At 36.0% G+C, this 115,343-nt stretch carries 91 protein-coding genes, 4 tRNA genes and 2 pseudogenes (1 of these 97 running past the window's edge); 49 read left to right on the top strand and 48 right to left on the bottom strand.

Annotated features, from left to right (window positions below; genetic code table 11):
* The 8 genes from metK to BUC21_RS06055 all read right to left on the bottom strand — a co-directional run.
* A protein-coding gene (gene metK, locus BUC21_RS06090) for a methionine adenosyltransferase (protein ID WP_073400259.1) crosses the window boundary here: on the bottom strand, positions 1–1,061 show its 5' portion. Its footprint begins 235 nt before the window's first position; the window shows 1,061 of its 1,296 coding nt (coding positions 1–1,061); its start codon is at positions 1,059–1,061; its stop codon lies off the left edge, out of view.
* Between the two features lie 233 nt (positions 1,062–1,294).
* On the bottom strand, positions 1,295–1,762 hold the full coding sequence (gene folK, locus BUC21_RS06085; RefSeq protein ID WP_073400256.1) for a 2-amino-4-hydroxy-6-hydroxymethyldihydropteridine diphosphokinase: 468 nt from the start codon (positions 1,760–1,762) through the stop codon (positions 1,295–1,297).
* A gap of 13 nt (positions 1,763–1,775) precedes the next feature.
* Positions 1,776–2,831 carry a tRNA preQ1(34) S-adenosylmethionine ribosyltransferase-isomerase QueA gene (queA, locus tag BUC21_RS06080; protein WP_073400254.1) on the bottom strand — a complete coding sequence of 352 codons (1,056 nt, stop codon included), beginning with the start codon at positions 2,829–2,831 and terminating at the stop codon, positions 1,776–1,778.
* A 21-nt stretch (positions 2,832–2,852) separates the two neighbouring features.
* Positions 2,853–3,548, bottom strand: coding sequence for a tRNA pseudouridine(55) synthase TruB (gene truB / locus BUC21_RS06075; RefSeq protein ID WP_073400252.1), 696 nt, complete (start codon positions 3,546–3,548; stop codon positions 2,853–2,855).
* Positions 3,548–4,441 (bottom strand): undecaprenyl-diphosphate phosphatase, encoded by an 894-nt coding sequence (locus BUC21_RS06070; protein WP_073400250.1) that lies wholly within the window; start codon positions 4,439–4,441, stop codon positions 3,548–3,550. The genes truB and BUC21_RS06070 overlap by 1 nt, the downstream gene beginning before the upstream one ends.
* 2 nt (positions 4,442–4,443) lie before the next feature.
* On the bottom strand, positions 4,444–4,674 hold the full coding sequence (locus BUC21_RS06065; RefSeq protein ID WP_073400248.1) for a DUF3098 domain-containing protein: 231 nt from the start codon (positions 4,672–4,674) through the stop codon (positions 4,444–4,446).
* 27 nt (positions 4,675–4,701) lie between these two features.
* Positions 4,702–5,583: a cell division protein FtsX gene (locus tag BUC21_RS06060; RefSeq protein WP_073400527.1), complete on the bottom strand. Its 882-nt coding sequence runs from the start codon at positions 5,581–5,583 to the stop codon at positions 4,702–4,704.
* Positions 5,573–6,481 carry a class I SAM-dependent methyltransferase gene (locus tag BUC21_RS06055; RefSeq protein ID WP_073400525.1) on the bottom strand — a complete coding sequence of 303 codons (909 nt, stop codon included), beginning with the start codon at positions 6,479–6,481 and terminating at the stop codon, positions 5,573–5,575. Before BUC21_RS06055 ends, BUC21_RS06060 begins: the two co-directional genes overlap by 11 nt.
* Positions 6,482–6,776: 295 nt before the next feature.
* Here BUC21_RS06055 and BUC21_RS06050 point away from each other — a divergent pair, with 295 nt between their 5' ends.
* The 3 genes from BUC21_RS06050 to BUC21_RS06040 all read left to right on the top strand — a co-directional run bounded on the left by BUC21_RS06050 (position 6,777) and on the right by BUC21_RS06040 (position 11,909).
* Positions 6,777–8,927, top strand: a complete 2,151-nt coding sequence (locus BUC21_RS06050; RefSeq protein WP_083547625.1) for a TIM-barrel domain-containing protein — start codon at positions 6,777–6,779, stop codon at positions 8,925–8,927.
* A gap of 17 nt (positions 8,928–8,944) precedes the next feature.
* A complete protein-coding gene (locus BUC21_RS06045; RefSeq protein WP_073400244.1) occupies positions 8,945–11,077 on the top strand; it encodes a glycoside hydrolase family 97 protein in 2,133 nt (710 codons plus the stop codon).
* 430 nt (positions 11,078–11,507) lie between these two features.
* A complete protein-coding gene (locus BUC21_RS06040; protein WP_083547618.1) occupies positions 11,508–11,909 on the top strand; it encodes a YbbC/YhhH family protein in 402 nt (133 codons plus the stop codon).
* A 37-nt stretch (positions 11,910–11,946) separates the two neighbouring features.
* Here BUC21_RS06040 and BUC21_RS06035 read toward each other — a convergent pair whose 3' ends face one another.
* Positions 11,947–12,597, bottom strand: coding sequence for an HAD family hydrolase (locus BUC21_RS06035; protein ID WP_073400243.1), 651 nt, complete (start codon positions 12,595–12,597; stop codon positions 11,947–11,949).
* A gap of 512 nt (positions 12,598–13,109) precedes the next feature.
* Between BUC21_RS06035 and BUC21_RS06030 the strand changes: the two genes are divergently transcribed.
* Together BUC21_RS06030 and pelA are read left to right on the top strand one after the other, a co-directional pair.
* A tRNA-Ile gene (locus tag BUC21_RS06030) sits at positions 13,110–13,183 on the top strand.
* Between the two features lie 259 nt (positions 13,184–13,442).
* Positions 13,443–14,636: a pectate lyase gene (gene pelA / locus BUC21_RS06025; RefSeq protein WP_073400241.1), complete on the top strand. Its 1,194-nt coding sequence runs from the start codon at positions 13,443–13,445 to the stop codon at positions 14,634–14,636.
* Positions 14,637–14,785: 149 nt separating this feature from the next.
* On the opposite strand, the gene BUC21_RS06020 is transcribed toward pelA, so the two are convergent.
* Positions 14,786–15,418, bottom strand: coding sequence for an NAD(P)H-dependent oxidoreductase (locus BUC21_RS06020; RefSeq protein ID WP_073400239.1), 633 nt, complete (start codon positions 15,416–15,418; stop codon positions 14,786–14,788).
* Between the two features lie 377 nt (positions 15,419–15,795).
* On the opposite strand from BUC21_RS06020, the gene BUC21_RS06015 reads away from it, so the two are divergent.
* From BUC21_RS06015 to BUC21_RS05965, 10 genes and pseudogenes are all read left to right on the top strand, one after another.
* Positions 15,796–16,977 carry a THUMP-like domain-containing protein gene (locus tag BUC21_RS06015; protein ID WP_073400237.1) on the top strand — a complete coding sequence of 394 codons (1,182 nt, stop codon included), beginning with the start codon at positions 15,796–15,798 and terminating at the stop codon, positions 16,975–16,977.
* 115 nt (positions 16,978–17,092) lie between these two features.
* Positions 17,093–18,232, top strand: a complete 1,140-nt coding sequence (locus BUC21_RS06010; protein ID WP_073400235.1) for an N-acetyltransferase — start codon at positions 17,093–17,095, stop codon at positions 18,230–18,232.
* Between the two features lie 27 nt (positions 18,233–18,259).
* Positions 18,260–20,122 carry a DNA topoisomerase IV subunit B gene (locus tag BUC21_RS06005; RefSeq protein WP_073400232.1) on the top strand — a complete coding sequence of 621 codons (1,863 nt, stop codon included), beginning with the start codon at positions 18,260–18,262 and terminating at the stop codon, positions 20,120–20,122.
* 4 nt (positions 20,123–20,126) lie between these two features.
* A complete protein-coding gene (gene coaD, locus BUC21_RS06000) occupies positions 20,127–20,579 on the top strand; it encodes a pantetheine-phosphate adenylyltransferase (protein ID WP_073400230.1) in 453 nt (150 codons plus the stop codon).
* A gap of 17 nt (positions 20,580–20,596) precedes the next feature.
* On the top strand, positions 20,597–22,180 hold the full coding sequence (locus BUC21_RS05995; protein WP_073400228.1) for a S41 family peptidase: 1,584 nt from the start codon (positions 20,597–20,599) through the stop codon (positions 22,178–22,180).
* A 1-nt stretch (position 22,181) separates the two neighbouring features.
* Positions 22,182–22,953: pseudogene (locus BUC21_RS16720) on the top strand (P-type ATPase); the annotation flags it as partial.
* Positions 22,954–23,045: 92 nt separating this feature from the next.
* Positions 23,046–25,082, top strand: coding sequence for a calcium-translocating P-type ATPase, PMCA-type (locus BUC21_RS16600; protein ID WP_317043345.1), 2,037 nt, complete (start codon positions 23,046–23,048; stop codon positions 25,080–25,082).
* Between the two features lie 2 nt (positions 25,083–25,084).
* Positions 25,085–25,699 carry an HAD family hydrolase gene (locus BUC21_RS05975; protein ID WP_073400226.1) on the top strand — a complete coding sequence of 205 codons (615 nt, stop codon included), beginning with the start codon at positions 25,085–25,087 and terminating at the stop codon, positions 25,697–25,699.
* A 7-nt stretch (positions 25,700–25,706) separates the two neighbouring features.
* Positions 25,707–26,645 (top strand): riboflavin biosynthesis protein RibF, encoded by a 939-nt coding sequence (gene ribF / locus BUC21_RS05970; protein ID WP_073400224.1) that lies wholly within the window; start codon positions 25,707–25,709, stop codon positions 26,643–26,645.
* A gap of 241 nt (positions 26,646–26,886) precedes the next feature.
* Positions 26,887–27,306, top strand: coding sequence for a hypothetical protein (locus BUC21_RS05965; protein WP_073400222.1), 420 nt, complete (start codon positions 26,887–26,889; stop codon positions 27,304–27,306).
* Here BUC21_RS05965 and BUC21_RS05960 read toward each other — a convergent pair.
* From BUC21_RS05960 to BUC21_RS05950, 3 genes are all read right to left on the bottom strand, one after another.
* Positions 27,303–27,728 carry a SufE family protein gene (locus BUC21_RS05960; protein WP_073400220.1) on the bottom strand — a complete coding sequence of 142 codons (426 nt, stop codon included), beginning with the start codon at positions 27,726–27,728 and terminating at the stop codon, positions 27,303–27,305. The genes BUC21_RS05965 and BUC21_RS05960 overlap by 4 nt on opposite strands.
* 21 nt (positions 27,729–27,749) lie before the next feature.
* The gene (locus tag BUC21_RS05955) at positions 27,750–28,748 is read right to left on the bottom strand and encodes a M20 family metallopeptidase (RefSeq protein WP_073400218.1); all 999 of its coding nucleotides are present in this window, start codon (positions 28,746–28,748) and stop codon (positions 27,750–27,752) included.
* Positions 28,749–28,853: 105 nt separating this feature from the next.
* Positions 28,854–29,762 (bottom strand): S66 peptidase family protein, encoded by a 909-nt coding sequence (locus BUC21_RS05950; protein WP_073400216.1) that lies wholly within the window; start codon positions 29,760–29,762, stop codon positions 28,854–28,856.
* A gap of 353 nt (positions 29,763–30,115) precedes the next feature.
* Between BUC21_RS05950 and BUC21_RS05945 the strand changes: the two genes are divergently transcribed.
* The 3 genes from BUC21_RS05945 to BUC21_RS05935 all read left to right on the top strand — a co-directional run bounded on the left by BUC21_RS05945 (position 30,116) and on the right by BUC21_RS05935 (position 33,009).
* Positions 30,116–31,030 (top strand): phosphate acyltransferase, encoded by a 915-nt coding sequence (locus tag BUC21_RS05945; protein WP_073400214.1) that lies wholly within the window; start codon positions 30,116–30,118, stop codon positions 31,028–31,030.
* Between the two features lie 3 nt (positions 31,031–31,033).
* The gene (buk, locus tag BUC21_RS05940) at positions 31,034–32,095 is read left to right on the top strand and encodes a butyrate kinase (protein WP_073400212.1); all 1,062 of its coding nucleotides are present in this window, start codon (positions 31,034–31,036) and stop codon (positions 32,093–32,095) included.
* A gap of 62 nt (positions 32,096–32,157) precedes the next feature.
* Positions 32,158–33,009: a DUF3667 domain-containing protein gene (locus tag BUC21_RS05935; RefSeq protein ID WP_073400210.1), complete on the top strand. Its 852-nt coding sequence runs from the start codon at positions 32,158–32,160 to the stop codon at positions 33,007–33,009.
* 35 nt (positions 33,010–33,044) lie between these two features.
* Here BUC21_RS05935 and BUC21_RS05930 read toward each other — a convergent pair whose 3' ends face one another.
* From BUC21_RS05930 to BUC21_RS05915, 4 genes are all read right to left on the bottom strand, one after another.
* Positions 33,045–33,356, bottom strand: coding sequence for a DUF4491 family protein (locus BUC21_RS05930; protein WP_073400520.1), 312 nt, complete (start codon positions 33,354–33,356; stop codon positions 33,045–33,047).
* Entirely contained in the window at positions 33,352–33,831 is a 480-nt protein-coding gene (locus tag BUC21_RS05925) for an Lrp/AsnC family transcriptional regulator (RefSeq protein WP_073400208.1), read from the bottom strand. Before BUC21_RS05925 ends, BUC21_RS05930 begins: the two co-directional genes overlap by 5 nt.
* A 186-nt stretch (positions 33,832–34,017) precedes the next feature.
* Positions 34,018–34,884, bottom strand: a complete 867-nt coding sequence (locus BUC21_RS05920; protein ID WP_073400206.1) for a BamJ family beta-barrel-assembly machinery protein — start codon at positions 34,882–34,884, stop codon at positions 34,018–34,020.
* Between the two features lie 19 nt (positions 34,885–34,903).
* Complete coding sequence (locus BUC21_RS05915) at positions 34,904–35,488, bottom strand: BamJ family beta-barrel-assembly machinery protein (RefSeq protein ID WP_073400204.1); 585 nt, start codon at positions 35,486–35,488, stop codon at positions 34,904–34,906.
* Between the two features lie 163 nt (positions 35,489–35,651).
* Between BUC21_RS05915 and BUC21_RS05910 the strand changes: the two genes are divergently transcribed.
* The 7 genes from BUC21_RS05910 to BUC21_RS05880 all read left to right on the top strand — a co-directional run bounded on the left by BUC21_RS05910 (position 35,652) and on the right by BUC21_RS05880 (position 43,259).
* Positions 35,652–36,365 carry an SIR2 family NAD-dependent protein deacylase gene (locus BUC21_RS05910; RefSeq protein ID WP_073400202.1) on the top strand — a complete coding sequence of 238 codons (714 nt, stop codon included), beginning with the start codon at positions 35,652–35,654 and terminating at the stop codon, positions 36,363–36,365.
* Between the two features lie 153 nt (positions 36,366–36,518).
* On the top strand, positions 36,519–38,192 hold the full coding sequence (locus BUC21_RS05905; protein ID WP_073400518.1) for a nucleoside kinase: 1,674 nt from the start codon (positions 36,519–36,521) through the stop codon (positions 38,190–38,192).
* A 109-nt stretch (positions 38,193–38,301) separates the two neighbouring features.
* Positions 38,302–39,765, top strand: coding sequence for an RNA polymerase factor sigma-54 (rpoN, locus tag BUC21_RS05900; protein WP_073400200.1), 1,464 nt, complete (start codon positions 38,302–38,304; stop codon positions 39,763–39,765).
* A gap of 20 nt (positions 39,766–39,785) precedes the next feature.
* Complete coding sequence (locus BUC21_RS05895) at positions 39,786–40,406, top strand: hypothetical protein (RefSeq protein ID WP_073400198.1); 621 nt, start codon at positions 39,786–39,788, stop codon at positions 40,404–40,406.
* A 26-nt stretch (positions 40,407–40,432) separates the two neighbouring features.
* Entirely contained in the window at positions 40,433–40,813 is a 381-nt protein-coding gene (gcvH, locus tag BUC21_RS05890) for a glycine cleavage system protein GcvH (protein WP_073400196.1), read from the top strand.
* An 8-nt stretch (positions 40,814–40,821) separates the two neighbouring features.
* Positions 40,822–41,328, top strand: coding sequence for a 5-(carboxyamino)imidazole ribonucleotide mutase (purE, locus tag BUC21_RS05885; RefSeq protein WP_073400194.1), 507 nt, complete (start codon positions 40,822–40,824; stop codon positions 41,326–41,328).
* 86 nt (positions 41,329–41,414) lie between these two features.
* Positions 41,415–43,259 (top strand): 4-hydroxy-3-methylbut-2-en-1-yl diphosphate synthase, encoded by a 1,845-nt coding sequence (locus tag BUC21_RS05880; RefSeq protein ID WP_073400192.1) that lies wholly within the window; start codon positions 41,415–41,417, stop codon positions 43,257–43,259.
* Between the two features lie 155 nt (positions 43,260–43,414).
* Here BUC21_RS05880 and BUC21_RS05875 read toward each other — a convergent pair whose 3' ends face one another.
* The 7 genes from BUC21_RS05875 to BUC21_RS05845 form a co-directional block, all read right to left on the bottom strand.
* Entirely contained in the window at positions 43,415–43,903 is a 489-nt protein-coding gene (locus BUC21_RS05875) for a hypothetical protein (RefSeq protein ID WP_139261294.1), read from the bottom strand.
* Positions 43,904–44,070: 167 nt separating this feature from the next.
* Positions 44,071–44,460 carry a DUF2750 domain-containing protein gene (locus BUC21_RS05870; protein ID WP_073400188.1) on the bottom strand — a complete coding sequence of 130 codons (390 nt, stop codon included), beginning with the start codon at positions 44,458–44,460 and terminating at the stop codon, positions 44,071–44,073.
* A gap of 609 nt (positions 44,461–45,069) precedes the next feature.
* Positions 45,070–45,675 carry a hypothetical protein gene (locus BUC21_RS05865; RefSeq protein WP_073400186.1) on the bottom strand — a complete coding sequence of 202 codons (606 nt, stop codon included), beginning with the start codon at positions 45,673–45,675 and terminating at the stop codon, positions 45,070–45,072.
* A 189-nt stretch (positions 45,676–45,864) separates the two neighbouring features.
* Positions 45,865–46,446: a hypothetical protein gene (locus tag BUC21_RS05860; protein WP_139261293.1), complete on the bottom strand. Its 582-nt coding sequence runs from the start codon at positions 46,444–46,446 to the stop codon at positions 45,865–45,867.
* 200 nt (positions 46,447–46,646) lie between these two features.
* Positions 46,647–47,186, bottom strand: coding sequence for a hypothetical protein (locus tag BUC21_RS05855; RefSeq protein WP_139261291.1), 540 nt, complete (start codon positions 47,184–47,186; stop codon positions 46,647–46,649).
* Between the two features lie 85 nt (positions 47,187–47,271).
* Positions 47,272–47,808 (bottom strand): SEL1-like repeat protein, encoded by a 537-nt coding sequence (locus BUC21_RS05850; protein WP_073400180.1) that lies wholly within the window; start codon positions 47,806–47,808, stop codon positions 47,272–47,274.
* A 470-nt stretch (positions 47,809–48,278) separates the two neighbouring features.
* Positions 48,279–48,692 (bottom strand): hypothetical protein, encoded by a 414-nt coding sequence (locus BUC21_RS05845; protein WP_073400178.1) that lies wholly within the window; start codon positions 48,690–48,692, stop codon positions 48,279–48,281.
* Between the two features lie 297 nt (positions 48,693–48,989).
* Here BUC21_RS05845 and BUC21_RS16435 point away from each other — a divergent pair, with 297 nt between their 5' ends.
* Complete coding sequence (locus BUC21_RS16435; RefSeq protein WP_175550486.1) at positions 48,990–49,142, top strand: hypothetical protein; 153 nt, start codon at positions 48,990–48,992, stop codon at positions 49,140–49,142.
* Here BUC21_RS16435 and BUC21_RS05840 read toward each other — a convergent pair.
* The gene (locus BUC21_RS05840; RefSeq protein ID WP_073400176.1) at positions 49,139–49,594 is read right to left on the bottom strand and encodes a hypothetical protein; all 456 of its coding nucleotides are present in this window, start codon (positions 49,592–49,594) and stop codon (positions 49,139–49,141) included. The two genes, BUC21_RS16435 and BUC21_RS05840, sit on opposite strands and share 4 nt — an antisense overlap.
* Before the next feature lie 496 nt (positions 49,595–50,090).
* Here BUC21_RS05840 and BUC21_RS16760 point away from each other — a divergent pair.
* A pseudogene (locus BUC21_RS16760) lies at positions 50,091–50,192 on the top strand (helix-turn-helix domain-containing protein); the annotation flags it as partial.
* Positions 50,193–50,470: 278 nt separating this feature from the next.
* Here BUC21_RS16760 and BUC21_RS05830 read toward each other — a convergent pair.
* From BUC21_RS05830 to BUC21_RS05805, 6 genes are all read right to left on the bottom strand, one after another.
* A complete protein-coding gene (locus BUC21_RS05830) occupies positions 50,471–50,758 on the bottom strand; it encodes a hypothetical protein (protein WP_073400174.1) in 288 nt (95 codons plus the stop codon).
* Positions 50,759–50,760: 2 nt separating this feature from the next.
* Positions 50,761–50,979 (bottom strand): TreTu family toxin, encoded by a 219-nt coding sequence (locus BUC21_RS16795; RefSeq protein WP_449374831.1) that lies wholly within the window; start codon positions 50,977–50,979, stop codon positions 50,761–50,763.
* Positions 50,980–51,110: 131 nt separating this feature from the next.
* Positions 51,111–51,263 carry a hypothetical protein gene (locus BUC21_RS16430; RefSeq protein WP_175550485.1) on the bottom strand — a complete coding sequence of 51 codons (153 nt, stop codon included), beginning with the start codon at positions 51,261–51,263 and terminating at the stop codon, positions 51,111–51,113.
* A 210-nt stretch (positions 51,264–51,473) separates the two neighbouring features.
* Entirely contained in the window at positions 51,474–56,189 is a 4,716-nt protein-coding gene (locus tag BUC21_RS16515; protein WP_083547615.1) for a DUF6443 domain-containing protein, read from the bottom strand.
* A 49-nt stretch (positions 56,190–56,238) separates the two neighbouring features.
* Positions 56,239–59,295 (bottom strand): hypothetical protein, encoded by a 3,057-nt coding sequence (locus BUC21_RS05810; protein ID WP_139261289.1) that lies wholly within the window; start codon positions 59,293–59,295, stop codon positions 56,239–56,241.
* Positions 59,296–59,382: 87 nt separating this feature from the next.
* The gene (locus BUC21_RS05805; RefSeq protein ID WP_073400162.1) at positions 59,383–60,552 is read right to left on the bottom strand and encodes a T9SS type A sorting domain-containing protein; all 1,170 of its coding nucleotides are present in this window, start codon (positions 60,550–60,552) and stop codon (positions 59,383–59,385) included.
* Between the two features lie 408 nt (positions 60,553–60,960).
* Here BUC21_RS05805 and BUC21_RS05800 point away from each other — a divergent pair, with 408 nt between their 5' ends.
* Positions 60,961–61,365, top strand: a complete 405-nt coding sequence (locus tag BUC21_RS05800) for a hypothetical protein (protein ID WP_073400160.1) — start codon at positions 60,961–60,963, stop codon at positions 61,363–61,365.
* 263 nt (positions 61,366–61,628) lie between these two features.
* Here the strand turns inward: BUC21_RS05800 and BUC21_RS05795 are convergent, their stop codons facing one another.
* A complete protein-coding gene (locus tag BUC21_RS05795; RefSeq protein WP_073400158.1) occupies positions 61,629–63,326 on the bottom strand; it encodes a S41 family peptidase in 1,698 nt (565 codons plus the stop codon).
* A 43-nt stretch (positions 63,327–63,369) separates the two neighbouring features.
* The gene (locus BUC21_RS05790) at positions 63,370–64,356 is read right to left on the bottom strand and encodes an adenosine kinase (protein WP_073400156.1); all 987 of its coding nucleotides are present in this window, start codon (positions 64,354–64,356) and stop codon (positions 63,370–63,372) included.
* Positions 64,357–64,436: 80 nt separating this feature from the next.
* On the opposite strand from BUC21_RS05790, the gene BUC21_RS05785 reads away from it, so the two are divergent.
* The 4 genes from BUC21_RS05785 (at position 64,437) to amrB (ending at position 66,775) form a co-directional block, all read left to right on the top strand.
* A tRNA-Asn gene (locus BUC21_RS05785) sits at positions 64,437–64,513 on the top strand.
* Between the two features lie 22 nt (positions 64,514–64,535).
* A tRNA-Asn gene (locus tag BUC21_RS05780) sits at positions 64,536–64,609 on the top strand.
* A gap of 57 nt (positions 64,610–64,666) precedes the next feature.
* Positions 64,667–65,197 (top strand): NUDIX domain-containing protein, encoded by a 531-nt coding sequence (locus BUC21_RS05775; RefSeq protein ID WP_073400154.1) that lies wholly within the window; start codon positions 64,667–64,669, stop codon positions 65,195–65,197.
* A gap of 123 nt (positions 65,198–65,320) precedes the next feature.
* Positions 65,321–66,775 (top strand): AmmeMemoRadiSam system protein B, encoded by a 1,455-nt coding sequence (gene amrB, locus BUC21_RS05770; protein WP_073400152.1) that lies wholly within the window; start codon positions 65,321–65,323, stop codon positions 66,773–66,775.
* Between the two features lie 131 nt (positions 66,776–66,906).
* Here amrB and amrS read toward each other — a convergent pair whose 3' ends face one another.
* A complete protein-coding gene (amrS, locus tag BUC21_RS05765) occupies positions 66,907–67,941 on the bottom strand; it encodes an AmmeMemoRadiSam system radical SAM enzyme (protein ID WP_073400150.1) in 1,035 nt (344 codons plus the stop codon).
* 259 nt (positions 67,942–68,200) lie between these two features.
* Here amrS and BUC21_RS05760 point away from each other — a divergent pair, with 259 nt between their 5' ends.
* The 3 genes from BUC21_RS05760 (at position 68,201) to topA (ending at position 75,452) form a co-directional block, all read left to right on the top strand.
* The gene (locus BUC21_RS05760) at positions 68,201–71,209 is read left to right on the top strand and encodes a tetratricopeptide repeat protein (protein WP_073400516.1); all 3,009 of its coding nucleotides are present in this window, start codon (positions 68,201–68,203) and stop codon (positions 71,207–71,209) included.
* 9 nt (positions 71,210–71,218) lie between these two features.
* Positions 71,219–72,931 carry a TonB-dependent receptor gene (locus BUC21_RS05755; RefSeq protein ID WP_073400148.1) on the top strand — a complete coding sequence of 571 codons (1,713 nt, stop codon included), beginning with the start codon at positions 71,219–71,221 and terminating at the stop codon, positions 72,929–72,931.
* 178 nt (positions 72,932–73,109) lie between these two features.
* The gene (gene topA / locus BUC21_RS05750; protein ID WP_073400146.1) at positions 73,110–75,452 is read left to right on the top strand and encodes a type I DNA topoisomerase; all 2,343 of its coding nucleotides are present in this window, start codon (positions 73,110–73,112) and stop codon (positions 75,450–75,452) included.
* Positions 75,453–75,772: 320 nt separating this feature from the next.
* Here the strand turns inward: topA and argS are convergent, their stop codons facing one another.
* Positions 75,773–77,566 carry an arginine--tRNA ligase gene (gene argS, locus BUC21_RS05745; RefSeq protein WP_073400144.1) on the bottom strand — a complete coding sequence of 598 codons (1,794 nt, stop codon included), beginning with the start codon at positions 77,564–77,566 and terminating at the stop codon, positions 75,773–75,775.
* A gap of 119 nt (positions 77,567–77,685) precedes the next feature.
* The gene (locus BUC21_RS05740) at positions 77,686–77,976 is read right to left on the bottom strand and encodes an HU family DNA-binding protein (protein WP_262483231.1); all 291 of its coding nucleotides are present in this window, start codon (positions 77,974–77,976) and stop codon (positions 77,686–77,688) included.
* A gap of 204 nt (positions 77,977–78,180) precedes the next feature.
* On the opposite strand from BUC21_RS05740, the gene BUC21_RS05735 reads away from it, so the two are divergent.
* The 5 genes from BUC21_RS05735 (at position 78,181) to secDF (ending at position 86,188) form a co-directional block, all read left to right on the top strand.
* The gene (locus BUC21_RS05735) at positions 78,181–78,852 is read left to right on the top strand and encodes a rhomboid family intramembrane serine protease (protein WP_073400140.1); all 672 of its coding nucleotides are present in this window, start codon (positions 78,181–78,183) and stop codon (positions 78,850–78,852) included.
* Positions 78,833–79,738 carry a rhomboid family intramembrane serine protease gene (locus BUC21_RS05730; protein WP_073400138.1) on the top strand — a complete coding sequence of 302 codons (906 nt, stop codon included), beginning with the start codon at positions 78,833–78,835 and terminating at the stop codon, positions 79,736–79,738. The genes BUC21_RS05735 and BUC21_RS05730 overlap by 20 nt, the downstream gene beginning before the upstream one ends.
* A 2-nt stretch (positions 79,739–79,740) precedes the next feature.
* Positions 79,741–80,844: an endonuclease/exonuclease/phosphatase family protein gene (locus BUC21_RS05725; RefSeq protein WP_073400136.1), complete on the top strand. Its 1,104-nt coding sequence runs from the start codon at positions 79,741–79,743 to the stop codon at positions 80,842–80,844.
* A gap of 34 nt (positions 80,845–80,878) precedes the next feature.
* Complete coding sequence (locus BUC21_RS05720) at positions 80,879–82,972, top strand: M3 family metallopeptidase (protein WP_073400134.1); 2,094 nt, start codon at positions 80,879–80,881, stop codon at positions 82,970–82,972.
* A 189-nt stretch (positions 82,973–83,161) separates the two neighbouring features.
* Positions 83,162–86,188 (top strand): protein translocase subunit SecDF, encoded by a 3,027-nt coding sequence (secDF, locus tag BUC21_RS05715; protein WP_073400132.1) that lies wholly within the window; start codon positions 83,162–83,164, stop codon positions 86,186–86,188.
* 554 nt (positions 86,189–86,742) lie between these two features.
* Here the strand turns inward: secDF and BUC21_RS05710 are convergent.
* From BUC21_RS05710 to BUC21_RS05685, 6 genes are all read right to left on the bottom strand, one after another.
* Positions 86,743–88,068 carry a sodium:proton antiporter gene (locus BUC21_RS05710; RefSeq protein ID WP_073400130.1) on the bottom strand — a complete coding sequence of 442 codons (1,326 nt, stop codon included), beginning with the start codon at positions 88,066–88,068 and terminating at the stop codon, positions 86,743–86,745.
* Between the two features lie 355 nt (positions 88,069–88,423).
* The gene (locus tag BUC21_RS05705) at positions 88,424–89,944 is read right to left on the bottom strand and encodes a 4Fe-4S binding protein (protein WP_073400128.1); all 1,521 of its coding nucleotides are present in this window, start codon (positions 89,942–89,944) and stop codon (positions 88,424–88,426) included.
* 2 nt (positions 89,945–89,946) lie between these two features.
* Positions 89,947–90,885, bottom strand: a complete 939-nt coding sequence (locus BUC21_RS05700; RefSeq protein WP_073400126.1) for a DUF362 domain-containing protein — start codon at positions 90,883–90,885, stop codon at positions 89,947–89,949.
* Positions 90,886–90,894: 9 nt separating this feature from the next.
* Positions 90,895–91,293, bottom strand: a complete 399-nt coding sequence (locus BUC21_RS05695) for a phosphoribosyltransferase (protein ID WP_073400124.1) — start codon at positions 91,291–91,293, stop codon at positions 90,895–90,897.
* Positions 91,283–91,801 (bottom strand): ECF transporter S component, encoded by a 519-nt coding sequence (locus BUC21_RS05690; protein WP_073400122.1) that lies wholly within the window; start codon positions 91,799–91,801, stop codon positions 91,283–91,285. Before BUC21_RS05690 ends, BUC21_RS05695 begins: the two co-directional genes overlap by 11 nt.
* A 403-nt stretch (positions 91,802–92,204) precedes the next feature.
* Positions 92,205–92,276, bottom strand: a tRNA-Arg gene (locus BUC21_RS05685).
* Between the two features lie 141 nt (positions 92,277–92,417).
* Between BUC21_RS05685 and BUC21_RS05680 the strand changes: the two genes are divergently transcribed.
* The 3 genes from BUC21_RS05680 to BUC21_RS05670 all read left to right on the top strand — a co-directional run bounded on the left by BUC21_RS05680 (position 92,418) and on the right by BUC21_RS05670 (position 97,961).
* Positions 92,418–94,880, top strand: coding sequence for a TonB-dependent receptor (locus BUC21_RS05680; protein ID WP_073400120.1), 2,463 nt, complete (start codon positions 92,418–92,420; stop codon positions 94,878–94,880).
* A gap of 212 nt (positions 94,881–95,092) precedes the next feature.
* Positions 95,093–96,946, top strand: coding sequence for a 2-oxoacid:acceptor oxidoreductase subunit alpha (locus BUC21_RS05675; protein ID WP_073400118.1), 1,854 nt, complete (start codon positions 95,093–95,095; stop codon positions 96,944–96,946).
* 1 nt (position 96,947) lies between these two features.
* Positions 96,948–97,961 (top strand): 2-oxoacid:ferredoxin oxidoreductase subunit beta, encoded by a 1,014-nt coding sequence (locus BUC21_RS05670; protein ID WP_073400116.1) that lies wholly within the window; start codon positions 96,948–96,950, stop codon positions 97,959–97,961.
* 150 nt (positions 97,962–98,111) lie between these two features.
* Here BUC21_RS05670 and upp read toward each other — a convergent pair whose 3' ends face one another.
* Both upp and BUC21_RS05660 read right to left on the bottom strand, forming a co-directional pair.
* Complete coding sequence (gene upp, locus BUC21_RS05665) at positions 98,112–98,765, bottom strand: uracil phosphoribosyltransferase (protein WP_073400114.1); 654 nt, start codon at positions 98,763–98,765, stop codon at positions 98,112–98,114.
* Between the two features lie 22 nt (positions 98,766–98,787).
* On the bottom strand, positions 98,788–100,089 hold the full coding sequence (locus BUC21_RS05660; protein ID WP_073400112.1) for a polysaccharide deacetylase family protein: 1,302 nt from the start codon (positions 100,087–100,089) through the stop codon (positions 98,788–98,790).
* 240 nt (positions 100,090–100,329) lie between these two features.
* Between BUC21_RS05660 and pckA the strand changes: the two genes are divergently transcribed.
* Positions 100,330–101,937: a phosphoenolpyruvate carboxykinase (ATP) gene (gene pckA / locus BUC21_RS05655; RefSeq protein ID WP_073400110.1), complete on the top strand. Its 1,608-nt coding sequence runs from the start codon at positions 100,330–100,332 to the stop codon at positions 101,935–101,937.
* Positions 101,938–102,114: 177 nt separating this feature from the next.
* On the opposite strand, the gene BUC21_RS05650 is transcribed toward pckA, so the two are convergent.
* Both BUC21_RS05650 and typA read right to left on the bottom strand, forming a co-directional pair.
* Positions 102,115–103,185, bottom strand: coding sequence for an acyltransferase family protein (locus BUC21_RS05650; protein WP_073400108.1), 1,071 nt, complete (start codon positions 103,183–103,185; stop codon positions 102,115–102,117).
* A 75-nt stretch (positions 103,186–103,260) separates the two neighbouring features.
* Positions 103,261–105,060, bottom strand: a complete 1,800-nt coding sequence (gene typA / locus BUC21_RS05645) for a translational GTPase TypA (RefSeq protein ID WP_073400106.1) — start codon at positions 105,058–105,060, stop codon at positions 103,261–103,263.
* Between the two features lie 269 nt (positions 105,061–105,329).
* On the opposite strand from typA, the gene rpsO reads away from it, so the two are divergent.
* From rpsO to BUC21_RS05620, 5 genes are all read left to right on the top strand, one after another.
* Positions 105,330–105,599: a 30S ribosomal protein S15 gene (gene rpsO / locus BUC21_RS05640; protein WP_073400104.1), complete on the top strand. Its 270-nt coding sequence runs from the start codon at positions 105,330–105,332 to the stop codon at positions 105,597–105,599.
* Positions 105,600–105,842: 243 nt separating this feature from the next.
* Entirely contained in the window at positions 105,843–106,418 is a 576-nt protein-coding gene (locus BUC21_RS05635) for a helix-turn-helix domain-containing protein (protein ID WP_073400102.1), read from the top strand.
* A 16-nt stretch (positions 106,419–106,434) separates the two neighbouring features.
* Positions 106,435–108,084, top strand: a complete 1,650-nt coding sequence (locus BUC21_RS05630) for an AMP-binding protein (protein ID WP_073400099.1) — start codon at positions 106,435–106,437, stop codon at positions 108,082–108,084.
* A 217-nt stretch (positions 108,085–108,301) separates the two neighbouring features.
* On the top strand, positions 108,302–109,720 hold the full coding sequence (gene ahcY, locus BUC21_RS05625; protein ID WP_073400097.1) for an adenosylhomocysteinase: 1,419 nt from the start codon (positions 108,302–108,304) through the stop codon (positions 109,718–109,720).
* A 48-nt stretch (positions 109,721–109,768) separates the two neighbouring features.
* The gene (locus BUC21_RS05620) at positions 109,769–112,252 is read left to right on the top strand and encodes a YfhO family protein (RefSeq protein WP_073400515.1); all 2,484 of its coding nucleotides are present in this window, start codon (positions 109,769–109,771) and stop codon (positions 112,250–112,252) included.
* 100 nt (positions 112,253–112,352) lie between these two features.
* Here the strand turns inward: BUC21_RS05620 and BUC21_RS05615 are convergent, their stop codons facing one another.
* Both BUC21_RS05615 and BUC21_RS05610 read right to left on the bottom strand, forming a co-directional pair.
* Positions 112,353–113,687 carry an ATP-binding protein gene (locus BUC21_RS05615; RefSeq protein WP_073400095.1) on the bottom strand — a complete coding sequence of 445 codons (1,335 nt, stop codon included), beginning with the start codon at positions 113,685–113,687 and terminating at the stop codon, positions 112,353–112,355.
* Between the two features lie 372 nt (positions 113,688–114,059).
* On the bottom strand, positions 114,060–114,908 hold the full coding sequence (locus tag BUC21_RS05610) for an SGNH/GDSL hydrolase family protein (protein ID WP_083547613.1): 849 nt from the start codon (positions 114,906–114,908) through the stop codon (positions 114,060–114,062).
* Positions 114,909–115,343 lie beyond the last annotated feature (435 nt).

Raw genomic sequence — 115,343 nt, 5'->3', positions numbered from 1 at the left:
TTTGCAATCTCCCCGTCAGTAATGTTCACATTGCTGCGGTTATAAGTGTCAACATAAATATTGATAGGACGTGCCACACCAATAGCATAAGATATCTGAACGAGGATCTCATCGGCTACACCTGCAGCAACAAGGTTCTTTGCAATGTAACGTGCTGCATAAGCTGCACTACGGTCTACCTTGCTAGGGTCTTTTCCTGAGAAAGCACCACCACCATGAGCACCTTTACCACCGTAAGTATCAACAATAATCTTACGTCCGGTTAATCCTGTATCTCCGTGAGGTCCCCCAATAACGAACTTTCCTGTTGGATTAACGTGGTAAGTAATAGCACCGTTGAACAAGTCCAATACCTTTTTGTTATGAATAGAAGCAAAAACTCTAGGCATCAACACCTTTAATACGTCTTCGCGGATAACAGAAAGCATCTCTTCGTCGGCTTTCAACTGCGCTTCAGGAGAGTCGTTTTCAGGTTTAACGAAATCATCGTGCTGAGTAGATACAACAATAGTATCAATACGCACAGGTTTTCCGTTATCATCATATTCTATTGTAACCTGGCTTTTTGCATCTGGACGGAGGTAAGTCATTTGCTTGCCTTCTTTTCTGATTTTAGCCAGAATATATAGTATTTTATGCGCAAGATCAAGAGATAAAGGCATGTAGTTTTCTGTTTCGTTGGTTGCATAACCAAACATCATTCCCTGGTCGCCAGCACCCTGTTCCATTGGGTCTGAACGTTCCACTCCACGATTGATATCAGGAGATTGTTCGTGAATAGCAGAAAATACGCCGCATGAGTTTCCTTCGAACATATACTCGCCTTTGGTATAACCAATTTTATTGATTACGTTACGAGCAACTTCTTGCAGATCAACATAAGCTTCAGATTTCACTTCACCCGCAAGTACTACTTGTCCTGTAGTAACGAGAGTTTCGCAAGCTACTTTAGAACTAGGATCGTAAGCCAACAGTTCGTCAAGTACAGCATCCGATATTTGATCGGCTACTTTGTCGGGGTGTCCTTCAGACACCGATTCGGATGTGAATAAATATCCCATGGATAAATAAAGTTTTAGATTGACGGATTTTTAATTCGTCTGTTTATACTAAATAAATATTCTGAAAAGGGATTGATTCGGAAGGAAGAAACGCGATAAATAAGCTATTATTTAGCATTTTTTACTGTGGTTGCAAGCTGCCCAAATCTTTCCACATTTAATTCTGGTACAAATGTATAGCTAATTTCCTGAGTTTTGTTCTTTTAGCTGTATAAATTTTAAGACTTTAACACTCATAAAGACAATTCATCATAGAAAGATTGAACCGTTTTCCCTGTACCGGGAATCACAAGTTCCGGAGCAATTTCCCAAAGAGGCTTCATTACAAAGAGCCTTTCGGTCATAAGTGGATGAGGAATGGTTAAGCTTTCAGTACTCAGAATGAGGTCATCATATAGAAGAATATCAATGTCGATAACTCTGTCACTATAGGTTCCGTTAACCGATTTTTTATTTCTGCCAATCTCTTTTTCAATCTCCTGAGTCTCTTCCATTAGTTGAAGGGGAGAAATAGAAGTTTCTGCACAAACAACTGCGTTGAGAAAAGAATTTGTAGATTCAAATCCCCACGGTTCGGAAGCATAAAAAGCGGATTGGGAAGTAATTCTCCCAATCCGCTCTCTTATTTTATCAATAGCAAGACACAGGTTTTTCTCTTTATCGCCCAGATTTGTACCTAAACCGAAATAAACCAATGCCATTGTTTTTATTCTATTAGTCAATAATCAACATTGCATCTCCATAAGTACCGAAGCGGTATCCTTCTTTCAATGCAACCTGATAAGCATCCATAACAAGATCATATCCACCAAATGCTGCAACAATCATCAATAATGTAGATAGAGGCATGTGGAAATTAGAGATCATTGAATTGGCTACTGTGAACTCATAAGGAGGGAAAATAAATTTATTAGTCCATCCTTCGAAAGTCTTAAGGTGTCCGTCTGTACTTACTGTACTTTCAATAGCTCTCATAACTGTAGTTCCAACAGCACAGATGTTTCTGTTAGCATCTTTTGCCTTGTTTACAATATTAACAGCTTTTTCAGAAACAAACATTTGCTCTGAATCCATCTTGTGCTTAGTAAGATCTTCTACATCAATATCGCGGAAGTTACCAAGGCCTGCATGCATGGTGATAAATGCAAAGTCGATTCCTTTAATCTCCATACGTTTCATCAACTCACGGCTGAAGTGCAAACTTGCGGTAGGTGCAGTTACAGCTCCTTCGTTTTTTGCAAAGATAGACTGGAATCTTTCTTCGTCGTCTGCCTCTACGGGGCGATTGATAATAGTATGAGGAAGTGGAGTCTCGCCAAGAGCATAAAGTGCTTTCTTGAATTCTTCATGAGGTCCGTCATAAAGGAAGCGAAGCGTACGTCCGCGCGAAGTAGTGTTGTCAATTACTTCAGCAACCATTGAATCGTCTTCACCGAAATATAGTTTGTTACCAATTCTGATTTTACGAGCAGGATCTACCAATACATCCCACAAACGAAGTTCTTCGTTTAACTCACGTAATAAGAAAACCTCAATGCGTGCTCCTGTTTTTTCCTTGTTTCCATAAAGACGGGCAGGGAACACTTTAGTATCATTGAATATAAAAACATCTTTATCATCAAAATAATCTAAGATGTCCTTAAACACTCTATGCTCTATTTCACCAGTCTTCTTATGAAGAACCATCAAACGGGATTCATCCCTGTACCTAGTAGGGTGCAAAGCAATTTTATCCTCTGGAAGCTTAAATTTAAATTGTGATAGTTTCATATTTTCTTTCTTTACGTTAGTTTACTTCTCTATTTCTTGTTTATCCAACCATTCCACGAAATCTTCAATTTCCATGCAATGTTCTAATTTTACATCTCCCACACGGGTGCGGATTAGTCCGGTGAGATGGGCACCGCTATTCAATGCTTCTCCGATATCTCTGGCTAAAGCACGGATATAAGTACCTTTGCTGCACACTACCCGAATCTTTATTTCGGGTAAATTACACTCTAGTAATTCAATTTCATCAATAACTAAAGTCTTAGGCTTCAGTTCTACCTCTTTTCCTGCTCTTGCCAGTTCGTAAGCTCTTTCGCCATCGATCTTGCAAGCAGAAAAGGCAGGCGGTATCTGTTCAATACTTCCTATAAATTTTTTCAGAGCTTCTTCTACCACTTCACGGGTAATATGTTCCGTAGGGTAAGTAGCGTCAATCTCTTTTTCCAGATCAAAAGAAGGAGTCGTTGCTCCCAATTTTATCGTGGCAATATATTCTTTAGTCTGATACTGAAATTCTTCAATTCGCTTGGTTGCTTTACCAATGCATATAATCATTACACCTGTAGCTAGCGGATCAAGAGTTCCGGCATGGCCTACTTTTAGCTTTTTTACTCTAAGTTTTCTCAGCAACGGATATTTCACCTTTGCTACGAGATTAAAAGAAGTCCACGTTAGTGGCTTGTTGAAGTATAATACTTCTCCTTCAATAAAGTTCATTAAACGACTTCTAAGTTATGTCCTAAATACATCATCACTAAAATGATTCCTCCCACGATAATACGATAATAGCCAAAAGCTTTAAACCCGTATTTGGTCACAAAGCTGATAAAAAACTTAATAGCAAGCAATGCTACAATAAATGCCACTATATTTCCTATAACCAATGCTCCTATGTTTTGAGTCAGAATATCAATTCCGTTTGGTTCAAGAAGAAGCTTCAACAGTTTATAGGCTGTAGCAGCAAACATGGTAGGAACAGCAAGGAAAAAAGAAAACTCGGCAGCTGTTTTGCGAGACATCTTTTGTGCCATACCTCCTACAATCGTAGCCATTGAACGAGATACGCCCGGTATCATGGCTATACATTGAAAAAGACCAATATTAAAAGCTTTTTTCTCTGTCATGCCTTTGCTTTCATCTACTTTTTTAAAGATATTATCAACGAAAAGCATGAATATTCCTCCTATAACCAACATTACTGCAACGACAGTTACACTTTCCAGCATTTCGTCAATTTTATCACTGAATGCAAACCCGAAAAAAGCTGCCGGAATAAATGCAACTAAGAGTTTCCAATAGAAATCAAACTTATAGATGAATCTTTTGACATAAACAACAACTTTTCCAGAAAAAGGTTTGTCAGCCGCTGCTTGTTGATCAAAGATTTTACATTTATTCAGTTTAAAGAAACGTTTCCAGTATAGAACAACAACCGATAAAATTGCTCCAAACTGGATTATTACAGTAAATGCTTTTACAAACTCAGTACTCTGAACGCCCAACATGCTTTGAGCAATAATCATATGTCCGGTAGAAGATACCGGAAGAAATTCTGTTAGACCTTCAACAATAGCAATTATGATGGTTTGTAAATATGATAAATCTCCCATTCTTATTCTTCAGATTTTGGTTTACGAACTACTCCATAGATCATAAATATAAATCCTAAGAAGCAAATTACCGGAGCTAGTTTAATTCTACGTGCACTGAAAATATCTGGTTGGAAAGTTGTTTCTGTTGTAGAAGGACCAGCCATTAATATAAATCCCAGAATAACAACGATCATTCCTATTGCCAATAAGATAAAATTTGTCTTACCAAAGGCTAATTTCTTTTTATCCATATTCTTTGTTTATTATGTTTCTTGTTGTTAGATATAGTAAAGAGTACTTGCTTTCATTCTCAGATATCTGTTAATAGAAAGATAAGCACATAAGAATGTTATTATAATACCGAAAAGGAATACCGATGCAGAAACAATAAGCATTACCTCGGGAGTAACAATAGAGATTAGTTCAGGCTCATAGTTTACTAACATGTTAGCCCCTCCCAATAATATTGCATCTGCTGCAAATGCAGAGATTACCCCAATCCATATATTACGTATAAGGAACGGTTTTCGAATAAATCCCCAACTAGCACCAACAAGTTTCATGGTGTGAATCAGGAATCTCTTTGAATATATTGTCAACCGTATTGTATTGTTGATCAGTGCAAAAGATATAAACGTGAGCAATCCGGCAAGGCAAAGTAACACAATACTGATGTTGCGGATATTATTGTTCACAGAATCAATCAAGTCTTTCTGATATAGAATCTCCTGAATATTGGTATTCTTTTTAATCTTTCTTTCAATCTTGGCAATACTGTCGGAGTTTGCATAAGCAGAGTTCAGCTTCACTTCAATTGAAGCGGTAAATGGGTTATATCCTAAAAAGTCTTCAGGGTCGGTTCCCATAGCTATGCTTTGCTCGCGGAGCGCCTGTTGTTTTGATATGTAGCTGGATTGCTTTACGAAAGGTTCTTTATTTAGTTCCTTCTGCATGGTAAGAATCTCCGATTCGGGCATATCATCACTGATAAGAATCGAGAAGTTTATATTCTCGCGTACATATACAGACAGGTTGTTTGCCGAGAGCACAAAAAACACAACTAATCCCAGCAAAAGCAAAACCAGCATAGTGCTGATACTTGAAGTTACACTTTGAATATCGAAGTATGGAACAGTATTTGTTTTATGTTTATTTCTCATAACCTTTTTTTCTGAATACATAAATAATAGAGCTGCTCTTTTCCTTATTACTTAAAGAACTGAACCATGCAAGCGTACCAGCAAACATTCCTTTTACAAGACTTGATTTGCTCTCTTTATATTTCTCACTCAATATAGACACATAAAATGCATCAAATGGCATTGGTAAATGATTTACTAATGTAAAGTTGTGCTTCTCTCCAAACTTCTTTATTGAGTCTGGTGTAAAATGCCATAAATGGCGAGGAACATCATAAGCTGCCCAAAACTCTTTATATTTTTGCGCATCGTAGGAAGAGCAATTAGGTACTGCTACAACCAGGCATCCGTCATCTTTCAATAATTCATGGAGTCTTTCCCATGTTTCATTCAAGTGTTCCAGATGTTCCATCACATGCCATAGGGTGATAACGTCGAATGAACCTGAAGAGAAATCATTCAGTCCGGAATCATCTTTAATGTCGAGGTTGAAATTCTTTTTTGCAAAAGAACGTGCCTGTGCGCTTTTCTCAATAGCTTCTACCTGCCAGCCTTTTTGCTGCATGGTATGAGAGAAGTATCCGGTTCCGGTTCCAATATCCAGAATCTTTCCCGAAGTTTTTCCAGTAATATTATTGATTAGTTGGGCCTTTTTCTGAAGCATGCGTGAACGCACCAAATGATAAAGCTCGTTCATCATCCCTTTTTTAGTATCGCTGTGGGAAATGTAATCCGGTGTTTCGTAGTATTTACCAATTTCTTTCTCCACAGGAAATCCTTGTGTAAACTGGAAACCACAATTCTCACACTGAAGTAGGTCGAATTGCTCTCCGGAAGCATAAAAATCAGTACATGTCATCTTCTTAACAAGGTGTGTTCCACCGCAAAGAGGACAAGTGTTTATTGTGAGTTTGTTCATTTGTTTATTACCATCTTGAGTAGCCAAAATTTCGTATGGCCACACTTCACCCTAATTTGGTGCAAATAAACAAATAAAAAGTGGAGTATAAGCTATTCTTTAAGGATTTTTAATTAACATAATATCTCATTGTTATCTAACTGGAATTGCCTGTTTTTGAAAACGTTTGCACTTAAGGCGAATTCTGTTTTTTACTTTAACTCAGTGTAGTCTGAATATAATTTACTTGCTTTGTGCTTAATAAAAAGTTAATCGATTAATGCTATTGATAAAGCATTCTTATTTTCAGATAATCATGATGAAGAAATTCTTTCTATTTTGTTTGTTTACATTAGGTATAGTTAATGCTTCAGGGCAACCTGATAAACTTGTTGGGAAAAATATTTCGGTATTTTATCCTAGAAATTATAATGCGGCTGCTCATTCACCTTCGTTTGCCTTAATTAAGGAGCCTGTAGCAATTGGTGATATTCCGAAGAACTGGAGCCTTAAACCAACTTTCTATTCTAAGAACGGGAAATCTTATGCAACATTGCCTATCGCTAAAGGAACCAGTCTATATGGCACAGGAGAAAATACAGGTCCGTTACTGAGAAATGGCAAAAGTGTTACTTTATGGAATACGGATAATTATGAATTTCGTAAAGACGAAGGCAAACGACTTTATCAGTCTCATCCGTGGGTGCTGGGTGTAAATAGCGATGGAACTGCATTCGGAATTATTGCAGACAATACCTGGAAGCAGCAGATAGAGTTGACTGACAGCATCCGCTTTATCTCCGAAGGACCGGCTTTCAGAATTATTATCATTAAAAGAGAATCGCCTCAGGAAGTTGTTAAATCATTAGCCGGTTTGGTTGGCAAAATGGCTTTACCTCCACTGTGGTCACTTGGCTATCAGCAGTGTCGTTTCTCTTATGTACCCGATACTCGTATTAAAAGTGTGGCCGATACATTCCGGATTAAAAAGCTTCCTTGCGATGTTATCTGGATGGATATTGATTATATGGATAATTTCAAGGTTTTCACTTTCGACAAAAAGAAAATTCCTAATCCTAAAGAAGTAAACGATTATTTGCATAGCAAGAATTTTAAATCCATTTGGATGATTGATCCGGGAATAAAGGCCGAGAAGGGATATTCTGTTTACGAATCAGGAAGCGAGGGTAATCACTGGGTTTTGAATAAAGAAGGAAAAGAGTTTAATGGCAATGTGTGGCCCGGTAAATGTGCTTTCCCCGATTTTACACGACCAGAGACCAGAGCCTGGTGGGGCGATCTTTATAAAAACTTTATGGCTACAGGTATTGATGGTGTTTGGAATGACATGAATGAGCCTTCAGTTTTTGATGGTCCTGATGGAACAATGCCTGAAGATAATTATCATAGAGGCGGAGGTGATTTGGTTGCCGGTTCTCATCTTCGTTATCATAATGTATATGGTACACTGATGATTAAAGCATCAAGAGAAGGTATTATGAAAGTTAATCCCGATAAGCGACCATTTATATTATCACGTTCGGGCTTTTTAGGTAGTCATCGTTATGGCGCGACCTGGACTGGCGATAATTCTTCGACTGAGGAATATATGAAACTATCTGTTCCGATGTCTCTTAATCTGGGCTTATCTGGACAGCCGTTCAGCGGACCGGATATGGGAGGCTTTACCAAGAATGCTACTCCCCAACTTTTTGGACAATGGATTGCAACTGACGCATTTTTCCCCTTTATGAGAGGCCATGCAAGCAATGATGCCAACAATAAAGAGCCATGGGCTTTTGGACAGGAGATAGAAAATGTATCTCGTACGGCATTAAACAGAAGATATCGTTTATTGCCTTATCTCTATACTTTGTTTTACGAATCGTCTAAAGCGGGTGTGCCGGTTATGCAACCTGTCTTTTTTGCCGATGTAAAGGATACAACGCTAAGAAAAGAAGATCAGGCATTTTTGGTGGGAAGTGATTTGCTGATTGTTCCGAAATGGGCTGTTAAACCCTCTTTGCCAAAAGGAATATGGAGAACTGTTTCCATTGCCGGAGAAAATAGTAAAACGGATAAGTATCAGGCAGACGTTAAGGTTAGAGGAGGAGCCATTATTCCTATGAGTAAGATTATCCAGAATACAAATGAATATACTCTTGATTCATTAACGTTGGTGGTTTCATTAGATAAGCAAGGCCTGGCAAAAGGTCGACTTTATGAAGATGCCGGAGAAGGGTATCAATATGAAAAGGGAGAATATTTGCTTTCTTATTTCACCGCTAAGCAAAAAGGCTCTTTGGTAAATCTTATTATAAAACGTGAATCAGGAAACTGGGAATTGAAATCCCGTAAATATAAAGTTTTAGTTAGAACAGATAAAGGAACTTTTGCTTCGCCGTGGACAAATAGTACAAATGTTACTGTATCTTTATCTGGTAAGAAAATTGAAAGTGAAAATTAATAAAAACTATAAATATCATGAGAAAAGTATTCTTATTTCTGTTTTTAACCTGTCTGGCTGTGGTTTCTAAAGCAGAATCTATTAAGTCGCCAGATGGCAATCTGGAACTTAATTTTGAAGTTAAAGGAGGAATTCCTGTTTATCAGCTAACCTATAAAAACAAACCAGTAGTTAAGGAAAGTAAGCTGGGACTCGATTTAAAAGAAGGCGAAGACCTGCTGGATGGTTTTACTAAAACAAAGATTGAAACAAGCTCTTTTGATGAAAACTGGAATCCGGTTTGGGGAGAGGTGAAGACTATTCGTAATCATTATAATGAACTTGCTGCTACATTAACTCAACAAGCTGTCGATCGTTATATTATTATTCGTTTCCGTTTGTACAACGACGGACTAGGCTTCCGCTATGAGTTTCCACAACAAAAGAATTTCAACTATTTTGTTATTAAGGAAGAGAAAACACAGTTTGCAATGGCGGGCGATCACAAAGCATTCTGGCTTCCGGGAGATTATGATACTCAGGAATACAGCACTGTAACTTCCGATCTTTCTGAGATTCGCGGAAAGATGAAAGTGGCTATTACTCCAAACTCCTCACAAACTCCGTTCTCACCAACAGGAGTTCAGACTCCATTGATGATGAAGAGTAAAGACGGACTTTATATCAACATTCACGAAGCTGCATTGGTAGATTACTCTTGCATGCACCTTAATCTGGATGATAAAACCATGACTTTCGAATCTTGGCTTACTCCCGATGCAATTGGAGATAAAGGATATTTGCAAACTCCTTGTCAATCTCCCTGGCGTACTGTTATTGTTAGCGATGATGCGCGAGATATTCTGGCTTCAAAAACAATTTTAAACCTTAATGATCCTTGTAAATATACAGATACTTCATGGATTAAGCCGGTAAAGTACGTTGGTGTGTGGTGGGAAATGATTACTGGAAAAAGTACTTGGTCGTACACTGACCTTCCTGCTGTGAAACTTGGTGTAACTGACTACTCAAAGACCGTTCCTAACGGCAAACATGCAGCTAATACTGCACACGTGAAAGAGTATATTGATTTTGCTGCAAAACATGGCTTTGATGCTGTGTTGGTAGAGGGATGGAACGAAGGTTGGGAAGACTGGTTTGGCAAGACCAAAGATTATGTATTCGACTTTGTTACTCCTTATCCCGATTTTGATGTAAAAGAACTCCATCGTTATGCTGCCAGTAAAGGTGTAAAAATGATGATGCATCACGAAACATCTGCTTCTGTCCGTAACTACGAACGTCACATGGATAAAGCTTATCAGTTTATGGTTGACAATGGTTATAATGCAGTGAAGAGTGGTTATGTAGGAAATATAATTCCTCGTGGCGAATACCATTATGGTCAATGGATGGTAAACCACTATCTGTATGCTGTAACTAAGGCTGCAGAATACAAAATTATGGTAAATGCCCACGAAGCAGTTCGCCCTACCGGACTTTGCCGCACTTATCCTAACCTGATTGGTAACGAATCTGCTCGCGGAACAGAATACGAAGCATTTGGTGGAAGCAATCCCGATCATACTACAATTCTTCCGTTTACCCGTTTGATGGGTGGCCCGATGGATTATACTCCAGGAATATTAGATACAAGAATCAGTTTCCTTCCGGGAGAACACTCTTTTGTTCGCAGCACACTTGTTCGTCAGATGGCATTATATGTAACCATGTATAGTCCGCTACAAATGGCTGCCGACCTTCCCGAAAGCTATAATAAATATATGGATGCATTCCAGTTTATTAAAGATGTAGCTGTTGACTGGGATGACAGCAAGTATCTGGAAGCAGAACCGGGCGATTATATTACTGTAGCTCGTAAAGCAAAAGGTACGAACAACTGGTTTGTAGGGAATACAAGTGATGAGAATGGACATGTCTCTAACCTGTCATTTAGTTTCCTTGATCCGGGTAAGAAGTATATCGCAACGATATATTGTGATGCTGCAAATGCACATTATGAAAAGAATCCTTCAGCATATACCATAAAAAAAGTGGTAGTGACTAGCAAATCTAAAACAACATTGAAGGCTGCTCCTGGTGGAGGTTTTGCAATAAGCATTATTGAAGCTAAAGATGCAAAAGAGCTGAAAGGACTGAAAAAGTTATAATGTAACGCTGTAAAAAGTGTTTCAGATAAGCGCGGGCAACTATACCATATTTCTGCATATTTACGGGATGGTATAAAGTTGCCCGCGCCTTATTTTCAGTGGCTTATCTTAAAAAATAAAATAGTAGGACGGAAAATAACCTATTATCTTTCTTCTTTTAAGAGTCTTTTAGAGTTAAAATGTGTTTTATTGTTGATTTTCAGCTGATTAATTTTGTTAAAACCATGCCCACAAGTATTTATTCTATCAAAACAAGGCTTTATATCTTTGGCTAAAAACATTTGTTAACAACTATTCCTTATTCCCTCTGTAAATTGTCCGCCAATAAAATAAATTCATTCACCAATAAATAAAATCCATTGGTGAATAGTTATTGAACCATTGAGTAATAGTTTTATTCGTATATTTGTCAAATTTAGAATAGAACATTATGAAATACTTATATGCCGTTTTGTTTATCTCATCAACATTAATTTCTTGTAAGAAGAGCTGCAAAGAAGTTCCTCAAAAAGAGAATAATATATCAATTGCAAAAGATTGGGTAAAAGTTGATTCTGCCTATGCTGAATTTCGATCAAGAAATCTTGAACCAGGTAAAGGTGTAACAAGAGATCTGGTTCCCAATGAAGAAACTGCAATTAAAATAGCTGAGGTAATATTATTCTCTATTTATGGCCAGAGTATATATACTGACCGGCCATACTCAATAGAACTAAGAAACGGTGTATGGATTATTGAGGGCACGCTTCCTAAAGGTTGCCAAGGAGGAGTTCCTTATATTGAGATTCAGAAAAAGGATGGAAAGATATTAAAGGTTATGCATGGTAAGTAACTTCTAAAAGTTACTACATGCATAAATCAATATCCTTTTATAGTAATAGCGACTTTAGCCCTTTTACATCTTCAACAATAAAATCGGCACCGGCATGTTCAAGCTCGGTTCTGCTTCCATATCCATAAAGAACACCTATGGAAGAAATTCCATTATTCTTTGCGCCCTCAATATCGTGTTTGCGATCGCCAATCATTATTACGCGAGATAAATCAGTAATCTTATTCGTGCTAAGCACATATTTAATCACATCAGTTTTTGTAGAGCGACTTCCGTTCAATGTACTTCCGCCAATGAAGGTGAAATAATGAGTTAGTTTGAAGTGGTCGAGAATCCTTTTTGCAAAAGGTTCAGGTTTTGAAGTGGCAAGCATCAATATTCTTCCCTGATCTACTTGCGACTGAAGAAAATCCTTTATCCCTTCGTATTCATTATTCTCAAAAATGCCTTTGGTGGCAAAATATTCACGGTATTTTCCTAAAGCAACTTGCGCCTGTTCGTCTGTAAGGTGATAGAATTCTTTGAATGAATCTATGAGAGGAGGACCAATAAACGGGCAAAGATCTTCAAGGTTGTGTACTTTAATTCCAAAGAAAGCTAATGCATGTTGTACGGAACGTGTAATGCCAATCATAGGATCGGTTAGTGTTCCGTCTAAATCAAGAAGTATGTACCGGATATTTTTCATGATGCAAATAGAAAATATATTATTTGCAGGGCAAATGTACGCATTTTCTTTGCTTGTTCTTGCATTTGTCCAATTTTAAATGTTTGTTTTTGTACTAAAAACAGGTTCATTTACTTGTAAATCAGTTTAGTAATACAATGGCAATTTGTCCAATGCTTGTCCGGCAAAATCTGATTTATAATGCTTTACTTTGCAACAGGATAATAAATAGCATAATTAAAACATGTATTCAATAATAGACTTTCGCTTAACTATTCTATCTGTTTCTTTAAAATCTCTAATGGCATTCCTTGGAAATGAATTTAGTCGTTTTCATTCAATTTCTTTAATGGAATGCCACTAGATCTGGTGTCGGGTTAAGAATTTTTGTCTTAACCCGACTGCCAGATACAGCTTGTTTTTCTTCTCTCTTTAGCGGTTATGATGTTTTTTTCTCTCTTTTTAATCAAAAACTCTTGCATATTTCACTAAAACATTATACTTTTGTACCCGCAACCAATAAATGGAAGCACGGGCTTTTAGCTCAGTTGGTTAGAGCAACAGACTCATAATCTGGAGGTCCTTGGTTCAAGCCCAAGATGGCCCACCTCTTAGAATCAAGCCGTTACAAATAATTTGTAACGGCTTTTTTATGCCTTTAAACACAATTTGTATATGCCTTGAGTGGCAAAATGAATATTGATAATAATGAATGGATAAAGAGAATCTGTTTTTTAAACTCAATTCCTTCAAATAATTTGCATATATCACAAAATTTAGAGAACATTGCATCTGTTTACGCACACGATAATTATATAGGCAATACTTTGCATTCCATATAACCATTGAAATACTAAATAAAAAACATGTTGTACGTTCGAATTTTACCTAAAAAAGTATTTGCCATAATTGGCATGATGCTTTTAGCTGCTAACCTGTATGCTCAGGGAAAAGAGCAGAAAAAGGAGTATTCTCCCATTAGTTTAAAGCCATTTTCGGACAGTTCACGACATTGGTATGGAATTCATGATGATCATAATATTATTAATCCGAAGTTTAACCAGCCAAAATACAAAGAATCTGAAATCACAAAAATTGCAGATAACATTTTGCTTTATCAGAGGAATAACGGTGGATGGCCCAAGAACTATGATGTACAGGCAATACTTACTCCACAACAAACTGATAGTCTGATAAAGACAAAGGATATGGTTCATACTACCTTTGATAATTCTACAACATATACTCATGTTGATTATCTGGCTCAGGTTTATACGCTTACGCATATTCAGAAATATAGAACAGCTTGTGAGAAAGGGATTAAATTCATTCTTTCTGCTCAATATCCGAATGGTGGATGGCCGCAATACTATCCTTTGGAAAAAGGATATAGTCGACATATTACTTTTAATGACGGTGCATACATCGGAGTGATGGAAGTCTTAAAAAAGATAGTAACCAATGATATCAATTACTCATTTTTAAATAAAAGCCTGAGAGAGAAAGTTGTTTTGGCTTATAATAAAGGAATTGACTGTATTCTGAAATCGCAGATTGTTGACAAAGATCGACTTACTGCATGGTGCCAGCAGCATGATGAGGTATCTCTGAAGCCTGCCTGGGCCAGAGCATTTGAACCGCCTTGTATTTGTAATGGCGAGAGTGTAGGGATTGTATTGTTCTTGATGGGAATAGATCATCCCAACCAGAAAATAATCACTTCTGTGCAAGCTGCTGTGAAATGGTTTCAGGATTCTAAAATTCTAAATACCCGGGTAGAAACCGTACAAGTAGCACCCGAAAAATCTATCTATAAAACAATTACTACCGACAAAGTTGTTGTTATCGATTCCCTTGCTTCTCCTATATGGACACGTTATTATGAATTGGAAACAGAACGTCCTATGTTCAGCGACAGAAACAGTAAGATTCTTTATTCGTTATCGGAAGTCAGTCGTGAAAGAAGAAGCGGATATGGATGGTATACCTATGCCCCGCAGGATGTACTTAATAAATATCCGAAGTGGGAGAAAAAGTGGTTGTCTGGTGAAAATAAATAGTATCAGATTTTTAATACGCAAAACATCCGAAGTTCAGTACAAGCATATATCTGCTAGTTTGAACTGAACTTTGAATGTTTTGCGTATCTGATTGCTTATTTGAATAGAATCTAAATTTATTCAGAAGAAAAATATCTGAATGTTCTCTTTTAATAATTGATGATAAAGTTATCCTTCGGATTTCTTACTTTCTTCATGTTTACCAACCAATCGTTCTCCTCATCACGATAACCGATAGGCAATAATAAAACACTTTTCAATCCTTTTGATTGAAGCCCAAGTAATTCATCCAGCTCTTCACTAATAAAGCCTTCCATTGGCGTGCTATCTACTTTCAATTCTGCGGCCTGAGCTATGGCTAGCCCTAAGCCAATATAAGCCTGTCTTGCTGTGTGAATAAAATTTTCTTCAGCTGTTTGTGTTAAATAAAGAGCTCTCAGCTTATCTGTATATGACTTAAAACGTCCTCTTGGCAAGCCTCTTTCGTCTGTTGTGTAATTGTATATTTTATCTATCCGTTCTTCTGTGTAGCGATCCCATGCTGCAAATACTAACAAATGAGAGCAATCGGCCACAATTTGCTGTTCCATTGCAATTGGCACTATCTTATTTTTTAGTTCCTGATCAGTAATCACAATTACTCTGAATTGCTGCATCCCTGATGATGTTGGTGCCAACCTTGCTGCTTCTATAATTTTATCTACATCTTCCTGAGCTACTTTTTTAGTAGGGTCGTATTTTTTAGTGGCATAACGCCATTTCAAATCTTCTAATAATGCCATATCTTTAATTTTATATATTTAGATGAATTAATTCCTTTTATGTTTTTACCAAATTATAGATTTATTATGTGATTATACGATATCTATAATGAGTTTTAATATTGCAAATGTAGCTGCAAATTAAATAGTGCACAATATAATAGTAATATATTTATGCTAAAATATTATTTTTTAATTATTAAAAATATTAGTTCAGAAGACTAAACCTTTTTAAATTCTAAAAAACTTATGAGAACTGTTGTTAATAGAAAAGTGCTTTTTTCTTTTTATATTTGTTCCCTATAAACATAAAAAGAGGAAATCATACGCCCAAAATTGCCCTGCTTTTTATTTATTTAAGTCGGAGCTTGCACTTCACATATTATTAAAATTTATAGATGAAATATACAAAAGCAACAATTGAATTTATCAAGGAGCATTTTTTTGATGATCCTTCCAAGCTAGCTCTTCAGGCAAAGAAATACCCAGAGGTGGACATGCCTGTTGCTGTTACTCAGATTGTTGGTCGGAAAATAGCAATGGAGAAAGTCCCTTCCTGGGGTAATACTGATGGCATACTTTATCCAAAGCATCTTTCAATGGAGCAATGCTCGTCGGAGGTTACGGCTCGTTATAAATCATCTCTAGTAAAAGGAAATACTTTAATAGATATCACTGGAGGGCTTGGCATTGATTGTGCTTTTCTTTCTGCAAATTTTCAAAAGGCAATTTATGTAGAACGCCAGGAGGAATTATGCGAAATTGCATCCTCTAACTTTCCTTTATTAGGTTTATCTCATATTGATGTAGTAAATGGTGACGGAGTAGAATACCTTTCCCGAACAGAAAAAGTTGACTGGATTTTTATTGATCCAGCAAGAAGAAATGAGCATGGAGGAAAAGTGGTTGCAATAGCCGATTGTGAACCAAATGTTGCTGAAATCTCAGATTTACTGCTAAGTAAGGCTGAGAATGTTATGATTAAGTTATCTCCAATGCTTGATCTTTCTCTGGCTTTGCATCATTTGTCTTTTGTAAAGGAAGTCCATGTTGTGTCAGTGGCCAATGAATGTAAGGAGTTACTTGTTATTCTTGCAAACGATGCAGCGAACTCAAAAGTCAGTATTCATTGTGTGAATCTGCTCAAGAGCGGAGAAGCTCAGATTTTTTCTTTCGATAAGGAGGAGGAAATGCAAGGGTGCGTATATACCTCAAAAGTGGGTCGTTATCTTTATGAACCTAATGCTTCCATACTTAAGGGTGGTGCTTATAAATGTATCTCAAACAGATATAATCTGAAGAAGTTACATCAGAATAGTCATTTATATACTTCGGATGAATTGGTTATTGATTTCCCTGGGCGTAAATTTGAATGTGATGCTGTTTTTAGTCTCAATAAAAAAGAACTGAAAATGAATTTGGGAGAGATAAAGCAGGCAAATATCACTATTCGGAATTTTCCTTCTTCTGTTTCAGAACTTCGTAAAAGGTTAAAACTGTTGGATGGTGGTGATACCTATCTGTTTGCAACCACTTTGGTTGATGAACAGAAAGTGCTTGTAAAATGTCATAAGTGCTAGCGCTTTAAAATCGTTTTACAGTATAAAATGGTGCCATTAAATTACATTAATGTAGTGGTTTTAATGTTTTTTATTGAAAAAGAGTATCTTTGCATCCCTAACATTTATACAACCTATGGCTATAATTATAAAACAAGTATCTACTAAAAAAGAGCTTAAAAAGTTTATTCAATTCAACAAAGAGTTATATAAAGGCAATGCCTATTCTGTTCCCGATCTATATGATGATATGCTTAATACATTCAATAAGCATAAAAATCCGGCATTTGAATTTTGTGACGCAGAGTATTTTTTGGCATACAAAGATGATAAACTGGTAGGAAGAGTTGCTGCCATAATTAATCACAAGGCAAACAAAACCTGGAACAAAAAGGATGTACGCTTTGGCTGGATAGATTTTATTGATGATCCCGAAGTTTCAGAAGCTTTGCTTAAAGCTGTAGAAAAGTATGGTAAAGAGCATGGAATGGAAAACATTCTGGGCCCATTAGGATTTACTGACTTTGATGCCGAAGGAATGCTGATTGAAGGTTTTGACCAGTTGAGCACCATGGCCACAATTTATAATTATCCTTATTACCCTGAACACATGCAAAAACTCGGCTACGAGAAAGATGCAGACTGGGTAGAGTTTCAGATTTATATTCCAGAGTCTGGCGTTCCAGAAAAGCACCAACGTATTTCTGATATTATACAAAAGAAATATAATCTTAGAGTTCTGAAATATACTTCCAGAAAGAAACTAGCAAAAGATTACGGACAGGAAATTTTCGATTTAATGAATGAAGCCTATAGTCCGCTATACGGATATTCGGCTCTTTCTCAGAAGCAGATTGAACATTATGTCAAGATGTATCTTCCGGTAGTCGACTTAAAAATGGTTCCTCTTATTGTTGACCAGGAAGACAAACTAGTAGCAGTTGGTATAACAATGCCATCCTTGTCTGTTGCGTTACAAAAAGCTCACGGAAGATTGCTACCTTTTGGTTGGTACCATTTACTTAAAGCTTTATTTTTTGGAAAAAGAAAAGTGATTGATCTTCTTTTGATTGCTGTTAAACCAGAGTATCAGAACAAAGGTGTAAATGCATTATTATTTTCTGATTTAATTCCAGTTTACCAAAAAGAAGGTTGTATATTTGCGGAAAGCAATCCCGAATTAGAGATGAATGGCAAAGTTCAGGCTCAGTGGGAATACTTTAAAACAATTCAACATAAACGTCGTCGTGCATTTATAAAGAAAATAGATTTATAGTATATAAGTTTTGGCAAATTTATAATTATGGAAGAAAATATTGAAGAAAAGATCCTGGTTACAGAATATACCGAGGAAAATATTAGGACCCTAGATTGGAAAGAACATATTCGCCGTCGCCCTGGTATGTATATCGGAAAATTAGGTGATGGTTCTCATTCAGATGATGGTATCTATGTACTTCTGAAAGAGGCGTTGGATAATTCTATCGATGAGTACATGATGGGTTATGGCAAGACTATTGAAGTTACGGTTGTAGATGGAAAAGTTACAGTCCGTGACCATGGTCGTGGTATTCCGTTAGGAAAAGTGATAGATGTTTCTTCAAAAATGAATACAGGTGGTAAATACGACTCTAAAGCCTTCAAGAAATCTGTCGGTTTGAATGGAGTTGGTATTAAGGCCGTAAATGCACTATCTTCTTTCTTCCGTATTTCCAGTTTCAGAGAAGGCGAGGAAAAAACCGCTGAATTTGAAAGGGGTAATATTATTAATGATTATCCAATTTCAGAAACAGAGCATGATAATGGTACATTAACTGAATTTATCCCTGATGATACAATATTCAAAGATTATCATTATCTGAATGAACATATCGAGCCCTTATTGAAGAATTATGTATTCCTCAATACTGGTTTGAGTATTATCTTTAATGGAAAGAAATTCCATTCCAAAAATGGATTGGTCGATCTGTTAAATGAAAACATGACTACTGACCCGCTTTATCCAATTATTCACCTATCCGGAGATGATATTGAGATGGTTCTTACCCATAGCGATCAGTATGGCGAAGAATACTATTCGTTTGTTAATGGACAACATACAACTCAAGGTGGTACCCATTTGGCTGCTTTCCGTGAGGCTGTAGCAAGAACAATTAAAGAATATTATTCTAAGAACTTTGATTATGCTGATATTCGATCCGGTATGGTGGGAGCTATCAGTATTAAAGTGGAGGAACCGGTGTTTGAATCTCAGACAAAAACAAAGCTTGGTTCTAAGGATGTTGGCCCTGATGGCCCTTCTGTTGGTAAGTTTATTGGTGACTTTGTAAAACGTGAACTTGATAACTTTTTGCATATCAACCATGAGACTTCTGAGATTCTGCTTCAAAAAATACAAGATTCAGAGAAAGAACGTAAGGCAATTGCCGGTGTAACCAAACTAGCTCGAGAACGTGCTAAGAAAGCGAACCTGCACAACCGCAAACTGCGCGATTGTCGTGTTCACTTAAACGATTTGAAAGGTAAGGATCAGGAAGAATCAAGCCTTTTCATTACCGAGGGTGATTCTGCTAGTGGATCTATTACGAAAAGCCGTGATGTAAATACTCAGGCTGTATTTAGTTTACGTGGTAAGCCATTGAATTCTTTTGGATTAACCAAAAAGGTGGTTTATGAGAATGAAGAGTTCAATCTGCTACAGGCTGCATTAAATATTGAAGACGGTATTGAAGGATTGCGCTATAATAAAGTAATTGTTGCAACAGATGCCGATGTGGATGGTATGCACATTCGTCTGTTATTGATTACTTTCTTCCTGCAGTTTTTCCCTGATCTGATAAAGAAGGGGCATGTGTATATTCTGCAAACGCCTCTTTTCCGTGTACGAAATAAAAAAGAAACTATTTATTGTTATTCGGAAGAAGAACGTATTAGTGCTATTAATAAACTTTCTCCTAATCCCGAAATAACCCGATTCAAAGGGTTAGGTGAAATTTCTCCTGATGAGTTCAGACATTTCATTGGTAAAGATATTCGTTTAGAACAAGTTACTCTCCGAAGAAACGATTTGGTGAAAGGACTTTTAGAGTTCTATATGGGCAAAAATACCATGGAGCGCCAGAATTTTATTATTGACAACCTGGTTATTGAAGAAGATGTAGCTTAAAATTATGAAACGAGCCATATTTCCGGGAACATTCGACCCTTTTACAGTTGGTCATTTTTCAGTAGTAAAGCGTGCCTTGACCTTTATGGATGAAATAGTAATAGGTATTGGTATTAATGAAAACAAGAAAACTTATTTCCCGATAGAAAAACGTGTAGAGATGATTAGTAATCTCTATAAAGATGAACCGCGAATAAAGGTAGTGCCTTATAACTCTCTTACTATTGATTTTGCAAATTCTGTCGATGCAAAATTTATAGTTCGTGGAATTCGTACGGTGAAGGATTTTGAATATGAAGAGACCATTGCTGATATCAACAGACAATTGGCCGGAATTGAGACTATTTTACTCTTTACAGAACCGGAACTGACTTGCGTGAGCTCCACTATTGTTAGAGAGCTTTTGCATTATAATAAAGATATCAGCTGCTTTATTCCCAAAGGGTTGGAGATCTGATATAAAACAGTTTTTGAATGAAAAAAGTAATTATTTCCTTGATATGTTTGTTCGCGGTTAGTGCACAAGCTCAGAATTATGGAACCGTGGCTTCCCGCAAACTGCATATGGCGGAGTTTGCAATTAATAATCTTTATGTTGATAAAGTTAATGAAGATAAGCTGGTAGAAGATGCTATTGTTAAAATGCTTTCAACGCTGGATCCTCATTCAACGTATGCTAATCCTGAGGAGGTTAAAAAACTAAATGAACCCTTGCAAGGCAATTTCGAAGGTATCGGTGTACAATTTAATATGGCCGAAGATACTCTCTTGGTTATTCAACCTGTATCAGGAGGACCTTCTGAGAAGATTGGTATTTTAGCCGGTGACCGAATTATTGCTGTTAATGATACAGCTATTGCCGGTGTGAAAATGAGTACCGACGAAGTGATGCGTCGTCTGAAAGGTCCGAAAGGTTCACTGGTTAATTTAACTGTACTGAGAAGAGGCGTAAATGAACCACTTAAGTTTAAAGTGAAACGTGACCGTATTCCTCTTTATAGCTTGGATGCATCTTATATGATACAGGACAAAATAGGTTATATTCGTATCAATCGTTTTGCTTCTACAACAGCTGAGGAATTTGCTAAAGCTCTCAAGGAATTGAAATCGAAAGGCATGAAGGACTTAATTCTTGATTTGCAGGATAATGGCGGTGGTTATTTGAATGCTGCTATCGATTTGGCTAATGAGTTTCTGGAAGAGAAAGAATTAATTGTTTATACAGAGGGACAAAAAACACCACGTAGTGATTTTTTTGCCAAAGGAACTGGAAGTTTTCAAAAAGGCCGCTTAGTAGTATTGGTTAATGAATTTTCTGCATCTGCAAGTGAAATTTTGTCTGGTGCAATTCAGGACTGGGATAGAGGACTAATTGTTGGACGCCGCTCGTTTGGTAAGGGTCTGGTGCAACGTCCTATTGATTTGCCTGATGGTTCAATGATACGTTTAACGGTTGCCCGTTATTATACTCCTGCCGGAAGATGTATTCAAAAGCCTTATGAAAGTATTGAAAAGTACAATATGGATTTAATTAACCGGTACAATAAAGGTGAAATGATGAATTCAGATAGCATTCACTTCCCTGATTCTTTGAAATGTAAAACAAAGAAATTTGAAAGAATTGTTTATGGTGGAGGTGGAATTATGCCCGACTATTTTGTTCCTGTTGATACAACTCTTTATACAGACTATCATCGTAATCTTGTTGCAAAAGGGGTTGTCTTGAAAATGACGCTGAAATATATTGAAAATCATCGTAAAGAATTACTTGGCAAATATAAATCGTTCGCTGATTTCAATAATAATTTTGAGATAAGCAGTTCTATGATGGACAACTTGATAGCTATGGGAACAGAAGCCAAAGTGGAACTGAATAAAGAACAACTTAAGGTTTCCGAATCGTTGATAAAAGCTCAGTTAAAGGCTCTTATTGCTCGCGATCTTTGGGATATGAACGAATATTATCACGTAATGAACTCTACGAACGAGAGTGTAAAAAAGGCTGTTGAAATATTACAGACAGGTGATTATGAAAAGAAATTAACTAGATTAAATTAATATGGCTGCATCGAAGAATGATTATTATCACATTGGGTTAAATGACCAGCAGGTTATTGAAAGTCGTGAAAAAAATGGTGTTAACTTATTAACTCCTCCTAAGCGACCTTCTCTCTGGAAACTTTATATTGAAAAGTTCGAAGATCCTATTGTTCGTGTACTGCTCGTTGCTGCAGTGTTTTCATTGCTGATTTCAATTATAGAAAGCGAATATGCAGAAACAATAGGTATATTCTTTGCTATTTTTCTGGCAACCGGCATCGGCTTTTATTTTGAGTATGATGCAGGAAAGAAGTTTGACTTGCTGAATGCGGTCAACGAAGAAACTGCGGTTAAAGTTCTTCGTAACGGCAAAGTATTTGAAATTCCTCGTAAAGACGTAGTAACTGGTGATATAATCATGCTTGAAACCGGTGAAGAGATTCCTGCTGATGGTGAATTGATTGAAGCTATATCTATGCAGGTTAATGAATCTAACCTTACTGGTGAGCCTATTGTTGAGAAAACAACTGATGAATCTCGCTTTGATGAAGAAGCAACCTATGCTTCCAATATGGTAATGCGTGGTACAACTGTTGTTGACGGTCATGGAATAATGAAAGTTCTTCGTGTAGGTGATGCCACTGAGATTGGTAAAGTTGCCAAACAATCTACCGAAAAGAGTGAGGAGCCTACTCCGTTAAATATTCAATTGTCTAAGCTTGCACAATTTATTGGAACAATTGGTTTCTCTGTAGCGCTTGCTACTTTCCTTGTTTTCTTTATCAAAGATGCTTTGTTCATTAGCTCTGTAGAGTATCAGGGTACTTTACATGATAACCTTATCGGACCAAAGATCATTTCTATTGCTGCAATTGTAGGATTGATGATTGCTGCAATTAAAATGTGGATGCCTCATAAGTTCTCTTATTCAATAAATAAGAAACCGTCATGGTTCTGGTCGCTCACGGGTATTGTGTCTGCTGTATTAATTGCAGTTATTGCTTTTATGGCTTATGGTCTGAATTCAACAGAAACAGATAACTGGCAAGCTTATATAGCGCTTTTCCAAATTGTGCTTAAATACTTCATGATGGCTGTTACCTTAATCGTAGTAGCTGTTCCGGAAGGTTTGCCAATGAGTGTTTCACTTAGTCTGGCATTAAATATGCGCCGCATGCTTTCTACCAATAACCTTGTTCGTAAAATGCATGCTTGCGAAACAATGGGAGCTGTAACTGTTATTTGTACAGATAAAACAGGAACTCTTACTCAGAACTTGATGCAGGTGCACGAAACCAAATTCTATGGTTTGAAAGAAAGCGGGAAATTGGCAGATGATGAAATTAGTAATCTGATTAAGGAAGGTATTAGTGCAAACTCTACGGCATTTCTTGAAAATGGAGAAGCTGGTTCTAAACCAAAAGGTGTTGGTAACCCAACTGAGGTAGCGTTATTGTTATGGCTGAATTCACAAGATGTGAACTATCTTGAGTTAAGAGAAGATGCAAAGGTATATGATCAGTTAACTTTCTCAACCGAAAGAAAGTTCATGGCTACTTTAGTGCAATCTTCACTTCTTGATAAGAAAATATTATTTGTGAAAGGTGCCCCTGAAATTGTATTAGGAAAATGTAAGCAAGTTATTTTAGGAGATAAAACCGTTAGTGCTTCAGAATATCGTCCAACAGTGGAAGCTCAATTGCTGGCATATCAAAATATGGCAATGCGTACTTTAGGCTTTGCCTATAAGATTGTTGATGCCGATTCTTCTAATGACTGTGTTGACCTGGCAGCTGGTAACGATCTAAACTTCCTTGGTGTAGTTGCAATATCCGATCCTATTCGTTTGGATGTTCCTGCAGCTGTGGAAAAATGTAAGTCGGCAGGAATTGATGTGAAGATTGTGACTGGTGATACTCCGGGAACTGCTAAAGAGATTGCTCGTCAGATTGGTTTGTGGACAGAAGCCGACACTGATTGGAATCATATTACAGGTGCTGGTTTTGCTGAACTAAGTGATGAAGAATTATTGGATCGTGTACTCGACTTGAAGATAATGTCTCGTGCCCGTCCTACAGATAAGCAACGCCTGGTACAGCTATTACAGCAAAAAGGTGCAGTTGTTGCGGTTACCGGTGATGGTACAAACGATGCTCCAGCCTTGAACCATGCTCAAGTGGGACTTTCTATGGGAACAGGAACTTCGGTTGCTAAAGAAGCTAGTGATATTACATTGCTTGATGATTCATTTAACAGTATAAGTACAGCAGTAATGTGGGGACGTTCACTGTATAAGAATATACAGCGATTCATTGTATTCCAGCTGACAATCAACTTTATAGCCTTGCTTATTGTATTGCTTGGTGCATTTGTTGGTACAGAGTTACCTTTGACGGTTACTCAGATGCTTTGGGTTAATCTTATAATGGATACCTTTGCGGCATTGGCTTTGGCTTCAATTCCGCCTAGCATTGATGTAATGAAAGAAAAACCACGAAAGAGCTCCGATTTTATAATCACTAAGAAGATGCGTTATAACATTATAGGCCTTGGAACAACTTTGTTAGTTCTTTTGCTGGGAATGATTGTATATAATACTGGTGATGACGGAGTAATGACTGTGGAGAACCTGACAATCTTCTTCACAACATTTGTAATGCTTCAATTCTGGAATCTGTTTAATGCAAGAGTCTTTGGAACGAATGATAGCTCATTTAAAGGTCTTTCAAAATCATACGGAACAATACTTGTATTATTGATTATTCTTATCGGACAGATTCTGATTGTTCAATTAGGTGGAGACGTTTTCCGTACAGAACCTCTTGATCTGCAAACATGGATTAAAATAATTGGTTTAACATCCATTGTTTTGTGGGCTGGCGAACTGTTCCGCTTTGTAAGACGTTTGAATAACAAGTAACAATGAATGATAATATAAAGAATCTGATTATAGACTTTGGTGGGGTATTGGTTGATTTAGATCGTTCACGATGCATAAATTCATTTAAAAAGATTGGTGCAGACTGTATCGAGGAAATGTTGAACCCTTATTATCAGCTTGGACTTCTTAAAGATCTTGAGAATGGTGATATAACAACAGATATATTTCATGAAGAGTTGAGAAAAGCTGCCGGTAAAGATATTACCGACAGCCAGATTGACGATGCCTGGAATAGTTTTCTGGTTAGCGTTCCTTCTTATAAGCTGGATTTGTTGCTAAGTCTTCGTGAACGTTACTCTGTTTACTTGTTGAGCAATACCAATCAGATTCATTGGGAAATGTCTTGTGAACGTTTCTTCTCCTATAAAAACCTCACAGCAGAAGATTTTTTCGAGAAGATATTCCTCTCATATCAGTTACATCAGTTAAAACCTTCCAAAGAAATATTTCAGACGGTTTTGCTTGAGACTGGTATAAGGGCGGAAGAAACATTTTTTATAGACGACTCTGCAGTTAATTGTAAGACGGCAGAATTGCTTGGTATTCATACATATACTCCCAAAGATCAGGAAGATTGGGGGCATATCTTTAAATAATCAGAATATGAAGATCATTTGCGATCCAAAAGATTATGCAATTGAACCATGTGTTGCAACGATAGGATTCTTTGATGGGGTACATAAAGGACATTGCTATCTCATAGAACAGGTAAAAGCCGTTGCTGCAAGTAAGGGACTTCGTACAGCGATAATAACCTTTCCTGTGCATCCTCGTAAAGTGATTGATGCAAACTATCAGTTAGACTTACTTTCTACATTTAAAGAAAAAGTAGAGCTGTTAAGTAATGCGGGAGTCGACTATTGTTTCCTTTTAGAGTTTACTCCTGAGATTTCGGCTTTAACAGCCCGCGACTTTATGGCCGATATTTTGAAAAATCAATTTAAAGTTGAATCACTGATAATTGGTTATGATCATCGTTTTGGTCATAATCGTAGTGAGGGCTTTAATGAATATTGCCAGTATGGTAAAGAGATTGGCATGGATGTGTTGCATGCGAAAGGACTTTCCATAGAGAATAAGAAAATAGGATCTTCTGTAATACGTGCCGCTCTCATATCCGGGAATCTAGATCAAGCCAACTTTTATCTAGGATATCATTACTACTTAGACGGCGTTGTTGAGAAAGGATTTCAGCTTGGCCGTACTATTGGCTTCCCTACCGCTAATATAGCCATTACATCAGGTAAAATTATCCCTGCCGACGGAGTTTATGCAGTACGCGTCTCTGTAGAAGGTAAAGAGTATATAGGAATGCTTAATATTGGTGTCCGTCCTACTGTACATAATGGTACCAACCGTACTCTTGAAGTAAACATTCTCCATTTTTCGGATGATATTTATGACAAAAACATTCACCTGACTTTTATTAAGCGTATGCGTCCGGAAATTAAGTTTAGCGGCATCGAAGCATTGAAGGCCCAGCTTCATCAGGATATGAAAGATGTTGAGAAGGTTTTTGAATCTTACATGCCTATTGATTAAAATATTGAGGCTTAATTTTGTATAGATTTTATTGTTATATATCCTGCCTTGTAATATTCCTCTATTGAACTTTATAGCTCATTTTTTTGTTGACCTATATATAAGCAATATTCCTGATTCTTCAATTTTTTTATAAAAAATAATTCTTATCTCGGAATTCTGAAATTTATTATTACCTTTAGAATATTAAAACAGAATTTGAGAGCTTTTAATATTGTTTCTATAATAATTATTTAGGGGTATGGATACGATAACAAGAAGTGTATTTCTCATTGAGAATATAAGACATAAAGAAAAAGCCCAATGGCTAAAGCGAATAATAAGATCTCAGATTGGAGTCTTAAGAGTATCTGTGAATCCTTCGAATATGTTGATGAAAGTGGAATATGATGCAAATGCTATAACACCATCAATGATGCAGATGCTTATTCGTTCTGTAGGGTGTGAATTGCTTATAGATGAAGAGCAAATTCATAACAGATTAAGACAAAAAGGAAGATTAAAAAGAGATATAATATCCTTAATAGTTTCTACAATTCTTTTTGCGCTATCATTTTTTACCTGGAGCTTTTCCTGGGGATATATTGCGGTAGCAGCTACAGGTATTATTTTTCTGACATTTCTGGTAATATTGATAAAAGAACAAAGGAGGAAAACTTAGTTTCCTCCTTTTGTTTTGAATGCTAACGCATACATTCTCATCTGTTTCACCATGGAAAGCAATCCGTTGCTCCTTGTTGGTGATAAGTGTTCTTTTAATCCTATCTTATCAATGAAATAGAGTTCACTGTCCAATATCTCATCTGGTGTATGGTCTGATACTACCTTTATAAGCAAAGCAATAATTCCTTTCACTATCAGCGCATCGCTCTCGGCTTTAAACATCAGTTTCCCGTCTACCATATCAGCCTGAAGCCAAACGCGGCTTTGGCAGCCTTCAATAAGGTTTTGTTCTGTTTTATATTGTTCTTCGAGTGGTTCCTGCTCATTTCCCAGGTCAATCAATAATTGATATTTGTCCATCCAGTCATCGAAGTCACTAAATTCTTCAATGACTTGATCTTGTAATTCATTAATGGTCATATTTATCTGTTTTTTCTAAATTTATTTTTCATTATATACAACCTCAAGTACTGTTTGTCCCACAGCTTTGAGTGTTGAACGATCTATATTACTCATATTATCATCTGTTGTATGCCAGAAATAACCGAAACCTCCATCAGGAGTACTTAAGTCGGTAGGAATAATATCGATGCTTGGTATCTTTGCAATCCTGTTTACAAACAAATGATCGTCTGTTACATATCCGCCATCCTGATTGATGAAATAACTTGCGTATCCCATAGAGTTGGCTTTGTCCCATACTTTCTTTACTGTAGATTTAGCAAACTCGCTTGAGTAAGCTTCTTTATAGAATGTAGCGCCTTTGCCTCCCACCATATCGAGAAGAATACCAAAACGTGCATTATATCCTTCTACATGTGGATTGTTTGCCCAGTATTGTGTTCCCAGACACCAGCTTTCCTCTTTATGTTCTCCTTTATAAAATTCGGGTGTTCCGTAATCTTCGGCATCAAAGAAAATGATGTCCACGCCAATTGAAGGGGCCTTTTTACCTAACTGGCGTGCAATTTCAAGTAATACACCAATACCGCTGGCACCGTCGTTGGCTCCAAGAATAGGAGTGTGATGCTTTGATTCATCTTTATCCTGGTCGGCCCATGGGCGTGTATCCCAGTGAGCAAAAAGAAGTACACGCTTCTTTGTCTCAGGATTAAAGGATCCTATGATGTTTCGGCTTTTCAGGATTGTTCCGTCGTAAGCAGTCAGATCGGCATATTGGTCTATGACTTTTGCACCCGTTGATGCAAGTTTCTTTGCAAGATATTCTCCACAAGCCACGTGTTGTTTGGTATTTGGTACTCGTGGACCAAAATCAACCTGTGCCTGTACGTAATTATAGGCGCTGTCTGCATCAAAATCCGGTGCCTTTACAACTGTTGTTTCCTCTGTTTGATTCATGGCAGATTTATTGCTGTTACCGCATGATGCGCAGCCAAACAGAAGGGCTGCAGTGACAAGTATGAAATAATTTCTTTTCATTCTTCTTGTGTTACTTTATTTTTTCGGCTCCAAAAGTACAAATCTTTCGGGAGATTAATTTCATTTCCTATGTAGATTTCACAAAATTCAACGGATTGACTATAACTATTTGAATATTAATTCAGCACCGTTGTTTCCAACCGTTAGTTCTGTTTCGCAACCGCAGATAAGTGGCACATTATTAACCACGTGGCCAACAGGGAAATTAAAGCATACAGGGTAGCCGTATGGTTTCACCATGTCGGCAATCATTTCGTACACCTCTTTGCCTATTGAAAGGTCTTCCTCGTATTCGGTAAACTGTCCTACAATCAAACCCGAAAGTTTTTCCAGAACGCCCCCAAGTTTCAGGTTATTCATCATCCGGTCTATATGATAAGGCCTTTCTCCGATATCTTCTATAAAAAGGATTGTTCCTTCTGCCGGAAAATCGTAAGGAGTTCCTCTGAGCCCGTACAAAACTGAGAGATTGCCACCCCGGAGAGTTCCTTTTGCAGTTCCCTTAATATTTAGTTTATGTTTAGGAGACTGGTAGGTGGGTAATTCTCCGAACAGTAAATTCTTCAGATGTAAAGAGCAAACATCGTCTTTAGGTTCTACAGAAAGGTGTCTTGCCATTGGCGAATGTACCGAAGCAAAACCATTGTATTGGAGCAGTTCGTGAAGCAGAGTGATGTCACTGTACCCCAGTAACCACTTCGGATTTTCGCGGAACTTGGTAAAGTCTATCTGATCGATAAGATGAATAGCTCCGTAGCCACCACGGCTGCAAAGAATTGCTTTTGTACTTTCATCATCCATTGCCGACTGAAGGTCGGCAGTACGTTGCTTTACAGATCCCGAAAACCTTCCGGCTTCTCCTGCGGCGTGCTTACTAATTACTACTTCCAATCCCCAGGACTCAAGAGTCTTTTTGGCATCCTTTAGAAAGTTCTTGTCTATTTTGCCGGCCGGCGATATTATTGTAACCCTATCTCCTTCCTGCAGATAAGGTGGAAATTGAATAGTTCTCATATATTTCTTTTTGTACAAATGTACACTAAAATTTTATTATAGATTATTCTATGCCGGAAATAGTGAAAGCTAAGTGGTTTATTCCTCAATACTTTTTAATTTATTGTAGACCAAAATCTAAAAAGCCGTACACTTTAATATTATTTGCTCTACACTATTTTGTAATTTGCTTTAGTGCCTTTTAAAAAGATATACTTTTTAATGATTTAAGCATTCTAAAAGTATCATATTGTTATTAAAGAGGGCTCTTTATGGACGAATACTCAAACTAAACTTTCTTTTTGATTGATATTTTGGGATAAGTAGTACAAATATCAATCTTTTTTTGCATATTTGCTAAAAATCACAGGACTATGGAACCAATTAAAAGTTTTGATCAATTGACAGCTCATTTAATGACGCTGAAGAAGCGTAAGCGGATTGCTGTGGTTTGTGCAAACGATCCTAATACAGAGTATGCAATTACGCGAGCAGTTGAAGAGGGAATAGCCGAACTTCTTATGATCGGAGATTCTTCCATCCTTGATAAGTATCAGGCTTTGAAGAAGTATCCTGAGTATGTGAAGATTATTCACATAGAAGATTCTGATGAAGCAGCACGTGAAGCCGTACGGATTGTTCGCGAAGGTGGTGCAGATATTCTGATGAAGGGAATTATCAATACGGATAATCTATTGCGTGCCATATTAGACAAAGAAAAGGGCTTGTTGCCTCAGGGTAAAGTGCTTACTCACCTGTCTGTTATGCAGATACCTACATACGATAAACTGCTGTTTTTCTCGGATGCGGCAGTTATTCCCCGTCCCACTTTACAACAGCGTATTGAAATGATTTGGTATGCTATCCATACATGTCACAGCTTTGGTATTGAACAGCCCAGAATCTCTTTGATTCATTGCACTGAAAAGGTAAGTGCCAAGTTTCCTCATTCGCTCGATTATGTGAATATAGTGGAGCTGGCAGAAGCCGGAGAGTTTGGAGATGTTATTATTGACGGACCGCTTGATGTAAGAACCTCTTGCGAAAAGGCGAGTGGGGATATAAAAGGAATTGCTTCCCCTATAGATGGAGAAGCCGATGTGCTGATCTTTCCTAATATTGAATCTGGAAATGCTTTCTATAAGGGTGTTTCTCTTTTTGCAAATGCTACTATGGCCGGATTGCTTCAAGGTCCGGTTTGTCCTGTAGTATTGCCTTCCAGAAGCGATTGTGGACTCTCAAAGTATTATAGTATTGCTATGGCTTGCCTTACATGTAACAAAGACTAATTTATGAGAATTCTTGCGATTAATCCCGGTTCCACTTCTACAAAAATAGCAGTGTACGATAACGAAAACCGTCTTTTTGTAACAACATTCTATCATTCACCCGAGGCTCTGTCTCATTTTCCTACAATCCTTTCCCAGTACGATTACCGAAAGGAATTGATTATTGATGAGCTTAAAAAAGAAAACCTCTTTTCAGATTTTGCCGCAATTGTTGGCCGTGGCGGATTACTTAAGCCAATTGCCAGCGGTGTATATGAGGTGAATGAGGCTATGAAGAATGATCTTCGGAATGCTACCATGCAACATGCATGTAATCTTGGCGGACTACTGGCCGAAGATATTGCTCTTCTTATCCCTGGTTGCAAAGCGTACATTGCCGATCCTGTAGTTGTAGACGAACTGGAAGATGTTGCTCGCCTGTCGGGCTCTCCATTAATGATGCGTAAGTCTGTTTTTCATGCTCTTAATCATAAGGCAATAGCTCGTAAATATGCTCGTTCCGTTAATAAGAAGTACGAAGAGCTGGATTTGATAGTAGCCCATTTAGGTGGAGGAATTTCCGTGGCTGCTCACCGTCAGGGAAGGGTTATTGATGTAAATAATGCCCTTGAAGGCAGTGGTCCGTTTTCACCAGAAAGAGCTGGAACTCTTCCTGCCCGACAATTGGTTGATCTTTGCTTTAGTGGTGATTATACCCAGGAAGAGATTAAAAAGATGATTACCGGTAGGGGCGGATTGATGGCTCATTTGGGAACAACTGATGCACAGAATGTGGTTAAAAGAATCAATGAAGGAGATGCAAGGGCCGAGCTTGTGCTGAAATCCATGATTTATAATATTGCCAAAGAGATTGGTGCCATGAGCGTAGTACTTCACGGGAAGATAGATGCAATTCTTCTTACCGGAGGTATTTCTTACAATGATTATTGCATTAATAAACTTAAGGAATATATTGCTTTTATTGCCCCGGTTTATGTGTTTCCCGGTGAAGACGAGATGGAAGCATTGGCCTTTAATGCTTTAGGAGTTTTAAGGGGAAAACTAAATTGTAAGGAGTATTATTAAAGAAAGCAATAGAATTAAATAAAATTTGATATTTTTGTGGCTTAATTTTAACAAGCATAAGAATGTCTCAATTAACATGTAAGAACTGCGGTAACGAGTTCGAAGGTAAATTCTGCAATAATTGTGGTCAGAAAGCCAGCGCAGACAGATTAACTTATAAATCATTGGTGGAAACATTGATGCATGGATTCCTCCATGTAGATAAAGGTTTCTTTTATACCATAAAAATGCTGTTTATTAATCCGGGAGAGCTGGTGCTGAATTATATAAATTGTAAGCGAGTTAAATATTTCCAGCCCTTCCCTCTGCTTATTATTCTTTCTGCAATTTATGGTCTTCTTCATCATTGGTTAGCTCCCGAAGTTGTTGAAACCGTGAAAGCTGGTGCAAAGCATTCCGATGGAATTTTTAGAATCGCGCTAGGTGATGGAACACCTTTCCAGCTGAACAAGACTTTTATTAATATGCTGGAGTATATAATAAACCACCTGTCGGAGAATTATGCTTTCATAAATATCTTTATTATTCCTCCGTTTATTCTGGCTACTAAGATTGCTTTTCGGAAAGCAGGAGCATACAATTATAATTTCGTGGAATATCTTTTTGGTGGTGCTTATCTGTCCAGTTTATATATTGTTATTTCAATCCTCTTTATGCCGTTTGAACTTTTGTTGAAAGGTTCTTCTTATTTATCCGGTTGGGAGAATATTACCTGGATAGTTTACTTTTTGGTAACATTGTACTTCTTTTATCATTTGTTTGAAGGAGGCATCAGAAAAACAATCAAAAGAACAGTTTATACCTATCTGCTGTATTTCCCTTTTCTTTTGATCTATGTGATTATGGGAGTTCTGATAGCAATACTTATCGCTTTTGCGGGACAAGGATTAGGCCATCTCACAGGCCTTTGCTGATTATAAAAAGAAAGGATGCCATAAGGCATCCTTTCTTAGAATTTGTATGTTCGTTTTGGGTTTTTCGGAAACCATCCTTTTTTTACCCTTTCTTCCTGTTCAAAAACCTCTTTTATGGTCCAGAAAGAAGAGAATGCAAATACACCTGATAACGAAGAAAGAAATATATCTTCAGTAGAGAAAGAGGCAATAACACCAACAATCCCTAATAACAGGAATATCCACCAGCATTTTGTTCCCCAGTAATACTCAGCTTTAACCACAACGGGATGAAAGAGTCCGATTATAAGGAAAGTACAAATGCCAATTACAAGTCCTGTAAGATGGTATGAATTAAGCAATTCAATCATCCGCTAGGTTCTTTTGTATTTTGATTGGAATTTCTTTTTTAATACTTTGTTCCAGTGAAATCAATGTTTCAGTAGCGGTAACGCCTGGAATTTCCTGCATTTTAGAATTCAGCAGTTCCATTAAGTGCTCATTGTCGCATGCATATACTTTGGTAAGCATTGTGTAAGGACCGGTTGTGAAATGACATTCTACAACTTCTGGAATCTTTTCTAGCTGAGCTACTACATTTTTATACATAGAACCCTTTTCAAGCTTGATTCCTACATAAGTACAAGTTCTGTAGCCTAAGCTTTTTGGGTTTACGTGATATCCAGATCCGACAATAACACCCAGATCTATCAATCGTTGCACACGCTGATGAATGGCCGCGCGTGAAACGCCACATTCTGCAGCGACATCTTTAAAAGGAATACGAGCATTCTGTGAGATTATCTCCAGAATCTGTCTGTCAAGATTGTCTATCTTTTCCATATAAATTGATTAATAAGTTCTCTATTTGTATCAAATAGTAAGCAAATATAGATAAATATTTTAATTTACCTATCAATTATCTAAGAAAAATCAAAACTCACTTTCTAATTATCCGTTTTTTACGATATGAAAAAGAAAAAGGGATGTTCTGAAAGAACATCCCTCGCTAATATATTTGCGTGTTAATTACTTAACAATTTCTAGCAATTCAACTTCAAATACAAGAGTTGAGAATGGTTTGATTTGACCTGCGTCTCTTGAACCATAAGCAAGATTCTGAGGAACATAGATAATCCATTTTGAACCAACAGGCATTAATTTCAATGCTTCTGTCCATCCTTTGATTACCTGATTAGCAACAAATGTTGCAGGTTCTTTACGTTTGTAAGAACTGTCAAATTCTGTTCCGTCAATTAAAGTACCTTTATAGTTAACTTTTACTTTAGAAGTATCTGAAGGAATTGCTCCAGTACCAGCCTTTACAATTTTGTATTGAAGTCCGCTAGCTGTTGTTACAACACCTGGTTTTGCTTTGTTGGCAGCAAGGAAATCTTCACCGGCTTTTTTGTTTGCACCGTAAGCTTTTTCCATTGATTTTGCCTTAATAGCTTCCATGTTCTTCTGAGTGTATTCCTGAGCTTGTTGCATTGTCATCTTTTGGTTTTTGCCCAAAGTTCCTGCAACGAAACCAGCCATGAAGTTATCAACACTGATTGTTTTAGTCGAATCTGCTCCGAACAATTCTTTGTTGACACCTTTGATCATTTGATTCTTGATTTGTTGACCAATCTGAAGACCAGCATAGTAAGCGTCTTTTTTCTTACTAGTTTCTTTAACACCTTCATTTAATCCTTTGATGAATTCATCCATATAGGCAGTATCCATCTCTACTCTTTGTACTAAGTAATCTTTTAAACCTTGAGTCTGGCTCATACCAATAGAATAAGACAAAGAGTCGATGTCTGTCTTAAGATCTGCTTTTGGGCCTTTACCTGTACAAGAAGCAAGAGTTGCTGCTGCAGCAATAGCCATAAAAATACTAACTTTTTTCATTTTGCTTTTAAAGTGTTTATTATAAAACTTGAATTAATTCAACATCAAAGATTAATGTGCTGTGAGGAGGAATCATTTCTCCGGCTCCACGAGCTCCATAAGCTAAATCTGAAGGAATATAAAGTCTCCATTTAGAACCTTCCGGCATTAATTGTAGAGCTTCTACCCATCCTGGGATAACCTGGTTAACACCAAATACGGCAGGTTCGCCTCTCTTTATTGAGCTATCAAATAAGGTACCATCAATTAATGTTCCTTCGTAATGGCATTTTACCTGATCTGTTGCTTGTGCTTTTTTTCCAGTGCCTTCTGTAAGAACCTCGTATTGCAATCCGCTAGGCAATGTTATTACATTGTCTTTTTTCTTGTTTTCTTCAAGGAATGAAGCTCCTATTTCAATATTGGTAGCATTCATCTTGTTCTCAAGCTCAGCAAAATATTTGTTAACAATTTCTCGGGCTTCTGTGTGGGACATTGCTGGTTCTTCGTTATTCAGAACTGCTTTTATAGCATTAGCAAAGTCATCAACATTGATGTTTTGAGCGCCCATGCTCAGAAGGTTTTGGCCTATACCTAAGCCGATAGCATAACTAAATTTATCCATTCTTAAATTATAAGTGTTATCAATAGGCTCTTTGTTAAACCTGACTAACAGTCAAAAGCTTACAAAGTAGCACACAAAAATAAGAGTTTTATTTGAATGAATCTTCTTTTATGCTTTTATTTTTATTATTTTTGTAAAAACGTTTAAATAGGAGGGTACTTTTATGAAAAAACTAGTTGTTTTATCGGGTGCAGGGATAAGTGTTGAAAGCGGTGGTAGCACATTTAGAGGCGCTAACGGGCTGTGGGGCAAATATCCGATTGAACAGGTTGCCACTCCTGAAGGATATGCTTCGGATCCGGAATTAGTACTGAATTTTTATAATGATATGCGCCGCCAATTGCTCACTTCATTACCTAATAAGGGACATAAACTGATTGCCGAGCTGGAAAAGGAATTTAATGTAACTGTCGTTACTCAGAATATAGACGATCTTCATGAGCGTGCAGGAAGTACAAGAGTGATTCATCTTCATGGAGAACTAACAAAAGTGTGCTCTTCTTATTCTCCTTATGATCAAAGATACGTAAAGGAATTATCTCCAGAAGAATATAATATAAAAGTTGGAGACTTAGCTCCTGATGGATCGCAATACAGGCCTTATATTGTTTGGTACGGTGAAGCTGTTCCTAAAATAGATGAAGCCATCCAATATGTTCAGGAAGCCGATATCTTTCTGATAATAGGCACTTCTTTGAATGTATATCCGGCTGCAGGTCTATTAAACTATGTTCCTTTTAAAACTCCGGTATACCTTGTCGATCCTAATGAGGTAACAGTAAATACCAATCATCATCACATTCATGTAATCCGTAAGGTTGCTTCTGAGGGGATGAGTGAGTTCGTAAGGCTTTTAACTGGACAAGTTAATGCATAGTTTATTTTTCTCTTTCTTCCGGAATTGGTAAGAGAATTTATTTACGAGCTTTAAAAATTAATAAAAAGGAGGTCTTAATATTTAATTCTTTAGCCTGTTAATTGCCTTCTTTGTTATTATGTAATATATTTAGCCATCTAAAAAATGAATCGTATGACAGAAACAGTCAGAATATATTGCCAGAATAATAATACTTATAAAGATTTTCCGATAGGAAGTTCACTGATGCACATATTTAAAGGGTTTAATCTGGACTTCCCTTATCCGGTGCTCAGCGCCAAGGTAAATAATCGTGCCGAAGGTCTTAATTTCCGTGTTTATAATAATAAAGACATTGAGTTTCTCGATTTCAGAGATTTATCGGGTATGCGGACCTATGTTCGTTCATTGTGCTTTGTTCTTTGTAAGGCAGTGGCAGATGTTTTTCCGAATGGGAAGATCCTTCTGGAACATCCGGTTTCAAAAGGATATTTTTGCAACCTTCTTCTTGGTCGTTCCGTAACGTCCGAAGATGTAGAGCGTATTAAAACCCGGATGCAAGAGATTATAGATGAAAACCTCTCTTTTCGTCGCACTGAGTGTCATATTACAGAAGCCGTAAAACTGTTTACTGAGCGTAATATGATGGATAAAGTCAAGTTGCTCGAAACGTCCGGATCTATCTATACATACTATTACACACTTGGCGATTATATAGATTACTATTACGGAAGTCTTCTTTCTCGTACCGGAGATATAAAATTATTTGATGTTGTGAAGTACTATGACGGCTTGCTTCTTCGCATCCCAAGCAGAGAAAACCCTAATGTTCTTGAAGAAGTTGTGAAGCAGGAAAAAATGCTTGATGTCTTTAAAGAATATCTCAAATGGAGCGACATTATGGATATGAATAATGTTGGCGATTTTAATGTGGCTTGCAATGAAGGACATGCAACAGACATTATTAATGTGGCCGAGGCACTGCAAGAAAAAAAGATAGCTCAGATTGCCGACACTATTTATCAAAGAAGAGAAAACGGAGGGAAAGTTAGATTGGTTCTTATTTCCGGTCCTTCTTCTTCCGGTAAAACTACATTCTGTAAACGCTTGTCGGTTCAGCTTATGACAAACGGTCTTAGACCTTATTCCATTTCGCTGGATGATTATTTTGTGAATAGAGAAGAAACTCCTTTGGACGAAAAAGGTAACTACGACTATGAATCGCTGTATGCTCTCGACCTGAAACTTTTCAATGCCCATCTCGAAGCATTGCTAAGAGGAGAAGAGGTTGAAATACCTACCTTCAATTTTGCTTTGGGTAGAAAAGAATATAAAGGAAATAAGCTTAGAATAGAGTCAAATACAATTCTTATACTGGAGGGAATTCATGCTTTAAATCCGGAGCTTACACCTCTTATCCCTGCAAAGAATAAGTTTAAGATTTATGTCTCGGCATTGACAACCATATCATTGGACGATCATAACTGGATTCCTACTACCGATAATCGTTTGATTCGTAGAATTATCCGGGATAGTAATTACCGTGGATATTCTGCCAGAGAAACGATTTCCCGCTGGCCAAGTGTAAGAGCCGGAGAAGATAAATGGATTTTTCCTTATCAGGAGAATGCGGATGTGATGTTTAATTCTGCATTATTGTTTGAGATTGCAGTGTTACGGCGCTTTGTAGAGCCGGTTTTAACAGGTGTGCCCCGCAATTGTCCGGAATATGCAGAGGCTTACCGGCTATTGAAGTTTATCAAGTATTTTGTGCCGATACAGGAAAAAGAGATTCCGCCAACTTCCCTTTTAAGAGAGTTCTTAGGAGGCAGTAGCTTTAAGTATTAGTCCTTTGTAATATTTTGTGGCAACAAATAAATCCGGAATGGTATACTATATCGAACTATTCATTAAATTTGTATCGTATTTAAAAATTCAAAGGTTTAAATAATTAAGAATGGCCCAAGGTACTCATCAGATACAGTCTCAGCAGCAGGTGCAGACCCTCTCACCGCAGCAAATTCTGGTTGTTAAACTGCTGGAATTGCCGGCGGTGGAACTGGAAGATCGTATTCGTGCCGAGATTCTTGAGAATCCGGCTCTCGAAGAAGGAGAACCCGATAGCTCTGCTGAAGATAATTTAGATAAAAACGGTCTGGATGATGATTCTTTTTCAGACTCAAACGAAGATTATTCATTGGGAGATTACCTTACGGATGATGATATTCCCGATTATAAACTTCAGGAAAGTAGCCGCTCAAAGGAGGAACGTGCAGAAGATATTCCATTTTCTGAGGTAACCTCATTCTATGAAATTCTGAAAGAACAGTTAGGAGAACGTAACCTGACTGAGCACCAACTTGAATTAGCCGAATATCTAATAGGCTCTCTTGATGATGATGGACTTCTGAGAAAAAGCTTATATAATATTTCTGACGAGTTGGCAATTTATGGTGGAATTGATGCCAGCGAGAAAGAGTTAGAGAGTGTGCTTAATATTATCCAGGATTTTGATCCTGCCGGTATTGGTGCCCGAAATCTACAGGAATGCCTGCTTATTCAGATAAAACGGAAAGAAGATTCATACACAAAACAAAATGAGATTAATATCATTGAAAAGTGCTATGATGAATTTACCCGTAAGCATTGGGATAAAATTATGCAGAGGCTAAACCTTTCTGAAGAAGATTTTCAGGAAGCACTTCAGGAAATAACCAAACTAAATCCTCGTCCGGGTAGTTCTATGGGCGAAGCTATTGGAAGAAACCTGCAGCAAATTGTACCCGATTTTATTGTAGATACGTTCGACGATGGAACTATTATATTAAATCTCAACAACAGAAATGTTCCTGAATTGCGGATGAATCGTAATTTCATGGATATGTTGGATGAGCACACCAGGAATAAACAGAATCAATCAAAAGACTCTAAAAATGCAATGCTTTTTCTGAAACAGAAAATTGATGCAGCTCAGGGTTTTATTGAAGCGGTAAAGCAAAGACAAAATACACTCATCACAACGATGCAAGCTATTATTGATGTGCAACGACCGTTTTTCCTTGAAGGAGACGAATCTTTACTGAAACCAATGATTCTGAAAGATATAGCAGATCGTACCGGTTTGGATATCTCAACAATATCTCGTGTAAGTAACAGTAAATACGTACAGACAAACTTTGGAATATTTTCTCTTAAATACTTTTTCGGAGAAGGATTTACTACGGAAGATGGTGGAGAAATGTCATCCAGAGAGATTAGAAGAATTTTGAAAGAACATATTGATAACGAAGATAAGAAGAAACCTTTAACTGATGATGAATTGACAGAGATTCTGAAAAAAGAAGGTTTCCCCATTGCCCGCCGTACTGTTGCCAAATACAGACAGCAGATGAATATACCTGTGGCAAGGCTTAGAAAATAAATATTAAACAGATTGATGTAATGAGAGATAATGATAAAGTTATAAAAGTAGCAAAAATTATATCAGCTATATTTAATCCTTTTGTTGTACCATTTTTAGCGTTCCTTGTTTTATTTTTCTGCTCTTATCTGAGCATGCTTCCTTTAACCTACAGGCTAATTGTATTGGGAATTGTATACGCTTTTACTATTCTGTTGCCAATGATAGCCATTTTCTTTTTCAGGAAAATCAACGGGTGGGGATTTGGTGCATTCAGAGACAGGAAAAAGCGTTTTGTTCCTTATCTGTTAACCATTATCTGTTATGTCTCTTGTCTGGTAATGATGGTAAGAATAGGTCTGCCCAGATATATGACAGGAATTATACTTGCAACACTGATGGCTATGGTTATTTGTATTGTTGTGAATATAAAATGGAAGATCAGTGAACACATGACTGCTATAGGAGGCGTTATTGGAGGATTAATAGCATTTAGTTTTCTGTTTAATTATAACCCTACCGTTTGGTTAAGCCTGTTTATATTATTGGCAGGAGTATTAGGGTCGGCTCGCATTATATTGAGGCATCACACTCTGCCTGAGGTCTTGACAGGTTTTGCGGTAGGAGCTGTCTGTGCTATATTAGGAATCTTATATCTTTAATTATATAACTATAAAAAACATCGCTTATGAACTTTCCTGAACAATTGAAGTACACAAACGAACACGAATGGATTCGTTTAGATGGAGAATTTGCTTATGTAGGTATAACAGACTATGCACAAGAACAATTGGGTGATATTGTTTTTGTTGATATACCAAGTGTAGGTGATACCCTGGCTCAAGGAGAAGTATTTGGAACAATCGAAGTAGTGAAAACCATTTCAGATTTATTCCTTCCTGTTTCCGGTGAAATTGTTGAAATGAACGGATCTTTGGAAGATAATCCTGAATTAGTAAACTCTGAACCTTATGATAAAGGATGGATTATTAAAATAAAACCATCAGATCTGTCTGAGTTCGACTCATTGCTTGATGCGTCAGCATATCGTAACTTAATTAATGAATAAATAAAATTATGACTCCAGTAGTAAGTATTATTATGGGCAGTACCTCAGATCTGCCGGTTATGGACAAAGCAGCAGCTTTCCTGAATGATATGGAAGTGCCTTTCGAAATAAACGCTCTATCTGCACACCGTACTCCCGAAGCCGTAGAAGAATTTTCAAAGAACGCAAAAGAGCGTGGAATTAAGGTTATTATTGCAGCCGCAGGTATGGCAGCCCATCTTCCGGGTGTTATTGCAGCGTCTACAACTATACCTGTGATTGGTGTTCCCATAAAGTCTACATTGGAGGGAATGGATGCCTTGTTGGCTATTGTTCAGATGCCTCCGGGAATTCCTGTTGCAACTGTGGGTATTAACGGTGCTCTTAACGCAGCAATTCTAGCCGTTCAGATGATCGCTCTTTCTGATAAGGAACTTGAATTGAAACTTGCAGCTTATAAAGAAGGCTTAAAGAAGAAAATTGTAAAAGCCAATGAAGAGCTGAAGGAAGTTAAGTATCAGTTTAAAACTAATTAATTGAATTTGTAAACCGGCATGCCAACAGAAACCATTTTAGTGGTTTCTGTTGGCATGTTGGCTATTAACCCCTAACCAGACTAAAGATGGATTATTTTAATTATTCCCGTCGTGAATCGTCAGCCGTAAATATTGGAGGTACTCCTCTTGGAGATAAAAATTCTATCCGCATACAGTCAATGACAAATACTTCCACACAAGACACGGAAGCATGTGTGGCTCAGGCAAAGAGAATTGTCGATGCCGGAGGTGAGTATGTCCGCCTTACCACTCAAGGTATAAAGGAGGCTGAGAACCTGATGAATATAAATATCGCTTTAAGGCAAGCAGGATATATGGTTCCTTTGGTAGCCGATGTTCATTTCAATCCTAAAGTGGCCGATGTGGCAGCACAATATGCCGAGAAGGTAAGGATTAATCCGGGTAATTATGTGGATGCCGCACGTACTTTTAAGAAACTGGAGTACACTGACGAGGAATATGCTTTGGAATTACAAAAAATACGCGATCGTTTTGTCCCTTTCCTGAATATCTGCAAGGAAAACTATACTGCAATCCGCATAGGCGTTAATCACGGATCTTTATCAGACCGTATTATGAGTCGCTACGGTGATACTCCCGAAGGTATAGTTGAATCGTGTATGGAATTTCTCCGTATTTGTGTAGAAGAGAATTTTGCTTCAGTTGTAATCTCCATAAAAGCATCCAATACGGTGGTAATGGTAAGAACAGTCCGTCTTTTAGTTGCTACCATGGAGAAAGAAGGAATGAACTTCCCACTACACCTTGGAGTAACCGAAGCCGGCGATGGTGAAGACGGAAGAATAAAATCTGCTTTGGGAATTGGTGCACTTCTTTCAGATGGAATTGGCGATACTATTCGTGTATCTCTTAGTGAAGATCCCGAATACGAAATACCGGTAGCCCGTAAACTAGTTGATTATGTTACAGCAAGAGCTGACCATCAGTATATACCGGGCATTGCCGCTCCGGAATTTGATTATCTTTCTCCATCAAGACGAAAAACCTTTGCTGTTAAGAACATTGGTGGAGATAATCTTCCTGTGGTAATTGCCGAGCGTTTTGATGGCAAAACAGACTATAATCCTTTATTTACCCCCGATTATATTTATGCAGGCCGTGAACTTCCGGCTAAATGTATCTCGGAAGTTGGTTATATATTGGATGGCGATGTGTGGAAAGGAGAAGAAAATACCTATCCGGCATTTAATTTTAACAGCATTGATGCACTCCGAAATTCGGAAGCAGAGCTAAACTTCCTTTTCCTGCCATTTATGGCATTAACAGAAGAGCTGGCGGAAGAATTGAAAGAAATGAAAAACGTTGTTATCATTTCTCAGAGCAACCATCAGAACAAGTTAGGCGAGCATCGTGCATTGGTACATCAGTTAATGTCGGCAGGCTGCGAACATCCGGTTGTATTCTTCCAATACTATACCGAAAACGATTCAGAAGACTTGCAGATAAAGTCTGCTGCCGATATGGGAGCTCTTGTCTTTGATGGCTTTTGCGATGGTATTTTTATATTCAATCAAGGAGAGCTAAGTCATTCAGTAGTCGATGGCATTGCATTCGGAATTTTGCAAGCCGGACGTATTCGCACAAGTAAAACCGAATATATATCATGTCCGGGATGCGGACGAACACTTTTTGATCTGCAATCTACCATAGCCTGTGTAAAAGCAGCAACCAGTCACCTTACCGGTTTAAAAATTGGTATTATGGGCTGCATAGTTAACGGTCCGGGAGAAATGGCCGATGCCGATTATGGTTATGTTGGTGCCGGTCGTGGCAGAATAAGCCTGTATAAAAAGAAAGAATGTATTGAAAAAAATATCCCTGAAGAAGAAGCTGTAGAAAAGCTTATTGAGCTTATTAAGGCTAATGGGGATTATATTGAGAAGGAGTAATCTTTAAAGAATTACTGTTAAGTAGTACATTTGTAGTTTACATTACTTTTTTTTTAAGTACTGTTTATACAATAAAGTATCAAATTCATTTAGTGTCTGAATATCAATAACCCTGTTTTGAATTTCTCAAAACAGGGTTATTGATTAAAAAATATTTATAATTTTCTAAATAAAGAATCCCTTTCATTAATTTGCTTTAAGCTGTCTGGTGATATTATCTGAAACTTTATTGGATATACTTCAAATTGCATGTTGCAGCTAGATATATCTAAATAGTGTGAAATAGAATCTTTAAATATAGTCAACTTGTGACTGTTTAAAACATTCAACATTCTAAGTTTTTTTATATTGTAAAAAACAACAAGATTTTTGTTTCTAAAAAAATATCCATCAACAAATTCTTTTCGATAAAAATATGTTTTATACATAATTACATAAGATTTGTTCTCTACATTGGCAAAACGTATTACAAATAGTTTGTGAGGGGTCTTGTCACTATTAAAATTTATCAAAATATCTAGTTTTCTCGATAATGCATTACTTAAAATTATACTATCTTTTTTTACAACATAATTACTATTCATAGGACGGTTACATCCTCCTAAGCAAAGTATGATTGCAAATATAAAAAGTATTGTTCTCATAATTCAATATAATTACTTTTAATAGAAATCTAAGGCTTGTTGACTCTTTGGTTATTTCTGATCAATTTTTAATACTAGATTTAATAAGTTTTTTAGTATTGATATACATATTTGTCGGTGAATCTATCGATCTCCTTCTCCCAAAATAAACAACAAGATGGCATGAATTAATGATATTTTTGCATTTCAATACTAAGATCTTTCGCAAATTCATTAATATCGACTATAAATCCAGATTTACCTTTAATCGAGAAAACATTCATTACCCAATTGTTTTTTTCAATCATGTCGATTATCTCCTCTTCAAATTCTTCAAGAGTTATCTCTTTAACAGAAAAACTTCTCCATTCATCAACTACATTCTCCTCTGCAAACTCAGAAGCAGACCAAACTGATAAAACAGCACTATTTTCAATATCTGCTATTGCAAAAGTTCCATTTTCATCAACAAGAGTGTACATTTTTTCAGAGTCTGCAACTCGTTTTATAAAATATTCATAGCGTTGGAAAGCTTCCAGTTGAGATACAGCTTCAATCTCTTTATTTGTTATCTTCATTATTAATTGGGGTTTTCTCTGTTTTTTTTATTATAACGGTTATTTTCCTGATGATTCTAAATATAGTAATAATACAAATAAGCCGTAAAATTGCTATCTTTTATTTAATTGAGATCAACCTGCTTTATGACGAAAACTTATTATTAATATTAAAATTAACCATAAAACATACAAAACAGCAAATGGGATAAGTAACCGAAGCCACAAACTATCTGTAATATATATGACTAGAAAATGCAATATATAGAAAAGGAAAATTTCTAGTAATAAATATTTAAATAGGAACAAGTTGTTTTTTATATCATTCCGAAAAAAATGTGCAGTAAAATATAAAAGAAAGACTAAGAGAATGTTTGAACAGACTATATTTAATATAATAAATAGTATAAAAGGTAGCAACCCTAATAGATCCGATAAAGATGCTTTTAAAAATATAAATAGTAATCCATAAGAAACTATTCCAGCCAAAAACGTCAAGAAGCTCACTTTCATTATTTTAATTGCCCATTTCATACACTATTATTGATCTTGTTTATTTCTTATCCCTAATATCATTTTTATTCTTATTGATAATTAAAAAGATTATTGGCTATCTCCAAATCTGATTTATTACTTTCTCATTATACTATCCATCATAAAATGGTCAACAACTCCCTTTTCAATCTTATATTGAGTTGACTTATTATTTCCATGATTACATGAGAAGTTCTGAAATTGTTTTATGGCTTTATAAGGTATTTGTCCAATATTTACCACTACATATTTGAAGGTGCTTTTACAAATCAAAACTATCCAAGAATTCTCGTTACGCTGACTATCTTCACACTCCTTAAATAGAATTCTTGGAATTTCTTTTTTTAGCATGTTGCCACCATTTCTTTTATATATTGCGCAATACACCCCCTTCTTCTTTACTATATAGGAAGGCAAAATTGAGTCCGATATTCCTGTATCTAAAAAATATGCAGAAAAACATTTAAACTCTTGAAATTCTTCTACTTCATTAACGTTTATAAGTAAAGGACATTTCTCATCTATCAGCTTTTTATGTTGGTAAATATAGTCCTTATTTTCACTTAGAATAAGATTTAGAGCTTTTTCTAATATTACTAATTCTTTTTTCTTATTATTAATTCGATTCTTAAAGCCTTTCTTTCCCAAGCTATTTTGAGATATTGAAAAGACCAGTATGATTAAAAAAAAATATTTATTCATTTCTTGAATACTTAAATGACTTTTTAATGAACCTGAGAGTGAATAATTAGAAGTTCTTTTTTCATATTCTAATCTATTTTAACTGATAGCATGTAAAGTTTCTGTTGTGTCTTTAGTTATTAATTAAAGTCGGCTGAAAGATATTCATCTGACCTTTAAGAGGATTTTTGTTTATCATATCTGCAAGATTTATGTTCTAGCATTAATAAATCTATTGTTCTTATATATAAATTGATAATATCCATACCTATGGCAACCAGTTGTTTCCGGCCAACAACTAACTTTAACACGTTTACCATCAATATCCATTTCTTCATATAATTTATATTGATTATCCGGAAAATAAAGATAATCAAACCTTTGTTTTTTTTCAGTTGGATAAATGAACGCACTAAAAGCTTCCTCAAATTCAATTTTAGAATTTATTCTTGATAACAACAGTCTTTGAAAGTTGTTTTTAGATAAATAGCCAATTACTCTTCTATTTTGATTAAAAATATAATAATCTCTTAACTCATTTTTTTCATGGAACGAGAACCAAAATTCAGGGATAGAGTCATTAACTAAAAATTCAAGCACAATAATCTTTCTTTCTTCTTCCTTGTATTTTTTTTTATATTCACATGTTAGTATATTTATTAAAGAATCCAATTTATGGTTTGAAACTTCAAAATTCTGCAATACAAATCCAGATGATGGCTTGCTGCAACTTGCTATCACAAAGATGAGACTTATTATAAATATGAAAAGTTTGAGCTTATCTATCAGCATCTTCTTTTTTATATACTCCTCCTTCATTATAATACTTATATTGGTTAGTTTATACATTTAGTGCTTTCTTATGGAGATTGGCAATGCAAATTTACAAGTCTTACAAAGGGATTATATCAATTAAAGTTTATCAATACCATTCATCGCTATGGTAAGTCAGCATCCATTTATTTCCAATGCATGAAAATCACATATTTCTTTTACTTCTGATTTTCATGCAAAAGGATTGATTTGTTCTGACTTTTAAATCCAATACTACCCATAAGTTTCTTGCCTAGTTTAGTATCTTTAGGAACATACTTGCCCTCTATATATAATTCTCCAAGCTCTTTGATGCACAGTCTATCACCTAGAGTAGCTCCTTTTTTTAAATAATCAAGCATAAATGTTCTTGTCTCTTTGTCATAAAAATCTTCTCCTAAAAGAATTTCAGCATTTCTCAATTCATAAAAGACACGATAATATGCCCTTTGTGTATGGCATTTGTTAGCCATTAATAAAGAGTAAAAGACATACTCTCCAGGATAATATAACTCATTTAAATATGCTGTCTGGAGTTCTCCATATGCTTCTTTATCATTCTTTTCAGTAACAAGTCCTTTTAACTCGTTAATAGGGCGAGTATAGTTTAATGAATGTACTTCATTCCAGTCATATTTGCAATATTTATGATGAAAATAAAGCCAAATTGAGGTTATGGTCATTATACAAATTAGTACTGTTATAATTATCTTTTTCATTTTTTTATTTAAATATTTTATAAGGCTAATCTCTAAATCGGTTTCAATTGCTAAGATTTTAATTAATGTGTGCTCTTAGAAATTTTTATTCAAGATTGATTTCTTTATCAGAATCTTTTTCAATAGCTAATCCGGAGCTAAACATAAGCTTCTTTCCTAATGTAATATCTTGTGGTAAGTCTTTCCCTTCAATATATAATTTCCCAAGCTCGTATATTGATTGTCTATGACCAAGTTTAGCGCCTTTTACTAAGTAATCAATCATCAACATCTTTGTTTCTTTACTACTATAGATTTTATTCTTTTCCATTTTTTCTATGAAGCGTAACTCGTGATAAACATCAAAATAAGCTTGTGGATAATGTGATCTATTTGCCAAAACAATTGAATAAAATAAAAATTCACCTTCATTAGGTTTATCTAAATAAATTGAACGTAGTTTATTGTATGCAATAGTATCTTTCTTTCTAAATGTTAGCCACTTTAATGAATCCGTTTGTTCTATTTTTTTTTGATATAAAGCCAAGTTGTCCAGTTCTTTGCTTCGTTTAGAATAATATACTATAAAAACTATAAGTAGTATTATATTAACAAGTATTATTGTGGAAAATCTTTTTGTCATGATTTGTCGTATTACAAATGAATAAAACGATAGTCAAATGCTCTATTCTTCTCTGGTATTTCAGATTTTACTAGTACTTAAAACTTCTTTAATAATTTTTTTGCATCAAGTGATGTGGTCTGCTAATTTTGTGCAACCCCTCTATTATCTTCAATACTTTTAGACTTCCGTAACCAAAAAGAGCAATGCAACCATTATTCTGGATTTTATTTTAATTATCTCGATCTTTTTTAATGAACGAAGTTTACTCTATTTATTGCGTTTTATTTTAATTTTTTTTGCATTATAGGCACCTAAAGGTAAAGGCATAAAAGGATAGGCGTATTGATAATCTTTAACTGTTACTATATTGAAACTATCTGATACAATCCATAATCTCATATTATCAACTTTTGCAGTTCTGTTTGCTAACCTTTTTTAAAATCCTTCTTTATACTTACAAATCACTTAGGTGGTTTTTTAATTTAATATTACTGTATTTCTTTAAAATGCTTTAAGCATAAACGCAATTCTTTTGCTGATTTCAGCCACTGTTTTTCTATTTCTAATTTTGGATTGAATTTTACAATAAACTCATTGTTTAAGCCAATTTCATTCCTATCAATGATTGACATCACTTGGGCATTAAGTCTATTCAAGTGTAATGTCTTAGTCTTGTCATCATAATCAGGTAATTTCCCATTTTGAAGCATATAAACAATTACTTGCAAATAGTCTTCAATGTTTTCGTATGATACAGATACAATACGATTTCCATCGGAATATTGTAAATCATAGAAAGCATTACACCTTATTTTTTCGTTTGACATTCTAAATCCGAACTCTGTAATAAGGTAGTTGAAATACGTCTTTACATCTTCTGTGTATTTTTCTCCTTCTATCATGGCTTAATTTCTTGTAAATAATTAGGATGTAAATTTAAGTAATTTGATCATCATATTTGCTCTATTTGATAAAAAATTGTAATCGATTTAGTTAAGCAAGCTCCTACATTTTAAAAATCGAAGATTGTACGTTTTCGACAACCACATACAAACATTACGCAAATACATTACCAAGAGCCTGTTATTAATTTTGGTGATGTCTTTTTCCGATATGCAAAGGATAATGGGCAGATTGGTTTAGAGTTAAATATTAGAGGTTTTTTTGAGTTTCCAGAATGGACTGCCGCAACTTTCATTTTGCTTGATAATGTATTAGGAGAATACCATGCTGAGATGAGTTTGAACCGTATTGACAAAAAGAAACTGAACGAAAATGAAGTTAATAGCTTGTTCTCTATCAAAGCCTTGCCAAAGGTTATTCAGGATTACCTGTTAGAACTAAACAACTAACACCATTTTTCTAATTCCCAATCATCAACCAGATTTTCAATCAAAAGGGTATCATTCCAAATTCCCCAGGGAGATAGTTGTTTTTGTTCTGGTGTAAGAGTTTTTACCAGTTGTCTTTGCCATGTCTCTGTATCAATGATATGCCAGCCCAAAAATTCCCCCCTTACGATATGTTCTGTTCTCATGTATTTGGGCTTTTTAAAACTATCAACAGGATAATGGCCAACATGTTGTATAATATTCTGTTTGTTGGCTGCTGATAGAGGAAAATATACCATATATCGTTCTTTAGAGCCAGCCAACTTATCAAAGTTGGCTGGCCTTTCAGAATATAATCCGGGCAGAATCCTTATTAAATCGCCTGTTGTTTTATCCTTATAGATGTAATGTAGATATGCTTTTCCCTTAGGCGTATTGATTTCAAAAATATCACCTTCTTTAATCCTTGCCATTAATACCCAATTGATTTTAAAAGTTTATACCTCTTTGCAGTTGTTCTCTATACGCTGGATTGGTAGATGAAATACTATTTATCTTATTGAACAATGTTCCACCGATTTTACCTAATCCATGAATTTCTATTAATGCCTATTCTACAGCTCTAGCATCTGTTCGGGACAAGCCTTTCATCAGCGATTGTATATTAATTGCCTTTGAGGCTAAATGTTCTGCTGACTTTCTCGCAAGATTGTTGGTAATACTTGTTTTGTCATAGAAAAATGGTTAAAATTTATTTTAGCTCTCATTCGAGTCAAAAATACCGAATAAAAGTTTAATGGCAAAACTTCATCAAACTTTTTTAGCTCGCATAAGGTTTGTACATTTGGCGATATTCGTAAAAAAAACAGGGCTTTATAGCTCTTTTAAGAGTTAAATCATGGATACTTTCGGCAATAAGATAACCGTCCTTAGAAAGCAAAAAAAATATCATAAGGGGAACTGGCTAAAATGCTAAACACTTCTACTTCTGTTATTGGAAGGTACGAGCGGGACGAGATGACCCCACCTATCGACGTGACTAAAAAGATTGCAAAACTGCTTGACACAACGGTCGGGTATCTGTTGGGGGAGACGGAGCAGGAAAACGTCTTCAAAAACTCGGAGATGCTCAAACGTTTTAACGAGATTGAAAGCATGAACGAGGAAGACCGTAACCACATCCTTTATACGCTGGATGCCCTTATTAAAAATGTAAAGCTTAAAGCGTTGTAATGAAAAAGTTCCGGTTAAAAGGAAAGAGTCCAGTACAATACCGAACTCTTTCAATAACTGGATAATGTTTAACCCGTCCAACTTTTTGGGTCACTTCAAAAATCGGGGCTTTATCACTATAATAATTCTTTTAATTTATCAAAGGCTTTTTCCTTCTCTGCTTCTTGATGTGGTTCTAAAAGAATATTTAATACTTCTTCTTCTGTTTCATAATTCCACACAAAAATACCTAACCAACCTAATCTCCAAAAATCAATATTGCCACCGATTTTCTTAGAATTAAACTCAACCTGATTTAAAGAGCCAAAATCCCCTTTCTTAAAAAAATTATACACCAGCTCATACTCTTTTAAATTAGGTGCCATCTCGTTCTTAAACCAATTCAAATCTCTTACTTTTCTCATAATTACTTAATTTGTAGAATAGGTGAAAGATTTTTAACTTGTTTCAGTAAGGCATTTTGCATTGCTCTATCTGCATTTGGAACAATTACCTTGAACCAATTTACTTGCCCTCCTTGCAAAAGACTACTTGTCGGAACTTGAAATTCTGCATAAACAGAACCTTTAGCTGCAGCAGTAAAAGCATCTGCTCCTCCTGTTGTAACAAAGTAAGCAAAGGATATAAATAAGAATTCTTTTTATCATAATTACTTATCTGTCTCCCCCCCCCTCCAATATATTCCTGTTGAGTCAAAATGGTCATCAACTAACATTCCACCAGGATCAATTCTACTCCAGTTTTCTAAAGACAGAACTATTTCGACGTTTTACTTTCCAAGATACTATTTATTAAGCTGTCCGATGTAAGGATATATGTTTTATTATCGGTTCTAATCCATTGTCCCTGGCCAGAATAGCGTTCTTTCTTTCCATTCTGATAAATAAAATCAACATTATATGTAATCATAAATTTTAAAGGTTCTTGCTTCTTACAATTAAATAATGTTTGAATTTTATTAATCTTTTCAATATCAATAATTGTTATTGTGTCTAATTTTTGAAAGCAAGTATCGTTGTGTACATAAAAGTTTATCTGCTTTATTTTCGCGCGAGAACAACCATAAATACAAACAATAATAACGAAGATCAATATATAGTTTTTTTTCATATTTCTTAATTACCAATATTTTGTAATAAATTTCTCAAAAACTCCCGCTCTCCCTTGAAGAAAACTATTATTTACAGTATTACCTGGATTTTTTATCACTTTAGTATTCGGCATTTTACTAACCCCATTATAAAGGTAATTAGGCGTGTATGTTTTAACTTCATGTCCATCTGTTTTGATAACTTCTCTCGTATCAATAACTTTCCCAGATGCGGCAGATACTCCAACAACTGCATATACCGTGCAATTATTTGTCACACCATTATAAGAAGGATTTTTATTTTGCCAGTTCTCCAAAGCATTTTTTGCATAATAATCTTGTCTATAATTGGTTTTAATTTGAACTATACCATCAGCAGATCTATTCTCATAAACAGACAAAGATGTTTTGTCTTTTACATTAGTCATCAATTCCGATAAACGAACATTCTGGTTATTAGGATTATCAGTTGAATAATGGGCATTTACGTTCTGATTAAAATGTGACAACCCCAATGAAGCACCTTTGCCTGGACCTAGTTCATAAAAAGTATATGTACCAGTAGGTTCGTGTTTATCATTATAATTGGCTACAGCTAAAGCCGAATGACCAAATTCTCCATTTGCTGTTGCCCAAATTAAAAGATACTCATCTCTTCCATCTGGATCAATTATATTCAGCGGATTATCACGACAATACACATAAGGAGACAGCCAAGGCTTCTTCTCCGCTAGCTGATCCACAACTCCCCATCTCCCAATAGCAGCATCATAATGCCGTGCCCCATAATCATATAAATCTAATCCATGCATCCGATCAAGTTCCTTACCATTGTACTTGTATCTGTTATCAGAATTATCAATACATTCACCAAAGGTCATTCCAGACGGATAGTAATGATTGGTTTGTTCAGTCGTTCCGTTCTGATTGAATACCACACGATTATTCCCCTGATGATCCTGAATATAATAATGATAAGTAGGCGTTGTACCACTCATTGTTATATACCCGCCATCTACAAAAATTTTACTGAGAGCTCCGTTTTCATAGATCACATTCTCGCAATAATCCGTCTGGGTAATTTCCTTTATAGAATCATTCGACACTGGACGAATTGTTCCCATAGATACAAACATATCCGGTACTGCAGTTATCTGCTTTACTCTTCGTTTCACTCCGGCAGCATCATAAAGATACTCCGTAGTATGGCCTTGAGTAAATTGTAACTTACTTGGCAAATTTAATATATTGTATTGAATTTTTGCTATTTTCTTGTGAGAATCTCTTGTTAAATTTCCATTGGTATCGTAAGTATATTCAGGAGTTCCTGCATTTGCTTTCACAAAGTTAAATGCACCGAAGTATGAGGGCTCATATTCTGGTGCATCTGTTACACTACTCAACTGATTTCCATTGTAATTCAGCGTCAAATTATCTATAAGTTTCCAGCTGTAAGGATTATTATTTGCAAGGCCATTTCTTTTCAGATTTTTTATATTGCCCATATTGTCATATTCATAAAAGGTGGAATAATTCCTCTGAGAATTACTCTCATCATCTTGATAATAAGCTTTTGTGATACGACTCAAATCGTCATAATGAAAACTGTAACTCCGCTGATAATTCTCATTCTGCACTTTCCAATTCATTGCACTGATATTCCCATTATAGTATTTAAGACTGCCATTATATGATTCATCATAATATAAGGTTTCACTAAAGCGACTCTTTGCTGTATTTATGCTTTTTAGCCAGCTCTTTATATTATATGTATAACTGGTTGTTTCTACCGAATTAGTTGCTCCTGCTGCCACATGCTGGCTCTTTGAACTCAACCTTCCAATATTATCATAAGTATTCTCTGCTAGAGTAACTGGAGCTAAACCGTTGAGAGAGTGAGTTGTTTTTGTCAACTTCTCCGCATTATCATAAAAGTTCTCATATACTTCAGTAATGGTTGCTTTACCTGATGCACTATGTATATGTTGATGTTTCTTTATCTTTCCTGTGAATGTGTACAAAAAATAATCTTTTTCATCTCCCCCCAAATGATTGGTTGCTTTGCTTTGGGCAAGCCGTCCTCTGTTATCATAATACATTGCAGTAATTATCTCTTTGGCTGGCTCTTCAAGCATAAAAACACGTGTGCCGGTAAGTAAACCTTTAGCTGAGATTTCAGGAATAGCATTCACATATTTTTTTGCATAACCATCCAAAGCTGCATATTCCAGTTTGGATTTAATAGTATCTGTCAATAAGCTTTTATAGTTGTAGTTGTCATAATAGTTAACAGTGAGTAATCGAGTGTAAGCATTAATCTGGTTAGATAACTGATAGCCGGTATTCATAAAGCCATTACTTTCGTTAACAAAAGAGCCATTTAATACTATATTTTTGACAGAAACGGTATCTGTACAAATTCCGGTTAAAATTGTCCGGTTAAAAACATCGGGAATGCTGAAAGTCCATTCTTTTGGCATCTTACTGCGTTGTTCACCGTCCTGACTAAAGATAAGATGATCTGCCTTGTCATAAACCATATAGATAGGATCAGTACCTGGCAATTTCTTATAAATACATCGGTTTCTGGAATCATATTGATAAATGTATGCAAAGTTTCTCAATAGTTCTTCAGCCCCGGTATAGGTATTACTACTTAAGCCAGCAGCTGCTGAAGGAGGTAAAACAAAACATTTGTTTCCAAAATCATCATAAACATAATAGGTATCATAATATTCTCCACCATTCTTTTGACGAGTAAGAATTACTTCTCCCTGTTTATCTTTAAATTCAAAAACTTCATGACCGTCTTCATCCATGCTGCGGGTTACATAAAGTTGGCCATTATCATAATCGTCGTCAGATTTTACAAGTTTATTATCTGATGTGACATAATAATAAGCACATTTCAAACTATCCAGATCCTTGTTATTTGTATAAAATGCACTTTTTACAGATGCTCCCGCAGTGCGCCAGTTCACTCCGGGACCATATTTCTGTAGTACCCTGTTTAAAGGGGATGCCTCGTAAACAGGAGTTGAAAATGGAAAACTATCATTATAAACAGTTGCCGTAATAGCTTTAGACTTAATTATATCAGGATCTGTATAACTACCATTTCCCGAATAAGGAGTAGGAAGCCAAACATTACTTTCTCTACCTAAATCATCATATTCTTGCAGTATCACCAGATCATTATTGTTAAGAGAAAATCCTCTCTGAACAGTTTGCGACAGACGGCCTAGTCCATCATAATACTGAATTTTCTGAATGCACTGATTTAATGTAAGATTTCTGGCATCAGATGATTCAACCGTTGGAGTAATTTCTATAATATAATTCTGGTTTTGTCCGGTTTCAAATCCTGCAAGAGGTATGGTACCATTCACAGTAGTTGTTATATTACCATTCATAGTATTGCCTTCTGAAACAATGTAGTAACTTCCTGCAGCCAAATCTGTAGCCTTTAAATAGGCATTGGTAACGGAAGAACATTGCCCATCACCTGAATAATTATCATTTGATGTAATAAGTTTTCCTGTTGAATCCAATAAATACAGATAAGTGTCAGTCACTTCTGATCCACAGTGAGATATCGATACATCCATAGAACGGTTTAATGTAAACTTATAGTAAACATCATTAGTTGCAAGCCCATAGTCATTCACAAAATCTGATGTATTTTTGGTATCAATACAAGAAAATGTATCCGAAAAAGTACCTAAAGAAATTGATTTATCAAAAGTATCTCCTTGAGGAATACGGCCTACTACTGTCGTGCTAATATTGCCTTCTTCAGAATCTCCTTCAGAAATAACAGAATAAGTACCCGGGAGAAGTTTTCCCATTTTTAAATAAGCATTGGTAGTAGAAGAGCACTGCTCTTCACCAGAATAATTATCATTAAATGCAATACGCCTTCCTAATGAGTCTAGCAAATACAAGTTAGTACTAGTAACCTCCGAATCACAATGAAAAATATCTATATTCATTGCACGGCTTAATGTGAATTGATAATAAACATCATTGCCATACGAGCCATAATCATTCCAAAAATTAATTGTATTTTGAGTATCAGAAGCTACAAAATCTTTATCAAAATCTCCCAAAATAATAGAGTCTGTAAATAGACTTCGTTTTACTCCTTTTATAGAAATTAAGAAAACTTCTATACTGCCTAAATTAGGTGAAGATATTGTATATGTTCCAGGAGGTAACAGCCCAGTTTTAAGAGTTACTAAATATCCATAATCTGTATTTTGAGTGTATGGCTCTGCATAATTAATTTCATAATTGTCGTCATCTAGCTCCAAACTTGCTTCAGAAGCATCTTTTGATCGCATATCTACACTAATAGTTAATCTCATAGCTTGAGTAATTGTAATTGAATATGTATCGGGGGTAGAATTATAAGTTACATTGTTATATTCAAAGTCAAGATACTCTGTTCCTACATTTATTAATTTAGAAAAAGCATTGTTCGAAATGAGTAAACAAAATAATACAATAATTAATTGTACTTTTTTATGATTAATTATGTTATCGTTTTTTTTCATAATTATATTAATTGTCTTAATATTAATCTTATTGTTTGGAGATTCTTTTCCATAAACTTTATCATTGGCAGCGATCCGAAGTAAGTACTCACCCAGTTGAAAACCATTAAAAACGATTGTTCCCTGATAAAATCCTTCCGAATGATTTGTTTTGGGGATAATCCGCCAATAACTTCCATTGCACATCATGCAAGAGGAATCTCACATATTATAAATTAAATTGTATCAAAGTGAAGATTTAAAGAGGAAAAATAAACCTATAATGATAAGAAAATTCTTTTGCAATTTTATTTTTGTCAACTATTATCATCAACAAATTCCCCCAATTATTATAGTTATATAACTTTTCAGTACCATTTGGTTCAACTATTGATTTTACACCTATGAATGGTTCATATCTATAGGTGTAAATTTGAGCTTCATTAAGAATAATGCTTTTTCTTAATTGATCTGCTAGATAAGGAGATACTGAATCTGCAGGTGAGAATGTTTCTGGATTAGTGCCTAATGCAGACTTCACTTTATCATAAGTAGTATTTTTGATTACAGCAATTGGATATTTCCCTTTATAGCCCCACAGATAAACATTATTGATTGCTTTATCATCTGTTTCATATATAATATTACCATATGAGTCGTAATTATAATATGTTTTGATATTTTTTTCAGGAAACGAACCTTTCTTTATTTTTAATATTGATGGAAGAAACAAACCATTATTATTCTTATAATCGGTAGTTGTTGTCTCAATTAATTTTTCATTTTTATATATTTCTTGTTTAATTATAGGTGAGATTAAATTGCTGTCAACCATCGATTTGTACGGTTCAATATCTTTATAATCCTGAGGGTAATAAAAGACAGTTCTTACAAATCCGTTTTTACTGTCATTTGTACTAATCTCTTTTATTTGTCTGTCACTTCCATATTTATATTCTTTAATAGTTTTTATAGAATCGTCTTTAAAATAATATGAGATTTCTTCTTTTTTTAAGGATGGATAATATGTATATATCTTGTTAGCACTAATTCTTTCTGGTAATATAGTATAAGAATATCTATCGATATTTCTAAGATACTCATCATAATTTGAATTATACGATTTTACTTCTTTCTTTAACCTTTTATTATTACAATCATAAAATTCCATTTCTGTCAATAGTCCTCTATCTAAATCCCGAGATGTGTATCTATTATAAATATTTGGATTAATAACACCTAAAACATTCAGAGGAGATTCATCATTATATTTATCATAATTAGAATAATTATATATCGTTTTGTTTCCATCAGATTGTTCTTCTATTACTCTTGAATAAGTGACAGTATTGCCAGATATCCAGTTGATATAATTCTCTGATTTTTGTGTTAATTTATATTCCCCTTTTAAGATACAATTTTCATATGTTCCAATGCTTTGGGCCCAATAAATTGGGATTTGAGATAAAATTCCACTGGAAGAAAGATCTTTATTTAAATAGTAATATTTCTTTGTAATATTTTTAGTCGAATCACTTCCATCATGCATTATTATAGATTTGATGCGAAGGCCACCAGCCATACCATTCTTACTAGATATCCCAAATGGAAATTTATCTACGATTTTTGAGTAATAATGAGGTTCGAATTCAAAATATACTTTCCCTCCTGTAGGATATGTGATGCTTTCTAATATTTCAGCCTTCATTTTTATAGAATCAGGTTGCCTAAAATCATACAACTTATCATATTGCTCATTCTTTATTAGAAACCCGTAATCTTTCCCATTGTAATATCCCCAATTATCTTTTTCTCTTTTCCAAAATTTAGGTAATTTTTCTTTTTGATTATAGCAAAACTTGTAATAAAGTGAGGCCCGACTACTTGAACTTTGGAAAGTTAGACATTTAAGTTTTAATCTTTCATCAGGATTCTCAATATAATCAAAATTAATTTTTAATTTATTATTAATATCTATATTGTCTAATTTTAAGAAAATATTTTGTTTTAAAAAATTAGAATAGCATGCAGCAACATTATCATGAATATTCAAAAAGTCAGTTCCATATTCATCAGTTATTGAATAGTATGATTTTAAGTCATTTCTTTTAGAATATTGAAACAATATTTTTTCACCTGTAGAAACTGTTATTGATTTTAATTTCGAAGGATAAACATAAGTAAGATTATAGTCAGAACAGAGGCTTGATAAAAACATTTTTGAATCGTTTGTACTATAAGGTCCACTCGCTCCATCTCCCATATAACTTCTTGAAAAAGCACATCCATGCTCAACTATATTCAATTTGCTATTATCATAATTGAACACAATATTTTCATTCTGAGGAGTTATTATTTTCTTTAAATTCCAGACTGATATTTTACCAAAAAAAAATGACTTAAATCCTGAAGGTCTTATGTGGTATCCTAAGCTATCAGCATATTGGGGATATAAATTACCATCAGCATCATAGTATTTACCATAATCGGGATCTTGCCGATATTCATAAGATATTTCTAATGCATCAGGTTCTCCTCCAAATAAATATACTATTCCTTCAGAATCTGTTACTCTTATTTCTTTTATAAAAGACTTTGCAAATTGTGCGTCTGCACTATAAGAGAATGATTTATTTAAATAAGGATTAAAAATAGTACTCTCTACAAGAGTAAAGTTAGATATAGTTCCTCTCACTATTTCCACCTTAAAACTCGAATTATTCTTTGAAGCAATTTTAGTAGCTGTTTTGCCATAAATGTCCTTGTATATATAAAAGGATGCATTAATTTTTCCAACATTAATTACAAATTCATCTAGATCGGGTGTTCTTAAATGTTCATTAGTATCCTTGTTGAATTGATATTTAGATAAATTGTTATTAGAATTCCAATCAATCATTTGTGTTTTATCAAAATAAGTATCGTAAGGGTCTTCTTTATCGGGATTGCCGTTGTTTATCCTCGAAATGCAGCCTCCAGCATAAATATTCCACCCAAGTCCAGCTGAGTTTGGGTATAAATCAACTTTATTTCCTCCTGCATGATAATTTAAAGATATTGGCAAAGAAATCTTTTTAAGTGTAATCTCATAAAGGGGTATATTTATTTCAGGGATTCCGTTGTATAAGTTTACTGGAATTTTATCGAACCTTAATATTGATCCTATTTCAGGCGATAAGACAAGTTGATTTACTGCACTTTGGCTATAGCTATTTAAAGATTGCAAACTAAACAGAATGAATAAAGTTATTTGATTTAAACATCTCGTAAGTCGAATAAACAATATATCTATGCAGTTGTGTTTCGTGTATTTCATAGTTTAAATTTATAATTAATAGAAGTTAGCTATTTTGATCATTAATAAAAGTGTTTATAAGTAAATGTAATAGTTTGTTTTAGAACATTATTCTTTCGCAATTTTTTCTCCATAAACTTTATCATTCACAACAATCCGAAGTAAGTATTCACCCAGTTGAAAGCCGTCCAAAGCTATAGCTTCCTGATAAAATCCTTCCGGATGATTCGTTTTAGGATAATTCACCAACAGCCTCCCTTGCATATCGTACAAGGATATTGTTACATCAGCTTGTTGAGTAAGATCATATTCAATAGAAATGCGATTACTTTCTTTATCTATGTGAATATTGTAACTGATTAGTTCTTTATTGGGATTATTCCCAGAAGAATTGCTATTGCTTCCTCCAGAAGAGTTCTTGCTCTTTTTATTCTCTTTCTCTATTTCATCCAGTTTAGCCAAATTGTCCGGGTCATCATTCAGATAGCTGTGTTTATCAGGGGAATAAAAGAAAGCTGTATTGAAGTGTTTAAAAGGTGTCTGATTTTTAAATGTAATGCTTTCAACTGTTTCAAAAACGGGATAACGATATCCGTCGGCGTACCATCTGTATGTCTCAACCTGCATATACACGCTGTCATTGTTTAGATGATAATTTATACTATCAATATTTACAACCGGTTGAATAATTGAATCCTTCTGAACGAAAGGTATCATCTTTTCTGCTATCTTTTTCAGCGAGCGTACCCGTAATACATGTTGCAATGTATCTCCATTAGGAAGGATAATCATACCATAAGCATCTCCCCAGGTGACTGTTTTTCCTTGTGAGGTTAGGTCAAGACGGCGACAATAATTTCCTGTGCCATAAAAATAACCTTCAATTCTTTTCTGATAAGAGAAAGGAAAAGTCAGAAGCAATTCCGGCTTCTGATTATTTATTATTGTTGTAGGGTTTTCGTAACCTAAGGAATAGAGTGAATCATTTCTTAGCAAATAGTGATAAAGGGTATTGTGTTCACAACCTGTCACAACTGAATCTGTTTCAGATTGAATATAAGATAACTTGTATTTTTTATTAATTGCTTCCTGCTTGCTAAAATCCCAAAGTACATTTGCCCCTGCTCTACCGGGGTGTTTATACTTAACCTGTTGTTTGGTTATTACATCTTCACCACGGAACATATTATATTCCTTATTTAATACATCCTGAGCAGTCAATGACGACATCTTGGCTAAGAATAAAAGTCCGAATGACAAAAGTGATTTAATTTTCATTTTTCCTGAATTAATGTTATAATATTACATTGTATTCCTTTTTTAAGCAAGAGCTGCACGACAGTAATAATAAGAATAGGAGAATAGCATAAAAATAATTTAATAGGTAGTGCTTTCATGTAAATTTATGTTTTAGTATTAATTCTGGATTTACAAACGCAAATTAAAACAAAATAATTTATATAACAATAAAAAGTGTTGGACATTTTATAATTATATTAATTTACTGATATATAATGTATTAATAGTTATTATACTGTATATATGAAAGTTGTATATTGGACATTTTAATTTTTAAAGTCAAAAATAAGACAGAATAATATAATATTTTTAATCTTGTTTGTTTTATATAATAGGATAATATCAATTCAATACACATTATATTAATGCATAAATATCAATAATTAATTGTTTGTAAATATAGAAATAATAGCAACTAGAATAAAAGCATCAGGTGGCACAGGTGGCAGGAAAAAAGACCTTTTTGGTTTCCCAGAAATAAAATTTTGTAAATTCTGCAAATTGCAGAATTTACAAAATTTATTTTTCAGAATCGGAAAAAGTATTATTTTGCTGCCACCTGTGCCACCTACTAAAAATTATATTTCTAGAAATCAAATGATTATAAAATTGGCTAGCAGAATAAGCTGCAAAAGGGGTGGAGAGGGTGGAGTAAAAATGAGTTTTTTCGGCTTCCAGAAAATGAATTTCAATAATTCCGCAATTTGCGGAATTATTGAAAGTGGATTTCTCAGAACGAAAAAAGAACGATTTCTCTCCACCCTGTCCACCCTGGAAAGTATATCTTATTGATAATCAAGTATGTTTGTTTGGTGGTAAAATGATTCGCTGATGATAATAGAATAAATGCAATATGAATTACAGTATATTACTCAGGGAACTATTAATACCAAAAGGGAGATTAGTAATTTCTAAAGGAGGGTATAAAACAAACATGTACAAGATCGAGTAGTGATCTTGTACATGTTTGATTCCAATCTTGTACATGTTTGGATTGACTTAACCTTATAAAATGATTAGTTTCCGGTTAATACAATCTTAATATATCTAGAGCTTTATTTTACTTCAGCCGTAGTTTTTTGTTCTTGCTTTCCTTTTGCAGGACTTAATAAACCGTTATATTTTTCTGGATTATTAAGTAAATCAATAGCTTTTACCAGTTCATCGTCATTCTTTAGTTGCTGAGTAATAGCGCCTTTCTGATAATAGTAGCGCTTAACAATCTCTGCTGAAATAAGCGATTTAATGTCTTTTGAAAAATGATCCAGGTCGCGGTCAAGGTTATGACTTAACTTCTTTTCCAAGGCTTTGAACTCTTCCGAAGCATCGTCCATATATCCTTCGAATTCGGCAACCTCTTTCAGGTTTTTAAGTACCTTGTCGCTTTGGCGGTCGTATTTAAAATCTGATTTGCTCACCATTTCCTTGAAAGCTTTATAATCATCGTCTGTTAATGCAAACTCTTGTGCAGAAGGAATGGTTGGGTGCTTTACGCAATAGTCGTTGGCGTACTCAAAAATCTTCTTGTCTATTATCAGGTAATAAAGAATATTTGGAGTTTTTTCAGCTTTAATCTCCATATCCGGAGTAATACCTCCACCGTCACGAACTTCTCTGCCTGCAGCTGTATGGAATACAGTGGTTAGACTGTCGGGAACGCGACCCACGCTACCGTCTTCATTGCGATGTTTGTAATCGATAGCCTGAACACAGCGTCCGCTAGGAATATAATATTTTGCTGTAGTAAGTTTCAGACTACCGCCGTAAGGTAGATTTCTAGTGGTTTGTACTAGTCCCTTTCCAAATGTTCTTGTTCCAATTATTACAGCACGATCCAGGTCCTGGAATGCACCGGCCAGAATTTCGGATGCCGAAGCCGATCCGTTGTTAACTAAAACGGTGATAGGGATGTTTGGATCAATAGGATCGTGAGTTGTTTTATAACTTCTATCCCATTGCTTCATTTTTCCACGGGTATAAACAATTTCTTTTCCTTTTGGAAGGAACATATTAGCTATTTCAACAGCTTCATCCAATAATCCACCACCATTGTTGCGAAGGTCGATAATCAGTGAAGTAATTCCTCTCTTTTTCAATGCAAGAAAAGCATCCTTAAATTCTTTTGCAGGCTTTCCGGTGAAAGAGCTTAACTGAATATATCCTGTATTATTTGCTTCAACGTTATAATATGGCACTGCGGGAATCTGGATTGACTCACGAGTCAGCTTAAATTCCAATGGTTTCTTTACCCCTTGGCGCTCTACTTTAAGAATAAAAGTAGTACCAATCTGTCCTTTTAATAACTCACTGACCTGAGCTACAGATTTACCTTTCAAGTCTTTTCCGTCAATCTCCAGAAGAACATCTCCTGGTTTCAGTCCCAATTTAGCAGCAGGCATGTTTTCATAAGGCTCATCAATAACTACTCTTCCTTTATAGTAAGAGATAACTGAACCAATACCGCCGTAACTTCCTTTAATCATCAGATTAAGATCACCCATATCCTCTTCTGCGTAATATTCCGTGTAGGGGTCTAATGCTTCAAGCATGGCATCTATTCCGGTACGAATACTTTTGTCCGGTTTGATAGTATCTACATAAAACATGTCCAACTCCTTAAAAATAGAATTGAATACATCCAGGTTTTTAGTTACCTGAAAGTTCTTATCATCATCTTTAAAGCTTGAAAATGTAAGTCCCAGCACAACGATTCCGGCCAGGATGGCGATCTTTTTAAGAAGGAAATTTTTCATACTGCTGTTTTTGAATTCTGGATAAAAGTAAATGATTAACTCATTACTGCGAAATAATTGTGTTAATATTTAACTTTATTTCATCCCATTGTTGTTTTGGAAGGTTTGTTCCTACTACCTGAATAACGTTTCCAGATAAAACAGAGCCAATGTTGGCGCACTTTTCAAGTCCATATCCGCAGGTAAGTCCGTAAAGGAATCCGGCAGCAAAGAAATCTCCTGCGCCTGTTGTATCTACTACATTATTTACCTGAATAGCTTTTGCGTGAACTTCCTCGGTTCCTTTCTTGATATACGATCCTTTTGCCCCGATTTTTACAATTGCAATGCTGCATTTTTTAGCAATGATATCCAGAGCTTCTTCAGGTTCTTTTCCTGTGAAAGATTTAGCCTCTTCTTCGTTGGCAAATACGATATCTACATATTCATCGATCAATAAAGTAAAGAATTCAAGGTCGTTCTCTACCACATTGTAGCTGGCAAGGTCCAGGCAGATTTGTAATCCGGCCTCTTTAGCCAGTTTAATAGCATGAAGAATCATTTCATGATCCTGTACCAGATACCCTTCAATAAACAGGTAAGAATATCCTTTGAAAAGATCAATAGTTAAATCTTCTGCTTTCAATGATGCGGCAGCTCCCAGATATGTACCAAAAGTTCTTTCTCCATCAGGCGAAATAAAAGTTGAAGCTACTCCAGAAGGCATATCTCCGGTCAGTAATTTCTCCTCAATATTATTTTTTAGAAGATTTTCGCGATAAAAATCGCCAAATTTATCATTTCCTACTTTTCCAATAAAACCTGTTCCGGCACCAAGACTTGCCAATCCTAAGATTGCATTTCCGGCCGATCCACCAGTTGCCAGATGGGTCTTCATCTGAGAAAATCTATCGTTAATTTGCTGAAGCTTAGTCTCATCAATCAATTGCATGCTTCCTTTGGGTAATCCCATTTCGTGAAGTATACTGTCGTCTTTTAATGTCGCAAGAACGTCTACAAGGGCATTGCCTAAACCAATTATTTTATCCATTTGAAAATTTTTTCTGCAAAGATATTGCATATTTCAATAATTCCTATTACTTTTGCATCGCATTTTAGAAAAAGAAACATTCTTCGATAGCTCAGTCGGTTAGAGCATCTGACTGTTAATCAGAGGGTCGTAGGTTCAAGTCCTACTCGAAGAGCCACTTAATTTTTCAGAATGCAAATTCTTCGATAGCTCAGTCGGTTAGAGCATCTGACTGTTAATCAGAGGGTCGTAGGTTCAAGTCCTACTCGAAGAGCACAAAGCCTGCATTTTTAATGTGGGCTTTTTTGTTTTTATAACTAAATCTATCCCTATGCATCCATTATCTCAGTTTGGCTTTTGTCCTAAATGCGGTTCTTCCCACTTTGAAGAGAACAATGAGAAGTCCAAGGTTTGCCGTCAGTGTGGTTTTGTCTATTATTTCAATCCATCTTCTGCCACTGTTGCTTTTATACTGAATGAAAAGAATGAGTTGTTGGTATGTCGTCGGGCAAAAGAACCAAAGAAAGGAACACTTGATTTACCCGGAGGATTTATTGATATGCACGAAACTGCTGAAGAAGGTGTTACAAGGGAGGTTTTGGAAGAGACTAATTTGAAGGTAGATAAAGCAACTTACTTGTTTACCCTTCCCAATATTTATATTTATTCCGGTTTCCCTGTACATACACTGGATATGTTTTTCCTTTGTGAGGTAAAGGATAGCTCTTCATTTGGTGCAAAGGATGACGTAGCCGATTCTTTTTTTCTTCCTTTAGATAAAATCAATTCCGAAGAGTTTGGTCTGGATTCCGTAAGGGAAGGGTTTGTGAGGTTCAGATCATCCTATACTGATGTAAAGTAGGCGAGAAATAATTTCCCCGAATCTGCTTTCTTATTGTAAAAGGTTTCTAAAACTTACCGGAGGTTTATTTGTTAATGTATATAGGTAAATGTCTTTTAATTTAAGCATTTAATTCTATAGATTATGAGTGACAAGCATCCAACTTCCGATCGGTATCCTGCAGTAGCCGGACAATTTTATCCGGCTAATCCTGATTCATTGCAAAAAGAGCTCACTAAGCATTTTGCAGCGGCTGCTCCTAAAATGTATGAGCATGTTCGTGCCATTATTACTCCTCATGCCGGATATGTTTTTTCCGGAACAATTGCTGCCTCTGCCTTTAATCAGATTGATAAGGACGTTGATTATAAACGTGTTTTCCTTATCGCTTCGTCGCATCAGGTTCACTTTGAAGGTGCGTCAATCTTTTGTGATGGTGACTTCCTGATGCCTTATGGAAAGGAAGAAGTGGATACCGTATTTGGGAAGATGCTTGTGAAGAGTAATCCCGAACTTTTTACTGACGATCCGTTGCCTCATTCAAATGAACATAGCATAGAGGTACAACTTCCTTTTCTTCATTATGTATTGAATGGAAAATATAAGATTGTGCCTATTGTTCTGGGAACGGCAGACCATAAGACTTGCAGACATATTGCATCGGTCTTGAAACCTTATCTTACTAAAGATAATTTATTTGTAATCAGCTCTGATTTTTCTCATTATCCGGATTATGACAATGCAAAGTCTGTAGACCTCGATACCGAAAAGGCCATTCTGTGCAATGACCCGAAGCATTTGATTACTGTATTGTCTGAGAATGCGGGCAAACATATTCCTCGTTTGGCAACCAGTCTCTGTGGCTGGACTTCTGTGCTGACATTGCTTTATATGACAGAAGGTAATGAATCGTTTCATTATAATGGAGTGAAATATAGTAACTCGGGTGATGCCGAACTTTATGGTGAACACGATAGGGTGGTTGGTTATTGGGCTATTGCCCTGACAGAAAAAGAGGACTCGAAAAAGGAAGAATTTTCTCTTTCCGGAGAAGAAAAGCAACAATTGTTGAAAGAGGCGAGGCGAGCTATAGAAAATTTATTCTGGGATTCAGAGAAACCTGCTTTGGATATTAATAACTGTTCTCCTGCTCTCAAAACCAAATGTGGAGCTTTTGTTTCCCTTCATAGAAAGGATGGTTCTTTGCGTGGATGTATCGGACAAATGGTAGGCGATAAACCATTGCTAAAGGTTGTGCATGATAAGGCAATATGGGCAGCAATAAATGATTCACGTTTTTCTCCGCTTACTGAAGATGAGTTGGATGATGTTGATATTGAAATCTCTGTATTGTCGCCAATGAAGAAGATTCAGGATATATCCGAAATAGAAATGGGTGTGCATGGCATTTATATATCACAAGGATATTGCAGTGGGGTTTTTCTTCCACAGGTAGCTACTGAAACCGGTTGGGATAAGGAGACTTTTCTTGGGCACTGTGCCCGTGATAAAGCTGGTATAGGCTGGGAGGGATGGAAAGATGCAGATATTTATATTTTCACGGCAACAATATTCAGTGAAAAAGATAATTCAAATTAAAAAGGAAATAGCCTGCCAAAAGTTACATCAGGTTTCTGAGAATTGATGATTGAGAACTATTTAAAGTGTAGACTAGAAGGATACAGATAAAATGGGGTTATTCCTGCTATTGGATAACCCCATTCTTATTTTTATTTCCAGACTCCGGCAATGGGTGTTTTGCAGAACTCGCATTTCCCATTATCAATATTGTTTTTTATTATTGTATAACTGATTCGTTCCAGTATCATACGCTTGCATTGTGGACAGTAGGTGTTTTCTTCATGAACACTTGGGATATTTCCTATATATACATACTTTATTCCTGCTTTTTCTGCAATTTCTTTAGCCTGTATAAGTGACTTTTCTGGTGTTGGCGGTAAATCCATTAATTTGTAATTGGGGAAGAACCGGCTGAAATGAAGTGGTGTGTTAGAAAATCCGTTATCGACCAGCCATTTACACATTTCTTCAATCATCTTATTGTTGTCTGTGTAAGTAGGTACAAGAAGATTGGTAATTTCCAGCCATACCTTTCTTTCTTTCAGTGTTTTCAGGGTGTCGAGTACCGGTTGAAGTCTACCTCCATCCAGTTTCCGATAAATATCATCATCGAAACATTTCAGGTCAATATTTGCTGCATCAAGAAATGGACTAAGATCAATTAGTGGTTGCTGATTGATGAATCCGTTTGAGATAAAAACTGTTTTTAATCCCTCTTCATGTGCTATTTGAGCAGTATCGTATACATATTCGTAAAAGACTGTTGGCTCGGTATAAGTAAAGGCGATTAAGTTTGTGCCGTGAGCTATGGCACGTTTTACTACATCCTCTGGCATCAAGTCATAATGGTTCAACTCGAGTGGAGATGATTGTGAGATTTCCCAATTTTGGCAATTGAGACAGCGGAAGTTGCATCCGGCTGTTGCAAGCGAGAATATTTTTTCTCCCGGGAAGAAATGAAATAGAGGTTTCTTTTCTATAGGGTCAATACTTATAGAACATGGATTTCCATAGGCAATAGAGTATAAAATACCTTCCTTGTTCACTCTTGTTTTACAAATACCCACTTTCCCTTCATTAATTATGCAATTATGAGGACAGATATGGCAGCGAACGCTATTTCCGTCAACTTTTTCCTGATAAGCCGAAAGTTTATGCCATTTGCCTAAATCGGTTGTTTCCATGTTAAAAGGTTATTTCGTATGTTAATGTGTATTGGAGAAAGAATATTCAGCAAAGTTTCCTTGTATAATATATATAACATTCAGAAAGACAAAGAGTTGATAATGTTGTTTGTCTTTCCTGATATAATAGAAGTTAAAAGTGAGTGGACGTAAATCTACCTCTTTTTGTTAATCGTCTGTATACCTTTTTTTTAGCTTTTTTACCATCATTCCTATTGCTTACTTAATGGAAGGTTGTATTTTTGTAAAAACTATTGTTATGAGAATAAGAAGAACCCTGCTTGTATTTCAATTTGTTTGCGGCTTCCCGATAGTTGTTGCAGCTCAGCAATCCTCACCTGTTTACTCGTATGTTCGTTCATTCGAAAATGGGAAAGAGCTTTTCCAACAGAAGAATTACTCATCGGCTCGTCAGGTGTTGAAAACATTTGTTCAGCAAAAGGAAAGTGCTGATTTAATTCAGGAGGCAGAATATATGATTGCTTGTACCTCCTATGAGTTGAATGAGAAAGACCGGATAGCCCAGTTGCGTAACTACTTGAATAGATATCCTGATTCGCATTATGCTAACCGGATTAACTCTTTAATAGCTTCTGCTTATTATTTTGATAGAGATTATGAAGCAGCAGTTGAGCTCTTTAATAAATGTAATCCTGAAGAGTTAAGCAAAGAAGAGTGCCAGGATGTTACTTTCCGTATGGCAATGGCTAATATGCAGAAAGGGGATCTGGTTCAGGCAGCCACCTGGTTCAGAACTTTGCAATATACGGGGAGTAAATATTCTTCCGATTGTGTTTATTATCTGGCTTATATAGATTATACCAAGAAAGAATATGATACTGCACTAAAAGGTTTTCTTTCATTGAAAGGAGATCTGGTTTATGGTGAACTTGCGCCTACTTTTATTGGTGAAATTTATCTGAAACAAGGCAAATATGAGGATGCTGCAAGAGAAGTGCAACAATGTATCGACAGATATCCGCAAGGTAAACAAGTTACTCAGCTTCAACGAATCCTGGGAGAGGCTTGCTATTATTCTGCACAATATTCCAAAGCAATTGATGCTTTTAATAAATATCTTGCTTCAACAGATACTCCTTCAAGAGAAGCTCTTTATTTATTAGGTCTCTCTTATTATGTAACGAATGTTTATTCTCAGGCAGCCGAGACTTTGGGTAAGGTTGTAACAGATAAAGATGCGCTTACTCAGAATGCATATCTTCATTTAGGTTTCTCTTATCTGCAGTTATCAGAAAAGAGCAAAGCAAGAATGGCTTTTGAACAAGCTTCTGCATCCGATTTTGATTTGAAAGTTAAAGAGCTTGCCTTTTACAACTATGCTTTGTCTATTCACGAAACTTCATACTCGGCTTTTGGCGAATCGGTGAAGGTATTTGAACAATTCCTGAACGAATTTCCTTCTTCTGTTTACGCAGAAAAGGTGAGTGATTATCTGGTAGAAGTCTACATGGGTAGTAAAAGTTATGCTGCTGCACTGAAGTCTATAGAAAAGATATCTCGTCCAAGTGTTCGTATTATGGAGGCTAAACAGAATATCTTATTCCAGCTGGGAACTGAAAGTTTTGCAAATGCCGACTTCTCAAAAGCTATTACTTATTTTGATCGTTCACTCGAAATTGGTCAGTACAACTCACAAACTAAGGCGAATGCTTATTACTGGAGAGGTGAAGCTTATTATCGTCAGGAGAATTTCTCTCAGGCCGGAAAAGATTTCCAGAATTATCTTCAGTTGACACAGGCAAAGGGAACGGAGATGTATCCTTTGGCTCATTATAATATGGGATATGTTTATTTCAAGCAAAAGAATTATTCTTCTGCATTGAACTGGTTCCAAAAATACGTTGCTCAGAACAATAGTGCTGATCAGAAAACAGTATTGGCCGATGCTTATAATCGTATTGGTGATTGTTACTTCTATAATAGAGAGTTTACTACTGCCCGTAGAAACTATGCGAAAGCTGTTTTAACTGATCAGTCGGCTGGTGATTATGCACTTTATCAGGATGCTTTTGTTGCCGGATTGCAGAAAAACTATGCTGAAAAAGTTTCGTTGCTCGATCAGTTAATGCAGAAATATCCTTCTTCGCAATATCTTGATAATGCACTTTATGAAAGAGGACGAGCTTATGTTATGCAAGGAAATAACCAACAGGCCATTGCCTCTTTCAAGGAATTGCTCGATCGTTTCCCATCCAGTGAAATGAGTAAGGTGGGAGCTAGTGAAATAGGACTTTTATATTACCAGAATGATAATTACGATCAGGCTATCCAGGCGTATAAGAAGGTTATTACAGATTATCCCGGAAGTGATGAAGCGCGTATGGCAATGCGTGATTTGAAATCTATTTATGTTGATTTGAATAAAGTTGGTGAGTTCGCTACCTTTACTCAGTCTGTATCAGGAATGGGCACTTTCGATGTAACGGAACAGGATTCTCTCACTTATCAGGCTGCTGAGAAAGTCTACATGAAAGGGAATGTAGAGAATGCCAAAAACAGTTTTATTTCTTATCTGCAAAGTTTTCCTGCTGGTGCTTTCAGCCCTAATGCTCATTATTATTTATCTTCTATCTATGCAGATCAGAAGAATACAGCTTTGGCATTGGAACATTCAGGAAAGGTTTTGGAGTATCCAGATAATGAGTTCACGGAAGAAGCTATGGTTATGAATGCTTCTTTGCTGATGAATGAGAAGAAATATAAGGAGGCTTTACCTGTTTATAAGAGATTGAAAGAAAAAGCTTCAACTGTGGAAAATCGTTCTCTTGCTCAGACTGGAATTCTTCGTAGTGCTTATTTTGCCGGGGAAAGTAAAGATGCTATTAATGCCGCAACGGAATTACTGGCAAACAAGAAACTTACACCGGAACTTGTGAATGAGGCTACTTATTACAGGGCAAAAGTTTACCTGGCACTGAACGAAGACAAAGCTGCGATTAAAGATTTGCAGACTTTGGCGAAAGATACCCGTACGCTTTATGGTGCTGAAGCCAAATATTTAGTTGCTCAGCTATATTTTAATACGGGACAGACTGCTTTGGCTGAAAAAGAAGCATTAAACTATATTGATCAAAGTACTCCTCATATCTATTGGCTGGCTCGCAGTTTTGTATTGCTCTCTGATGTTTATGATTCATTGGGCAAAAAGCTTGATGCAAAACAATATTTGCTAAGCTTACAACAAAATTATACAGAGAAAGATGATATTCAGGAGATGATTAATAGTAGGTTGGCAAAACTAAAATAAGGATTGAACATGAAACAAAGAAATAATATGCTGTTTGCTGCAGCTCTTTTATCCTTTTCACTTACTGCGGCTGGTCAGACCGCCAAGAAAGATTCTACGCTTAACCGTGTAGTTGTTGTTGAAAAAGAATATAACCCTGATATTATGGATGCTTCTAAAGTGAATGTGCTTCCAAAAGTGCAGGAACCTTCTGTCAGCAAAAAGGAGATTGAATATAATACATTGGTAATGCCTTTCAAGTCGCTGGATTATGTAATGAAACCAATTACCTCTAATTTGGATCAGGCTAAGGCAAGTCGTGGATATGCTCGTTTGGGATATGGCAATAATGGAAATGTGGATGCCAAGCTTAATTATTTGTTTAATATCTCCAGACGAGACAATCTAGGTGTTTCTGCTAGTCTGGACGGCATGAATGCAACTTTAAAATTACCGGAAATATTCGAAACCACTTATGCAAATAGTGATTGGAAGTCGCGTTATTACAGGACAAACCTGGATGTTGATTATCAGCATAAATTTGATAATATGATTTTTGATGCGGCGGTTAACCTGGGCACCAATAACTTTAATTATCATCAATTTAGGGAAATTCCAGACGATATTTATACGCTTGTTGCAATACCTCAGTATACAAGCAAACAACATCACTCTAAATTTAGTATTCATGCAGGTATATCTTCTTTTGACAAGAACTTACCTTTACAATTTCAGGCAGAAACGAATATCCTTTCATTTAAGCAATCTTATTCTTATAAAACTTCAGAGAGTATTTGGCGAACAAAAGGAGATGTTTATGGCTTTATTGGCGAAAACCAGCGTGTGGGAATTAAAGCTGAAATGAATAGCATGTTTTATTCAACAGATGATTTTGACGTATTTGATAATTACACTTCTCTGGAACTTAATCCTTATTATACGTACTCTGATGATTCATGGAAAGTAAGACTGGGTGCACATATGGACTTTTCTTTTGGTAAAGGAAAAACCGTTCAGGTTGCACCGGATTTAGAAGCGCAGTATCTCTTTGCAAATAGTTATGTGGCTTATGCTAAGATTGGTGGTGGAAGAGTTTTGAATGATTTTCGCCGTTTTGAGTCTTTGGATCCTTATGCTCATTTACGTCAGATTAATGATTCTTATAACCAGATAGATGCATCTTTAGGACTAAAAGCAAACGTAGGAGGGGGCTTCTGGTTTGATGTGTTTACAGGATACAGTTCTGTTACCGACGATTTATGTTTCTCTGTTTTAGATGATTATTTCTCTAATATAGCTAAGCCATCTGTTTCAGCAATGGATACAAAACATTTTTATATAGGCTCAAACCTGAAATATGCATATAAAGGTGTGGCTGATTTCTTACTTAAAGGAACTTATTATTCCTGGGAAAGCAAAGAGGGGATATGGATGCTTATGAAACCTAAATTTGATATTCAATTTAATGCTGACGTAAAGGTGCTTCCTGAATTGACAATTAATGCCGGATATCAGTATGTTGCCCGTAATAGTGTAAGATTGTATTCTTTGACAGAAGCAGATCCACAGAATATTAAACTTAATCCGGTGAATAATCTAAGTTTAGGAGCCACATACAATCTGTTTAAAGGTGTATCTATCTTCGCACGTTTCAATAATGTTTTGAATCAGGATTATCAATATAGCTATTCATATCCTGTTCAGGGAATAAATTTCTTAGGTGGTTTATCTTTCCAATTTTAGCTTTATTCCCTACCTTATAATATAAAAAGAGTGTTTTTTCGTAAAAAAATAATAGATTCTTCTCTTATTATAAGGTAGGGAAATAAGTTTTTTCTACTTTTGCGACCAAATTCAAATGGAAGTAATCTGTTTATCAGAAGTAAAAGATTAGTTTCCTCTAATTGCAAAAGAGTATATTATGCAAAAAAACCTTGTAATAGTCGAGTCTCCTGCTAAAGCTAAAACAATTGAGAAATTCTTGGGAAAAGAATATAAGGTTCTTTCAAGCTATGGTCATATAAGAGACTTAAAGAAGAAAGAATTTAGTATTGATGTTGATAATAACTTCGAGCCGAAGTACGAGATACCTGCTGATAAGAAGAAGTTGGTAGGCGAATTGAAAGCTGAAGCAAAGGATGCAGAGACTGTATGGTTAGCATCCGATGAGGACCGCGAGGGAGAGGCTATTTCATGGCACTTGTATGAGGTGCTGGGTTTGAAGCCTGAGAATACAAAACGAATTGTTTTTCACGAAATTACTAAGTCGGCTATTCTAAAGGCGATTGAACAGCCTAGAGAGATAGACCTTAATTTGGTTAACGCTCAGCAAGCCCGACGAATTCTTGACCGTATCGTAGGTTTTGAATTATCCCCAATTCTTTGGAAAAAAGTTAAACCGGCATTGTCTGCGGGACGTGTACAGTCTGTTACTGTACGTCTTGTTGTAGAACGCGAACGCGAAATTCAGGCTTTTAAAGTTGAGGCTGCTTATCGTGTTACTGCTATCTTTATGGTACCCGACCAGGATGGTAAGTTTGTAGAGATGAAAGCGGAGCTGAGCCGAAGACTAAAAACAAAAGAAGAAGCTAAGGCTTTCCTTGAAACTTGCAAGGATGCAACCTTTACAATAGAAGATATCAGCATGCGTCCACTCAAAAAGAGTCCGGCTGCACCTTTTACTACTTCTACGTTACAACAGGAGGCAGCTCGCAAACTCGGATTCACTGTGGCTCAGACTATGTCTGTAGCGCAAAAACTTTACGAGGCAGGAAAGATTACCTATATGCGTACCGACTCTGTGAATCTTTCTGATCTTGCAGTTTCTGGTAGCAAAGATGCTATTACAAATATAATGGGCGAAGAGTATGTGAAACTTCGTCATTTCGAAACAAAGAGTAAAGGTGCTCAGGAAGCTCACGAGGCTATTCGTCCAACTTATATGGATAAACAGTCTGTAGACGGAACTTCTCAGGAGAAAAAACTTTATGATTTGATATGGAAGCGTACTATCGCTTCACAAATGGCTGATGCCGAACTGGAAAAAACTACAGCTACTATTATTCTGAATAATGCATCAGAAAAATTTGTTGCAGTGGGTGAAGTTGTGAAATTCGATGGTTTCCTTCGTGTTTATAAAGAATCTTATGATGAAGACAATGAACAGGAAGTTGAAAGCCGTTTGCTTCCTCCTATGAAAAAGGGACAGAAGCTGGAAAGAAAAGATATCGTTGCAACGGAACGCTTTACTCAGCATCCTGCTCGTTATACAGAAGCAAGTCTTGTTCGTAAACTGGAAGAACTTGGAATTGGTCGTCCATCTACATACGCTCCAACAATTTCTACTATCCAGAAGCGTGAATACGTTATAAAGGAAGACAGAGAAGGAGTAGAACGTTCATATCAGCAATTATTATTAAGTGATTCTTCTGTAGTGGAGGCTGTTAAAACTGAGACCGTAGGTGCAGAGAAATCTAAACTGTTTCCAACTGATACCGGAACTGTTGTAAACGACTTCCTGACTGAATACTTCCCTGATATTCTTGATTATAATTTCACAGCAAGTGTGGAAAAAGAGTTTGATGATGTAGCAGATGGCGAGAAGGAATGGACGGTTACAATGAAAGACTTCTATTCTAAATTCCACCCTTCTGTAGAGAAAACGTTAGCTACAAAGACCGAACATAAGGTTGGCGAGCGTATGCTTGGTGCAGAACCAGCTACCGGCAAACCTGTTTCGGTAAAGATTGGCCGCTATGGACCGGTTGTTCAGATTGGTTCGGCTGACGATGAAGAAAAGCCTCGTTTCGCTCAGATGAAGAAAGGGCAGTCCATAGAAACTATTTCTTTGGAAGAAGCACTCGATCTATTTAAGCTACCTCGTACTTTAGGTGATTTTGAAGATAAAACAGTTGTGATTGGAACAGGTCGTTTTGGTCCTTATGTTCGTCATAATGCTAAGTTTATTTCTCTTCCAAAGGGAGCTGATCCGATGGAGGTTACTTTAGAAGAAGCTATAGAGCTGATTGAAGCAAAACGTATAGCTGAAGCACAAAAGATTATTAAGACTTTTGATGAGGAACCGGAACTTCAGATTCTGAATGGACGATTTGGTCCTTACATTGCTTATAAGGGCACAAACTATAAGATTCCTAAGGATGTTGTTCCACAGGATTTAAATCTTGCTACATGCTTTGAAATTGTTAGAATACAGGATGAAAAGCCTGCCACTCCAAAGCGTGGACGTTATGCAAAAAAGAAATAATCAATAGATTCTTTTTAAATTTATATATACTGAGAAGTCTGTTGGGCAATAAGCCTGGCAGACTTTTCTTTTTTAAGGTGGGCCAAGACTGCTATTACTGTTACATAAAGTTTCAAAGTGGATAGGAGTTGCAGTTTTTCTTCTTGGTTAGGCTGTTATTGCTGTTACCAAAAGGAAAATAAAATAAATACTTCTTGGTTTTCTGGACTAAAATCTGGAAAGGCATACATTAAAAGAAGAAAACCTGCAGAACTAAAATTGCTTAGTTCTGCAGGTTTTTATAAATTACTGAGGAATAAATCCCTTAGTTTGGTATAATCTTACATTCTTTCCGGAACGTCTATTCCAAGTAATTCCATTCCTAGTTTAATGATCTTACTGATGTTGGCTGAAAGAACAAGGCGGAATACTTTTAAATCTTCATTCTCTTCACGAAGAATACTGAAGTCGTGATAGAACTGATTGTACTCTTTAACAAGATCGTATGTGTAATTTGCAATTACAGACGGACTATAGTCTGTTCCGGCTTGTTTTACCACTCCTGCAAATTCAGATAACATTTGGATTAGTCCTTCTTCTTTCTCGCTTAATGTAACATTCAAAGGCAGAGTTCCAGGAATAACGATATTTGCTTCAGCTGCTTTACGAAGAACTGATTGAATACGTGCGTAAGTATATTGGATAAACGGACCAGTGTTACCATTGAAATCGATAGATTCTTTTGGATTGAAGGTCATATTCTTGCGGGCATCAACCTTTAAGATAAAGTATTTAAGTGCACCCATTCCTACTATGCGGGCAATGTTGTTGGCTTCTTCTTCAGAACAGCCATCCAGTTTTCCAAGCTCGTTGGATGTTTCTTTAGCTGTACTAACCATCTCTTCCACTAAGTCGTCAGCGTCTACTACTGTTCCTTCGCGAGACTTCATTTTACCTTCAGGTAGTTCAACCATTCCGTAAGAGAAGTGTACCAATCCTTTTCCCCACTCAAAGCCAAGCTTGTCGAGTAAGATAGAAAGAACCTGGAAGTGATAGTTTTGTTCGTTACCAACTACATAAATCATCTTGTTGATTGGATAATCAGCAAAGCGTAATTTCGCTGTACCAATATCCTGAGTCATGTAAACGGAAGTACCGTCCGAACGGAGTAAGAGCTTATGATCAAGTCCTTCTCCGGTAAGATCGGCCCATACGGAACCATCTTCTTTCTGATAGAAGAAACCTTTTTCAAGACCTTCCATTACCTTATCTTTTCCTTCCAGATAAGTATTTGATTCATAGTATATCTTATCAAAGCTTACACCTAACTTCTTATATGTTTCATTGAATCCGGCATAAACCCATTCGTTCATCATTTCCCAAAGACCTCTTACTTCCGGATCGCCAGCTTCCCACTTAATTAGCATCTCACGAGCCTCATTCATCAAAGGAGATTGTGCTTCAGCTTCCTCTTTGCTAAGACCTTGAGCTTGCAGTTCTGCTAATTCGGCTTTATAATGTTTGTCGAAAGAAACATAGTAATCGCCTACAAGGTGATCGCCTTTTTTACCAGATGATTCAGGAGTTTCTCCGTTTCCATATTTCTTCCATGCCAACATTGATTTGCAGATATGAATACCGCGGTCGTTAACAATATTGGTTTTAACTACCTTATTACCATTAGCCATCATGATGTTTGCAAGAGCGTGACCTAACAAGTTGTTACGTACGTGGCCCAGGTGAAGAGGTTTATTAGTGTTTGGAGAAGAATATTCAATCATTACTAATGGAGAATTCTCATTAGCAGGAATTATTCCATATTGTTTTTCTGCATGGATAGAGTTTAATAGCTCAATCCAGCATGAAGAAGCGATTGTGAGATTAAGAAATCCCTTGATTACATTGAAAGCTGAAATAGAAGAATCATTAGCTAATAAGTATTCGCCGATTTCCTGCGCAGTTTCTTCCGGCTTTTTCTTTGATAATTTCAGGAAAGGAAACACAACCAATGTAAGGTGTCCTTCAAACTCTTTTTTGGTTTTCTGCAGTTGTACCTGTGCAGCCGGTACTTCCTGTCCGTATAGCGCTTTCAGTCCGTTGATAACCGATTCTGCTATTTTGTTTTCTATATTCATATCTGTATGTGTTTCTAAATGAGATGTTATGAGTGTGCAAAGATAATACTTTCGCTTCAGATATAAAAAAAAGGAGATGCAAACTCTTGCATCTCCTTTTTTATTTCCTAAGGAATGGCTTATTTAATAGCGTCAGCTAATTCTGCACCAGCTTTAAATTTAGCAACTTTCTTAGCAGGAATAGTAATAGGAGCTTTAGTAGAAGGATTGATACCTGTTCTTTCACCTCTTTCACTAACAGAGAATGTTCCGAAACCTACTAAAGAAACTTTTTCACCTGACTTAAGAGTATCTGATACACTTGTGATGAAAGCATCAAGAGCTTTCTTTGAATCTGCCTTACTCAAGCCTGATCCTGCTGCAATAGCATTAATAAGTTCTGCTTTATTCATAATTCGTAAATGATTAATTAATATATGTAACTTAAAAGATAAATCGAAAATCCTCACAAATATAGACTATCAAAACAAAATATCAAATATAAAACTTAAAAAAAACAGACGGAAAACGAAAAAAAACTAATAGAATAGGTGATTTATGCTCTAAAACAGAATTATTTACTACTTTTGTGGTAATAATATCTTTGTAATAGACTAAAAACTCAATTAATTTATATGCCACCGGTAACAAAAAATCTGATAATAATAAACGTTTTGTTCTTCCTAGGAGGAGTAGTGGCAACAAGGTATGGTATTGATTTATCTACATATCTTGGTTTGCACTTTTTTATGGCGGATGATTTTAATCCTGCTCAGCTCATCTCTTATATGTTTATGCATGGAGGTTTTACGCATCTCTTCTTTAATATGTTTGCAGTTTGGATGTTTGGACGCATATTGGAGCAGATCTGGGGACCAAAAAAGTTTCTTTTTTATTATATTGCCTGCGGTATTGGTGCTGGTCTTATTCAGGAACTGGTGCAGTACATTCAATATGCAGTTCAACTGTCGGCTTATGATAAGGTTGATTTGGGCGAAGGAATGGCTCAGTATTTGAATTTAATGAATACTGTAGGAGCTTCGGGAGCTGTTTATGCTATTCTGCTTGCTTTTGGAATGTTATTTCCTAATGAGAAAATGTTCATTATTCCAATTCCTTTCCCAATAAAGGCTAAGTACTTTGTTGCTGGATATGCAATTATTGAGCTAATGCAGGGAGTTGCCAATAATCCTACGGATAATGTTGCTCATTTTGCTCATCTAGGAGGTATGATTTTTGGCTTTATTCTGATTATGTATTGGAAAAAGAAGAAAAACAAAGGTAACGATGGGACATATTATTACTGATTTAAAAGAAAATTTTAAAAGAGGGAATATTTATATTCAGCTTATCTATATAAATGCAGGAATTTTTATTCTGACCTCTCTGATTACTATATTTCTGACGCTTTTTAACCGAAGTGCCGGAGACTTCCTTTTATTTGGAGAAATGCCGGCTTCTCTGCATAACTTCTTACTTCAGCCCTGGAGTATATTTACTTATATGTTTTTGCATTCCGGATTGATGCATATTCTTTTTAATATGCTATGGCTGTATTGGTTTGGACAACTCTTCCTTTACTTCTTCTCAGCCAAACATCTTCGTGGATTGTATGTATTGGGAGGCATTTGCGGAGCTATTCTGTATATGATTTCTTTTAATGTGTTTCCATATTTCAGCGGAGCTATTGAACAATCGTACATGTTGGGCGCTTCGGCTTCTGTTATAGCTATTGTTGTGGCTGCAGCTTATAAACAACCGGAATACCAGGTTAGTTTATTGTTTTTTGGTGCAGTTAGACTGAAATTTATAGCTTTGTTCATGATTCTTTCTGATCTTCTTTTTATAACGTCGGATAATGCTGGCGGACATATAGCTCACTTAGGCGGTGCACTTGCCGGTTTATGGTTTGCCGCAAGTTTAAGCAAAGGACATGATGTTACAGCATGGATAAATAAAATACTTGATTGGTTTATTTCTTTGTTTTCCGGAAATGCATTTAAGGCAAAAAGAAAGCCGAAAATGTCTGTTCATTATAACAATAGCCCTAGAAATAAGGATTATGAATATAATGCAAATAAGAAAGCTCAAAGCGATGAAGTAGACAGAATCCTTGATAAATTGAAAAAATCCGGCTATGAAAGTCTGACTACTGAAGAGAAAAAGAGCTTGTTCGATGCAAGTAAAAGATAGCTATGAAGCATTTAGGTAAAGCTTTAATTTACGCGATTGTAGCAGTAAATATGCTCTTTGTAGGGCTACTTTTATTTTCTGCTTATAGTCCATGGCTTATTAATCCTACTGTCCATCCGGTATTATCGTGTTTTGGACTTATATTTCCTGTTTTCTTATTGATAAACTTTTGTTTTCTAATTTTCTGGGTTTTTACTTATCCTAAATTAGCATTGATATCTGCTTTGGGCTTTATTTTATGCTTTGGGCAGATTCGTACATACATACCAATAAATTCTCGTACGGATAAGATACCCCAACATTGTATAAAAGTACTTTCTTATAATGTGATGGGGTTTAATAAACTGAAAAAGCATACTCCAACAGATCCTAATCCAATTCTTCAATATATTCTGAAAAGGAAACCTGATATTATTTGTTTGCAGGAATTTCAGTTTTCAACAGATAGATCACATCTTACTGAAAAAGATATAAATAGCGCATTAAGTGATTATCCGTATCATAATAAAACTAATGTGAGTGCTGTGGGAAACGGTAACTGGGTGGCTTGTTATTCAAAATTTCCTATACTCTCATCACGCCTTATAAAATATAAAAGCACCTACAATGGCTCTGTTGTCTATGAACTTCTTATTAAAGGAGATACTGTGACAGTTATAAATAATCATCTTGAATCAAATAAGCTGACTAAAGAGGATAAGGATGTTTATGTGGATATGATAAAGGAACCAGAAGCCGGAAAAGTTAAAAGAGGAGTGCGACATTTAGTTAAGAAACTGGCAGAAGCGTCTGCTATTCGTGCTTTACAGGCGAAGGCCGTTTCAAAGGAAATAGCAGCTTTCAAGCATCAGTCAATGATTGTTTGCGGTGATTTTAACGATACTCCAATTTCTTATGCTCACCGTGTAATTGCTCAGGATTTAGATGACGCTTTTACCCAGTCGGGCCGAGGATTGGGAATTTCCTACAATCAGCATATGTTCTATTTTAGAATAGACAATATCCTTATAAGCAAAAATTTAACAGCATATAACTGTACGGTGGATAATAGTATTAAAGAATCTGATCATTATCCAATCTGGTGCTATATTGCTATAAAAAAGTGATTTTTCAATTATTACCCTTTAATACATTTATAATATGGACTTGAAGAAAATTGTATTTATTTTATCTATTTGTAGTATGACTTACTCGTATGCCGGTAATGTTAAGACAGACCCAAATCCTTTTCTTTCGGAGTTTAAAACCTTGTACAATGCTCCTTCTTTTGATAAGATAAAGATAGAACATTATGAACCTGCTTTTCTGGAAGGGATCCGTCAGCAGAATGCTCAGATTAAGGCAATTGTTTCTAATAAGGCAAAACCAACGTTTCAGAATACCATTGTAGCTTATGATAACAGTGGTGAAATTCTTCGTCGTGTAGGAGGCGTATTCTTTAATTTAACTGAAGCTGAAACAAACGATGCGTTGACAGCTCTTTCAATTAAGATGGCTCCGGTTTTATCAGAACATAGTGATAATATATCTCTGAATAAAGCTCTTTTTAAGAGAATAAAAACAGTATATTCTCAAAGAGGATCTTTAAAATTAACCCGTGAACAAGAACGATTACTAGAACTTATTTATAAAGATTTTGTTCGCTCGGGAGCTGCACTTGATGATAAAAAACAAGCTCGTTTGCGTGAGATTAATAAAGAATTAGCGACTCTGGAAATTGATTTTAGTAATCATGTATTGAATGAAACCAATGCTTATCAATTGGTTATCAGTGATAAAAAAGATCTTGCTGGTTTACCTGACTGGTTGGTAAAGAGTGCTGCAGAAGATGCTAAAGCTGCTGGTAAAGAAGGTAAATGGATTTTTACATTGCACAATGCCAGCCGATTACCATTCTTGCAATATGCAGATAACAGAGCTTTGCGTGAACAGATTTACAATGCTTATATTAACAGAGCGAACAAAGGAGATAAGAATGATAACAAAGCAATTCTTGCAAAAGTTATAACTCTTCGCCTTGAAAAAGCAAATCTGCTAGGATTTGATACTTATTCAAATTTTGTTTTGGATAAAAATATGGCAAAGAACTCAGCTAAAGTTATGGATTTTCTTAATAATCTGTGGATATACTCAAATGAAAATGCCAGAAAAGAAGCTGCTGAGTTGCAGAAACTGATGGATAAAGAAGGTAAAGGTGAAAAACTTGCCAGATGGGACTGGTGGTACTATTCTGAAAAACTTCGTCAGGAAAAATACAATCTAAATGAAGATGAGCTTAAACCTTATTTCAAGTTAGACAATGTTCGTGAAGGTGCTTTTGCTGTTGCAAATAAGCTTTATGGAATAACATTGACTGAAGTGAAAAATGTACCTGTTTATAACCCGGACGTTAAAGTCTTTGATGTGAAAGACAGCAAAGGTAAACATCTTGGTTTGTTTTATGTAGACTATTTCCCACGTCCAGGAAAGCGTGGTGGCGCATGGATGAATAATTACAAAGACCAGCACGGAGAATCTCGTCCAATTATTTGTAATGTTGCCAGCTTTACAAAACCTGCAGGTGACGTTCCTTCTTTATTAACGTTGGATGAAGTACAAACTCTTTTCCATGAATTTGGGCATGCACTTCACGGCCTTTTAACTAAATGTAATTATGTAGGAGTATCTGGTACAAATGTTACACGTGACTTTGTTGAGCTTCCATCTCAGATAATGGAACATTGGGCTACAGAACCTGAAGTGTTGAAAATGTATGCAAAGAATTATAAAACAGGAGAAGTAATGCCTGATACTTTGATTCAGAAATTAAACAAACAAATGTTGTTTAATCAAGGTTTTATGACAACAGAACTTCTGGCTGCCGCTATTCTTGACATGGAGTTTCATAATTTGAAGGATGCAAAGAATCTGGATGTTGTTGACTTTGAGAAAAAAGTAATGGATAAATACGGCTTGATTCCAGAAATTGCTCCTAGATACCGTGCTACTTACTTTAATCATATTATTGGCGGATATGCTGCGGGATATTATAGTTACCTATGGGCAAATGTGTTGGATTCTGATGCATTTGAAGCATTTAAAGAGAATGGTATCTTTGATAAGAAAACAGCAGATGCTTTTCGTACAAATGTGCTTGAAAAGGGAGGAAGTGAAGATCCAATGGTATTATACAAAAAATTCCGTGGGGCTGAACCAAAACTTGAACCAATGTTAAAAAACAGAGGACTTCAATAGTATTGTTTGACCTTTAATTTATTGTTTACTGCCAAAGATCTGTTGTATAACATATTTTGTAAGTTCAAAATGCACTATGTAACTTAAATATTTGCTACACTTTATATATAAAAGTGAAAAAAAAGCTATATTTGCGCATTATATGCAGTATAAATTAATTAAAGTAAGTAATATAAATTTAAAAGAAAAATGCAAAACAAAGGACTTGTAAAAGTTTTTGCGGTATTGCTCACACTTGTATGTGTGTTCTACCTGTCTTTCTCTTTTGTTACTCGCCATTACATGAAAATGGCAGCAGAGTATGCTAAAGGAGATCCGAAGTTAGAGCAAGAGTACATTGACTCACTGTCAACTGAAAAAGTGTGGTTGGGCAATTATACGCTTAAACAGTGTCGTGAAATGGAGATTAGTTTAGGTCTTGACCTAAAAGGGGGTATGAATGTTGTGCTTGAAGTTTCAGTAGGCGATGTATTAAAAGCATTAGCTGACCATAAAGAAGATGCTGCATTCAATAAAGCTGTAGCTTCTGCTCAAATACTCTCTGAGAAAAGTCAGTCAGACTTTATCACTCTTTTTATTAAAGAATATCACAAGTTGGCTCCGGGTGCCAGATTATCTGAATTATTTGCTACCCAGCAACTAAAAGATAAGGTTTCTCAGAAATCTTCTGATTCAGAAGTTGAGAAAGTAATCAGAGAAGAAGTTAAAGCAGCTATCGATAACTCTTATAACGTTCTCCGTACTCGTATCGACCGTTTTGGTGTTGTTCAGCCTAATATTCAGAGCTTACCAGATCAGATGGGACGTATCATGGTTGAACTTCCAGGTATCAAAGAACCTGAACGTGTAAGAAAATTGCTTCAAGGTTCTGCTAACCTCGAATTCTGGGAAACTTACGATTCTAAAGACATCGTTCCTTATTTCAGCACAATTGATAATACTATCCGTTTGGTTGTAGAAGGTAAAGGTACTACTGTAGCTGCTACTGACACTACATCAAAAGATACAACAGCTGTTGCAGTTGCAAAAGTTAGTGCTAAAGATAGTCTTGAAGCTGTATTGAAAGGTGGAAAAGCTCAGAAAGAAGAAAAAGGCAAAGCAAGTACTGCTCAATTGGCAAGTGCTAAGAAAGAGCATCCTTTGTTGTCAATCTTCCAACCTAACACTAATGGTTACGGATGTATAGTAGGATATGCTAATTATAGAGATACTGCTGCTATCAACAAATACTTTGCTATGAAGCAAGTACAGGATCAGCTTCCTAAAGACTTAAGATTGAAATGGGGTGTTAAAGCTGCTGATGGTGATAAGAAAGCTCAGACTTTTGAACTTTATGCAATTAAATCTACAGAACGTAACGGACGTGCTCCATTGGAAGGTGATGTAGTAACAGATGCAAAAGATACTTATGATCAATTTGGCAAACCAGCTGTAAGCATGTCTATGAACTCTGAAGGTTCAAGAAGATGGGCTTTGATGACAAAACAGAATATTGGTAAAGCAATTGCTATTGTTTTGGATGGTTATGTATATTCAGCTCCAAATGTAAATAGTGAAATTACTGGCGGTAATTCTGAAATTACTGGTCACTTCACTCCAGAAGAATCTAAGGACTTGGCGAACGTGTTGAAGTCTGGTAAAATGCCAGCTCCTGCACACATTGTTCAGGAAGATATCATTGGTCCATCTTTGGGTCAGGAATCTATCAATGCCGGTCTTATTTCTTTCTTAGTTGCAATTGTTGCTTTGATGTGCTTCATGTGCTTCATGTATGGATTCATTCCAGGTATGATTGCCAATTCAGCTTTGATCTTTAACTTGTTCTTTACGTTAGGTATCCTCTCTTCGTTCCAGGCCGCATTAACTCTGTCAGGTATTGCCGGTATGGTGTTGACACTGGGTATTGCTGTCGATGCGAACGTACTTATCTACGAACGTACAAAAGAAGAATTAAGAGCTGGTAAGAATGTTAAGACTGCTTTGTCTGAAGGTTATTCAAATGCATTCTCTGCAATCTTCGACTCAAACATTACTTCAATTATTACTGGTATTATACTGTTCTATTTCGGTACAGGTCCTATCAAGGGTTTCGCAACTACATTAATCATCGGTATTATCTGTTCATTCTTTACAGCAGTATTTATGACTCGTGTGGTTTATGAACACTTTATGAACAAAGACAAGTTGCTGAATCTAACATTCTCTTCTAATCTTTCTAAGAAGATATTCGTTCATACTCATTATAATTTTGTTGGTTCTAATAAGAAATCATTTATTGTATTTGGTGTTGCATTGGTTATAAGCTTTGTTTCTTTTGCACTTCGTGGATTGAGCCCAAGTATTGATTTTACAGGTGGACATAATTATGTACTTCAGTTTGAAAAATCAGTAGCGCCAGAACAAGTAAGAACATTAATGGCTAGCCAGTTTGGTGATGCTTCTGTTACAGTGATTGCTCTTGGTACCGATGGAAAGAAAGTACGTGTAAGTACTAACTACCGTATTGAAGAAAGTGGTAACAATGTAGACTCAGAAATTGAAGCTAAGCTTTATAATGCAGTAAAAGATAAGTTGCTGGTTCCAGGAACTACTCTTGAAACATTCAAAAATCCGGATGTTCGTACTGGTGGTAGTATTATTAGTTCTCAAAAGGTAGGACCAAGTGTAGCGAAGGATATTACTATCGGAGCTATAATTGCTGTTGCTCTTTCTTTGTTAGCTATTGCTCTTTATATCTTATTACGATTTAGAGATATATCTTTCAGTGTTGGTTCTGTTGTCGGATTGGTTGTAGATTCAATAATTATAGCTGGTGTATTCTCACTATTCTATGGTAGACTGCCGTTCTCTATGGAGGTTGACCAAAGCTTCATTGCTGCCATCTTAACAATCATTGGTTATTCTATTAATGATAAGGTGGTAATCTTTGACCGTGTTCGTGAGTTCTTCCACTTGTATCCTAAACATGACCGTACAGAGTTGTTCAATGACTCATTGAATACTACTCTTGCTCGTACTGTAAATACTTCAATTTGTACATTGTTAGTAATGTTATGTATCTTCATCTTAGGTGCTGAATCTATTCGTAGTTTCGCATTCGCATTGATGGTTGGTATCATCGTTGGTACTCTTACATCACTCTTTGTTTCTGCTCCTATTGCATTCGTTATGCAACAGAAAGAAGCTAAGAAGCATGCAAAAGCTCTAGGTAAATAAGAACTTTATATAGTTTATAGCAAAGGCTGCTCTGCAAAGGGCAGCCTTTCTTTTTGCAGGTAATTAACCTTATGGCTTATATAAATGTATTTAGGTTATTATATAAAAGAGACTCCAATTTTTATTATTATCTTGTACAAAAGAATACTTTGTTTTGTACAAAAGATGTGTTTCTTCTGTACAAAAGAATGTATTCTTTTGTACAAGGATTAATTAATTATTCATTATGAATAGTGAAAAGAATAAGTATGAACCTGAAAATGGAATTATTAAAAGTTCAATAATGAATGGAGTACATCGTTATTAATAAACAATATCTGGTTATTAATAAGCACGGTCAACCAAAATCAGGACGAAACAAGTGCTAGATCGCTAGATAAGCGCTAGATCAATTTAATTTGATCTAGCATCTGCATTGTGTTAATATACAGTTGTTTAAATGATCTCTGCTAGATCGCTAGATCAATTTTGGATTTTTAATTTTATGGAGAGAGTAAATTCAACTATTTCTCATTGCAGATAGGGCAAATTGTACTCTTAAAACTCTGGTAATTTTATATAAATATCAGTTGCACAATAATATAGATAGGTAACAAGACTATCAGTGAGAATTTAAACATATAAGCAAAGAAACTTGGCATCTTGATGCCTCTTTCTTCTGCAATAGACTTTACCATGAAGTTTGGTCCATTTCCAATGTAAGTCATGGAACCAAAAAACACAGAGCCTACACAGATAGCTTTCAATAGAATTTCAGGTACTCCAGCAACTCTTATTGATTCTGATAGGAATGGAGGTATTCCACCAGTCACCAAACCACGTGCTAGATCATAGAATGCAACAGCTGTAGGTGTATTGTCTAAGAATGAACTCAGAACCCCTGATGCGTATAAAAATTGGCGAGGTTCGGTTACTCCAAAACTGACTGCATTATTTGCAAGCCAGATTAGTGCTGGCGACATGGTTACAAATATGCCTAGAAAAAGACATGCAACCTCGGTAATAGGAGTCCACGAGAAACTATTGTTTTTGCGCACTTCAGACTTTGTGTAATATAAAGACAGAGCAGCAAGTATTACTAATATAATCTCACGAATATATTCCAGCCATATAGGAGTATTTTCTTGCTCCATTGCAGGTATATTTCCTTTATTGATGAAAGCAACAGCAAGAATTACCCCTAGCAGAAATAAGAAATTTATGTTGCCTGTAACACGTATTGGCTCTTGTTGAATAGAATCTTCAGCAAGATCTATCCATTCTTCTTTTTTATAATAATATCTGTCTACAAAGTAGTAAATGGATAGTAATAAAACACCGGTGAATGCCCATTCAGGAAATAAAGTAAAGAACCAGGAAAACTCAGCTCCACGCAGATAAAGCATAAATAACGGAGGATCTCCCAGCGCTGTTAAAAGCCCCCCACAATTGGCTATTGCAGCGATAAAAAATAACATAGTATGAGTGATGTACTTACGCTCCTGATTGGTGTTAATCATTGGGCGAATAAGAAGCATGGCTGCCCCTGTGGTGCCCATAAAAGCTGCCAACACATAACCGATTCCCATAAATAAGACATTATTTCGTGGAGTGGCTTTAATATCTCCGGAAACATGAATACCTCCGGTAATAATAAATAGCGAACCTAACAAAATAATAAATGGAACATAATCGTGAACAACGGTGTTTGCCAGGTTTGTTGAAAGTCCGTTATCCAACATGTAAACTACTACTGGAATACTAAGAATAATAGATACCAAAAGTTTATTCTTGTTTTTATCCCACCATTTTCCTAAAATAAGAGGACCTACAGCAATAGCTAAAAGCATTATCAGAAAAGGAATTGAAACCCACAAAGGCATATTGAAAGTACTTTCCATTTTTTATTTAATTTCAACGAAGTGCCTGATCTTAACTAATCTTCTTCTTTTTTACGAAGTAGGTGATTGTTTAAGTATTTGATAACTAAGCACTATATTATTAATTCAATGATTGGTTTTGGACTGCAAATGTACTGCTTTTTTTAATATCATGTACAAATAAGATGCTATTACCCAATGTATATCTGATAATTTAAAATTGAATTTAATGATAAAAGCATAGATAAAAATATAGAAAGAACGAATATATCATATAAATGCTACCTTGTAGCAGAAAAGATATAATCGTTCTTTCTATACAGCAGGTTGATAACAACAAATAGAAATGAATCTCCCGTTGTTTTAAACGGCTGTATTAAAATCCAAAACTATCAACCTTTACATCTTTATTTTTTTCGTCTTTAAAAGGCTTAGCTTTTAGCTGAACCACATTACCTTCTACATTTATAGCCTTGAAAGGAGTAGCCGGACAAACATATTCGCATCCTCCGCAACCTACGCAAATATCCGGATTTACACTTGGAATGGTTAATCCATCTTTGTAGTCTACCATTTTAACGGCTTGTGTAGGACAATGCTCAGAACAAGCACCGCAATCTGTTTCTTCATTATAAACAATACAGTTTTCCATTGTGAAGACAACACGCCCCATCTGGGTAAGATGCTTTTCCTCTTTGGTAAGCGGCAGTATAGCTCCGTTTGGACAAGTATTTGAGCAAACAGTACAATCGTAATTGCAGAAACCTTTTTCGAAACTCATCATTGGTTGCATGATTCCGCCCAATCCATATTCAGTAAAAGCTGGTTTAAGTACATGAGATGGGCAACGGCTTACACACAGGTGGCAGGCGGTGCAGTGTTTAAGTAAATTGTCTGCACTTACAGATCCTGGAGGAGATAATGGATGTTGCTTTTTGTATGGTTTGTTTTTGCTTAATGAAGCCATAGCATTCTGAGCTTTTAAAAGAGGAACGGTTATTAATCCGGCTCCGGTTATACTCAAAAACATTCGTCGGCTGTCGTTAGGCTTACTATCTTGTTTTGCTGAGGTAGATGCAAATGCATAAGTGAACTTTATAGCTTTCTTTTTGCAGACAGGCAAACAGTTAAAACATCCCACGCAACGACTGTGATCTATTTGATGTTCTTTGCTGTCAATACACGAAGATTTGCATTTTGCAGCACAAGCGCCACAACTATTACATGTATTTTCGTCAATTCTTATTTTGAATATAGAGTATTTGGATATAAGTCCTAATAAACTTCCTACAGGGCAGATTGTATTGCAATAGAGTCTACCATATTTATATGCAAGGAATGATACGATTAGTAGACTAATTGAGGCAATCACAAAAGAGAAAACACTTCGGATAACTATTTCTACAACGTAAAGGCTATAATTATTGAAATGTCCTAATACGCCTGCTAACTGATTGTTCCCGTAAAGATAGACCGGACGGAATAAACTAGAAGCCATGCGTCCGAAGATGCTATATGGCTCGAGTAAGCTTAATAAAAATGTGAAGCCTGCGAAGAATGCTATAACAACTCCAATCAGTATGCTATATCTTAGATAATTTTTAGGTTTAAGATACTTGTATTTCTTTCTTTTTGTGAAGAACTTTGAGAAAGTTTCCAGCACATCCTGCCATATTCCAAGAGGACAAATTGCTGAACAATATACTCTTCCAAAAAGGAAAGTGAGGAGAAACAGAAATATTAAAGCTCCGATATTTAATGCTAACAAGGCTGGAACCAGTTGGATAGTAGTCAGCAATTTTAATTTATGTGGTGCAATACCTGCAAAGTCAATGAAATAAAAAGTAATAAGCGATAACATGATTAATGCTATCGCTATTCTGGTTTTACGTAACATATTTATAGTTTAATTCGTTTAATATTCATCTTATCCAGATTCATGTTTCCCAGTTTAAGCTGAGAAGCATTTGCAATATGAGTAACTTGTTCTATAGGCATCTTTGCGATCTGATTGAAGAATTTTACAGCAGCAGTGTCCACTGCAACAATATCCTGAGATATAAAGAGTCCTTTTGCTAAAGCAACATCTGCAGCCGATCTGCCACGCGGACCATTGCTCTTCAAGACGCGGTAAGCATCAACTACATTCAGAACCGGATGTTTAGCAAGGGAGCAGATATCTGCTATGCATTGCTGCAAGTCGTTTTCATGGAAGAAACCTCTGTCCCATACAATTCCCATCATATTCTTCATGGATATACTCATTTTGGCGCCACCATGGTTTTTCAGGATTGGAACGTTGATCCAAACATCGCTATCTAATAAAGCTTTATGAACCTTGGCTGTTTTTAGAACTTTTGCATTAGGAAGAGAAATTGCCCGGTAGTATGATTCTTCATGCGCCGGCACAACTTTTGCACCAGCTTCTTTTGCTGCATCTTCAATACCACTATTCTTATAACATTTACGCCAGTCATCGCAAGTGTGGTCAAAGACAACAACTTCTTTTGCTCCGGCATCAAAGCATTGTTTAACTATCTCTCCTATTAGTTTAGGGTTCGTGTTTCCGGCAAGTTCGGGAACTTTATCCCATCCAATATTGGGCTTGATGCAAACTTTCTGACCTTTTTTCACAAATTTGCCCATTCCTCCCATTTCTTTAATGGCATGACGGAACATAACTTCCGGTTCGCCACCCATTACAGCTACCATATCATAAGCCTGCTTGGTTGCCTCGTTTTCGCCGGTCTGCTTCAATAAATCAAAAGCTTCACTTGGCGTTACTGTAGATGCAAGGCCTGTTAATGCTACTAATCGTAAGAAATTTCGTCTATCCATATTGCTTGTTTATAAAATCCAAGGAAATTTAAAACAACTCTCATTGTAGAGGCAATAATCTGCATTGCCATTTACTGCAAATGTCTTTAATTTAGCTGCTCCGGCAAGAAGCTGCTGAGCATATTTAATGGTTGTACCGGTTTTTATACGGTCTTCAACCAATAAAATTCTTTTTCCTTCAAAACAAAAATCAATAGGTTCAAGTAACCGGGGCTGATCATACATCTGATGTTGCTCGCTGTCTCTTAAATTCAGCTTAAGGAGATGTATTTCCAGATTTAAACGTTGATTGAGCAGTGCTGCCGGAATAATACCGCCATTGGCTATTGCAACAATCATGTCGAAAGGCTCATTAATTTCAAGATGAAGAATCCTGTCTATTACCTCTTCAAAGCTTTTAGCATTCATATTTTGCCAATGATTTCAAAATTAACCAGCCAAAAACAATTTGAATAATCATTCCAGGAAAGCCTAAAGTGATATCTTGTAAAGCCATTGGAAGACTACCGCTAATTATGTATTCTGCAATGCTGCCAATGAATTGATAGGCAATAACAGTAACTGCAATAAGGAATAACGATACTTTTTTACTGCGTTGAGCAATCCATGCGGCTGCTACGGCCAGTAATGATGATTTTATTAGTAGTACCGGAAGTGCACCGATTGGTGGCATCCCGAAAAGTAAATGATTACACAATGGAGACAATAAAGCAGTTATTAACCCGATTCGGATTCCAAACTTATAAGATGCAATCAATGTAAAGAAATAGATTGGAAGTAACATTTTACCGCCATCAGGAACTAAGTGACAGATTTGTGGCAAAATTAAGTTGCCGGCAATAAAAGCAATGCTTAATAAATAAGAGCGATAATTTGATAAGCTCAGATTGACTGGTTGAAAGGCAAGACTTCTCATCGTTATATATTTGAATGTTAATAATCAATGTGTCTGATAGTTCAATGCAAAAGTTGTTTAGCAATCTTATAGTCTTGTTTACTGCTTACGTATACATCAAACGTTTAGCTACAAATATAAAACAAAGAAAAGTGCTTTCCAAATTTGAAGTCATATTTATAATGTGATTATCAGTTTTTTAGATAGCAATAACTAAGAGATACTACTTGTAATTTTTTATCTGATTATTATGACAAGTTTAATTTTATCCTTAAAAAATATTAATTAGCTAGAGGTTCAAAAAATATTATTTTTCCTGATATGTCAATTTTATAATGAACTAATTAGAAAATATTAAAATAAAACTGATGAAAAGAAATGTAATTTTTAAGAGTCTGAATATCAGTAGTATGGTTGTGGAAAGTAGCCCCGCCGAGAATCGAACTCGGATCTAAAGTTTAGGAAACTTTTGTTCTATCCATTGAACTACAAGGCCGAAATGCAGGCGCAAAGGTAATCTATTTTGTTGATATGCACAAAAAAAATCTTTGTTAAAGAACATCAATGCTTTAAACCTTTACTCAGTAAGCCGATCAAAAAGGAGTATATATTTAAGAGAAAATTAAAGATTTGGATAATGAAGAGATTTTTATCAGGTATACTTTTACTGGTAATCAGTATTTGTAGTTACGCGGCTTCGGGGGAGCTTGGAGTTATTAAAGGAAAGGTAATAGATTCAAAGACGAAAGAGGCTTTGCAGTTTGTAAATGTTACTGTAAAGACGAAAGCAAATGCTTCGTTAGTTAAAGGTGGGGTAACCGATCAGTCTGGAGAATTTGTTTTAGGCGGGTTGAAAGATGGAACCTACATTGTTAATGTGTCATACATTGGTTATAAGGCCTATGAGAAGGAATTTACAATATCATCGAAAAAGAGCGTAAATCTGAATCAGATATCTTTGGCAGAAGACAGTCATGTACTAAAAGAGGTGGAAGTTGTGGGCCAAAAAGCTCAGATGAGATTTGAAATTGATAAGAAGGTTTTTGATGTGGACCAGAATATATCTTCTGCCGGTGGTTCAGCCAGTGATGTATTAAGTAATATACCTTCAATAGAAGTTAATAATGATGGAGATGTTTCGCTTCGTGGTAATTCAAATGTGACAGTCTGGATCAACGGAAAAGCATCTGGCTTGTCTGCTGACAACAGAGCACAGATATTGGAACAGATGCCAGCCGAGAACATTGAAAAGATTGAAGTAATAACAAACCCTTCAGCTAAATATAGTCCGGAAGGAACAGCGGGTATTATTAATATCGTTTTAAAGCAAGATAGAAAGGCCGGATATTTTGGTAGCGCTCAAGCAGGTGCCGATTCAAAAGGTGGATATAACGGTAGTTATAATATTAATTATAGTAGCAGTAAATTTGATATTTACGGAAATGTTGGTTATCGTCATCACGAAAGAACTGGTGGTGGAAATACCACTAGAACAAATACGCAAGGTACTGAAAGTACAAGTGATGATACTTATCTGAATACTAAAACAGATCAGGATGGTGAACACTCGGGAGTATTCCTTAGAGGTGGTGTAACATATCATGCTACTAAAAAAGATCATTTCACAGTAGGTGGTTTTGGTATGTTTGGTAGTATGAATAGCAGTAGTAACATCAATTATTTAAGTAATGTCCCTAATTCATATTATAAAAGTTTCCGTTCATCTGATTCGGATAATTCAATGAATGGTGGAAATCTTGAGGTTGGTTATAAGCGTGATTTTACAAAAGATAGCTATCTGGATTTTACTGCTTCTTATAATAAATGGGGAATGGATAATACTAGTATATATGATCAGACTTCATATTATACAGACAAAACAACATCTTCTTATCAACGTCAGCTAAATAATATGAATCATCATAACTGGGAGTTTCAGTTGGATTATCAGAATAAGATTAACGATAATACAAAGCTAGAAGCTGGTTATAAAGGTACTTTAGGTAGAGAGAATAGCCCAGTTGAAACTTATTCAGGATTGGCAGAAAGCTCTGCTGTATTTGATAACAGTTTATATAATCGTTTTATTTATAATCAGGATGTTCATGCATTGTATGCTACTTATTCCGGAAGAATTAAAAAGTTTGGATATCAGATTGGTATGCGTGGAGAATACTCGAAAGTGAATACAAAGTCGGAAGATTATACTTTCACTAGTACTCCATTTCAGAAGGACTATTTCAGTCTGTTCCCAAGTGCTTTTATATCATATTCTTTGCCCGATAATAATGAGATTCAGTTGAATTATACAAGACGTATTTCTCGTCCATGGGGAGGTCAGCTTAACTCTTTTATGAATATTACAGACTCAACTAATATATCCTTTGGTAATCCAAAATTGAATCCGGAATATTCAAATGCTCTTGAACTTAATTATATCAAGAACTGGGAGAATCACACGCTGTCTTTCTCTGGTTATTACCGCACAACCGACGATGTAATTCAAAGCATCAGATATTTGGATGGAAATGTGATGAAAAGTACCTATGAAAATGTGGCTCAGACAACCTCTGCCGGAGTAGAGCTTGTAGGAAAGGATAAGTTGTTTAAGATATTAGATCTTACTACTACAGTGAATCTGTTTTATTATAAACTGGATGGCTTTAGCTATTTACCTGCAGGAAAAACAACTCCTGTGATTGGTAATGCAGATGAGAATTTTTCATGGAATGCTAGAATGATCGCTAATATTATTCTTCCAAAATCTTTTTCTTTGCAGTTGACTGGTGGCTATAATGCGAAACAAGTGGTGGCGCAAGGAACTCAGAAGGCCAATTATATGCTGGATGCTGGTTTAAGAAAATCGTTTATGAATAAAAGGTTTAGTCTAAGCATTAATGCACGAGATATTCTTGATTCACGTAAACAACACACAATTACCTATGGTACCGGATTTATTCAGGATTCTGAAAACTGGAGAGGTGGAAGAAAGATTGGTTTTACTCTTACCTATAATTTTGGTAATATGCGTGCTAAAAACAACAAGCAGAACAAGGCTAATGATGACAGTATGTCAATGCCGATGGGAAATGAGGAATAATTTTTGTAAAATCCATTAAGAAAGGGAGATAAGAGAATTTAAATAGTTTATGGCTGTATGCCTGATAAATTCGAAAAGATTTTGCTAAGTCGCATAACTTTCCGATATTTGTAAGCGCATAAATAAGAGGATTGTTGATGTTTAAGCATCTTTCACCTCTTATTTATGCGCTTCTTGCAACATTAAATCTTAAATAAAGAAAAAGATAAGTTATGGCAGACGAAATTGTAGTTAAAGAATTAGAGAGAGTAGTAGTTCGCTTCTCTGGTGATTCCGGTGACGGAATGCAATTAGCAGGGAACATTTTCTCTAATTTATCGGCTGTATTGGGGAACGATATATCTACGTTTCCTGATTATCCGGCAGAAATTCGTGCCCCGCAAGGCACAATAAGTGGAGTTTCCGGTTTTCAGGTGCATATTGGTGCAAAGAAAGTTTTTACTTCCGGTGATAAATGTGATGTGCTTGTTGCAATGAATCCTGCGGCATTGAAGACAAATGCAAAGTTTCTTACTCCACAATCTATTATCATTATCGATATAGACTCCTTTACTAAAAAGGATTTAGAGAAAGCTCTCTATAATACAGACGATCCTTTCGCTGAACTAAACATTCACAATCAGGTTATAGATGCTCCTATCACTTCTATGTGTAAAGAGAGTCTGAAAGATAGCGGACTGGATAATAAAGCAGCTATAAGATGCAAGAATATGTTTGCACTGGGATTGGTTTGTTGGTTGATTAACCGTCCTTTGGATCATGCAATGCACATGCTTCAGGAAAAGTTCTCTAAAAAACCTTCCATTGCCGAAGCAAACATCAAAGTCTTGACTGATGGCTACAATTATGGTCATAATATACATGCTTCTATTTCTACTTATGTTGTTGAATCTAAAGGAGAGAAAGAAAAAGGCTTTTATACTGATGTTAATGGTAATCTTGCTACTGCTTACGGACTTGTTGCTGCTGCAGAAAAGTCGGGACTTCAATTATTCTTAGGATCATATCCTATTACTCCTGCTACAGATATACTACATTATCTGTCAAAGTGGAAAGAACTGGGCGTCGTAACTGTTCAGTGTGAAGATGAAATCTCAGGTGCATGTAGTGCTATTGGTGCATCTTTTGCCGGTAACCTAGCTGTAACTTCAACTTCAGGACCTGGTGTTTGTCTTAAAAGTGAAGCTATAAATCTGGCTGTCATTGCAGAACTGCCTTTGGTTATTGTAAATGTTCAACGTGGCGGACCTTCGACAGGATTGCCTACTAAGAGCGAACAAACCGACTTATTACAAGCTGTATACGGACGTAATGGTGAAAGTCCGTTGGTTGTAATTGCTGCAACTTCTCCTACTAATTGTTTCGATTCTGCATATATGGCAGCTAAGATAGCATTGGAACACATGACTCCTGTTATACTTCTTACAGATGGTTATATTGCTAATGGATCGGCTGCATGGAAAATACCTTCAATAAAGGATTATCCTGAAATTAAGCCAAATTATGTAACGAAAGAGATGCAAGAGGTTTGGAAACCTTATATGCGTAATCCTGAAAATCAGGTTCGTTACTGGGCTACTCCTGGAATGGAAGGTTTTATGCACAGAGTTGGTGGACTTGAAAAAGACTTTGTTACAAGTGCTATTTCTACCGATGCTGATAATCACCACAGAATGACGTTGACTCGTCAGGCTAAAATTGATTATATAGCTAACTGTATACCGGAACTTGAAGTACAAGGTGATAAAGATGCCGATTTACTTGTTGTAGGATGGGGTGGAACTTACGGACACCTTTATTCGGCTGTTGAAAAATGCAATGAGGAGGGAAAGAAAGTTGCTTTTGCTCATTTCCAATATATCAATCCACTACCAAAGAATACAGAAGAGGTGTTGAGAGCATTTAAAAAGATTGTTGTGGTAGAACAAAATCTTGGACAGTTTGCCGGTCTTCTTCGTATGAAGATTCCAGGACTGGATATTTGCCAGTTCAATAGAGTGAAAGGACAGCCTTTTAATGTAGTTAGACTTGTTGAAGAATTTACAAAATTGATGGAGGAAAAGTAAGATGAGCGAACAATTATATACAGCAAAAGATTTTAAGAGTGACCAGTATGTTCGTTGGTGCCCGGGTTGTGGTGACCATGCATTATTGAATTCATTACACAAGGCTATGGCTGAATTGGGTATTGCTCCTAATATGACAGCCGTTATTTCAGGTATTGGATGCTCTTCCCGCTTACCTTATTATATGAATACTTATGGCTTTCATACCATTCACGGACGTGCAGCAGCAATTGCTACCGGTGTAAAGGTTGCCAATCCGGATTTAACTGTTTGGCAGATCTCAGGTGATGGTGATGGATTAGCTATTGGTGGAAATCATTTTATTCATGCTATTCGCAGAAATGTCAATATTAATATAGTTCTTCTGAATAATCGTATTTACGGTTTAACAAAAGGACAATATTCTCCAACTTCTCCTCGAGGATTTGTATCAAAATCGTCTCCTTATGGAACGGTAGAAGATCCTTTCCGTCCTGCAGAATTAATATTTGGTGCAAGAGGTAAGTTCTTTGGAAGATGTGTGGATGTAGATGGCCCGTGTTCTGTAGAAGTATTAACAGCTTCGGCTCGTCATAAAGGCGCTTCTGTTGTTGAGGTTCTGCAAAACTGTGTAATCTTCAATGATGGTTGTCATAGTGCTGTTGCTACGAAAGAAGGACGTGCAAAGAATGCAATTCATCTTAAACATGGACAACCTATGTTGTTTGGCGAAAACAATGAAAAAGGTTTGATGCAAGAAGGATTTGGTCTTAAAGTGGTGACTTTAGGCGAAAATGGTATCACAGAAAAAGATATCCTTGTGCATGATGCTCATTGTGAAGATAATACTCTTCATATGAAACTTGCCTTAATGGAAGGTCCTGATTACCCTATTGCTTTAGGAGTAATCAGGGATGTTGAGGCTCTTAGCTATGAAGAATGTGTATATGCACAAATAAAAGACGTTCAGGCAAAGAAACCTACTCGCAAATTAGAAGATTTCTTGCTTAGTGGTGAAACCTGGGAAATTAAATAATTCTCATTTATACTAAATATAACAAGCAGGGGCTACTCGAATGAGCAGCCCCTGTTTTTGTTTTTTCGGGTTTCTATCTGAGACCTTTTTCAAGATTCAGAGACTTAATTTTACTATCTTTGAGAATCTCCTTTCTTGAAACGGAATTTATTATTCTTTTTCTCCGAAAGCTAAATCTCCGGCATCTCCTAATCCCGGAACAATATAAGAGTGAGAATCAATTTCAGGGTCAACTGCTGCACACCAGATAGTTGTGTTTTCTTCAGGAAGAACTTTTTGGATATAGTCAAGGGCTTGCTGGCTTGCAATAATACATGCAATATGTATTTCGTCTGGGCGACCTTTTGTTAACATAGCTCCGTAGCTAAGTTCCAATGAGCTTCCCGTTGCAAGCATTGGGTCTGTAATAATCAGTGTTTTACCGGCAATTCTTGGAGATGCAATATATTCAATATTGATTTCAAACTTAAGTGCATCCTTGTACTTACGGTATGCAGAAACAAAAGCATTCTCTGCTGTGTCGAAATAATTTAGGAATCCTTGGTGGAAAGGAAGTCCTGCACGAAGAATTGTACTGATAACGATTCTGTTATCCGGAGTATTTGTAGGAGCAATACCCAGCGGAGTCTGAATGTTTTTGGTTGAGTAGGTAAACTCTTTACTCATCTCGTATGCCATAATCTCGCCAATGCGTTCAATATTACGTCGGAAACGCAAACGGTCGTTTTGAACTTCTACGTTTCTTATTTCTGAAACGTACTGATTTAGGATGGAATTTGTTTCACCGAAATTGATAATCTTCATTGTTTTTTTATTAAATAATTTATTATTTGATTTGTTCTATCATTTTTATATACATGTTTCTCCATCCTTTCCAAAAACTATCTTCAGCTAATGAAGAATTGTGGAAAAGAGTTATGAAATCACCATTAACAGCTTTTACTTTTGTAGCAAGCTCTTTAATCTTTTCAAGAGCTTCCTGAGGATTCATGTTGAAATCTCTATTCAAGGTAACATCCATAACTGCAGTTGGGTGAATGATGAGATTTGTTTCCTGCTCTTTTTCTAAATCATAGAATGTAAATGGAATACTTGTTCCTGCTCGGAATCCATATTGATTAGAATATAAAACGGAGTAATCATCGCTAATGTCTGCATTCAATAACTGTCTGAAAGTCTCAGGAAACCTAAAACGTAAGAAATGCTGTCTGCTAGCTTCAATTCTTCTATTCAGAATTCTCTCCAACTCCATTTTTTCTTCACAAAACTGTAGGTTATTGAATGCTGCTATATACGAAGGATGGATATTTACCTCATGTTTTCCGGCTATTCTTCTTAACATTTTTCTATAGCGTTTGGATGCGTAAATATACCTTCGGTCAAATTTGCCGTAAGGTCCTACGTGCACAAAGAAAAGTCCCTTAACTCCAAGGTCTTGATAAAGCTGGAGAAGGAACTCGAAATTAAAATATATATCTTCTTTTAAATGTAGAATAGTTAAAAGACGCTCTCTGAAAATGGAAAAATCCATTTTTATTAAGTCTTTCGTCAGACAAAGTAAATTTAATGCAAAACCTTTATTCCTGTAAAGATAAGGATGATCAATATCAATCGTAGGAATAAAACGGAATGATCGTGGCAAGAACTTGCATTCGGGATAAGCTTTAAGCAATTCAGTTTTGAGTGCATAAGCCCATTGATCAACTATGGGCTCTTCAATGCACCCCATTTTATTTAAAATGCTATTAGTGTATTGATATCGTCCGTGATTATCAAGTGTTACTGAATGGTATTCTTCATATCGGGTAATTAAATAAAAAGCTGCCGCAAATAAATCAAAAGGAATATCTCCTTTTTCTTGTGAAAAGAAAGCTGGCATATTTTTCCAGAGAATAATGTTACCGATCTCTGTTTTTTCAATACCTATATTATATAATAAGGAGTGAGGAACAATCCAGATACCTTTATTAAGATCTTCAGTGGAATAATTGATAGATGGTAATTGTGAATTGATAAATTCCTGTTTATTAGTGGAAAAAAAGAACTCAACTCCCAATATATCTTTGAATATCCGGGAAAAAATATACACCAATCTTGAGCTCTTTTTATGAGCAAATACTATTATCATTGCTTCCTTGCTTACCAATTTGCAAAATAACGAAAATTCTTTTAAATGAATCGCAATGTCTTCGTTAAATTGTTATGTAATTATAAAACGTATCTAATTAAAGAAAAATTTCTTTAATATGTTATTTCTTTCCAAATAAAGTATTACTTTTGTATTCGATTTACAAGGATTACTTGAAACCAAGGTAAAGTAGATTAAAATAGAGATATAGTATTACCAATTTAAATTAATTCAAAAGAAATGGCAAACTTAGATTTAAGCAAGTATGGCATTGTAGGTGCAACTGAGATCCTACACAACCCATCTTACGAACAATTGTTCGCGGAAGAAACAAAAGCTGGTTTGGAAGGCTACGAAAAAGGTCAGGAAACAGAACTAGGCGCAGTTAATGTAATGACAGGTGTTTATACTGGTCGTTCTCCTAAAGATAAATTCTTTGTTAAAGACGCTACTACAGAAAATACTGTATGGTGGACTTCTGATGAATACAAGAATGATAACAAACCTCTTTCAACTGAAAGCTGGAATGTATTGAAAGGAATCGTTACTAAAGAACTTTCTAACAAGAAACTTTTTGTAATGGATACTTTCTGTGGTGCTAACGAAAATACTCGTTTGAAGATTCGTTTCATCATGGAAGTTGCTTGGCAGGCACATTTCGTTAAGAATATGTTCATCCGCCCAACTGAAGAAGAATTGGCTAACTATGGTGAACCAGATTTCGTTGTAATGAATGGTTCTAAAACTGATGCTGGCGAAAACTTTGCTGAACTTGGTTTGAACTCTAAAACATTCGTAGTATTCAACTTGACTGAAAAAATTCAGTTGATCGGTGGTACTTGGTATGGTGGTGAAATGAAGAAAGGTATGTTCTCTTACATGAACTACTTACTTCCATTACAAGGTATGGCTTCTATGCACTGCTCTGCAAACACTAACGAAAAAGGTGAAACAGCTATTTTCTTCGGTTTGTCAGGAACTGGTAAAACTACTCTTTCTACAGATCCAAAACGTCAGCTGATTGGTGATGACGAACACGGATGGGATGACGAAGGTGTATTCAACTTCGAAGGTGGTTGCTACGCTAAGGTTATTAACTTAAGCAAAGAACACGAACCAGATATCTACGCAGCTATCAAACGTGACGCTCTTCTTGAAAACGTTACTGTTGATGCTAACGGTAAGATCAACTTCGATGATAAATCAGTAACAGAAAACACTCGTGTTTCTTATCCTATTTATCACATCGAAAACATTGTTAAGCCAGTTTCTAAGGCTCCTGCAGCTAAGAAGGTAATCTTCTTGTCAGCTGACGCATTCGGTGTTCTTCCTCCAGTATCTATCTTATCTCCAGAACAAACTCAATATTACTTCCTTTCTGGTTTCACTGCTAAATTAGCTGGAACAGAACGTGGTATTACTGAACCAACTCCAACATTCTCTTCTTGTTTCGGTGCTGCATTCCTTTCTTTGCACCCAACAAAATATGCTCAGGAATTGGTTAAGAAGATGGATAAATCAGGTGCAAAAGCATACTTGGTTAACACAGGATGGAATGGTACTGGTAAGAGAATCTCTATCAAAGATACAAGAGGTATTATCGATGCTATCCTTGACGGTTCAATCGACAAGGCTGAAACTAAGACTATCCCTTACTTCTCATTTGTAGTTCCTACAGCTCTTCCAGGTGTAGATCCTAAGATCTTAGATCCTCGTGATACTTATGCTGATGCAGCTCAATGGGAAGAAAAAGCAAAAGATCTTTCTGCTCGTTTCATCAAGAACTTTGCTAAGTTCACAGGTAACGAAGCTGGTAAAGCATTAGTTGCTGCTGGTCCTCAACTTTAATAAAGTTACCCCCCCTTATATTTATAGAACCAAAAGAGGGCAGTCTTGTATGAGATTGCCCTCTTTTCATTTTATAGCTATAGAAGAATCTTTGATTTATTAGAGTTTATCTCTAGTTGCTTTTAGTTGTAATGCCATAAGATATTTATTAAAGAGACCTCTAGCTGTTAAAAGTTTCTATCTTCCTCCTGTAATGAATTTTAATGTGGCAGGGCAATGTTTGTGAAGGATAGAATGAAGCATGATGATAAGTATTATTATTACTATTGGGGAAGTAAAGTATAGTGTGATTAATTCTATCTCACTATTTGGCTCAATGACTTTAAAAAGAGTTTTTCTCAATAGTCGCTGTAGGGGCTCATGCATGGCATAAATCAAGAAGCTGGCATTAGAAAGCTTTGTTATAATCTGTAGCTTATTCTTTTTAACTAAACATGCAGTGATATTAATGAAAAATATAATTCCAGCTATTATTCCCAATTTGTGAATATAAATATTATATATGTAGCTTTTAGTTACAAAATCCGATAAAACAAGAATAGGATATATTAAATAGCTAAAACGAATGTGCTGAAATTGGTAATGAAGGAATGATTTATTTTCAAGACTAAAATATGCCCCTAATGAAAAGAAAAACAATGAAGTAATACTGAATCCTGGAGTTTTTATCCAGAAACCTAAATACCAAAGAATACCAAGTATTATAATTCCCCAATTTTTAATGCTGGTAATAATTATTTTTATTATAGGACTAAGTACAGCTATAACCATTAAATCTCTCAGGAACCAGAATTGCCCTACTATAGGGTCGCTTCCTTCTAAGGCCCAAAATGCACAAAGAAAATCATAAAATGAATAGTCTTTGATAAGTTTATGTTCTCCGGAAAATAATGTACTAACAGATGGAATTATTTGTGCTGTGTAAAATAGAACTAGGATTAATGTATTCCAGAATAAATATGGGATAAGGAGGCTTCTTACTCTTTTCTTAATTTTATTATTATAGCTATTCTGCTTTTTTAGAAAGAACAGATACCCTGATATTAAAAAAAAGCAAGGAACGCATACACTTGTGAGTATTCTGGATATTAGGTATTGAATGCTGTCATTTATAGGAAACTGATTCGATATTCCCACGGTCTCACCATTAATTGTTAGTTCTCCATAAGCATGAGTGAAGACGATGCCTATAATTAATGGTAGTCTTAAGAACGAGATAATTTTCGATTCTAGCTTTTCTGCAGACATATTTTTTCTTTTTTTAAAGAAAAAGCCTGAAAGTGAACTTCCAGGCTTTATTATGTGGATCGATTCTTGAACCAATTATGATCTTGAACTACGTTTGCGTTCATTTTCATCTAAGATGACTTTGCGCATACGCATGTGTTTAGGAGTGATTTCTACATATTCGTCTTCCTTAATGTATTCCAACGCTTCTTCAAGTGAGAAAACAATAGGAGGAATAATTCTGGCTTTATCATCAGTACCGGAAGCACGAGTATTAGTCAGTTTCTTTGATTTGGTTACATTAACCACAAGGTCGTTGTCTTTGCAGTGTTCACCAACAACTTGTCCGGCATAGACCTCTTCCTGAGGGAAGATAAAGAACTTACCACGATCCTGAAGTTTGTCGATTGCATAAGCAAATGCTGTACCTGCTTCCATTGCAACGATAGAACCGTTGGTGCGACGTTCGATTTCTCCCTTGTGTGGTTGGTATTCTTTGAAGCGGTGAGCCATGATAGCTTCTCCGGCAGATGCAGTAAGTACGTTAGTACGCAAACCGATGATACCGCGTGAAGGCATATCAAATGTCATGGTGATACGTTCTCCGTTATTTTCCATAGAAGTCATTTCGCCTTTTCTACGAGTAACCATATCAATAATCTTACTTGAATATTCTTCAGTAACATTGATTGTAAGTTCTTCAATAGGCTCACATTTTCTTCCATCTATTTCTTTATAGATAACCTGTGGTTGACCTACCTGAAGTTCATATCCTTCACGACGCATAGTCTCGATTAGGACGGACAAGTGAAGTACACCACGGCCAAATACTAACCATTTATCGGATGTGTCACTTTTTTGAACGCGAAGAGCAAGGTTTTTATCCAATTCTTTTTCCAAGCGGTCGTTGATGTGGCGGGATGTCACAAATTTACCATCTTTTCCAAAGAAAGGAGAATCATTGATAGTGAAGAGCATACTCATAGTTGGCTCGTCGATAGCAATTGGCTTCAATGGTTCAGGATTCTCAATGTCGCAGATTGAATCACCGATATCAAAATTTTCTATACCTATTAATGCACAAATATCACCTGAAGAGACTTCTTTTGTTTTAGCACGTCCAAGTCCCTCGAATACATGCACTTCTTTAATTTTCGATTTAACAATGGAACCATTTCTTTTCACCAAAGACACAGCCATGTTTTCAGTTAATGTACCACGGTGAACACGACCAATGGCAATACGTCCTGTAAATGAAGAATAATCCAGTGATGTGATTAACATCTGAGGAGTTCCTTCTAAAAATTCAGGAGCTGGAATATTTTCAACGATGCAATCCAATAAAGGAAGTATGTTGTCAGTAGGTTGTTGCCAGTCCTCGCTCATCCATCCATTCTTTGCAGAACCATAGATAACCGGGAAGTTTAACTGTTCTTCTGTAGCATCAAGGCTGCACATTAAATCGAATACCATTTCGTGAACTTCATCAGGACGGCAGTTTGGTTTGTCAACCTTGTTAATACAAACAACAGGTTTTAAACCGATTTCAAGTGCTTTTTGAAGAACGAAACGTGTTTGAGGCATTGGGCCTTCAAAAGCATCAACCAACAATACGCATCCGTCAGCCATATTAAGCACACGCTCAACTTCACCACCGAAGTCAGAGTGTCCCGGAGTATCAATAATGTTGATTTTTGTCCCTTTATAATTGATGGAAACGTTCTTTGAAAGAATTGTTATACCTCTTTCTCGTTCGAGGTCATTGTTATCCAGAATTAATTCACCACTTGTTTGATTGTCGCGGAACAAGTGTCCGGCTAAAAGCATCTTGTCGACTAGTGTCGTTTTCCCATGGTCAACATGGGCAATAATTGCAATGTTTCTAATATTTTGCATATAGGTAAGTAATTTGGCCGCAAAGGTACGACAAAATATCGGAACTTGTATATTAATTGATGTAAAAGCAACAGCTAACTCCCTGAAAAATGATGTATTAATGGAAATAATCTGCGTTTTAAAGTTAAAATAGGTTGGTTTAAAGAAAGTTATTAATAAAAAAGTCAATAAACTTATTAATTATTTGATTTAAAGCTTTGTGGAATAGAAGATAATATCTATCTTTGCACGCTCAAAGAAATATTTTATATATAAAAAATCTAAGAATTATGTATTTAGATGTAGCTAAGAAAAAAGAAATCTTTGAAAAGTACGGAAAGTCTAACACTGATACTGGGTCACCTGAATCTCAGATAGCATTGTTCTCATACCGTATTTCTCACCTGACTGAGCACCTTAAGCTCAACAGAAAAGATTATACCACAGAGAGATCATTAACTATTTTGGTAGGTAAACGTCGTAAATTACTTAACTACCTTAAAAACAATGATATCGAAAGATATCGTGCTATTGTTAAGACTCTCGGATTAAGAAAGTAATTTCTTACGAAAGTATTGTCAAGGTCGTTTCCTTTATAGGAGACGACCTTGTTTTTTTCTCCTCCCCTCCATAATCCTTAAAAATATTGAGAACAAAGTCCTTTTATGCGTGTTATTCTATATGTTATTCATAAAAGGTTATTTATTGATCCTGATAATTTCTTAGAAAACCCTTTTATTTGATTAAAGATTTATCTATTTTTGCCGATAATTGATAATGAATTAATATATTAAAGAGAATATATGGACAATAGTAAAATTGTAGGAGAGAAGATTAAAGCACTTCGTGAATCAAAAGAAATAAGTATTGAAGACTTGGCTGAACGTTCTGGTTTAGCGGTTGAGCAAATTGAACGTATTGAAAATAATATAGATATACCTTCTTTGGCGCCACTGATCAAAATCGCACGTGTGCTGGGAGTACGTTTAGGTACCTTCCTTGATGATATGACAGATGAAGGACCAGTGCTTTGTCGCAAGAAAGAGGCTTCTGATACCATTAGCTTCTCTAACAATGCTGTTCGTTCCCGCAAACATATGGAATACCATTCCCTTTCAAAATCGAAAGCGGATCGCCATATGGAACCTTTCATTATTGATGTTGCTGAAAGTTCGGATAATGAATTTATTCTTTCTTCTCACGAAGGTGAAGAATTTATTATGGTTATGGAAGGAACCATGGAAATTAACTATGGAAAGAACACTTATGTACTTGAGGAAGGAGATAGTATTTATTATGATTCTATTGTTCCTCACCATGTGCATGCTTTTGAAGGACAAGCTGCTAAAATATTAGCCGTAATCTATACTCCTATTTAATACATAATACACATCTATGCAGTTATTTGACAGAACCTTGGGGCAGTGGCTGGAGCACTGGGCTGAGGTAACTCCCGATAAGGAATACATTGTTTATTCCGACAGAAACTTACGCTTTACCTGGAAGCAATTTAATGATCGTGTTGATGAAATGGCAAAGGGTCTTCTTTCTATTGGCGTAACCAAAGGTTCGCATGTAGGAATCTGGGCGACTAATGTACCCGACTGGCTTACATATCTTTATGCCTGTGCCAAGATTGGTGCCATATATGTTACGGTTAATACCAATTATAAGCTGTCTGAGTTGGAATATCTTTGCAAAAATTCAGATATGCACACATTATGTATTACCAACGGCGACAGAGATAGCGACTTTGTGGATATGGTCTATAAAATGTTGCCTGAACTAAAAACTTGCCAACGTGGACATCTTGAGAGTAAACATTTTCCTGAAATGAAGAATGTGATTTACATAGGTCAGGAAAAGTTGCGCGGAATGTATAATTCACAAGAAATACTTCTTCTTGGACGTAATATGGATAACAGCGGTCTGGATGAAGCTAAAAAGCAGGTAAATTGTCATGATGTTGTAAATATGCAGTATACCTCCGGTACTACTGGTTTCCCAAAAGGGGTTATGCTTTCTCATCATAATATTGCAAACAATGGCTATCTAACCGGTGAGCACATGAAGTTTACGGCCGATGATAAGCTTTGTTGTTGTGTACCTCTGTTTCACTGTTTTGGGGTAGTACTTGCATCAATGAATGTGTTAACACATGGATGTACACAAGTAATGGTAGAGCGTTTTGATCCGTTGGTTGTACTTGCTTCTATTCATAAAGAAAGGTGTACTGCTGTTTACGGTGTACCAACAATGTTCATTGCCGAACTCCATCATCCAATGTTCGATATGTTCGATCTTACTTCGCTTCGTACAGGTATTATGGCCGGATCACTCTGTCCTGTGGAACTAATGAAGCAGGTGCAAGAGAAAATGTATATGAAGGTTACCAGCGTTTACGGTCTTACAGAAACGTCGCCCGGTATGACTCAAACCCGAATAGACGATTCCTTTGAAGCCAGATGCAACACAGTGGGTTATGAGTTCGAATTTACTGAAGTAAAAGTTCTCGATCCGGAAACAGGTGAAGAGTGCCCAGTTGGCGTTCAGGGTGAAATGTGCAACCGTGGTTATAATACCATGAAAGGTTATTATAAGAATCCAGAAGCAACTGCTGAGGTTATAGATAAGAATGGATTCCTTCATTCAGGAGATCTTGGAATAAAAGACGAGGATGGTAATTACCGTATTACAGGTCGTATTAAGGATATGATTATTCGTGGAGGAGAAAATATTTATCCTCGTGAAATAGAAGAGTTCTTATATAAACTTCCAGGAGTGAAAGATGTACAGGTTGCCGGAGTACCATCTGAAAAGTATGGTGAAGAGGTCGGTGCATTTATTATTCTTCACGAAGGTGTTGATATGCAGACATCTGATGTTCGTGAATATTGCAAGGATAAAATATCAAGATATAAGATACCTAAATATGTATTCTTTATCAACGAATTCCCAATGACGGGAAGTGGTAAGATTCAGAAGTTTAAGCTGAAAGAAATGAGCTTAAAGCTTTGTGAAGAACAAGGTATTCAAATTATCTAATAGTTAGAACATAGCTTTTTTGTCCCGGCCAATAACATACGTTTTTGGTCGGGACTTCTTTTTTCTTAGCCTTTGATATTCTCTTTTTTGCTAAAAGGAAATAAAAGAAAGTATAAAGAGGTGAGTATCATACTTAAAAAATCCGAATACCTTTGTTGCACTATTTAGAAAACCTTATCTTTGCCAAATTAATTTAATAAACTAATTATATTTTAGTATGTCTACAAAATTATTCTCTGAACTGCCTTATAAAGTGGCAGACATTACGCTTGCAGACTTTGGTCGCAAGGAACTCGATTTGGCAGAACAAGAAATGCCCGGGCTTATGGCTCTTCGCGAAAAGTATGGAGAATCTAAACCTCTGAAAGGTGCTCGTATTATGGGCTCACTTCACATGACTATCCAGACTGCAGTGTTAATTGAAACATTAGTTGCTTTGGGTGCAGATGTTCGTTGGTGCTCATGTAATATATATTCTACACAAGATCATGCAGCTGCTGCTATTGCTGCTGCCGGAGTTCCTGTTTTTGCATGGAAAGGTGAAACTTTGGAAGAATATTGGTGGTGTACACTTCAGGCTTTAACATTCCCAGGTCACCAGGGACCTACAGTGATTGTTGACGATGGCGGTGATGCTACCATGATGATTCATTGTGGATATGACGCAGAAAAAGATGCTTCTTTCCTTGATAACGAAGTTAGCGCTGAAGATGAAAAGCAATTATATGCTATTCTGAAGAATGTTTTGAAGGAAGATAATGGTATTTGGGGACGTATGGTACCTGAAATCCGTGGTGTTTCTGAAGAAACAACAACAGGTGTTCACCGTTTGTATCAAATGAAGGAAGAAGGAAAGCTTCTGTTCCCTGCATTTAACGTAAACGACTCTGTTACTAAATCTAAGTTCGATAACCTATATGGTTGCCGTGAATCTTTGGCTGATGGTATCAAACGTGCTACAGATGTAATGATTGCCGGTAAGGTCGTTGTTGTTTGTGGTTACGGTGATGTTGGTAAAGGATGTTCTCACTCAATGCGTTCTTACGGAGCAAGAGTGCTGGTTACTGAAATTGACCCTATTTGTGCTCTTCAGGCTGCAATGGAAGGTTTCGAAGTAGTAACTATGGAAGAAGCTGCAAGCCAGGGAAATATTTTTGTTACTACTACCGGTAATATTGATATCATTCGTATCGATCATATTGAAAAGATGAAAGATCAGGCTATCATCTGTAACATTGGTCACTTCGACAATGAAATTCAGGTTGAGAAATTAAAGAACTACCCAGGAATCGAATGTCGCAACATCAAACCACAGGTAGATCAGTATTTCTTCCCAGATGGACACTCTATTCTTCTTCTTGCTGACGGTCGTTTGGTTAACCTTGGTTGTGCTACAGGTCACCCATCATTCGTAATGAGTAACTCATTTACAAACCAGACATTGGCTCAGATAGAATTGTTCAAGAAGAAATATGAGATTGATGTTTATCGTTTACCTAAGCATTTGGACGAAGAAGTTGCTCGCCTTCACCTGGAAAAGATTGGTGTGAAATTAACCAAGCTTACTCCGGAACAAGCTGCTTATATCGGAGTATCTCCTGATGGACCTTATAAAGCAGAACATTACAGATATTAATCCATAAAAATAAATTGTGAGTAGAAAGTTCAACTATTAAAGATTATGATGAAGAAATCATTGCCGGATATTATTGCGATAATAGCATTTGTTGTTATATCGGTTGCTTATTTCTTTCCTGCTATAACTGAGGGAAGAGTTCTTGCCCAACATGATTCTGTTGCAAGTATCGGACTGGGGCAGGAGTCGAAAGAATTCACCGAGAAAACGGGAGAGAAAACCAGGTGGACTAATGCAATATTTGGTGGCATGCCTACTTATCAGATCTCGCCAACTTATGATTCTACCAATGTAGTCAGAGGTGTCGAAAATGTTTATAAACTGTTTTTGCCCGATTATGTTTATATGGTATTTATCATGTTGCTTGGCTTCTATATCCTTATGCGGGCATTCGACTTTTCAGTCTATCTGTCCGTATTGGGAGCAATAGTATGGGCTTTCTCTTCTTACTTCTTTATTATTATAGGTGCAGGTCACATCTGGAAATTTGTAACTCTGGCTTATATTCCGCCAACAATAGCAGGTATTGTGCTGGCATACCGAAAGAAATACCTTATTGGTGGTGTGCTTACCGCTTTTTTTATTGCGCTGCAGATTCTTTCTAACCACGTACAAATGACCTACTATTTTCTGTTCGTCATTCTGTTTATGGTTATTGCTTATTTTGTTGAGGCTTACAAAAATAAAGAGCTGCCACATTTCTTTAAGGCAAGTGGTGTATTGGTTATCGCTGCCTTAGTGGGTGTATCAGTAAATATCTCTAATCTGTATCATACATACAAGTATAGCAAAGATACCATGCGCGGTAAGTCCGAATTGGTGAAACAAAACTCAGCCAACCAGACTAACAGCGGATTGGAACGCGATTATATTGTTCAGTGGAGTTATGGTATAGGAGAAACATTCTCTTTACTTGTTCCTGATGTTAAAGGTGGAGCTTCTGTTCCATTGGCTAACAATGAATCTGCAATGAAGAAAGCAGATCCTACTTATGCTCAGCTTTACGCTCAGATAGGACAATATTGGGGAGAACAACCCGGTACTTCTGGTCCTGTTTATGTTGGTGCATTCATATTGACACTCTTTATTCTGGGACTTTTCATTGTAAAAACTCCTGTAAAATGGGCATTGCTTGCTGCTACGGTCTTGTCAATACTCCTTTCCTGGGGAAAGAACTTTATGGGCTTTACCGATTTCTTCCTCGATTATATTCCAATGTATTCCAAGTTCAGGGCAGTATCTTCAATTCTTGTTATAGCAGAGTTTACTATTCCATTACTGGCTATACTTGCATTAAAGGAGATTGTTGAAAAGCCTGAGATTCTGAAACAGAATCTGAAGCAATTCTATATCAGCTTAGGATTAACTGGAGGTGTTGCTTTACTGTTTGCCTTAGCTCCAACGCTCTTCTTCCCTTCTTATATTTCATCAGGGGAGATGCAAGCTTTGCAAAACGGTATTCCGGCAGAACAGTTATCGCCGATAATCGCAAACCTTACCCAGATTCGTCAAAGCATCTTCACATCAGATGCATGGAGAAGCGTTATTATAATCTTGATTGGTGCTGCCTTAGTCCTTGCATACAATGCAGGTAAACTAAAAGCAAACCTGATGGTTCTGGCTCTTACAGTTCTCTGCTTAGGAGATATGTGGAGTGTGGATAAGCGTTATTTGAAGGATTCTGATTTTATTGAACCGGAACAAAGAATGGTTTCTGTTCAGAAAACTCAGACCGATGAGTATATTCTTCGTGATAAGAGTCTGGATTACCGCGTTCTTAACTTTGCAGTAAGCACTTTCAATGATAACAATACATCTTACTGGCATAAGAGTGTGGGTGGTTATCATCCGGCTAAGCTGAGACGTTATCAGGAGATGATTGACCATCATATTTCAAAAGAGATGGCATATCTACAACATCAGATTCCTGCGGTTCAAGGGGATATGACAAAGATAAACCCTGATTCAATCAGTGTAATAAATATGTTGAATACTAAATACTTTATCTTCCCTACAGGTAACAGTCAAACAGCGCCACTTCAGAACCCGTATGCTTATGGCAATGCATGGTTTGTTGAAAATGTGAAGTACGTACAGAATGCAAACGAGGAAATTGATGCTTTGAATACAACAGTGCCTACTAAAACAGCAGTTGTGTCTAATGACTTCAAACAAGTATTTAATGGTGTTCAAACAGCATTTAAAGATTCTTTGTCCACTGTTAAACTAACCTCTTATGCACCGAACGCACTGACGTATGAAACTTCTTCATCTAAGGACGGAGTAGTTGTCTTCTCTGAAATCTATTATCCGGGATGGCAGGCTTATCTTGACGGACAAGCAGTAGATCATGGTCGTGCCGACTATATTCTTCGTGCTATGAAGGTTCCAGCTGGTAAACATAAGATTGAATTTAAGTTCGATCCTCAGTCTATTCATACAACCGAGAATATTGCTTATGTTGCTTTAGGAGTATTGATACTTGGTGCAATAGGAGTGATTGTAATTGAAGTAAGAAAGAAGAAACAGTAATATTACTGATAAGAAATAAGAATCGCCGGTTAAGTATATTTTAGTGCTTAACCGGCGATTCTGTTATTTAGGCATTACCAAAATATACATTTCAATAGAATTACATGTCTTCGAGAGTCAGGCAAGCAGTCTCTATTTCATATTTAAAAAATAATCTCGTGCGTACTGTTTCAATCTTTTGTTGAAATAGTTCTGGCTTGAAGTTCTTGCGTTGACGTTTTACTTCGGCAATAAAGACTTTGGATGATTCTGCTGAAATTGCAATGATATCTATTTCATTCTGATCCACATTCTTTCCTTTAGAGGTTTCCCACCAGGAACCTATGTTTTTATAAATCTGTTTTTCTCTGAGTTGTTCACGAAAGTACCGTTCCAATGTCGAACCGGAATAGGTTGGATAATCAGCTTTTACGATTTCGGCAAGTTTTGTGAATAATCCAGCTTGTACAAAATCCTGATGTTTCACAATGTATCTGAACCAGAAACGCAAAAAGTTATCAGTAATTTCATATCGTACATTTTGAGTTCCTTCTTTAGCTAATATAGGCCTTTTCTTAGCAATCACTTCATAATCCTCTTCCAGGCGTTGCAATAACCCCCCCACACTGGCATTGCCTATAAATTCAGATATTCCGGAAGCAGTGTTATTACCTGAAGCAATGGCCGAAAGAATGGCATAATAATTACCATATTTTTTCCCAAATTCCTGAATGAGCAAAACATTTCCTTCTTCAAGAAAAATAGAATTTTCTTGTATAACGGAATCGATCATTTTTTTCATTGTGAAACATCCCTTATCCAGTAGAAGCTCAATATATTTTGGAACTCCACCAGTGAGTGTATAAAGAGCTAAAAGATCATCATTCGTATAGTTTGGATGATAATCGGATAATATTTGTTTGAGAACTGTGGTAGTAAACGGTTTTAATTTGATAATACTATCGCAACGTCCATACAAAGGTTCTTTATAGTCCATAAATATTTTGTGCATAAGTGTATAGACTGAACCGCTTGCGATCCAATTAACGTAAGTTGTATCTTTGTATCTATCCCAAATATCTTGTATTCCACTATATATAGATGGGTTTATGTAAAAAAACTCTTGAAATTCATCTATGACTAAATTAAACGATAGGTTTTTACCAATAGTCATTAAAGATTCAAAAAGACTCACAAAAGAGGTAACCTCAGATGATACGTATGTATTTAATGAGTGACTTACCGTTTCTGCAAACTGTGAGCATAATGTAGCCTCATTACTTCTGCGAACAAATAGATATACAGTAGGAGTTTTTTCACAACTCTTTAAAATCAGCTTTGTCTTGCCGATACGTCTGCGTCCGGTCAAAGCAGTCATTTGAGAATGATTGTTGAATGCAACATCTCTTGTCTGAAGCAATAACTCTAATTCTTGTTCTCGATTATAAAATTTCATAAGGCTTATTTATTTTATCGCCACCGTTATTTTCGCGGCGGCAAAATTTTACACAAATATAGATGTTTCTAAATAAACAATGAAATTTCGCAATGGTTATTTTCGCCGCCGCGAAAATATGCTACTTAAAAGTATATTCTTAGGAATTTATTTAACCAACTCAAGAAGTAATATGTTGCCATATTAGGAAGCCTTAATTTGCCAAATCGGGAAAAGAAATAATGCCAAACTCGGAAATATGTATTTTATTTATGATTGACAGAATATTCTTATTTATTAAAAATCGCCGATTAAGTCTATTTTAGTGCTTAACCGTCGATTTTGTTTATTGCGTATTCGTTTGGTACTGTATTTGCTAAACGAAAATTTTACTTAAAATGTACTCGGCAAAGCCAACAACTGATATTGTATTGTCTTAGCTAAACGATAATGACCTAAAGCATTTGGATGCAGACGATCGGTTTTGCTGTCATGAAAATACGGAACGTTGGAATCGTTTAATGGATATAATCCGCTTATAGAATGCAAATCAATTAGCGGAACAGCCCAATAATCACTAGCTTGTTTCAAAACTTCTATATACGAATCAATGTATAGGCCGAGATCATTAGCATAGTTCTCATCAGGCTGCACATTCTTTTGGCTGAATGTAGCGAAAGCTCGATGAATCGGTGTCATAATAACAATCTGTTTATTGCCATAATGTGTCTTCAAGAATGACATTACTTTGTTAATCCGACCACAAAAAGTTGAGTCGCAAAATATTGGTTCGCGATGCTTGCGCGTTACTGTTTGTCCGTTGAAATTAGTCTTCTGAGTTGTTTCAGTAAAGAACTTGCCTAGCGGAGTATTGTGGTTATAATCATTTGTACCGGCCCAAATAAAAATGGCATCAATGGAATCTGCTTTTTCGCTGTATAATTTATCCGCCATTTTATATATACCATCCCATTGGTAGCCACTCTTTGCATATACACAATAATCAGTACCCAGAAGTTCTTTCAGATACTGCCAGTACCATACGGATGTGGCATTATTGCCGGGATCGGTCATTGAATCGCCTAGGAATGCTATTTTTTTGCCCTGCCATTGTGTGCTAAGTGTCTTTTCGTTTTCTTTGATAGTCACCTTTCCCATGACCGATTGTCCATTCTGGGCATTAACTAAAGCTGGTGCCAAGTTTTGTACGACCAGCAATAATGTAATTACATACTTCTTCATAATATTTTATTTATTGATAAACAGCGTTGTTTTTGTATTTTCATTCATTATTCGTCTAATGAACTCTTTCATAATGTATAAACCAGACAAACTTAGTGTATATTTTCGATTAATTGTTGCCACAGATTAAGAAATTATTCAGGCCCGCTGTGGTTGATAAACAGTGAAGCTAATATTTATATAAAAATTGATATTGATAATCAATGCTTTATAAATATTAGGTGGCAGAGGTGGCAGTAAAAATGCCTTTTTTGCCTTTCCAGAAATAAAAATCTGAAAAATCAGCAAATTGCGGAATTTTCAAATTTTAGTTTTCAGAATCGAAAAAAGTATTATTTCTCTGCCACCTCTTCTATGTTGTAATCCAAATTATAAGAGTATTATTAATATTTATTATACTTTTTATTAGCTTTGTAATCAGGCAGTTGAAGAGGA

The sequence above is a fragment of the Bacteroides luti genome, assembly GCF_900128905.1.
In the GTDB taxonomy this organism is placed as follows: Bacteria; Bacteroidota; Bacteroidia; order Bacteroidales; family Bacteroidaceae; genus Bacteroides; species Bacteroides luti.
The sequence above is the reverse complement of the archived record's forward strand: the minus strand, read 5'-3'. Positions and strand labels throughout refer to the sequence as shown.

What these genes read in the sequence shown, in the direction of transcription:
- BUC21_RS05755 (WP_073400148.1), top strand. Translation starts at nt 71,219, where the DNA reads ATGAAACAAAGAAATAATATGCTGTTTGCTGCAGCTCTTTTATCCTTT.
- BUC21_RS06065 (WP_073400248.1), bottom strand. Translation starts at nt 4,674, where the DNA reads ATGGATAAAAAGAAATTAGCCTTTGGTAAGACAAATTTTATCTTATTG.
- BUC21_RS05865 (WP_073400186.1), bottom strand. Translation starts at nt 45,675, where the DNA reads ATGAATAAATATTTTTTTTTAATCATACTGGTCTTTTCAATATCTCAA.
- BUC21_RS05610 (WP_083547613.1), bottom strand. Translation starts at nt 114,908, where the DNA reads ATGAAGAAGTATGTAATTACATTATTGCTGGTCGTACAAAACTTGGCA.
- pckA (WP_073400110.1), top strand. Translation starts at nt 100,330, where the DNA reads ATGGCAAACTTAGATTTAAGCAAGTATGGCATTGTAGGTGCAACTGAG.
- amrB (WP_073400152.1), top strand. Translation starts at nt 65,321, where the DNA reads ATGAGTGACAAGCATCCAACTTCCGATCGGTATCCTGCAGTAGCCGGA.
- BUC21_RS06015 (WP_073400237.1), top strand. Translation starts at nt 15,796, where the DNA reads ATGAAATATACAAAAGCAACAATTGAATTTATCAAGGAGCATTTTTTT.
- ahcY (WP_073400097.1), top strand. Translation starts at nt 108,302, where the DNA reads ATGTCTACAAAATTATTCTCTGAACTGCCTTATAAAGTGGCAGACATT.
- BUC21_RS06045 (WP_073400244.1), top strand. Translation starts at nt 8,945, where the DNA reads ATGAGAAAAGTATTCTTATTTCTGTTTTTAACCTGTCTGGCTGTGGTT.
- BUC21_RS05920 (WP_073400206.1), bottom strand. Translation starts at nt 34,884, where the DNA reads ATGAAAAAAGTTAGTATTTTTATGGCTATTGCTGCAGCAGCAACTCTT.
- BUC21_RS05795 (WP_073400158.1), bottom strand. Translation starts at nt 63,326, where the DNA reads ATGAAAAATTTCCTTCTTAAAAAGATCGCCATCCTGGCCGGAATCGTT.
- BUC21_RS05975 (WP_073400226.1), top strand. Translation starts at nt 25,085, where the DNA reads ATGAATGATAATATAAAGAATCTGATTATAGACTTTGGTGGGGTATTG.
- BUC21_RS05995 (WP_073400228.1), top strand. Translation starts at nt 20,597, where the DNA reads ATGAAAAAAGTAATTATTTCCTTGATATGTTTGTTCGCGGTTAGTGCA.
- BUC21_RS05620 (WP_073400515.1), top strand. Translation starts at nt 109,769, where the DNA reads ATGAAGAAATCATTGCCGGATATTATTGCGATAATAGCATTTGTTGTT.
- argS (WP_073400144.1), bottom strand. Translation starts at nt 77,566, where the DNA reads ATGAATATAGAAAACAAAATAGCAGAATCGGTTATCAACGGACTGAAA.
- BUC21_RS16515 (WP_083547615.1), bottom strand. Translation starts at nt 56,189, where the DNA reads ATGATGTGCAATGGAAGTTATTGGCGGATTATCCCCAAAACAAATCAT.
- BUC21_RS05615 (WP_073400095.1), bottom strand. Translation starts at nt 113,687, where the DNA reads ATGAAATTTTATAATCGAGAACAAGAATTAGAGTTATTGCTTCAGACA.
- BUC21_RS05960 (WP_073400220.1), bottom strand. Translation starts at nt 27,728, where the DNA reads ATGACCATTAATGAATTACAAGATCAAGTCATTGAAGAATTTAGTGAC.
- BUC21_RS05695 (WP_073400124.1), bottom strand. Translation starts at nt 91,293, where the DNA reads ATGAATGCTAAAAGCTTTGAAGAGGTAATAGACAGGATTCTTCATCTT.
- BUC21_RS05935 (WP_073400210.1), top strand. Translation starts at nt 32,158, where the DNA reads ATGTCTCAATTAACATGTAAGAACTGCGGTAACGAGTTCGAAGGTAAA.
- rpoN (WP_073400200.1), top strand. Translation starts at nt 38,302, where the DNA reads ATGGCCCAAGGTACTCATCAGATACAGTCTCAGCAGCAGGTGCAGACC.
- BUC21_RS05870 (WP_073400188.1), bottom strand. Translation starts at nt 44,460, where the DNA reads ATGAAGATAACAAATAAAGAGATTGAAGCTGTATCTCAACTGGAAGCT.
- BUC21_RS05845 (WP_073400178.1), bottom strand. Translation starts at nt 48,692, where the DNA reads ATGATAGAAGGAGAAAAATACACAGAAGATGTAAAGACGTATTTCAAC.
- BUC21_RS05905 (WP_073400518.1), top strand. Translation starts at nt 36,519, where the DNA reads ATGACAGAAACAGTCAGAATATATTGCCAGAATAATAATACTTATAAA.
- BUC21_RS05700 (WP_073400126.1), bottom strand. Translation starts at nt 90,885, where the DNA reads ATGGATAGACGAAATTTCTTACGATTAGTAGCATTAACAGGCCTTGCA.
- BUC21_RS05760 (WP_073400516.1), top strand. Translation starts at nt 68,201, where the DNA reads ATGAGAATAAGAAGAACCCTGCTTGTATTTCAATTTGTTTGCGGCTTC.
- BUC21_RS05775 (WP_073400154.1), top strand. Translation starts at nt 64,667, where the DNA reads ATGCATCCATTATCTCAGTTTGGCTTTTGTCCTAAATGCGGTTCTTCC.
- BUC21_RS06040 (WP_083547618.1), top strand. Translation starts at nt 11,508, where the DNA reads ATGAAATACTTATATGCCGTTTTGTTTATCTCATCAACATTAATTTCT.
- BUC21_RS05925 (WP_073400208.1), bottom strand. Translation starts at nt 33,831, where the DNA reads ATGGAAAAGATAGACAATCTTGACAGACAGATTCTGGAGATAATCTCA.
- BUC21_RS05860 (WP_139261293.1), bottom strand. Translation starts at nt 46,446, where the DNA reads ATGCTGATAGATAAGCTCAAACTTTTCATATTTATAATAAGTCTCATC.
- BUC21_RS05725 (WP_073400136.1), top strand. Translation starts at nt 79,741, where the DNA reads ATGAAGCATTTAGGTAAAGCTTTAATTTACGCGATTGTAGCAGTAAAT.
- BUC21_RS05915 (WP_073400204.1), bottom strand. Translation starts at nt 35,488, where the DNA reads ATGGATAAATTTAGTTATGCTATCGGCTTAGGTATAGGCCAAAACCTT.
- folK (WP_073400256.1), bottom strand. Translation starts at nt 1,762, where the DNA reads ATGGCATTGGTTTATTTCGGTTTAGGTACAAATCTGGGCGATAAAGAG.
- BUC21_RS05855 (WP_139261291.1), bottom strand. Translation starts at nt 47,186, where the DNA reads ATGAAAAAGATAATTATAACAGTACTAATTTGTATAATGACCATAACC.
- BUC21_RS05630 (WP_073400099.1), top strand. Translation starts at nt 106,435, where the DNA reads ATGCAGTTATTTGACAGAACCTTGGGGCAGTGGCTGGAGCACTGGGCT.
- BUC21_RS05735 (WP_073400140.1), top strand. Translation starts at nt 78,181, where the DNA reads ATGCCACCGGTAACAAAAAATCTGATAATAATAAACGTTTTGTTCTTC.
- BUC21_RS05955 (WP_073400218.1), bottom strand. Translation starts at nt 28,748, where the DNA reads ATGAAAAGAAATTATTTCATACTTGTCACTGCAGCCCTTCTGTTTGGC.
- BUC21_RS05805 (WP_073400162.1), bottom strand. Translation starts at nt 60,552, where the DNA reads ATGAAAATTAAATCACTTTTGTCATTCGGACTTTTATTCTTAGCCAAG.
- BUC21_RS05690 (WP_073400122.1), bottom strand. Translation starts at nt 91,801, where the DNA reads ATGAGAAGTCTTGCCTTTCAACCAGTCAATCTGAGCTTATCAAATTAT.
- BUC21_RS06010 (WP_073400235.1), top strand. Translation starts at nt 17,093, where the DNA reads ATGGCTATAATTATAAAACAAGTATCTACTAAAAAAGAGCTTAAAAAG.
- BUC21_RS05910 (WP_073400202.1), top strand. Translation starts at nt 35,652, where the DNA reads ATGAAAAAACTAGTTGTTTTATCGGGTGCAGGGATAAGTGTTGAAAGC.
- BUC21_RS05660 (WP_073400112.1), bottom strand. Translation starts at nt 100,089, where the DNA reads ATGATAATAGTATTTGCTCATAAAAAGAGCTCAAGATTGGTGTATATT.
- upp (WP_073400114.1), bottom strand. Translation starts at nt 98,765, where the DNA reads ATGAAGATTATCAATTTCGGTGAAACAAATTCCATCCTAAATCAGTAC.
- topA (WP_073400146.1), top strand. Translation starts at nt 73,110, where the DNA reads ATGCAAAAAAACCTTGTAATAGTCGAGTCTCCTGCTAAAGCTAAAACA.
- BUC21_RS05895 (WP_073400198.1), top strand. Translation starts at nt 39,786, where the DNA reads ATGAGAGATAATGATAAAGTTATAAAAGTAGCAAAAATTATATCAGCT.
- BUC21_RS05675 (WP_073400118.1), top strand. Translation starts at nt 95,093, where the DNA reads ATGGCAGACGAAATTGTAGTTAAAGAATTAGAGAGAGTAGTAGTTCGC.
- BUC21_RS05875 (WP_139261294.1), bottom strand. Translation starts at nt 43,903, where the DNA reads ATGAGAACAATACTTTTTATATTTGCAATCATACTTTGCTTAGGAGGA.
- truB (WP_073400252.1), bottom strand. Translation starts at nt 3,548, where the DNA reads ATGAACTTTATTGAAGGAGAAGTATTATACTTCAACAAGCCACTAACG.
- BUC21_RS05840 (WP_073400176.1), bottom strand. Translation starts at nt 49,594, where the DNA reads ATGGCAAGGATTAAAGAAGGTGATATTTTTGAAATCAATACGCCTAAG.
- BUC21_RS05730 (WP_073400138.1), top strand. Translation starts at nt 78,833, where the DNA reads ATGGGACATATTATTACTGATTTAAAAGAAAATTTTAAAAGAGGGAAT.
- BUC21_RS05680 (WP_073400120.1), top strand. Translation starts at nt 92,418, where the DNA reads ATGAAGAGATTTTTATCAGGTATACTTTTACTGGTAATCAGTATTTGT.
- BUC21_RS06070 (WP_073400250.1), bottom strand. Translation starts at nt 4,441, where the DNA reads ATGGGAGATTTATCATATTTACAAACCATCATAATTGCTATTGTTGAA.
- BUC21_RS16430 (WP_175550485.1), bottom strand. Translation starts at nt 51,263, where the DNA reads ATGATTACATATAATGTTGATTTTATTTATCAGAATGGAAAGAAAGAA.
- BUC21_RS05710 (WP_073400130.1), bottom strand. Translation starts at nt 88,068, where the DNA reads ATGGAAAGTACTTTCAATATGCCTTTGTGGGTTTCAATTCCTTTTCTG.
- BUC21_RS05650 (WP_073400108.1), bottom strand. Translation starts at nt 103,185, where the DNA reads ATGTCTGCAGAAAAGCTAGAATCGAAAATTATCTCGTTCTTAAGACTA.
- BUC21_RS05635 (WP_073400102.1), top strand. Translation starts at nt 105,843, where the DNA reads ATGGACAATAGTAAAATTGTAGGAGAGAAGATTAAAGCACTTCGTGAA.
- BUC21_RS05720 (WP_073400134.1), top strand. Translation starts at nt 80,879, where the DNA reads ATGGACTTGAAGAAAATTGTATTTATTTTATCTATTTGTAGTATGACT.
- BUC21_RS05965 (WP_073400222.1), top strand. Translation starts at nt 26,887, where the DNA reads ATGGATACGATAACAAGAAGTGTATTTCTCATTGAGAATATAAGACAT.
- ribF (WP_073400224.1), top strand. Translation starts at nt 25,707, where the DNA reads ATGAAGATCATTTGCGATCCAAAAGATTATGCAATTGAACCATGTGTT.
- purE (WP_073400194.1), top strand. Translation starts at nt 40,822, where the DNA reads ATGACTCCAGTAGTAAGTATTATTATGGGCAGTACCTCAGATCTGCCG.
- BUC21_RS05705 (WP_073400128.1), bottom strand. Translation starts at nt 89,944, where the DNA reads ATGTTACGTAAAACCAGAATAGCGATAGCATTAATCATGTTATCGCTT.
- BUC21_RS05810 (WP_139261289.1), bottom strand. Translation starts at nt 59,295, where the DNA reads ATGAAATACACGAAACACAACTGCATAGATATATTGTTTATTCGACTT.
- BUC21_RS05670 (WP_073400116.1), top strand. Translation starts at nt 96,948, where the DNA reads ATGAGCGAACAATTATATACAGCAAAAGATTTTAAGAGTGACCAGTAT.
- buk (WP_073400212.1), top strand. Translation starts at nt 31,034, where the DNA reads ATGAGAATTCTTGCGATTAATCCCGGTTCCACTTCTACAAAAATAGCA.
- BUC21_RS05850 (WP_073400180.1), bottom strand. Translation starts at nt 47,808, where the DNA reads ATGACAAAAAGATTTTCCACAATAATACTTGTTAATATAATACTACTT.
- BUC21_RS06035 (WP_073400243.1), bottom strand. Translation starts at nt 12,597, where the DNA reads ATGAAAAATATCCGGTACATACTTCTTGATTTAGACGGAACACTAACC.
- BUC21_RS05790 (WP_073400156.1), bottom strand. Translation starts at nt 64,356, where the DNA reads ATGGATAAAATAATTGGTTTAGGCAATGCCCTTGTAGACGTTCTTGCG.
- BUC21_RS05950 (WP_073400216.1), bottom strand. Translation starts at nt 29,762, where the DNA reads ATGAGAACTATTCAATTTCCACCTTATCTGCAGGAAGGAGATAGGGTT.
- queA (WP_073400254.1), bottom strand. Translation starts at nt 2,831, where the DNA reads ATGAAACTATCACAATTTAAATTTAAGCTTCCAGAGGATAAAATTGCT.
- BUC21_RS16600 (WP_317043345.1), top strand. Translation starts at nt 23,046, where the DNA reads ATGATTGCTGCAATTAAAATGTGGATGCCTCATAAGTTCTCTTATTCA.
- BUC21_RS06060 (WP_073400527.1), bottom strand. Translation starts at nt 5,583, where the DNA reads ATGAGAAATAAACATAAAACAAATACTGTTCCATACTTCGATATTCAA.
- coaD (WP_073400230.1), top strand. Translation starts at nt 20,127, where the DNA reads ATGAAACGAGCCATATTTCCGGGAACATTCGACCCTTTTACAGTTGGT.
- typA (WP_073400106.1), bottom strand. Translation starts at nt 105,060, where the DNA reads ATGCAAAATATTAGAAACATTGCAATTATTGCCCATGTTGACCATGGG.
- BUC21_RS06055 (WP_073400525.1), bottom strand. Translation starts at nt 6,481, where the DNA reads ATGAACAAACTCACAATAAACACTTGTCCTCTTTGCGGTGGAACACAC.
- rpsO (WP_073400104.1), top strand. Translation starts at nt 105,330, where the DNA reads ATGTATTTAGATGTAGCTAAGAAAAAAGAAATCTTTGAAAAGTACGGA.
- BUC21_RS06005 (WP_073400232.1), top strand. Translation starts at nt 18,260, where the DNA reads ATGGAAGAAAATATTGAAGAAAAGATCCTGGTTACAGAATATACCGAG.
- secDF (WP_073400132.1), top strand. Translation starts at nt 83,162, where the DNA reads ATGCAAAACAAAGGACTTGTAAAAGTTTTTGCGGTATTGCTCACACTT.
- amrS (WP_073400150.1), bottom strand. Translation starts at nt 67,941, where the DNA reads ATGGAAACAACCGATTTAGGCAAATGGCATAAACTTTCGGCTTATCAG.
- BUC21_RS05830 (WP_073400174.1), bottom strand. Translation starts at nt 50,758, where the DNA reads ATGAGAAAAGTAAGAGATTTGAATTGGTTTAAGAACGAGATGGCACCT.
- BUC21_RS05880 (WP_073400192.1), top strand. Translation starts at nt 41,415, where the DNA reads ATGGATTATTTTAATTATTCCCGTCGTGAATCGTCAGCCGTAAATATT.
- pelA (WP_073400241.1), top strand. Translation starts at nt 13,443, where the DNA reads ATGTTGTACGTTCGAATTTTACCTAAAAAAGTATTTGCCATAATTGGC.
- gcvH (WP_073400196.1), top strand. Translation starts at nt 40,433, where the DNA reads ATGAACTTTCCTGAACAATTGAAGTACACAAACGAACACGAATGGATT.
- BUC21_RS06020 (WP_073400239.1), bottom strand. Translation starts at nt 15,418, where the DNA reads ATGGCATTATTAGAAGATTTGAAATGGCGTTATGCCACTAAAAAATAC.
- BUC21_RS05945 (WP_073400214.1), top strand. Translation starts at nt 30,116, where the DNA reads ATGGAACCAATTAAAAGTTTTGATCAATTGACAGCTCATTTAATGACG.
- BUC21_RS06050 (WP_083547625.1), top strand. Translation starts at nt 6,777, where the DNA reads ATGATGAAGAAATTCTTTCTATTTTGTTTGTTTACATTAGGTATAGTT.